The sequence below is a fragment of the Sutcliffiella deserti genome (assembly GCF_020037475.1).
In the GTDB taxonomy this organism is placed as follows: Bacteria; Bacillota; Bacilli; order Bacillales; family Bacillaceae_I; genus Sutcliffiella_A; species Sutcliffiella_A deserti.
On sequence record NZ_JAIQDB010000002.1, the window covers coordinates 288,358 to 403,700 of the forward strand.

Annotated in this window: 102 protein-coding genes (2 of these 102 only partly in view); 85 read left to right on the top strand and 17 right to left on the bottom strand. The window is 39.7% G+C overall.

Annotation, left to right across the window (positions count from 1 at the left end; all coding sequences use genetic code 11):
• The 4 genes from K9B36_RS06700 to K9B36_RS06715 form a co-directional block, all read left to right on the top strand.
• Positions 1-131, top strand: the final stretch of a protein-coding gene (locus K9B36_RS06700; protein WP_223701249.1) for a CotH kinase family protein. It extends 1,648 nt beyond the left edge of the window; the window shows 131 of its 1,779 coding nt (coding positions 1,649-1,779); the start codon falls outside the window, past its left edge; it ends in the stop codon at positions 129-131.
• Positions 132-148: 17 nt separating this feature from the next.
• On the top strand, positions 149-748 hold the full coding sequence (locus K9B36_RS06705; RefSeq protein ID WP_223701250.1) for a leucine-rich repeat domain-containing protein: 600 nt from the start codon (positions 149-151) through the stop codon (positions 746-748).
• A 39-nt stretch (positions 749-787) separates the two neighbouring features.
• Positions 788-1,480: a DUF4956 domain-containing protein gene (locus tag K9B36_RS06710; RefSeq protein ID WP_223701251.1), complete on the top strand. Its 693-nt coding sequence runs from the start codon at positions 788-790 to the stop codon at positions 1,478-1,480.
• A 149-nt stretch (positions 1,481-1,629) separates the two neighbouring features.
• Positions 1,630-3,420, top strand: a complete 1,791-nt coding sequence (locus K9B36_RS06715) for a cell wall-binding repeat-containing protein (RefSeq protein WP_223701252.1) — start codon at positions 1,630-1,632, stop codon at positions 3,418-3,420.
• 124 nt (positions 3,421-3,544) lie between these two features.
• Here K9B36_RS06715 and K9B36_RS06720 read toward each other — a convergent pair whose 3' ends face one another.
• The 3 genes from K9B36_RS06720 to K9B36_RS06730 all read right to left on the bottom strand — a co-directional run bounded on the left by K9B36_RS06720 (position 3,545) and on the right by K9B36_RS06730 (position 6,658).
• A complete protein-coding gene (locus K9B36_RS06720; RefSeq protein ID WP_223701253.1) occupies positions 3,545-3,970 on the bottom strand; it encodes a hypothetical protein in 426 nt (141 codons plus the stop codon).
• A gap of 68 nt (positions 3,971-4,038) precedes the next feature.
• Complete coding sequence (locus K9B36_RS06725) at positions 4,039-5,892, bottom strand: bifunctional diguanylate cyclase/phosphohydrolase (protein WP_223701254.1); 1,854 nt, start codon at positions 5,890-5,892, stop codon at positions 4,039-4,041.
• A 184-nt stretch (positions 5,893-6,076) separates the two neighbouring features.
• Complete coding sequence (locus tag K9B36_RS06730; RefSeq protein WP_223701255.1) at positions 6,077-6,658, bottom strand: DUF5317 domain-containing protein; 582 nt, start codon at positions 6,656-6,658, stop codon at positions 6,077-6,079.
• Between the two features lie 345 nt (positions 6,659-7,003).
• On the opposite strand from K9B36_RS06730, the gene K9B36_RS06735 reads away from it, so the two are divergent.
• The 4 genes from K9B36_RS06735 to K9B36_RS06750 all read left to right on the top strand — a co-directional run bounded on the left by K9B36_RS06735 (position 7,004) and on the right by K9B36_RS06750 (position 10,247).
• Positions 7,004-7,153: a hypothetical protein gene (locus K9B36_RS06735; RefSeq protein ID WP_223701256.1), complete on the top strand. Its 150-nt coding sequence runs from the start codon at positions 7,004-7,006 to the stop codon at positions 7,151-7,153.
• 199 nt (positions 7,154-7,352) lie between these two features.
• Positions 7,353-8,405 carry a YecA family protein gene (locus K9B36_RS06740; RefSeq protein ID WP_223701257.1) on the top strand — a complete coding sequence of 351 codons (1,053 nt, stop codon included), beginning with the start codon at positions 7,353-7,355 and terminating at the stop codon, positions 8,403-8,405.
• A 317-nt stretch (positions 8,406-8,722) separates the two neighbouring features.
• Positions 8,723-9,661: a processed acidic surface protein gene (locus K9B36_RS06745; RefSeq protein ID WP_223701258.1), complete on the top strand. Its 939-nt coding sequence runs from the start codon at positions 8,723-8,725 to the stop codon at positions 9,659-9,661.
• A 4-nt stretch (positions 9,662-9,665) separates the two neighbouring features.
• Positions 9,666-10,247 (top strand): class D sortase, encoded by a 582-nt coding sequence (locus K9B36_RS06750; protein WP_223701259.1) that lies wholly within the window; start codon positions 9,666-9,668, stop codon positions 10,245-10,247.
• A 480-nt stretch (positions 10,248-10,727) separates the two neighbouring features.
• On the opposite strand, the gene K9B36_RS06755 is transcribed toward K9B36_RS06750, so the two are convergent.
• Positions 10,728-11,156 carry a YwpF-like family protein gene (locus K9B36_RS06755; protein ID WP_223701260.1) on the bottom strand — a complete coding sequence of 143 codons (429 nt, stop codon included), beginning with the start codon at positions 11,154-11,156 and terminating at the stop codon, positions 10,728-10,730.
• A gap of 296 nt (positions 11,157-11,452) precedes the next feature.
• Between K9B36_RS06755 and ssb the strand changes: the two genes are divergently transcribed.
• The 3 genes from ssb to K9B36_RS06770 all read left to right on the top strand — a co-directional run bounded on the left by ssb (position 11,453) and on the right by K9B36_RS06770 (position 13,586).
• Positions 11,453-11,806, top strand: a complete 354-nt coding sequence (gene ssb, locus K9B36_RS06760) for a single-stranded DNA-binding protein (protein ID WP_223701261.1) — start codon at positions 11,453-11,455, stop codon at positions 11,804-11,806.
• Between the two features lie 686 nt (positions 11,807-12,492).
• On the top strand, positions 12,493-12,957 hold the full coding sequence (locus K9B36_RS06765) for a hypothetical protein (protein WP_223701262.1): 465 nt from the start codon (positions 12,493-12,495) through the stop codon (positions 12,955-12,957).
• Positions 12,958-13,067: 110 nt separating this feature from the next.
• The gene (locus K9B36_RS06770) at positions 13,068-13,586 is read left to right on the top strand and encodes a VanZ family protein (RefSeq protein ID WP_223701263.1); all 519 of its coding nucleotides are present in this window, start codon (positions 13,068-13,070) and stop codon (positions 13,584-13,586) included.
• Positions 13,587-13,599: 13 nt separating this feature from the next.
• Here K9B36_RS06770 and K9B36_RS06775 read toward each other — a convergent pair whose 3' ends face one another.
• From K9B36_RS06775 to K9B36_RS06785, 3 genes are all read right to left on the bottom strand, one after another.
• Positions 13,600-16,401, bottom strand: coding sequence for a DEAD/DEAH box helicase (locus K9B36_RS06775; protein ID WP_223701264.1), 2,802 nt, complete (start codon positions 16,399-16,401; stop codon positions 13,600-13,602).
• Positions 16,394-17,941 carry a hypothetical protein gene (locus K9B36_RS06780; protein ID WP_223701265.1) on the bottom strand — a complete coding sequence of 516 codons (1,548 nt, stop codon included), beginning with the start codon at positions 17,939-17,941 and terminating at the stop codon, positions 16,394-16,396. The genes K9B36_RS06775 and K9B36_RS06780 overlap by 8 nt, the downstream gene beginning before the upstream one ends.
• Positions 17,942-18,077: 136 nt before the next feature.
• Entirely contained in the window at positions 18,078-18,653 is a 576-nt protein-coding gene (locus K9B36_RS06785; protein ID WP_223701266.1) for a BsuPI-related putative proteinase inhibitor, read from the bottom strand.
• Between the two features lie 228 nt (positions 18,654-18,881).
• Between K9B36_RS06785 and K9B36_RS06790 the strand changes: the two genes are divergently transcribed.
• The 4 genes from K9B36_RS06790 to K9B36_RS06805 all read left to right on the top strand — a co-directional run bounded on the left by K9B36_RS06790 (position 18,882) and on the right by K9B36_RS06805 (position 22,439).
• On the top strand, positions 18,882-19,673 hold the full coding sequence (locus tag K9B36_RS06790) for an N-acetylmuramoyl-L-alanine amidase (protein WP_223701267.1): 792 nt from the start codon (positions 18,882-18,884) through the stop codon (positions 19,671-19,673).
• Between the two features lie 351 nt (positions 19,674-20,024).
• On the top strand, positions 20,025-20,342 hold the full coding sequence (locus K9B36_RS06795) for a hypothetical protein (protein ID WP_223701268.1): 318 nt from the start codon (positions 20,025-20,027) through the stop codon (positions 20,340-20,342).
• 392 nt (positions 20,343-20,734) lie between these two features.
• Positions 20,735-21,334 (top strand): class D sortase, encoded by a 600-nt coding sequence (locus tag K9B36_RS06800; protein WP_223701581.1) that lies wholly within the window; start codon positions 20,735-20,737, stop codon positions 21,332-21,334.
• 334 nt (positions 21,335-21,668) lie between these two features.
• Entirely contained in the window at positions 21,669-22,439 is a 771-nt protein-coding gene (locus K9B36_RS06805; protein WP_223701269.1) for a tyrosine-protein phosphatase, read from the top strand.
• A gap of 122 nt (positions 22,440-22,561) precedes the next feature.
• On the opposite strand, the gene tagU is transcribed toward K9B36_RS06805, so the two are convergent.
• Positions 22,562-23,515, bottom strand: coding sequence for a polyisoprenyl-teichoic acid--peptidoglycan teichoic acid transferase TagU (tagU, locus tag K9B36_RS06810; protein ID WP_223701270.1), 954 nt, complete (start codon positions 23,513-23,515; stop codon positions 22,562-22,564).
• 167 nt (positions 23,516-23,682) lie between these two features.
• Here tagU and K9B36_RS06815 point away from each other — a divergent pair, with 167 nt between their 5' ends.
• Positions 23,683-24,492: an SGNH/GDSL hydrolase family protein gene (locus K9B36_RS06815; RefSeq protein WP_223701271.1), complete on the top strand. Its 810-nt coding sequence runs from the start codon at positions 23,683-23,685 to the stop codon at positions 24,490-24,492.
• A gap of 102 nt (positions 24,493-24,594) precedes the next feature.
• On the opposite strand, the gene K9B36_RS06820 is transcribed toward K9B36_RS06815, so the two are convergent.
• Complete coding sequence (locus K9B36_RS06820) at positions 24,595-24,963, bottom strand: hypothetical protein (RefSeq protein WP_223701272.1); 369 nt, start codon at positions 24,961-24,963, stop codon at positions 24,595-24,597.
• A gap of 216 nt (positions 24,964-25,179) precedes the next feature.
• Positions 25,180-27,012 carry a hypothetical protein gene (locus K9B36_RS06825; RefSeq protein WP_223701273.1) on the bottom strand — a complete coding sequence of 611 codons (1,833 nt, stop codon included), beginning with the start codon at positions 27,010-27,012 and terminating at the stop codon, positions 25,180-25,182.
• 237 nt (positions 27,013-27,249) lie between these two features.
• Between K9B36_RS06825 and K9B36_RS06830 the strand changes: the two genes are divergently transcribed.
• From K9B36_RS06830 to K9B36_RS06925, 19 genes are all read left to right on the top strand, one after another.
• Positions 27,250-29,532, top strand: coding sequence for a cell wall-binding repeat-containing protein (locus K9B36_RS06830; protein ID WP_223701274.1), 2,283 nt, complete (start codon positions 27,250-27,252; stop codon positions 29,530-29,532).
• Between the two features lie 138 nt (positions 29,533-29,670).
• Positions 29,671-31,023 carry a cell wall-binding repeat-containing protein gene (locus tag K9B36_RS16970; protein ID WP_317889863.1) on the top strand — a complete coding sequence of 451 codons (1,353 nt, stop codon included), beginning with the start codon at positions 29,671-29,673 and terminating at the stop codon, positions 31,021-31,023.
• A 430-nt stretch (positions 31,024-31,453) separates the two neighbouring features.
• Positions 31,454-36,049, top strand: a complete 4,596-nt coding sequence (locus K9B36_RS06845) for a cell wall-binding repeat-containing protein (RefSeq protein WP_223701582.1) — start codon at positions 31,454-31,456, stop codon at positions 36,047-36,049.
• Positions 36,050-36,257: 208 nt separating this feature from the next.
• Positions 36,258-38,330 carry a cell wall-binding repeat-containing protein gene (locus K9B36_RS06850; protein ID WP_223701275.1) on the top strand — a complete coding sequence of 691 codons (2,073 nt, stop codon included), beginning with the start codon at positions 36,258-36,260 and terminating at the stop codon, positions 38,328-38,330.
• A gap of 57 nt (positions 38,331-38,387) precedes the next feature.
• Positions 38,388-39,164 carry a hypothetical protein gene (locus tag K9B36_RS06855; RefSeq protein WP_223701276.1) on the top strand — a complete coding sequence of 259 codons (777 nt, stop codon included), beginning with the start codon at positions 38,388-38,390 and terminating at the stop codon, positions 39,162-39,164.
• Positions 39,165-39,911: 747 nt separating this feature from the next.
• A complete protein-coding gene (locus K9B36_RS06860; RefSeq protein ID WP_223701277.1) occupies positions 39,912-41,348 on the top strand; it encodes an oligosaccharide flippase family protein in 1,437 nt (478 codons plus the stop codon).
• Positions 41,349-41,414: 66 nt separating this feature from the next.
• On the top strand, positions 41,415-42,545 hold the full coding sequence (locus K9B36_RS06865; RefSeq protein ID WP_223701278.1) for a glycosyltransferase: 1,131 nt from the start codon (positions 41,415-41,417) through the stop codon (positions 42,543-42,545).
• A gap of 12 nt (positions 42,546-42,557) precedes the next feature.
• Entirely contained in the window at positions 42,558-43,472 is a 915-nt protein-coding gene (locus K9B36_RS06870) for a glycosyltransferase family 2 protein (protein WP_223701279.1), read from the top strand.
• Between the two features lie 85 nt (positions 43,473-43,557).
• A complete protein-coding gene (locus K9B36_RS06875; RefSeq protein ID WP_223701280.1) occupies positions 43,558-44,679 on the top strand; it encodes a glycosyltransferase in 1,122 nt (373 codons plus the stop codon).
• A gap of 186 nt (positions 44,680-44,865) precedes the next feature.
• The gene (locus tag K9B36_RS06880) at positions 44,866-46,158 is read left to right on the top strand and encodes a lipopolysaccharide biosynthesis protein (RefSeq protein WP_223701281.1); all 1,293 of its coding nucleotides are present in this window, start codon (positions 44,866-44,868) and stop codon (positions 46,156-46,158) included.
• Between the two features lie 3 nt (positions 46,159-46,161).
• Positions 46,162-47,535 carry a phenylacetate--CoA ligase family protein gene (locus K9B36_RS06885; protein WP_223701282.1) on the top strand — a complete coding sequence of 458 codons (1,374 nt, stop codon included), beginning with the start codon at positions 46,162-46,164 and terminating at the stop codon, positions 47,533-47,535.
• A gap of 789 nt (positions 47,536-48,324) precedes the next feature.
• Complete coding sequence (locus K9B36_RS06890; protein ID WP_223701283.1) at positions 48,325-48,588, top strand: hypothetical protein; 264 nt, start codon at positions 48,325-48,327, stop codon at positions 48,586-48,588.
• Positions 48,578-50,710 carry a carboxypeptidase-like regulatory domain-containing protein gene (locus tag K9B36_RS06895; protein ID WP_223701284.1) on the top strand — a complete coding sequence of 711 codons (2,133 nt, stop codon included), beginning with the start codon at positions 48,578-48,580 and terminating at the stop codon, positions 50,708-50,710. The genes K9B36_RS06890 and K9B36_RS06895 overlap by 11 nt, the downstream gene beginning before the upstream one ends.
• A 149-nt stretch (positions 50,711-50,859) precedes the next feature.
• Complete coding sequence (locus K9B36_RS06900) at positions 50,860-52,098, top strand: hypothetical protein (RefSeq protein ID WP_223701285.1); 1,239 nt, start codon at positions 50,860-50,862, stop codon at positions 52,096-52,098.
• A 301-nt stretch (positions 52,099-52,399) separates the two neighbouring features.
• Positions 52,400-53,494 carry a glycosyltransferase family 4 protein gene (locus tag K9B36_RS06905; protein WP_223701286.1) on the top strand — a complete coding sequence of 365 codons (1,095 nt, stop codon included), beginning with the start codon at positions 52,400-52,402 and terminating at the stop codon, positions 53,492-53,494.
• Positions 53,495-53,580: 86 nt separating this feature from the next.
• Positions 53,581-54,426, top strand: coding sequence for a glycosyltransferase (locus tag K9B36_RS06910; protein ID WP_223701287.1), 846 nt, complete (start codon positions 53,581-53,583; stop codon positions 54,424-54,426).
• Between the two features lie 15 nt (positions 54,427-54,441).
• A complete protein-coding gene (locus tag K9B36_RS06915; protein ID WP_223701288.1) occupies positions 54,442-55,440 on the top strand; it encodes an NAD-dependent epimerase in 999 nt (332 codons plus the stop codon).
• A 31-nt stretch (positions 55,441-55,471) separates the two neighbouring features.
• On the top strand, positions 55,472-56,338 hold the full coding sequence (gene galU / locus K9B36_RS06920; protein WP_223701289.1) for a UTP--glucose-1-phosphate uridylyltransferase GalU: 867 nt from the start codon (positions 55,472-55,474) through the stop codon (positions 56,336-56,338).
• A gap of 231 nt (positions 56,339-56,569) precedes the next feature.
• A complete protein-coding gene (locus tag K9B36_RS06925; RefSeq protein WP_223701290.1) occupies positions 56,570-57,334 on the top strand; it encodes an LCP family protein in 765 nt (254 codons plus the stop codon).
• A 53-nt stretch (positions 57,335-57,387) separates the two neighbouring features.
• Here K9B36_RS06925 and K9B36_RS06930 read toward each other — a convergent pair whose 3' ends face one another.
• From K9B36_RS06930 to K9B36_RS06940, 3 genes are all read right to left on the bottom strand, one after another.
• Entirely contained in the window at positions 57,388-58,977 is a 1,590-nt protein-coding gene (locus K9B36_RS06930) for a SpoIID/LytB domain-containing protein (protein ID WP_223701291.1), read from the bottom strand.
• Position 58,978: 1 nt separating this feature from the next.
• A complete protein-coding gene (locus K9B36_RS06935) occupies positions 58,979-59,641 on the bottom strand; it encodes an SH3 domain-containing protein (protein WP_223701292.1) in 663 nt (220 codons plus the stop codon).
• An 84-nt stretch (positions 59,642-59,725) separates the two neighbouring features.
• Complete coding sequence (locus tag K9B36_RS06940; protein ID WP_223701293.1) at positions 59,726-60,367, bottom strand: YigZ family protein; 642 nt, start codon at positions 60,365-60,367, stop codon at positions 59,726-59,728.
• A 666-nt stretch (positions 60,368-61,033) separates the two neighbouring features.
• Between K9B36_RS06940 and K9B36_RS06945 the strand changes: the two genes are divergently transcribed.
• The 31 genes from K9B36_RS06945 (at position 61,034) to gntK (ending at position 94,063) form a co-directional block, all read left to right on the top strand.
• A complete protein-coding gene (locus K9B36_RS06945; protein WP_223701294.1) occupies positions 61,034-62,176 on the top strand; it encodes a sensor histidine kinase in 1,143 nt (380 codons plus the stop codon).
• Between the two features lie 26 nt (positions 62,177-62,202).
• A complete protein-coding gene (locus tag K9B36_RS06950; RefSeq protein WP_223701295.1) occupies positions 62,203-62,913 on the top strand; it encodes a response regulator in 711 nt (236 codons plus the stop codon).
• Positions 62,914-63,232: 319 nt separating this feature from the next.
• On the top strand, positions 63,233-64,075 hold the full coding sequence (locus K9B36_RS06955; RefSeq protein ID WP_399201490.1) for a DegV family protein: 843 nt from the start codon (positions 63,233-63,235) through the stop codon (positions 64,073-64,075).
• A 766-nt stretch (positions 64,076-64,841) separates the two neighbouring features.
• The gene (locus K9B36_RS06960) at positions 64,842-65,813 is read left to right on the top strand and encodes a nuclease-related domain-containing protein (RefSeq protein ID WP_223701297.1); all 972 of its coding nucleotides are present in this window, start codon (positions 64,842-64,844) and stop codon (positions 65,811-65,813) included.
• 281 nt (positions 65,814-66,094) lie between these two features.
• Positions 66,095-67,228 carry a DEAD/DEAH box helicase gene (locus K9B36_RS06965; RefSeq protein ID WP_223701298.1) on the top strand — a complete coding sequence of 378 codons (1,134 nt, stop codon included), beginning with the start codon at positions 66,095-66,097 and terminating at the stop codon, positions 67,226-67,228.
• A complete protein-coding gene (locus K9B36_RS06970) occupies positions 67,221-67,934 on the top strand; it encodes a ComF family protein (RefSeq protein ID WP_223701299.1) in 714 nt (237 codons plus the stop codon). Before K9B36_RS06965 ends, K9B36_RS06970 begins: the two co-directional genes overlap by 8 nt.
• Before the next feature lie 59 nt (positions 67,935-67,993).
• The gene (locus tag K9B36_RS06975) at positions 67,994-68,410 is read left to right on the top strand and encodes a TIGR03826 family flagellar region protein (protein WP_223701300.1); all 417 of its coding nucleotides are present in this window, start codon (positions 67,994-67,996) and stop codon (positions 68,408-68,410) included.
• Positions 68,411-68,471: 61 nt separating this feature from the next.
• Positions 68,472-68,732 (top strand): flagellar biosynthesis anti-sigma factor FlgM, encoded by a 261-nt coding sequence (gene flgM / locus K9B36_RS06980; protein ID WP_223701301.1) that lies wholly within the window; start codon positions 68,472-68,474, stop codon positions 68,730-68,732.
• Positions 68,733-68,741: 9 nt separating this feature from the next.
• Positions 68,742-69,206 carry a flagellar export chaperone FlgN gene (flgN, locus tag K9B36_RS06985; RefSeq protein WP_223701302.1) on the top strand — a complete coding sequence of 155 codons (465 nt, stop codon included), beginning with the start codon at positions 68,742-68,744 and terminating at the stop codon, positions 69,204-69,206.
• A gap of 12 nt (positions 69,207-69,218) precedes the next feature.
• Complete coding sequence (flgK, locus tag K9B36_RS06990) at positions 69,219-71,081, top strand: flagellar hook-associated protein FlgK (RefSeq protein WP_223701303.1); 1,863 nt, start codon at positions 69,219-69,221, stop codon at positions 71,079-71,081.
• Between the two features lie 10 nt (positions 71,082-71,091).
• Positions 71,092-71,970, top strand: coding sequence for a flagellar hook-associated protein FlgL (gene flgL, locus K9B36_RS06995; RefSeq protein WP_223701304.1), 879 nt, complete (start codon positions 71,092-71,094; stop codon positions 71,968-71,970).
• Between the two features lie 170 nt (positions 71,971-72,140).
• Positions 72,141-72,734, top strand: coding sequence for a DUF6470 family protein (locus tag K9B36_RS07000; protein ID WP_223701305.1), 594 nt, complete (start codon positions 72,141-72,143; stop codon positions 72,732-72,734).
• Positions 72,735-72,746: 12 nt separating this feature from the next.
• Positions 72,747-73,184, top strand: a complete 438-nt coding sequence (gene fliW / locus K9B36_RS07005; RefSeq protein WP_223701306.1) for a flagellar assembly protein FliW — start codon at positions 72,747-72,749, stop codon at positions 73,182-73,184.
• A 15-nt stretch (positions 73,185-73,199) separates the two neighbouring features.
• The gene (gene csrA / locus K9B36_RS07010) at positions 73,200-73,427 is read left to right on the top strand and encodes a carbon storage regulator CsrA (RefSeq protein WP_223701307.1); all 228 of its coding nucleotides are present in this window, start codon (positions 73,200-73,202) and stop codon (positions 73,425-73,427) included.
• Between the two features lie 172 nt (positions 73,428-73,599).
• On the top strand, positions 73,600-74,430 hold the full coding sequence (gene hag, locus K9B36_RS07015) for a flagellin Hag (RefSeq protein WP_223701308.1): 831 nt from the start codon (positions 73,600-73,602) through the stop codon (positions 74,428-74,430).
• A 604-nt stretch (positions 74,431-75,034) separates the two neighbouring features.
• Positions 75,035-75,379: a flagellar protein FlaG gene (flaG, locus tag K9B36_RS07020; protein ID WP_223701309.1), complete on the top strand. Its 345-nt coding sequence runs from the start codon at positions 75,035-75,037 to the stop codon at positions 75,377-75,379.
• A 12-nt stretch (positions 75,380-75,391) separates the two neighbouring features.
• Positions 75,392-77,179: a flagellar filament capping protein FliD gene (fliD, locus tag K9B36_RS07025; RefSeq protein WP_223701310.1), complete on the top strand. Its 1,788-nt coding sequence runs from the start codon at positions 75,392-75,394 to the stop codon at positions 77,177-77,179.
• Between the two features lie 25 nt (positions 77,180-77,204).
• Positions 77,205-77,606, top strand: a complete 402-nt coding sequence (gene fliS, locus K9B36_RS07030) for a flagellar export chaperone FliS (RefSeq protein ID WP_223701311.1) — start codon at positions 77,205-77,207, stop codon at positions 77,604-77,606.
• Positions 77,606-77,959: a hypothetical protein gene (locus K9B36_RS07035; RefSeq protein WP_223701312.1), complete on the top strand. Its 354-nt coding sequence runs from the start codon at positions 77,606-77,608 to the stop codon at positions 77,957-77,959. Before fliS ends, K9B36_RS07035 begins: the two co-directional genes overlap by 1 nt.
• A gap of 9 nt (positions 77,960-77,968) precedes the next feature.
• Positions 77,969-78,355 carry a hypothetical protein gene (locus tag K9B36_RS07040; protein ID WP_223701313.1) on the top strand — a complete coding sequence of 129 codons (387 nt, stop codon included), beginning with the start codon at positions 77,969-77,971 and terminating at the stop codon, positions 78,353-78,355.
• A 649-nt stretch (positions 78,356-79,004) separates the two neighbouring features.
• Entirely contained in the window at positions 79,005-79,559 is a 555-nt protein-coding gene (gene hpf / locus K9B36_RS07045; RefSeq protein ID WP_223701314.1) for a ribosome hibernation-promoting factor, HPF/YfiA family, read from the top strand.
• A gap of 200 nt (positions 79,560-79,759) precedes the next feature.
• Positions 79,760-82,270: a preprotein translocase subunit SecA gene (secA, locus tag K9B36_RS07050; RefSeq protein ID WP_223701315.1), complete on the top strand. Its 2,511-nt coding sequence runs from the start codon at positions 79,760-79,762 to the stop codon at positions 82,268-82,270.
• Positions 82,271-82,420: 150 nt separating this feature from the next.
• Positions 82,421-83,519, top strand: a protein-coding gene (gene prfB / locus K9B36_RS07055) for a peptide chain release factor 2 (protein WP_223701316.1) whose coding sequence is annotated in 2 segments (ribosomal slippage) — positions 82,421-82,483 and positions 82,485-83,519 — 1,098 coding nt in all. Because the reading frame shifts where the segments join, the coding sequence is not laid out codon by codon here.
• Positions 83,520-83,762: 243 nt separating this feature from the next.
• Positions 83,763-84,632 (top strand): YitT family protein, encoded by an 870-nt coding sequence (locus K9B36_RS07060; RefSeq protein WP_223701317.1) that lies wholly within the window; start codon positions 83,763-83,765, stop codon positions 84,630-84,632.
• Positions 84,633-84,693: 61 nt separating this feature from the next.
• Complete coding sequence (gene cccB, locus K9B36_RS07065) at positions 84,694-85,035, top strand: cytochrome c551 (RefSeq protein ID WP_223701318.1); 342 nt, start codon at positions 84,694-84,696, stop codon at positions 85,033-85,035.
• 476 nt (positions 85,036-85,511) lie between these two features.
• On the top strand, positions 85,512-86,198 hold the full coding sequence (gene ftsE / locus K9B36_RS07070; protein ID WP_223701319.1) for a cell division ATP-binding protein FtsE: 687 nt from the start codon (positions 85,512-85,514) through the stop codon (positions 86,196-86,198).
• Positions 86,188-87,081, top strand: coding sequence for a permease-like cell division protein FtsX (gene ftsX, locus K9B36_RS07075; RefSeq protein ID WP_223701320.1), 894 nt, complete (start codon positions 86,188-86,190; stop codon positions 87,079-87,081). Before ftsE ends, ftsX begins: the two co-directional genes overlap by 11 nt.
• 100 nt (positions 87,082-87,181) lie before the next feature.
• Positions 87,182-88,537 carry a murein hydrolase activator EnvC family protein gene (locus K9B36_RS07080; protein ID WP_223701321.1) on the top strand — a complete coding sequence of 452 codons (1,356 nt, stop codon included), beginning with the start codon at positions 87,182-87,184 and terminating at the stop codon, positions 88,535-88,537.
• 939 nt (positions 88,538-89,476) lie between these two features.
• Positions 89,477-90,964 carry a S41 family peptidase gene (locus tag K9B36_RS07085; RefSeq protein ID WP_223701322.1) on the top strand — a complete coding sequence of 496 codons (1,488 nt, stop codon included), beginning with the start codon at positions 89,477-89,479 and terminating at the stop codon, positions 90,962-90,964.
• 139 nt (positions 90,965-91,103) lie between these two features.
• Positions 91,104-92,297 carry a PDZ domain-containing protein gene (locus K9B36_RS07090; RefSeq protein ID WP_223701323.1) on the top strand — a complete coding sequence of 398 codons (1,194 nt, stop codon included), beginning with the start codon at positions 91,104-91,106 and terminating at the stop codon, positions 92,295-92,297.
• A 233-nt stretch (positions 92,298-92,530) separates the two neighbouring features.
• Entirely contained in the window at positions 92,531-94,063 is a 1,533-nt protein-coding gene (gene gntK / locus K9B36_RS07095) for a gluconokinase (RefSeq protein ID WP_223701324.1), read from the top strand.
• On the opposite strand, the gene K9B36_RS07100 is transcribed toward gntK, so the two are convergent.
• A complete protein-coding gene (locus K9B36_RS07100) occupies positions 93,996-94,268 on the bottom strand; it encodes a hypothetical protein (RefSeq protein WP_223701325.1) in 273 nt (90 codons plus the stop codon). The genes gntK and K9B36_RS07100 overlap by 68 nt on opposite strands.
• A 161-nt stretch (positions 94,269-94,429) precedes the next feature.
• On the opposite strand from K9B36_RS07100, the gene K9B36_RS07105 reads away from it, so the two are divergent.
• From K9B36_RS07105 to K9B36_RS07125, 5 genes are all read left to right on the top strand, one after another.
• Entirely contained in the window at positions 94,430-95,995 is a 1,566-nt protein-coding gene (locus tag K9B36_RS07105) for a peptide chain release factor 3 (RefSeq protein ID WP_223701583.1), read from the top strand.
• A 148-nt stretch (positions 95,996-96,143) separates the two neighbouring features.
• Positions 96,144-96,575, top strand: a complete 432-nt coding sequence (locus K9B36_RS07110) for a hypothetical protein (RefSeq protein WP_223701326.1) — start codon at positions 96,144-96,146, stop codon at positions 96,573-96,575.
• Between the two features lie 184 nt (positions 96,576-96,759).
• Entirely contained in the window at positions 96,760-97,305 is a 546-nt protein-coding gene (locus K9B36_RS07115; protein WP_223701327.1) for a sigma-70 family RNA polymerase sigma factor, read from the top strand.
• Entirely contained in the window at positions 97,268-97,858 is a 591-nt protein-coding gene (locus K9B36_RS07120; protein WP_223701328.1) for a hypothetical protein, read from the top strand. Before K9B36_RS07115 ends, K9B36_RS07120 begins: the two co-directional genes overlap by 38 nt.
• 98 nt (positions 97,859-97,956) lie before the next feature.
• Positions 97,957-98,181, top strand: coding sequence for a DUF2198 family protein (locus K9B36_RS07125; protein WP_223701329.1), 225 nt, complete (start codon positions 97,957-97,959; stop codon positions 98,179-98,181).
• Between the two features lie 26 nt (positions 98,182-98,207).
• Here K9B36_RS07125 and K9B36_RS07130 read toward each other — a convergent pair whose 3' ends face one another.
• A complete protein-coding gene (locus K9B36_RS07130; RefSeq protein WP_223701330.1) occupies positions 98,208-98,705 on the bottom strand; it encodes a hypothetical protein in 498 nt (165 codons plus the stop codon).
• 337 nt (positions 98,706-99,042) lie between these two features.
• Here K9B36_RS07130 and uvrB point away from each other — a divergent pair, with 337 nt between their 5' ends.
• The gene (gene uvrB, locus K9B36_RS07135) at positions 99,043-101,019 is read left to right on the top strand and encodes an excinuclease ABC subunit UvrB (RefSeq protein ID WP_223701331.1); all 1,977 of its coding nucleotides are present in this window, start codon (positions 99,043-99,045) and stop codon (positions 101,017-101,019) included.
• A gap of 7 nt (positions 101,020-101,026) precedes the next feature.
• Complete coding sequence (uvrA, locus tag K9B36_RS07140) at positions 101,027-103,903, top strand: excinuclease ABC subunit UvrA (protein ID WP_223701332.1); 2,877 nt, start codon at positions 101,027-101,029, stop codon at positions 103,901-103,903.
• A gap of 71 nt (positions 103,904-103,974) precedes the next feature.
• Here uvrA and K9B36_RS07145 read toward each other — a convergent pair whose 3' ends face one another.
• Positions 103,975-104,391, bottom strand: a complete 417-nt coding sequence (locus K9B36_RS07145; protein WP_223701333.1) for a hypothetical protein — start codon at positions 104,389-104,391, stop codon at positions 103,975-103,977.
• A gap of 275 nt (positions 104,392-104,666) precedes the next feature.
• Here K9B36_RS07145 and K9B36_RS07150 point away from each other — a divergent pair, with 275 nt between their 5' ends.
• The 4 genes from K9B36_RS07150 to K9B36_RS07165 are packed head-to-tail and all read left to right on the top strand — an operon-like array spanning position 104,667 to position 106,748.
• Positions 104,667-104,969 carry a hypothetical protein gene (locus K9B36_RS07150; RefSeq protein ID WP_223701334.1) on the top strand — a complete coding sequence of 101 codons (303 nt, stop codon included), beginning with the start codon at positions 104,667-104,669 and terminating at the stop codon, positions 104,967-104,969.
• A 30-nt stretch (positions 104,970-104,999) separates the two neighbouring features.
• On the top strand, positions 105,000-106,181 hold the full coding sequence (locus tag K9B36_RS07155; RefSeq protein ID WP_223701335.1) for a DUF4097 family beta strand repeat-containing protein: 1,182 nt from the start codon (positions 105,000-105,002) through the stop codon (positions 106,179-106,181).
• Between the two features lies 1 nt (position 106,182).
• On the top strand, positions 106,183-106,386 hold the full coding sequence (locus K9B36_RS07160) for a PspC domain-containing protein (protein WP_223701336.1): 204 nt from the start codon (positions 106,183-106,185) through the stop codon (positions 106,384-106,386).
• Positions 106,380-106,748, top strand: coding sequence for a phage holin family protein (locus tag K9B36_RS07165; RefSeq protein ID WP_223701584.1), 369 nt, complete (start codon positions 106,380-106,382; stop codon positions 106,746-106,748). Before K9B36_RS07160 ends, K9B36_RS07165 begins: the two co-directional genes overlap by 7 nt.
• Before the next feature lie 138 nt (positions 106,749-106,886).
• Here the strand turns inward: K9B36_RS07165 and K9B36_RS07170 are convergent, their stop codons facing one another.
• A complete protein-coding gene (locus K9B36_RS07170; RefSeq protein WP_223701337.1) occupies positions 106,887-107,276 on the bottom strand; it encodes a hypothetical protein in 390 nt (129 codons plus the stop codon).
• Between the two features lie 354 nt (positions 107,277-107,630).
• On the opposite strand from K9B36_RS07170, the gene hprK reads away from it, so the two are divergent.
• The 8 genes from hprK to hisD form a co-directional block, all read left to right on the top strand.
• A complete protein-coding gene (gene hprK / locus K9B36_RS07175) occupies positions 107,631-108,566 on the top strand; it encodes an HPr(Ser) kinase/phosphatase (RefSeq protein WP_223701338.1) in 936 nt (311 codons plus the stop codon).
• A 21-nt stretch (positions 108,567-108,587) separates the two neighbouring features.
• On the top strand, positions 108,588-109,406 hold the full coding sequence (gene lgt, locus K9B36_RS07180) for a prolipoprotein diacylglyceryl transferase (protein ID WP_223701339.1): 819 nt from the start codon (positions 108,588-108,590) through the stop codon (positions 109,404-109,406).
• Between the two features lie 488 nt (positions 109,407-109,894).
• Positions 109,895-110,812 carry a nucleoside recognition domain-containing protein gene (locus K9B36_RS07185; RefSeq protein ID WP_399201588.1) on the top strand — a complete coding sequence of 306 codons (918 nt, stop codon included), beginning with the start codon at positions 109,895-109,897 and terminating at the stop codon, positions 110,810-110,812.
• Positions 110,802-111,452: a pyrophosphatase PpaX gene (ppaX, locus tag K9B36_RS07190; protein WP_223701341.1), complete on the top strand. Its 651-nt coding sequence runs from the start codon at positions 110,802-110,804 to the stop codon at positions 111,450-111,452. Before K9B36_RS07185 ends, ppaX begins: the two co-directional genes overlap by 11 nt.
• Positions 111,445-111,957: an acyltransferase gene (locus tag K9B36_RS07195; protein ID WP_223701342.1), complete on the top strand. Its 513-nt coding sequence runs from the start codon at positions 111,445-111,447 to the stop codon at positions 111,955-111,957. Before ppaX ends, K9B36_RS07195 begins: the two co-directional genes overlap by 8 nt.
• Positions 111,958-112,406: 449 nt before the next feature.
• A complete protein-coding gene (locus tag K9B36_RS07200) occupies positions 112,407-113,591 on the top strand; it encodes an ATP phosphoribosyltransferase regulatory subunit (RefSeq protein WP_223701343.1) in 1,185 nt (394 codons plus the stop codon).
• A complete protein-coding gene (gene hisG, locus K9B36_RS07205) occupies positions 113,588-114,217 on the top strand; it encodes an ATP phosphoribosyltransferase (RefSeq protein WP_223701344.1) in 630 nt (209 codons plus the stop codon). Before K9B36_RS07200 ends, hisG begins: the two co-directional genes overlap by 4 nt.
• A 3-nt stretch (positions 114,218-114,220) precedes the next feature.
• Positions 114,221-115,343: the 5' portion of a histidinol dehydrogenase gene (gene hisD / locus K9B36_RS07210; RefSeq protein WP_223701345.1), read on the top strand. The gene runs 179 nt beyond the window's last position; the window shows 1,123 of its 1,302 coding nt (coding positions 1-1,123); it begins with the start codon at positions 114,221-114,223; its stop codon lies off the right edge, out of view.

A 115,343-nucleotide genomic window follows, 5' to 3' on the forward strand; every position in this document is an offset into this window, starting at 1 on the left:
TGGGGGAACTTCAAGAACACGGAGAGACGGTTCCTATCCAGACAGTTATCAATCCGTTTTCCAATAAAGCAGCAAGTATTATGGAAATAGAGTTCCAGGGTAAACAAGAGTTTATCCTATACCATCCGTAAAGAAAGGAGGAATCATGGTGAAGCTAGCCAAATTAATTCCTGTTTTCTTCTTACTTCTCCCACTATTGTTGCTATGGGGGTTCACCTTTCAAGTGGCTCCAAAGGGAATATACTTTGCAGATGAAAGACTGGAAGAAGCCGTGCGGATAGTAATTGAAGAAGACGGACTAATTACACAGGATCAATTGAAAACAGTGGAAACCTTGTCTGTTCGTGCTGCAGATATAGATAATATCGAGGGACTGCATTTTCTCACGGAATTAAAAAGTCTGGATCTAAGAGATAACAATATCTCAGATCTAACACCATTACAGAATCTTACAGGATTAGTAGACTTGAATCTTAGAGGAAATAGTATTTCAGATCTATCAAGTTTGAAGCGGCTCACACAAATAAGAACGTTAAATGTAAGAGAAAATCAGATTGAAGATATTTCCGTACTTGCGAACCTTTCATACTTGGAGGATTTAAACATTCGATATAACCAGATCGAGTCGATAGATCCGCTGCAAGACCTGGAGTACTTAACGAAACGCCTTTTCCTGGAAGGTAATAAAATAAATGATTATAGCCCAATCGACCACTATTATCCTTCCATTGTGGAAAAAGACTTTTAGGCAAATCTGAATAAGAATGGAAAAGGAAAGGTGAAAGGCATGAACCAACTTATGGAAGAATTTTCGAAGCTTGCAAATTTAACAACAAAATTGACGATCATCCAAGCATTTTTAGCAATTTTCATCAGCTTTTGCCTAACCTTGATTATTACACAAGTATATAAACATACATACAAGGGAAATAATTATTCACAATCTTTTATGCATACCATTATTATCATGGGTGTTGTTGTATCCGTTATTATGATTGTGATAGGGAACAATGTAGCAGTAGCATTCGGATTGGTTGGAGCATTTTCCATTATTCGCTTCCGTAGTGCGATGAGTGACCCAAAAGACATCGCCTTTATCTTTTTTGGAATGGCTGCAGGAATTGCATGCGGGCTAGGCTTTTATCTATTAGCTATCCTCTTTACGCTCTCACTTTCCATCCTGATTTATGTGTTATACCTCTTTGATTATGGCAAAAAAGGAGAGGCGACTAAGCGATTAAAAATTATCGTTCCAGAAAACCTGCATTACGAAAATCTGTTTGACCACATTTTTCAAAAGTATTTAGAAACTTGTACCTTACAGCGGGTGGAAACGACCAATTTAGGTACCATGATTCAGCTGGAGTACCTGGTAAATAATAAAGACGGAATAAGCGATAAAATCATCATGGATGAAATCAGGCAGCATAATGCAAACCTGAAGGTAAGTATGAATTACGTTAACTATGATGGAAGATAAGAATGACCCCATCCCATGCTCCTTAGAAAAGTGGGATGGGGTTTCTTTGTGGTGGATGCATTAATTTTTTACTAAATTGGTAGAAATAGTGATTTAGGGAACCAACCTTGTTATGATAGAGAGAAGAATTTCTATAAGGGGGAAATATATTGCTTAATAAAAACAAATTAATATTAATGGTGCTCAGTTGTTTACTAGTTTTACCACATTCCATTTCAGCGCAACAGATTAATAGTGAATGTGTGCAGCCTAGCGTAAGTGAAATAGATAGAATGCTGACGGAGGAGGCCTTGGCTCAGGATGTTCCACCGGAGATTGTGAAAGCCATTGCATTTATCGAGGCAGATGGTTGGGTGCACTGTGAGAACGGAGAAACGTTAATTTCTGGTGATGGTGGAATAGGGATTATGCAAGTGACGGACGTCGACGGCTGGGACATAGAGAAATTGCATACAGATATTTCTTATAATATTAAAGCCGGTGTCACTATTTTAAATAGTAAATACGGCTACAATGTAATCCCGAAATTAAATGACCAGAATAAAGATATTTTGGAAAACTGGTATTTTGCCGTAATGGCTTACAATGGGATCGTTCATATAAATAGTCCCAGCTTAAAAGACGAAAATGGAAAAAGAAATATGGAATCCTACCAGGACAGAGTATTTACTCAACTTCAAGATAGTAACCCGGGTATTAACCTTAACTTAGATTTAGATGAGGTGAAGTTTGAGGACCTGATCTACCGTGATAATGGAACACTTGGATTTCGCAAATCTTCTTACATATTGGAGGGACCAATACACTCCACTCGTCAAAAATATGAGAAAGGTGATTTGGTCGTTGCCACGGCAGGAGCTAGATATCGCTCATTCCCTGATACAAGGGATTCCGAGAATATAAAGGGAACTTTACAGAGAGAAGTAGTCATGATAGATGATACTTTTGCTTATGATCAGTCAGATAATAATTTTAATCATTTTCTCTGGTATTCAGTTATTACTCGAAATGAGGAGAATAGTGGTTACGTTGCTTCCTCCAACCTGACTCCATTTGGTAAAAGAATATACGGAGACAACCGCTATGAAACGGCAGTGGAAATCTCAAAGCAAGGGTGGGAAGAAAAAGCAGATACTGTTATTTTGGCAAGGGGAGATACTTTTCCTGATGCACTAGCAGGGGCACCCTTGGCATATAAACTGGATGCTCCCATTCTATTAACAAGACAAACAGCTTTACATGATAAAACAGAAGCAGAGATTAAAAGATTAGGTGCAAAGCATGTTATTATTTTAGGCGGAACGGAAGCAATTTCTGTAAAGGTCTCAGATAAGCTTACGAGTATCGGTGTCACTAATGTAGAGAGAATTGGTGGAGACAGCAGGTATGATACTGCAAGGAAAATAGCTAATCGCTTAGGAGGCAATCCCGAAAAAGCCATTCTGGCACATGGAGACAATTTCCCTGACTCCCTATCGGTTGCACCATATGCGGCAAAGCACGGTTACCCTATCCTTTTAACTAAAACTGATAGATTGCATGAGTCTACAACACAAGCAATAGAGGATACAAAAGTGAACAGTATGATTGTTGTGGGAGGGGTCAACGCAATTAGCGAGGGTGTTTTAAATAAACTTCCTGAGAATGTTTCAACTGATAGAATCGCAGGCGAAACACGCTACGCCACAGCGGTGAAAATAATAGAAGAGTTTAATCTGCCTACTGATATAGTCTACACCGCTACTGGACGAGACTTTCCGGATGCCCTGACAGGTTCCGTACTGGCTGCAAAGAACAATTCGTCCATCTTGCTTGTAGATGACAAAGTCCGTCCTGACACGACGAACTTTATTCGTAATAGCCAGCTTGATACATTCCATGTTTTAGGAGGGCGTCCAGCAGTAAGTGACACAGCTGTAAATAACTTAGTTGTTGACTGAAAAAAAGAGAGTGGGATAATGTATTCCACCTTCCTTTGTAATGTTAGAACAGAGTGTAAGAGAGAATAGAAAAAGGTCCAAAGCTACTTATAAACCATAGCTTTGGACCTTTTTTCACCTTGTATTACTCGTACAATTCTTTATATAAAATAGCCTTTAATGCTAGTAACTCTTCGTCTGTCAGTTTGCTCTCAAACGTTTCAGCAAGCTCCAACGCTTCTGCTTCCGTTAATCCTTTAGATACCTTCGCCTGAATGCTCTGTAGCTCTTTAAGGCTTAATTTCTGCATAACCACTCTTGTTGCTTGTTCTTTTGTTTGAAATGGTAATTCTTCAAGGTTGGCATCGGAACCTTCTGAAATATATGCTTTCAACTGAGGAGCGCTATCGATATATGCTCTTGCTTGTGAAATATTGTTACTGTTTTCTAAATCCTGTTCCACATACTCTACGGCACGGTCCTCAATGAATCCTGATACTAGATAATAGCCGCCGAATCCTAAACCAGCTAGTATTACAATTGATATCAATACACCTATAAGTAGCTTCATTCTAACAAACACCTACTTTCTCCAATACTATACAAAAATAAAACAAGCAACGCAAACTATTGCGTTGCTCATTCAGCCTTATTTTCTACTCTGTCTTTAAGGGTGAGAGTAGGAAAATTCTCCTTGATCACTTCAATAAAAGGTTCTACATAGCGTTCGTCAAATTGTTGGCCACTGCAGCGACGCAGCTCTTCAAACGCTTCTGGGAAAGTCTTTGTCGGCTGATAGGGGCGCTCAGTCGTCATGGCATCAAAAGAATCGATAACACAAAGAATACGGGCAAGCTTCGGTATATTATCGCCTTTTAATCCATGAGGATAGCCTTTGCCGTCATACCGCTCATGATGCAGCTCCACCAATGGCAATAACTCTTCATATTTCTTTGTTGTAGAGACGATTTCCTTCCCCCACAGTACATGCTTTTTCATGATTTCCCATTCATGTGGATCAAGTTTTCCCTTTTTATTAATGATATCGCGTGGAATCTCTACTTTCCCTATATCATGTATAAGGGCACCAAGAATCAAGTTTTGCTTTTCATGATCACTTAATTCAAGTTTCTTGCTAAAATCCATCGCATATCTAAACACCCGTTTACTATGCTGATAAGTATACACATCTTTAGGAAGAAAAATCTGTAGCTGCTGCTCAAGGTTTTCAATTTCTTTTACAAGATAAAGGTCATTCTGGTAGACATCGGCTTCCTCATAATAAACTTGTACATTGTTTTTCCCCTGCGCTTTTGCATAATACAGAGCTTTGTCCGCTTTATTAAGGAGTTCCGTAGAATTATAGGTGCCAGCTTCGTACTCTGCAACCCCCGCTGAAAAGGATAAACATTTTAGCGGTAACTCGTCCGCTCCTTTATAGTGTGTATCATTAAAATCTTTTCGTATTTTACTTAGAAAAGCACTAGCTTCCTGCTTAGAAACGCCAGGGAAGAGGATTGCGAATTCTTCTCCGCCATATCTAGCTGGAATATAAGGGGTGGTTTGGGTTTTATTTATCAAAAATTGACCCATAAATCTTAGGAACTCATCCCCCTGAAGATGACCGTTCTGATCATTGTATTTTTTGAAATCATCTATATCCAACAGTGCAACACTGAAAGTTTCCGATTCATCATGCTTTTTATAGGTTTCATCTAATTTAAGCTTGAAATAGCCATGGTTATAAAGTCCGGTTAGAAAATCTTTGTTTGCGCGTTCTTCTAATTCTTTAAATAGATTAAAAAATTTGGTAAAAGCAAATGAGAGTAATACCGATAATAGTATAAATAAGAACAATCCAAAATAAATATCGGTTTTCATTAGTAAGGTCAACACTAAAGCTAATAATAAAGTACTAACATAACTAACAACTGATTCCTTTAATGCATCTCTTCTTACTAATTCTTGGAAAATATTAATGACAGACGGTGGTTGTAAAATATAAAAATAGAACCATATGAGCAAAATATTTAGTATGAAATAGGTGGTTAAAGAAAGAACAAACGGTAAGACATATTGTAAATTAATATCCCCAACGATTCCTCCTGAAATGGTGTAAACATAGTAAGCACAACTCAGCATTATTGAGTAAATGGAAAAGTTAAACAAATGCTTCCACCAAGCATTTCTTCTTAAAAATATGATAAAGATACTATTGCTTATTAGTAAAACCAATAAAGTAAATTCTACTCCATAAAGGAATAAGCATGCTAAATATATTGCAGAATCCATTGATAAAGAGTTTCCTTGAGGAGGAAGAACGATAATGAAATAATTTAAGAAGATGATGGCGCCAACTAAAGTATATAATAAGACCCACTCATCTAGAGCCACAACTTGGAACGAGGAGTTAAAGGAGAATGAGAGAATTCCAATTATACAAATTAATAAAATATAAATTTTTTGCAACCATTCTTTTGAAATGTTGTACATTTTTTTCCAACTCTCTTTATAGATAGAAAGAAGCATTTATAGAAAATGCTTCTTTATGAAAATTAATAAAGTTTATAACCAGATGTTAAAGCTACAATTACAGAACCGATTACTAATAAATTGATTATAGCAGTTTTCGTACGTGCATTCATATTTTTCACCTCCCTTCAATTTACTATATTAATTAACTTGTTGTAGTAACTTGAGGAGTGATAGTCTTTTCTTCTTTTTTTCCTAGCATTAAGTATTGAATGAAAAAGAATACACCTATGTTCATAATGACATCGCCGATACTGATGACCTGTTCGCGCGGGTAAGGTGCTGATAGTGGAATAATATCACCGAGAAATGCAAGTCTAGTAGCCTCAGTAATTGCTTCATGTTTCCCATATAGTCCACTTTGTAAAGCTTCAATAAAGTAGGGGCCAAGCACCGTGCTGGCCTCTAGAGAAACTGGCATTCTTCCGCCATTTGCAGCCATTACCAAAAAGTTCAGGAGAACTCCAAAGAAGATAATTATAAAACCTGAATGATGGCGATTCATCCAAAGAAAATAGAGACCGGCAACGTAGACTAGTAAAAATACTATGTTGCTATAGGCTCCAATTTCAGGAATTCTATTTTGCAACAGGTAAACTATTAATTGGATTCCAAGTAAAACAGGAAAAACCCACGCATATTTCAATTTCATATCTGCTAACCCTTTAAAGTTTCCACCTCGAAAAAGCCCGACTAGAAGGGCGATAATTATTCCATCATATACCATGTTTTTCCTCCACGTTAAAAATTATGTATCTTCTAATAACATCTTTATCTAAAATTTAACAAAATTCAACAAATTTTTCAAGGTGTATTTGTTCCTATATTTTAAATTTAGCTAAGGAATGTGAGACTCTATTAACTTTATCGGTTTAATGTTAGAAAAATAGAGTTAATGGTGGGATAAGGTTTACTTAAAAGGAAAAAAGGTAATGAAGAACTATGTACTACTATAAACTAACGGGAAAACTAATATAATAGTAAAAATCTACAAATTTCTCTTGCCATTTTGTAGAAATCTAGTAGAATGAAAAAGTAAATTGTAATTAATTAGGCGGTGAATATTAATCAGATGAATGATCCCTATAAAAATATAGACAGTCAGGATGAAATCATAAAAGTATTGCAATATGCTTACCAGCAAGGGATGGAACGTGAAAATATCTCGATGATGGAACTCGTTGACGAAATGAGAGAAAAGCTGCAAACGCTTATAAAATAATAATAGATTGCTAGAATTCAACACTTCTAATGGTGAGAAGTGTTTTTGTTTTGCGTTTTTTTGCGATTCAAATCCGCCAGTATGGAAAAATGTCTCTGGGACAAGGGACCTGTCCCCAAAACCCGTTTTATGTTAAAATGGGCGAGCATGAAGATCTATAACAACTAAGAATATACTTAAAAAGGTGTCAGGTGATTAGATGATTGGTAGAAATGAACCGTGTCCTTGTGGCAGTGGGAAGAAGTTTAAGAAGTGTTGTGAAAAAAAACAGAGTACAGGCCTTGATAAGGTGCTAGAATCGGAACTAGTATCACTGCAAATTGATATGATGCGTTATGCTTACGATAAATTCTCAGGGGAGCTAGAATCTGAGGCGTCAAAGTACCTACATAATTTTCAACTTGATCAAGAGAAAAAGGATGCTTTTGAGGAGCTTATTCACTTATGGGTTATGTTTACGGTGAAGCGCGAACATGGGCGGACGATTGTCGAAGACTTTGTGCAATCGAATGAGAATAAGTTCTCGAGGCCCCAAGTGAAGGAATGGGCGCAAAGCTGGCAAAAGGCGTATCCTTCGGTTTATAAAGTCTCCAACATTCGTGGGGAGCTTTATACAATGGAGGATTATTTTACAGCAGAGAAAACGAGAGTTAAATTTATCGATCGAGAAGATGAATTAAGTAAAAATGAGCTTGTCGTAGGGATGTTTGTTCCATTCCAAGAAGCTCACGTTGTCTTTATGTCTACCTTTGAGCGTGGGACTCTTGAAGCAATTCTTATAGAAGAGCACTTGCAGAAGATCATAGGTGAGGAAAGTGTCAATGCAGAGTATGTGCAATCAAATTTCCCTATTCTTGCAGGGAGTGTGCTGGAATTTGAACTGTCTGAAAAGGACGTTCAAGAGCTTCCGGTCCAAGATGAAGCACAAGAAAAAGTGTTAGAGCTGTTTATGAAAGCTGCTGATGATCGAGAATATCCAGAGCGTTTTAAACAGTTCGTTCATATGTTATGGTCCATGTATTGCATGAAAGAGAGTCCTGCCATACGCAATGAAGCAAACTATGCTGCTGCGTTAATCTATTTCTCCGATATGCACTTTATGGAAGAGCAGATGGAAACTCAAAAAGGACTGGCGGAGGAATTTACTATTTCACCAGGCAGTGTTTCCTCTACCTATCGTAAATTGGATGAAGTTCTTCAGCCTGTTATCCAGTCGTTTCAGCAGGATATTGAAGAGGCTTTACAAACTTAATTTTAGAAAGGGTTCTGGTTCTACCACTTTGGTAGGTCAGGCCCTTTTTCTTTGTTTTTTAGAAATTTTTGATTAATTGTTACATAAGTGGGTTCCACCTCTTTTTCTGTTAAATGAAGAAATTACGCTTAATCTTGAGTGAATAGGACAGTGGAAAATCCAACTGCCGAGGCCTATGGCAACAATCTTTAAGAAAAAAACTTTACAAAAAGAGGTTTGTTTTTCTACATATTTCCACTCTTATATGTTCATGCTAGTAAAAAAGTGGAATCGGGATATTTTAGATAAGGTCCCGTAGATAAGAGGAGGACGTTTTGATGAAACGTTTTGTAGCAATCACAAGTTGTCTAGCTTTGTCACTAGCGATTGTAGGGTCCCCGTCTCTGGTGCTTGCTGCGCCATCTGAGTTTGAGGTAAATCAATATCTAGAAGAAATCGGCTGGACCAGACACGACCTTGATACGTATTTGAGTTTTTATGAGGTTAGCTTGGATGATTTTAAGGATGTGCAACAGCTTGAATCAGAGCTTGGTACTCCAATCAATAAGGAAAATCTGCATTCAATGCTCAACTCCTTCAATTTAACGGAAGAGGAGCTGGACATACTTCTTTCGAGATTCGGAGAGAGGGTACAAGATTATACGTTTTTAGAAGATCTCGAGGTTGCTGTAGATTTTTATCATTCACATGAAGAGGAAGTAGCGAGAGCAGAAGATTTCCTTGTTTCTGTAGGCTTTAAAGCAGAAGAGGCCCGTCAACTATTCCGGCATATTTTGAGTCTGCCAAATGAACATCTTCATGGTGATTTGAGGGAGCTAGAAGAGAAGCTTGAAGAGGATCCTAACTCGGTGGAAAAAGTATTTACGCTATGGTCTGAATTTATGAATGCTTTTCAAGTCACGGCCTCCTTACATATGGAGAATCGAGAGGAAAAGGAGTCTATTAGTCAAGCGCAGCTTATGCAGCCTGGATGGTTAGAGGGGAAGGTCGTGAATCTCGAGCTTTTTAATAAAGATGGGGAATTACTTGCGACTGCCAAAATGAATGAACAGATACTATCCCCCGTATATGTACAGGAAACCGGAGCGGAGCTTATAAATCTCGGAAACTTAGGTGTGAAATTAAGTGATGAGCTTTACCATAATAGAATGCCTAATACCGCTTCCCCTTATGGAGCGGGAATGGCTTTAGGGTTAGTTTTACTATTCTTATCTTCACTTGCGTACAGAAAAACTGTAAAAATGAACAGAGGCTAAATGAATGAAGACTACCATACTTACCATTCGGCTGGTGTCGATCCTGTTGTTTGTAGGAGGGGCTGCATTGTTTGTTGGAAGCAGTGCGGCCTTTTGGGAAGGATATTCTTCGGTGGAGAAAATAAATAGAGAGCCGAAAACGGAGCAGCCTGCCACCTCTGATACGGAGTTGGAAAGGGGCGACCTTATCGGCAGTTTGTTGATTCCGAGGCTCGACGCTAAGATTCCTGTCTTTCACGGTTCCACAGAAGATGAGCTTATAAAAGGAATAGGTCATGTCGAAAACAGCAAATTACCTGAAGAAAACGGAAATATTGTTCTCTCTGGTCATCGTGATACCGTTTTTAGAAAACTAGGGGAGCTAGAAGTTGGCGACCTTTTACAATTAGAGATGGCAGCTGGAATTTACACGTATAAAATAAAAAAAATCCGGACTGCCGACGAGGATGACCTTACTGTACTCGTTCCCCGCCCTCGTGAAACCTTGACGGTAACAACCTGTTATCCTTTTACCTATATTGGCAGTGCACCGGAGCGCTATATTTTGGAGGCAATGCGGATAGACAAAAAGGTGCCATCCTTATAGGATACGTAGTTCGGTTGTGCGGTAGAAAACGGTAGTTAACAGGAGAATTCGTATAGAGATTCCAAGTTCTCCAGGTAATTGGAGGTTGGATACCAAACTTTTGACTATCAAGGGGGAAAAGGACTTGCTGAAGTCCGGGGAAGTTGTACTTTAGTCTGATATTCCTGCGCCTGAAAATTATTTAATCCAAGTTTCTGATTTATAATCCAACTTTTGATTTTATAGTCTAACTTTTAGATTTATGAGCCACTTTTTCATTTTATCGTCCATTTGAAGCAATATAAATGCCATTCGACACACACCGACAAATTATGCGTATAGCAAAGGTCAAACAATACTATTAAAGGGTGCATAAACTGAGCAACATAAAATAAACGCAGGAGGACAATCCCCCCTGCGTTTTCTCATGCAATTTAATTCGCTTTTCTACACCAGATTAAACTTAGCCCTATAGGAGCCGCTCTTACTATTGTGTATAGACTACTTTGATTGTACAAGAGGTTTTGAATTAATTTTTTCTTTAAAAGCTTGAACGAGATCTTCCCCCTGAAACCCTTCATGAACTAAGCTTTCCAAGAGTTTTTCCGAGTAATTGTCTGTTCTGCGGTGCAATTCACCTTCTAGTAGAATACTCATATGCTCGTCCATTACGGAGACATTCCTGATGACTGTTTGAAAAGATGCAGGAGCATTTGTCTTTTTTGAAATGGTGGCCTGCACATGCAAGGTCTCATTATTTTCATAGATTTTCTCGTACAGTTCGGCTTTTACTTTAGGAAGCAGTGCTTCTATAAGCCAGTTTTCCTTCCCGTACTCTCTATTAATTATTAATCCGTCTTGTAAGTCCAATTCCTCCACGCTTTCATCATCATGAACGATGGACAATGCAACAAGTTTGAATGTTTTCATCCTGTCCCTCCAACTGGCATTATTGTCATGCAGGTACTTACTTAATTTGGTTTTATTATATCATATTAGGCCCTCAAAGATACCTCTTCCATCTCCTTTGCAAAATATCTCGAAAAACAATGAAAATTGTGTTATTGACGAAAATATTATCTCAAAATGCGAAAATGAACTAGGGGAAAATCAAATTTTAAAGGGAGATACCCAATGAATATAAGCTAATACTCATTTTATCTTTCTTTATCGTTCCGTTATGATAACCATGCAACAAGGATGCTCATACTAAAGGAGGGAAAATTGTGATTAATGAAGTGGTTCTGGTAGGACGTTTAACGAAGGACCCCGATTTGCGGTATACAACAGACGGTGTAGCTTTGGCTAGCTTTCGTTTAGCAGTAAATCGAAACTATAAAAATCAAGAAGGAGTGGTGGAAGCGGATTTTGTCTCTTGCACAGTCTGGAGGAAGCTTGCTGAGACAACGGCAAACTACTGCCGTAAGGGTGCGCTGGTCGGTGTCACGGGTAGAATTCAGACTCGAAAGTATGAAGGTCAAAATGGTGACACTGTTTATGTGACAGATGTACTTGCGGATAGTGTCAGGTTTATGGAAAGAAAGCCGGCGACTACTGAACATGAAAGAGTTTCAAGTTAGTTTTTCTTTGTACATGAGTATTACCTAAATGAATATGTTTTAATAAGCACTGGGTTCCCCTCCTAGAATGCTTTAGCCCTTCTTACATAAAAGGCGAATTGCAGAAAATAGCTGCCTTTTTCTATTGCTTAGCTTTTGTTGGTAAGCCCTCTTGGATCTTCTAGAGAAAAATGATACCTCACAGTTCTCCATTATTTGTGCCAATCTCTTTGGGGGTTGGCTTTTTTTGTTGAAAGGTTAAAGATAATTAGAAAAATAGTAGGTTTCTGTTTAAACTCCCTGTTCCTTTCCGTTTCAGGTGATCGCTTTCCGCGGGGCGGTGCGGGAGCCTCCTCGGCTGCGCCTGTGGGGTCTCCCGTCTACCGCTATCGCCCGCAGGAGTCGATCACCCTCCACTTCAATCCACAGGGTGGAGGACTTTATAGAAGATGACGTTATCTTCATTTTTAATGGTGGGAAGTCTTTACCTAAAGGGCTGCTCCGGGAAAAAAAGGTGCTATTTAAACTCCCTGTTCCTTTCCGTTTCAGGTGCTCGCTTTCCCCAAGCGCCCCGCGGAAAGCGAAGCCTGGCGCGCAAACCAACAGCGTATACTAAGGCTCTTAAAATAAGCTGTATCTGGCTATTCAGCAATGTTAATAACTTACTTATTAAAAAAACAGCAAAAAAAATAATAAGGAGTGTTCTAATGATAGAGTACCGGTTATCAAGTGTTAACTTTCATCCATCCAAATTGCAGGTAGTGTCAGAAAGAGAAAGTTATTGTGTGTATATAAAGGAACCATCATGTATCCGTCACACCAAGCCTATCTATCGCGATAACCGTCACAATCAACCCAACTCCACCTTAAAAAGTATCTCCGTAAATGCACACGAAACACTTGAACTACAATTCCGTTCCGAGAAGGAACAACCAATTATTTCTATTGTGATACAACTTCCAGGCTATCAATTATCTATATCTTCGTATATTTGGCATCAGCATCGCAAAGCGTACATCAAAATCACTAATGCAGAACACTATAATGAAAAACTAACCAAAAGCTTATTGGAACGGATTTATATTAAGTATCGAGGGGAAACCACCTTTTTAACATTAAGTCACAGAGGGATATCGGGTTTGGGTGCAGGGAGAAGGATACATAGCATTTAGTGTGGAGATATGTATTCGGTTTAGCAGGGCTGCTTACCATAAACGGTGTATAAAGCTAAACAAAAGAGGACACACCGATACTATCTAGGTAGAAATGTGGTGGTCCTATAATGTTTTTTAAAAGAAGAAAGTATTATTATCTTCTTCTCGCTAGTGGATGGACAATCTTGGTGTTTCACCTTTCCTCGATGTCGTATGTGGAACAGGATTTGAAACCTTATTTACGGCTTTTTGTCGAAGAAGACGTCATTATATCGTGGTTTCATTCGATGCATTTATCCTATAGTGGAAACGTAGTTAGTGTGGAGTCGTTGGGTGGTTATTCTTTTCTTGAATTTGTCTTGCGAAAGGGTGCACATTTATTTTTTTATTTCATGCTAGGATTTGTACTCGTTCGCTATTTCCGTACCTTTTTAGTAGGTAAAGCTGGGAAGTCCATTCTTTTAGGTTTCTGTATGGTGCTGCTGATTGCGATGTTAGATGAATTTCTACAGCATTTGAATCCCAATCGAAGCGGGATGTGGTTGGATGTTTGGCTAGATTGTACAGGAGGATTCTTAGGGGTAATTTTAGGCTCTTTAAGTGATCAGACCTTTGGTACACAAAAAAGAGTAGACCATTCGATGTGAACGGTCTACTCTTTTACCGAAGTGTAAGTAAATCCTTTAAATCCTCATTGCTTAATTCTGTAATCCAGCCTTCGCTCGTAATAATTTGGTTGTTTAAGGCTTGCTTGGATTCAATCATTGCATCAATTTTCTCCTCAAGCGTTCCCGTTGCGATAAACTTATGAACATGCACAAATCTGTTTTGTCCGATTCGATAGGCACGATCTGTGGCTTGATTTTCCACTGCAGGATTCCACCAACGGTCATAATGGATAACATGGTTGGCTGCCGTTAGGTTGAGACCTGTACCGCCGGCTTTTAAGGAGAGGACTAGTACATTAAATTCTCCCTCTTGGAAATCCGATATTAGATTATCGCGGTCTTTTTTTACAACGCTGCCATTTAAGAATCGACCTGTTTCACCTAATGCCTTTTCAAGTGCTTCAATAATCATATTCCCCATTGCGATGTACTGTGTGAAGATTAGACAGCTTTCGTTACGGAGACGAATTTGTTCCACTAGTTCCACAAGCTTTTCCATTTTTGTCGAGCGCATGAGTAAGTTATCTGGTTTTTCTTCTTTTAAATAAAGGGATGGATGATCGCAGACCTGCTTAAGCTGGCCAAGCATCTTCAATACAAGCCCTCTTCGCTGGATGCCTCCAACTGATTCAACTTTATCGAGTGTTTCCTTTACCAGCTGCTCATAGATTGAAGCTTGCTCCACGGTTAATGGGCAATATTCCTTTTGCTCCTGTTTGGAAGGTAAATTAAGTGCTACCTGTTCATCCTGTTTCGTTCGTCGGAGCAGAAATGGCTGGATGAGCGTTTGTAGCTGTTGAATCTTTTGCTTATCTTGATCCTTTTCAATTGGCAGGACGAATTGCTTATGAAAAGAGCCTAGCGAGCCAAGATATCCCGGGTTAAGAAAATCAAATATCGCCCATAGCTCAGAAAGACGATTTTCCATTGGTGTTCCGGTTAAAGCGATATGGTGTTTTCCTTTTAGGTTTCGAACAGCCTGGGATTGTTTTGTATCAGCATTTTTGATATTTTGTGCTTCGTCAAGACAAACAGAACTCCATATCACATTCGCTAATTCTTCCTCGTCCAAGTGGGATAGGGCGTAGGAAGTCAGAACAACGTCTGCCCCTTTAATGGACGATGGAAACGCCTCGTTTTTAGCACGATTTTGCCCGTAGTGAAGCCTAACCTGTAAGCTTGGAGCGAATTTTTCCAGTTCCTTTTGCCAGTTACCAAGAACAGAAGTGGGACAGATAATTAGGACAGGCTCTTGGGTCTTTTCCCGAATCTTACACTCTAAAAAGTAGGCAATGAGTTGGATCGTTTTTCCAAGTCCCATATCATCGGCTAAACATGCTCCAAATCCATGCTTTCTTAAGAACAGCAACCATGCAGCTCCTTGCTCCTGATATGGCCTCAGCTCACCATGGAAGGAGGAGGGTGCTTGGAAGTGAGGTATTGCCTTACTTTGATATAACTGTTCAAGCAGCTGTTGCAGAGCTCCTGTCATTTCGTAGGTAATTTCGGCCCTCGAGGAGCTTTCTGCTGCTTCTTGCATTTCTGCCAAGCTGTTTGCTGCATTACTTTTTAACAGATCTTCTATTCGTATGCCTGTTTGTTCTGCTTGCTTCATCATTTGTTTTATTTCTTCAATAAAGCTTGGATCTAATACGACCCATTCGCCTTTTATCTGAACAAGTCGCCGGTTTTGTTCGACTAATGCTAAAAACTCTTCTTCAGAAAGCTCAGTATTTCGAGTGGAAAATCGCCATTCAAAGTTAACAAGCGTCTGCAAACCAACAAACGATTGAGAAGAGGATGATTTTTTTGAACTGGTTGCTCGTGCCTTTATTTTCAAGCGGGAATCTTTCACTGCTTGCCACCATGAAGGGAGATAAATGAAGCTCCCTATTTCCAAAAGTCTTTCACTGCCATCTACTAAAAATCTCCAAGCGTCTTCTTCTGTTAATGCTTCCCGCATCTGACCATTGGAAAAAAGAGCTGGTGTTACTTGCTGCCATTTTTTAAAGCTACGCTCTACTTCTTTTTTGTACTTTTTATAGGAAGCGGGAAGTTTATCCTGCTGCCATACGTACAATTCCTCTGATTTGTTGTCTTTTAGAAGTGTTTCCAGCTTCCAATCTGCATACTCTTCTTCTGGTTCCAAAAGACGTAAGCCGACCGTAAATGGGGTCGGGTTCTTTATCCAGCCGATATCTCTGAGCCAGTCTTCTTCATCCAGGTAGAAAGTAGGTGTACCCAAGTTTAGCTGATGTGTCGGGTTATTTTTATAATTAGGCCAATAAGTCTGCAACGTTTCTTTTTTATCATTCTCTAACCAATTGTTCATAATGGAACTGATCCAATCCTCCATTTTTTCCTTATAGGCAGGGAGGAGGGGATTCTGCTCGATGAGTTGTGTTCCTTCTTTTGTTAACGAAAAGGTTAGTGTTCCTTCCTGCCACCTAGCAAAGTTAGGTTGAAAGGCCTTTTGCTCCAAAAGAGCGGAAACAGTTGGTGCCAGCAAGCGGTATAACTCAGACTGATCACACCATTCTAGCTTTAAAAAAGAATTCTCTGTATTATTGGCAAACAGCTCTAATGCATCTGAGGGAGATAAGAAAATTCCTGTTTTTCCGAGAAAAGAGGATTCGCGGAGAAAGGAACCGAAAAAAGACCCTTCGTGCCAAGTGAAAAGGAACGGAATGAAGCGTGATGGCGGCAGAATAGATGAATTAAGCTGCACATATAGAAAAAAATTATTTTGTTCTTTGATGTATTCTGAGTTAGCTGATAATGAACCATTAATCATATAGGAATCTTCCTTTTTTTAATTCTTCTTGGAAGGATCGCAAGCGCTTAGTACCTTCTTTGATTTGGTTAATATATTGGAGCCACACATCTTCGAGCTTTTCTTTTTTATATAGTGAATGAAGGCTTTTCAATAAGCTTGCCGCCTCTTTATAGGAAGACTTGTTACGCTGCCCGATCGCTTGCTGCACCGCAATATGATAAAGCGGAAAGAGCGCATACGGGTCTGCTTTTTTGATTTGCTTTATTTTATAAGATTCCAGCCCGCTAAGCTCAAAGCCCATCCAAAGCTGAAGCTCCACCCATTTGCGATATTTTTTAGTTTCAAAAAGATACCACTCGTACTCGCCATAGCTATAAGGCATCAATTGTTTCATGGCCGAAATATACATAACATCGTGTTTCGTTTCCAAGGCATAATCAGTTAAGAGCTTCAATAGGTGCTTGGTAAGCTGCCTTTTCCGGTCGTAAGTAGGCTCGTCATGAATATAGTCCGTGACAAAGGGCATCGTGACTTGCAACCAACTATCCAAACGGTCTTTTGATTTGGTCTTTGCAAGCGTTTGAAGCCAGTTAAAAACATAAGGTGCATACTGGTGTGCGTTCTTTTTCACAATTTGCAAGGCTTTTTCATCCTTCTTCTGTAGGAATAGCAAATGTGTCTTCGCTAGCTGAGCTTGAAGGCTATCGTTGCCTTCCAAGACTTTCAATTCAGAAGTCATCCAATTTCTCCGTTGAAAAACATCGTTCCATACAAATTGGTAGGAATAGAAAACTTCACGAATAAACGGTTCTTCTTGTGACAGAAGGGAATGACGGAAAATTTCTCTGCTTTCTTTTAATAGAGAGTCCAATTGGAAAGCAATCGCACTATGAAACAGACCTTTTGCTTCTGCTTCCACAATGTCGACAAAGCGATGGATAATATCTAATATGTATTGAAACGGTTGAGAGGTGTCATAGCTCTTAATTACTTGCCTCATGCAATAGAACGCAGCATGTAATACAAATAATGGCCGTATTTCTGTTTTCTTGGGTGCTTGTAGACGCAACGTTGGAAAGAAGGCGTGCGTTAATCCTGTTAAATATGTGCGTGTTGATGGAATGGTTCGTTTATATTGATCATGCTTTGACTCAACAAATGCAAGCCAGCTTGCAAGAGATGTATCGCTATAACGATCGACCTCTTTTTGTTGTAGGGGTAATGATTGATCACCGAAACTAGATGCTTCCGACTTCCATTGGTCAATTAGCGAAGCAATAGTTTTTGATTGCGACCATACTGTTAGAAAGGTCGCAAGCTGATGCGCACACATTGATTCAGAGCCACAAGAACACCGGCTTAAATCGTTTATCTCAAAATCAAGCAAAACATGCCGGTGGCCACCATCCTGTACCTTTCCATTCACATTTGTACCTTCTTCTGAAGCATAGATTACATTTCCTTGCCGAAAAAGTTGCAAAGCTTCTTTTAAAAGTACTCTATTTTTATCCTCTGACAACGGATAGGTATTCATTAGCCAAGCTGCAAATTGCTCCATTTTTGTCACCACCAACATCTGTTATAACGAATAAAAGGCCTACTTTTCATTGTAGACCTTCTCATCACCGAAAAAACTTCTTATTCTATTATAGATTCTTTAGCAAGGAGTTACAACCTTAGGAGATAACTCGTGCTTAATCCACTTGGAATGTTTCTTTAGCTGATGCATAATGGTTCGGATCTGCGAAAACAAATTCTATTGTGTACTCTCCTTTAGAAAGACCAGATGCCACTTCTTCATAATTTGCTGTATAAGTTAACGTGTCACCAACAGGAAGCAAGATTTCTTGGATTGCCTGCGTATACATTCTTCCTTCTGAATGCTGCTTGACCATTACTCCCTCAGCATCATAAACCATGTAATCGTATTCTTTCCCTGAAGAAAACGTGATTTCGGCATCCTCATCTAGATTATTTTTAACTGTAAAGAGAAAAGTATCATCCGAATATTCCAAGCTGCTGGATAATTCAGCCTGGTTTTCATTCGTATTGTCTTCAAACCTTTCTCTAGTTGTATCCTTCTTTTGTTCTTCTCCATTACTATTTTCTTCTTCAGCTTCGTTATCATCACCATTATTATTGTTATTGCTACCCCCTTGATTCTCCTCTGAATCCGTTTCTTCAGGAAGCTCCTGGGCGGAGTTGTTTTGTGTTGTCCCACAAGCAGCTAATAAAACTAACATCGTAAGTAAAAGCAGTATTCTCTTCATACTACATCCTCCATTCAGGTAAATTTCTATAGTAAAACGCTTCATTCACACTTTTAACATTCGTTTAAATGAATGATAACTCTCTTTGTAAGTATAGACGAAGTTTAATATAAAAGGTTACAAGGGGAAGGAGGGGGTGACATTTGCTGAATTCTGTAAATAAATCACAGCTTGTGCATAGTATATCTAATTAAAGTTTTTAAAAAATTGGTTTGAGGTGAGCTGGTTATGAAGATAGCAATAGATGCAGGTCATGGATTTAGTACAGCTGGGAAACGTACTCCTGATGGAATGAGAGAATATGAGTTTAATAGAATTGTGGCACAATATGTCCGACAAGAACTATTAAAGTATCAGCAAGTAGAAATTATGTTTACCCATTCTGATGAACGAGATGTTCCTTTAAAAGAGCGTACCGATCGTGCAAACAGCTGGAATGCTAAAGCATTTGTTTCCATTCATGCAAATGCTTATGGTTCAGGAGGGTGGAACAGTGTCCAGGGGATTGAGACATATACGCCAGTTGTTGCTTCCCCTAATTCAGACAGGCTGGGGGCGATGGTTCACAGAAGATTAATTCAAATGACTGGTAGAAGAGATCGAGGCATTAAAACCGCAAACTTCCATGTGCTCAGAGAAACAAAGATGGCATCCATTCTATGTGAGTGTGGGTTTATGACCTTTTATCCAGAAGCACAGCTTCTGAAAACGGACAGCTATCGCAGAACCTGTTCACAAGCAATTGCATGGGGGTTAGTGGAATATTTCGATTTAAAGTTAAAGCCAACTGAACCACCCTCAACTGATTTATATAAGATTCAAGTTGGGGCTTTTAAAGCAAAAGAGAACGCAGATAATCTTGCCGAAGAATTAAATGCAAAGGATTATCAAACATTTGTTTATTTTAATCAAAGCCTTTATAAAGTACAAGCTGGTGCATTTGCCGAAAAAGAAAACGCAGACCAACTAGCATCCCGGCTTCGAGGACAAGGCTATTCAACTTTTATAACATTTGGATAAAGTGAAATGGAGTGTACACCACAAGTTGTATGATAGAGCTAAGTTATGTATTTGAGAATTAGACTCACAAATAAGGATGTTCGAAAATAGTGTTTAATATTTAACGTACCTAGCTGTTGATTGGAGCGAAAGGTGGAGGCCCCCAAGCGCCCCGCGGACGCGAAGCCTTGCGCGGAAATCAACAGCGGTATTAAACGTAGCCTTTCGTCCCTGAGACTATTCTTTTTTCTTATAACTGTATTCTATTATCAACAAAAATTTACTAATCTTTGCAAAAAAACAGGAAAATTGTCCTTATTCATCGAAATTAGATATGTAGCAAAGAATATCAAGATGAAAGGGGGCGCAAACATGAAAAGGTTTGGAATTGGTCCAAAAACCAAAGCTGTCATAAATTTTGTTTGTTTTGCCTTATCGTTATTATTATTAATTTATAATATTAGTATAGTAGGATTTTTTTATCTAATTATTGCATATGGAGAACAGCAGGGACTCTTAATTTATTCATTAATTAGTGTGGCAGGAATATTTCTCGTCATTATCCCACTAGTTTTTAGAATGGCTAAGCAGAAGTTCTATCACTATACATTAGTGGCGACTCATTTGGTAGCGGCAGTATTACCTTTTTTGATACAAAGAATATCTGGGTTAATTGGAGGATTACTTTAGGGGAGACTAGAAGTAGATTTAACTATTGAAGTTTTCAGATTTTTAGGTAAAATAGAAGATACGAAACCGCTTGCACTAGATTGTGATTACATACTCTAAAGTGCTGGCGGTTTATTTCTTTGTCAAAAGCTTTTATAATGAAATTAGATGGAATACTTTATAGTGTTAAGGATTAGGCTAGCTGGGTCTCCAGCCTACCGCTACCTCTCGCAGGAGTCTACGCCTTTTGCTCTAATCATCAGCTAGAGAAGTACAATTATTTACATTCATATATAACAGATTCTTAAAATATATAAGCTAGTGAAAATAGAATTTCCCTTCATTAAAATAATGGGTGATTTCGTCGGTGCAAGGGAAACGAAAAGGAGCAGTGTGGATCAGTGAGAAAAGGTATGGTACTTGCCCTCTTGTTAATGATAGGAGGCGCTTCGTTTATCGGGTATGGATTGTATGAAAAGGTGACATTGGATCGCAAGACAGAAGCAGCACTTCAAGATGCTGTTGCTTTGACTGGCAACAACAAGAATCAGGAAGGTCAACAAGACAACACTAAAAAAGAGCGTCCAACGAGACCGGAAGATTGGAATCCTGAACACGGAGAAGTTGTTGGTGTGTTGCAGATTCCTAAATTTGAAGCGCAGTTGCCGATTGTCGAAGGTACAGACCCGGATGATTTGGAAAAGGGTGTAGGTCATTTCCGCGGAGCGTCCTATCCAGGGGAGCTCGGCCAAATAGTTTTTTCTGGCCATCGTGATACAGTCTTTCTTCGTCTCGGTGAGTTGGAGCTGGGAGACAAATTCGTCGTTTCTCTCTCTTATGGAGACTTTATGTATGAAATATACGACACGAAAATTGTAGATGACGATGATACATCCATTATCACGCTACAAAAGGAAAAAGAAGAATTAATACTGACCACCTGTTATCCATTTACACTGACTGGTAGAGCTCCTGAACGATATATTGTGTATGCGAAACCAGTGGATTTTTAGAAGAAGAAGAAGGCACCATTATAGGTGTTCTTTTTTTACGTATTCTATCGACAAAAATTTAATTATGTTTATAGGTCATAAATCCTTTTATCAAATAATAATTTTATGGTATTTTAATACAAAAATAGCAAATAGTTTCCTGGTTTTTATATATTAATATAACTTTTTATTGTTGTAGAATATGATGCTATTTATTAATTTGGTTTAAAAAGGTTGTAATTTACGTAATTCGACAAAATACACCCGTTTCTCATTCCTTTTTCCTATGATAATATAATAAACAGAGAAAATAAGAGAGTAGTAAAAATGTACTATCTTAAAAGGGGGAATCAACATGATAGATATACACTGTCATATACTACCATCAGTTGACGATGGAGCGAAACATATGACTGAAAGTATTGAGATGGCAAGAGCGGCTGTTCAACAGGGTATTACCACTATCGTTGCAACACCCCATCATAATGACGGTAAATATCTTAATATAAAGACAGAAGTTCTTGAAAAGGTAAATGAACTGAATGCGCGGTTGAAAAAGGAAGCAATTGATCTAACTATCTTACCCGGACAAGAATGCAGAATTACGGGCGAGTTACTTGACCAATATGAAAAAGGTGAAGTACTTACATTAAATAACACTGGGAAGTATCTATTTCTTGAATTGCCTTCTAATCAAGTTCCGATGTATACGGAAAAACTTGTGTATGATATGCAAATGAAAGGCTTGGTACCAATTATTGTTCATCCTGAGCGTAATTCGGAGCTTATCGAGTCCCCGGAGAAGCTATACCAATTAGTGAAAAAAGGAGCATGTACGCAAGTGACTGCTGCAAGTGTGGCAGGGAAGTTCGGTAAAAAGATTAAAAAATTTTCACTTGATCTAATTGAGTCCAATCTCGTGCATTTTATCGCTTCGGATGCCCATAATATAAAAAACCGCACCTTTGTAATGAAAGAGGCTTATGAAATTATTCGCAAAGAATTTGGACAAGATGTTACGTATATGCTGATGGAAAATTCCGAGTTATTGGTAGAGGGACAGACCATTATAAAGGAAATTCCTGAAAGAATTAAGAAGAAAAAGCTGTTAGGCTTGTTTAAATAATAATGAAACCTGTTGTTGCTTATTTAAAGCTGAAAAACATGAATAACGAGAGAATTGCAATCGGTGCTATTGTAGGCCTATAAAAGAAGGAGCCTTCCTAATTTGGAAGGCTCCTTCTTTTGCTATTCGTTCTTAGCTACCTCTTTTTTTTCCATATCCAAATGCTCGCGAAGTTTATTGGATATTTCTAATCTATCTTCCTCCGAAACGATAAGATACCAGATATCTTGTGTGCCATTATTAATGAACTCTCCATGACCTTTAATTTGATGCTGATCTAGGCTATGCCTCGCATCCTTATAGTTTGATTGGATGTCCACCATTTCATCAAAGGTTAAGTTGGTTCTAACATTATTCCCTAACACATCTAAAATGTCATCGAATTTAGTGATGGAAGAAACAGATGCCCCTTTATCGATAACCCCTTGTATGATTGCTCGTTGGCGTTTTTGTCTTCCGAAGTCATTGTCTGGGTCTTCATAGCGCATGCGGGAATAGTTTAAAGCGGATTCCCCATCAAGTTCTAATTCTCCTTCTGGAAACTCATCGCCTCCATAACTAAAGGAGAGATTATTATCTACTTTTACTCCGCCGACGGCATCGACAATATCCTTAAAGCTTTCCATGTTTACTTGTACATAATAATCAATTGGGATATCCAAAAAGTTTTCAACTGTAGCAATAGACATTTCAGGTCCGCCAAAGGCGTAAGCGTGATTTATTTTATCCATGAAGCCGTAATCTTCCCCAACCATTTCAGTTCTTGTGTCACGAGGAATACTAACCATCTGCATCGATTGTTCATTAGGATTTACCGTTAATACAATCATGGAGTCTGAGCGGCCAGAATCATTGTCCCTTTCATCTACGCCTAAGATGAGAAAGGATAATGGGTCCCTTTTTTTGAAGTCCACTTCTGCAGGGCGTTTGTCAGATGATGTGCGATCCAATGGTGTATGCATATCTGTTGCAGTATTTTCTAAGGATTTATATACGGAAAAGGCAAATATTCCTACGCCTATAGTGACAATTCCTATTACAATAACTAGTATGATGAACCATTTCTTTCTGAACATATTACATCGTCCTTTTAGTAAAGAATTATATATCTATTAAGCTATTATAAGTTATTTTTAAACAAAAATACAATTTATGGTGATAAAATACAAGAAAATCAGACAAATTTCGGAGTACTTATTGTAATATATCCTTATAATAGTATATTTGGTATGAGGTGGTATAAATGAGATTTTTAATAACTTTAGTGATTTTGGCATGTTTCACAGCATTAGTCTTTGGAAATTTCCATTGGAAACAAAAGATAGGGAATTCTACATATGTTGAAGCAACTTCAAACCCACAGAAAAACGCAGGTGACGAACAGAATAATGACCCTGCCAAGAAGGGGGAGGAAATTGACCGCCCATTAAATGAAAAACTAGCTTCTTTACCTGAGGAGGTCATTTCCTATATAGAGGAAGCAGATTCACAGGGTAAAACCATTGAATTATTAATTATTGGGTCAGAAGTGAATACAATGGGGAACAATCCGTGGACAGAGATTTTTCAACTGAAAATGGAAGAGGCGTATGAAGAATTGTTTCATATTACTGTAAAAGAAATTCCTTATGGAACATCTCAGCAAGTAGTTAATGAACAATTGCATATGGAGGATAGTGGAACCCCAGATCTAATCATATTAGAGCCATTCCTTCTTAATGACAATGATGTTGCATATCCATTTGAGCAGTCACTTGAAAATGTCCAGACCATGATTAAGGATTTTAGGGATTTGAATCCAGAAGTATTTGTTTTTCTTCAACCGGCCCATCCCTTACCGGGTGCCGTATTTTATCCCCAAGATATGAAGAAGTTTCAGGAGTTTGCCCTCGAGCAGGGCTACCCATATATCGATCATTGGACCAATTGGCCATTGGATAATGAGTCGGAAATGGCAGAACATCTCTTAGCGGGAAGTATTGCCCCGAATGAATTGGGTCATAAACTTTGGAGTGAGTATATCGTGGACCTGTTCATTAGCGGGAAAAATTAATCAATGTAACAAGCCTGTAGTTCCGTTGGGACTCAGGCTTGTTGACTGTTTATTGGTAGTTTAGTTTGTACGAAGTAGGAAAAGAGTCGTGAGGGAAATAGCCTATATGAATATTAGCCATAAAATAAATATTAGCACCATTAAACTTAAATAAAGTAAGGAAAGGACCTTGCCAGTCTTCGAGTGGTTGGTGATGTTTTGAATAAATAGCGTTGGGATAAGCAGCCAGGGAATTAATAGTACAGTACCTAACAGGTAACCCAATACCGAAAACGGCTCGGTAGCTAATTTAAACATAAATGCTGGAATGATGAGGAAAACTGGACTTAAACAGGAGACGATTATGAATCGAAGCCAATAAGCCTCCATTGCTATTCCTATGCTCTTGAAATTTTGATCTTTGGTCCAATTGGAGAATCCGGTAAAGCGCTTCCTAATTAGTGGGATGAACCTGTGCGTAATTGCCGTCATTAATTTTTTTCACCTTCACTTTCCTAAAGTCGTTAGATTACTATATTCTATGTTCCTAATAAATTATTATGTACTCATCATCTGTTTATAGATAGAATGACAGAATGCTATTACTATTTTACCCGGAGTCATGAATTTTAAACCTTTATATTACAGTTAGTTTAATAGGAAACGATAAGAGAAGCCCCCCTTTTTATCTAGACAAAAGGGGAGTTTTCAGTTTAACAAGGTTAAATGAAGATGACCGTCAATAATTGATACTTTATAAACCCCGTCAGTAGAGGTCTCAGAATGGTCGTTTAAAAAATCAATAATATCCTCATCCTGATCCACGACGATAAGATAGTTTGAGTTATTTAAATGGTGCGTGAGAGAATCTCTTTTTTCCTTCGTATTGCTGCTTCGATAAATATAGTAGTTATTGCTTAACTGTTCATATGAAGCCAAATACCTCAAATAGCCGTTATCATTTGTGCTTCGAGGACTATAATATAAAACAGTGGGCTCTTCCGTAGTACCTGCTCGAATCAATTCGTAGTTTTCTTTTACCTTTTCTCTAATAGAAGAGGTTGGATCTGGTTTGTTCATTATGGAGGGAATATTATCGAGAAATGGATAAATATAAACTGCTACTAGAAAACAGGCAGAGAGAGTTGCTGCTAGTTTTGACTTCATGAAAAAATCAGACCTGCTCCACACAAGTGTTATGCATGTCATTAGGATCCCGGAATAATAAATAAACATGGTAGAATGGTACCTGCTGAATCCTGCTAGTCTCAATGCTTCATTTTCCGGCATAAGAAACAGGTACATCAAATATAGAAAAAACATGTAAAGTATATAAATGCCATTAGTAAATAGTATAGGTATGACTATTAAACGTGGCACCAATCTTTCTTTTATATAAGAAATTAATATAATAAATATCCCTATTGCATTTAATAGAATCATACTTTTAACATTTGCTGACTCAGGACTAGTAGCGGCTTTAACTATACTTTTGCCAAGAGTCTCCTTTAGATGCTCCGACTTATCATCAGCATTTAAATTTGAGGCTGTGACAGCAAATTTATTGCTTTCATAAGTAAATTCAGGATAGACCTTTTCTGTATATTTTGACCATAAAAAGTTGCTTCCAAAGGGGATTATTAGCGTACAAATGATTGCAATTGCTATGAGTTTTCTCTTATTAAAAGTATAGTTCTCCCCTTTGATGTGTTTCCAATATAGTATGCTGAAAATTAGAAGTGCATTAATAACAATAAATAATTTACCGCTATCCTTTACAAGCAATAATAAAACAAGGATAGGAGTGTTCACCAACAGACTTTTTTTCCAGTCATTTCGATAGAAATATGCAATGACCGTCACTGATAATGCAACAAGACCTAATAGTGTATCCACAAGTAAATTATATATATTTCCTTTGATAACAAATATTAAAGTCAGGCTGGTAACCAAAGCGACAATAATATGAAGGGGGTTTTTCCATTTGCAAAATGCAAGCAGGACAGTCAAGGTTGAGGCCAACAGAAATCCTTGGGCCATTAAAGTGTGGCTTTCTGAAAAGCCAAGCACTCTCACTATGTAATAAATGAATACGGCACTACCAGGAGGGTAATTCTTAAAAAGCACCATTGTGGTAGAATCAGGCAGCCCGTTAATTCGGTACATTTCCTTTACAATTAGCCCCCAATGACTGAAATTATCATAGTGTAGAAAAATCACATCTTTATAAACTGCAATTACAACAAGGGTTAATAATGTAAAAATTGCGATAGAAGGTGATAATATGTGCCTTATATTTTCTCTTCTCTTAATTAAGTAGTAGCTGTAGAAACAAAATAGCCCCAATCCTGTAAGGAAAATAAGGAGGGCCATATGTGGCATTATATTTAATAGACCAGCAAAGAAAACGAGACAAGTAACGAGAGCAAAGACAAAGATGGGAATAAAAGCAGAATGAATCTTGTATTTAATATCCGCCAGCATTCCCCATCCTATTAAAGAAATAAACAAAAGAACTAACGAACTTATATTTTCAACCATTGTCGAACTCCTCGATAGTAAAAACTTTATTATTGGATGTTTTGAAAACCTTGTTTTTTTCTACATAATATTAGATACCCTCTTCTTCCCTCTCTCTCCAAACAATAAACTTATTTTCCTCGAAATTTATACGTAAATTAAATTTTAGACAAATTACCTATTCCTCCTTGTAATATTTTTGGTAATATTGTAAATGAAGTGAAATATTTGTCATATTATTTTTGAGGAGGAAGAATATTGATTAGAAAGAGTCTTGTTGGTTTGAATTTTTGTTTGGTACTCATGCTTATGGTGACTTTGGAGATAGGTTTTGCAGAAAAGCAGATTGTAGAGTACGAGACTAACCTGACTAGCGCGAAAACGATTACCTTGGTAGATTATGAGTTAAATATAAAAAATGGCGAGACCTCATATGTAGATTTCATACATAGTGGAGAAAAAATAGGAGAATTGGAGTTTGATTTTGCAAGAGTATCCAATATATTCACTTGGCAAATTGGTGAAACTCCCTATGTATTAATTGAAGCGAAGTTAGATGGAACAGGCGGTTTTGCACGTTATTCTGTTTACGAGTTAAATAATAAGGAGCTAGAGCAACTTCTTTTAACCGAGGATTATCCGGCAGGATCCGTGGAAGTGAAGGAGGATTCTTTCGTGATAACCTATTATCAAGAGAATGATTCTTCAAGCTTGGCAAGTTATCAAACACTTAAAGATGTGTATACACAAGAGAATGATGGATCAATAGGTATGAAAGAAAAAGCCAAAGAAGATGTTGTGGTAAAAGAGATCTCGAAAATGGAGCGCATCTCGATTCAGTCTAATGACGACTTGAGAGGGACGAACCCTTCCGTTTCCGAAATGAATGCTTTATTAACTAGCGAAGCAATTAAAGCCGGTGTCCCTCCAGAGTTGGTCAAAGCAATAGCATGGCAGGAAAGTGCATGGAGACAATATAGAACATTCGATGACCCATACGGCCAATGGAAAAAAGGGGATCCGGTTATATCTTTTGATGGCGGAATAGGGTTGATGCAAATCACCGAGCCTAACATGACAGCGGAACGTGCAAGAAGATTAAAGACGGATATTGTCTATAATATTCAAGAAGGCCTCAAAATTTTAAAAGATAAATGGACATATAGCAATTGGGGGAGAATCCCAAGTATTAACGGAAATGACATGCAGGTAATCGAGGATTGGTATTTTGCAGTTATGGCATATAATGGGATATCGAGACGTAATGATCCTCTATATTATCCTGGTAACACTTATCAAGATGTCATTTACAGACACATAGAAAATTTTTCGCAGTTAATTACCACTCCTTTTCCGGAGCAATTGCTAAGAACCGATATCTATTATACTAGTGCTGGCTCACTTCAGTTCAGAAATCCTCATTATCATATAAACGGACCTTACCAAACTTCCAAACACTTATTTAAAAATGGTGAGTTTGTCCGAGCTACAGATTCGGGAGTGCGTTTACGGAACTCTCCGGAAGGAACGGAAATTAGGAAAACACAGGTTGGAGAAGCATTACAGATAGTTGGTCCATACCAGACCGGGAATATCAACTCTAATCACTTTGTGTGGTATCCAGTAAAAGATATGAATTCTAACCAAATCTATTATATTTCATCCAGCTACATTGAAGAAATGAGAATTTCAGGAGACAACCGATATGCTACAGCTGTTAAAGTGTCTCGAGAAGGATGGGATAAGGCGAACGTAGCAGTGATAGCTCGGGGGGATGATTTTCCGGATGCTCTTGCTGGAACTCCGCTAGCCTATCAGCTTAACGCACCCATTTTACTGACAAGAAGTAATGAGTTGGTAGAAGAAACAAAGAAAGAATTGCAAAGATTAGGCGTGAAAAAGATAGTGATGCTCGGTGGTCCGAATGCAATAAATACCGGGGTGGAAACTTCTCTGCGGAACCTAGGCTTAGAAGTGGAGAGAATTGCAGGAACGAACCGTTACGAAACAGCAAAACTTATCGCCAATAAAATGGGAACAAGTTTTTCGACAGTTGTAGTGGCAAATGGAAAGGGCTTTGCTGATGCACTAGCCATAGCTCCTTATGCAGCAAGAAACGGAATCCCTATTTTGCTCTCGGAGAAATCTAACATTCCAGGGCCAACTACTACTCTGCTGGCTAACGCTACTAATACAATAGTGGTTGGTGGGAGAGAAATGCTTGCTGACAATCTATTAAAAGGGATGCCAAAACCGGTGCGAATCTTTGGTGCAAATAGATACGAGACTGCCTATAAGATAGGAACAGAGTTTAATTTTTCTGCAAGTACAGGTCTTGTAGTTAATGGAACCGGCTTCGCTGATGCACTTACAGGTTCGGTATTAGCGGCAAAGCGTAATGCCCCATTATTATTAGTAAAGCCAGATCAGATTCCTGCTGAAACCAGTCGACTCGTGAAGGAAAAAGATTTTGGACTAATCTCAGTGCTTGGTGGAGACGAAGCTATTCGCAATGAAGTTATTAGGAAAATAATAGAATAAGAGAAAAAGGGCTTGTATAATCTAAAAATTATACAAGCCCTTTTTGTTACATAATCTTAATATAAGTTGCGTTTTATGGATGATATACTAAGATTATTGTATTTTATGCAGTAATATGTAGAAAACAGGAGGAAAAGAATGTATATTTTTTCATTTAAAAGATACATAGTTGTTCTAGCCTTTGTGATTGTTACCCTACTTATTTCGATGCCTTCCTCAAAAGAGGCAAGTACGTATAATGTGGATCGAATCAGTGGTGAAAATAGATATAAGACAGCGGTAGAGGTTTCCAAGCAAGGCTGGAGTAATGGAGCTGATACTATTATTATTACCGGAGGAAACCAGTTTCCTGATGCACTAACAGGAACGCCATTAGCATTTTCTTTGAATGCGCCAATATTATTAACTAATAGAAACTATTTGCCAAGTGAAACGAAAAATGAGATTACAAGATTAAAGCCTAAAAAGGTTATTATCCTAGGCGGTGATCATGCGGTATCCTCTAATGTAGCAAATGAACTACTTTCAATGGGGTTAGAACTTGAAAGAATCTATGGCGGTGACCGCTATGAAACAGCTGCAAAAATTGCCGAACGAATTCCTAATAAAGGTACTGCTGTTGTTGTTTATGGGAAAAACTTCCCCGATAGCCTTTCAGTTGCTGCGCATGCTGCTAAAAACGGATATCCAATTTTATTGACAGATACCAATACATTGCCAAGTAAAACAAAAGAATCGCTCTCGAACTACAGAAGAACCATAGTGGTTGGAGGAGAAGCGGTCGTATCAAAACAGGTTTATGGTCAGCTTCCTGCACCTGCACGCTATTCGGGTGCAGATCGGTATCAAACTCTATCAAATGTAGTAAAAGGATTAAATGTTAAATTTAATCAAAAAGTATATATAGCAACCGGCGAAAATTTTGCCGATGCATTAACAGGTTCGGTGTTAGCTGCAAAAGAGAATACTTCCTTAGTACTTGTCGGTAAAGATCAAGTTCCGGGACCTATCCAAAATATCCTGAAATCACTCAGTACTTCCAATGCGACTATCATCGGTGGAGCTAATGCAGTATCCTCGGCGGTTGAAAGTCATCTGAAATTTGGTGAACCGGTAATAGATGGCCAGGTTTTTGATGTTAACTCTATTATTTCAACTGCACGCCAATACATGGGGGTTCCTTATCTATGGGGCGGAATCACTCCATCAGGATTTGACTGCAGCGGATACTTAGGCTATGTATTTAACAAACACGGTATATCATTACCAAGAACCGTAGCAGAGATGTGGGAAAAAGGAACATCTGTCTCCCAACCTGAAGTTGGCGATATTGTATTTTTTACTACTTATAAAGCAGGCCCTTCTCATGCTGGAATATACATTGGCAACAATGAATTTATCCATGCAAGCTCTACTTCCGGAGTAACAATTCATAGTATGTCCAATAGTTACTTTTACCCCCGTTACCTGGGAGCTAAACGTCTACATTAAAAAAACCGCCATCGAGTTACCGATGGCGGTTTTTTTAGATAGAATTGTATTACAAAAATTACTGTATGATGACTACGGTAGAAAGTGTAAATCATTCTCCATAGTAAAGTGGAGCTAAACTTATCTATTTGAGAACGAGGTTTATGTTATCTAAGGCAATTAACAGAATGGTAATGAGTAGCAAATCTAATAATATTAAATTGTAATAATAGTAAGAATAGTGTAAAAAAAACAACATAATTGTTTGACTATTTAGTGAATTAGTACTACACTAAAAATGTTAATGAAATCACATCGGGGGGGATTTGGTAGAGAAGTAGTTTAGTTTTTCCTTCTAATTACATAATATTACATAGCTTCATAGAATATTAGAAATGGAAAAGCGCAAATTTTTCGGGCATTTATTTTGATAGGGGGAGAAAAATTGAACGTGAAAAAAATACTAGCATTGTTAATGGTCTTTTTAATGGTATTTTCCAATGCGGCATTAGCTGCTACACCGTTACAAGCACCAGACAGAACAAAACCAGTAAATACTAATACGGGTGAAAAGGCATTTACTCATGAAGAAGCAGAAAAGCAATATGCTTTAGATGAAAAAGTTCGTGTTATTGTTGAAGTTGAAGGTGCGCCTGCAATTTCATATGCAACTAAGCAAGGTGTAAAATACTCAGAGCTTTCCGATTCTAAAAAGACTGAGTTGCAAAATAAAGCATTAACTGAACAAAAAGAGGTAAAAAGCCAATTAAATTCTAAAAGAATGAATGTAGAATTTAAGGAAAGTTTCACAACAGCATTCAATGGATTCAGTGGTATTGTTGAATACGGCAGAATTGCTGAAATTGAAAAGCTTTCAGGTGTTTCAAGAGTAACAATTGCTCATGAATACGAGCGTCCTGAAACAGAACCTAATATGAAATACAGCAAAGAGCTTGTAGAAGCTCAAAAAGCTTGGGATGACTACGGATATAATGGTGAAGGAATGATCGTTGGTATCATTGATACTGGTATTGACCCTCATCATAGAGATATGGTTTTAACAAATGATTCAGAAGCAGCTTTGTCTCAGACAGACGTGGAAACTTTTGTCTCTGATAACGACCTTCCAGGTCAATACCATACACCAAAAGTACCGTATGGTTACAACTATATGGATAAAAACCAGGAAATTCTTGACCTTGGACCTGGTGCTTCCCACCATGGTATGCACGTAGGTGGAACAGTTGGTGCCAATGGTGATGAAGATAACGGCGGGATTAAAGGGGTAGCTCCTGAGGCTCAATTGCTTGCTCTTAAAGTATTCGGTAATGACCCGAACATGGGCTCCACTTGGGGTGATATCTATGTGAAAGCGATTGACGATGCAATTATCTTAGGTGCAGATGTACTTAACATGAGTTTAGGTTCAACAGCATCGTTTGTTAACGCTGATGATCCTGAACAAAAGGCGATTGCAAGAGCAGTAGAAAATGGAGTGGTAATGGCAGTTTCTGCTGGGAACTCTGCTCATCTTGGAAATGGATTTGCTAATGCTAACCCATTTGCAACAAACCCTGATGTAGGTGTAGTAGGTGCACCTGGATTATCTTATGATTCATTACAAGTTGCTTCTCTTGACAATAGCTTCATGGATTTAGATGCAGCAACTTATGAGATTGGTGAAGAATCTGGTAAAGTACCTTTCCTATCTGCAAGCAGTGTGCATCCTACTGATTTGGAAACCTCTACATTTGACCTAGTGCATGTAGGTGGATCAGGTATCGGTGTGGCGGCAGATTGGACAGACAAAGACTATACTGGTAAATTTGCTTTAGTAAAACGTGGAAATAGCTTTTTAGACACAGCCTATAACGCCCAAAATGCTGGCGCAGCTGGTGTTATTGTGTATAACCACTCTGAAGGATATGTAAACATGGCTTCAGAACCTGGAATTACAATTCCACAGCTATTTATGCTAAAAACGGATGGCGAATATCTAGCAGCACAGTTAGCTGCCGGAGAAGAAGTAACCTTAAGTTTTAATGGAGATGTTACAACAGCTCCAAACCCAACAGCTGGAAAAATGTCAGCATTTACTTCATGGGGTGTGACACCTAACTTGGATTTCAAACCTGAAATCACAGCTCCAGGTGGAAATATCTACTCTACTCTTCAAGATAATGCTTATGGAGTAATGAGTGGTACATCTATGGCGGCTCCTCACGTGGCCGGTGGATCTGCTATCGTTCTTCAACGTGTAGATGAAGAGTTTGGTCTAGAAGGAAAAGCACGAGTTGAATTAGCAAAAAATATTCTTATGAATACAGCAAAAGCAGTACAGGATAAAGGAACAATCCAAAACATGTTTGGATTTGAAAATCCTTACTCTCCACGACGTCAAGGTGCAGGTCTAATGCAGATCCATGCAGCACTAGGAACGCCTGTAGTTGTGACAGAAAAAAATACTGGTGAAGCAAAAGTTTCTCTTAAAGAAGTTGGAGAAAACATCAGCTTTACTTTAGAAGCTTCAAACTATAGTGATGAGACTATCACTTATGATGTAGCAGCAAATGTTCAAACAGATCTTTCTCTATTTGGTGAGTTAGGTTATGCAGCGAGCGAATTGGAAGCGCAAGAACTAGTTGGCGCTGAAGTTACATTCAATGGTGGCGATACTTCTGTAGAAATTCCTGCAAATGGTACCGTTACAATTAATGTAGATATTGATTTAGCAAATGCAAAGGTTTTAACTCAAAATGCTGGTGGTACTACTGCACCGGAAACAATTTTCCCGAATGGTTATTTTGTTGAAGGTTTCGTTACACTAACGAACGAAGCACAACCAGAATTGTCTGTTCCTTATGTAGGCTTTAAAGGTGACTGGAACGCTGCACCTGTTCTAGACGAGTTGACATATGATGACCATAACTCCTTCTATGGACAAGCAGCGATGCTTTACACGAATGATGGCGGTTATTACTATTTAGGACACAACCCTTTAACAAATAAAAGAGAACTTGATAGAATTGCGATATCGCCAAATGGTGATGGAGCACAAGATCAAATTATTCCACTTTTGTCTTTCCTAAGAAATGCAAAAGAAGTTAAATACAATGTTCTAGATGAAAATAAAGAGAAATTACGCACAATAAGATCAGAACAGAATGTTAGAAAACACTATTACGATGGAGCAAGAGCTGCAAACTATACTATTAAATCAGCATTCGCTTGGGATGGAAAAGTGAATAAACAAGTAGTTGCTGATGGAAAGTATTATTATGAGATTGAATCTACTATCGACTACCCTGGTAAAGAAGCTCAAAAACTTCATGTGCCTGTGATTGTAGATACAAAAGCACCAACATTAGATGCATCTGTTAGTGGAAAAACAGTAACAATGAGTGCAGCCGATGAAGAGAATGGTTCAGGCCTATCCTACATCGAATTATTTGTAAATGGTGAGTCAGTTGGTATCGTAGCTGGAGATACAAAGGAATATGTATTTGATGATAAAGCTACAACTGGCAATGTAACTGTAGTAGCAGTGGATAATGCAGGTAACGCAACAGAAGTAGAAGCTGGAGTTAACGATGATACTATTCCGATGATCACAGTAAATACTCCTGCAACTTTCTCCATTCACAATACTAGCGAAATCACAGTGGCTGGTACTGTTACAGATCAAACGGAAATTAAAGAGTTTACTGTAAATGGACAAGCAACAGAGCTAGTTTGGGATGAAGAGAATTCTGTTTATACATTCGAGACAGTTGTTACTCTCGAAGATGGAGCTAATCCAATTGAAGTCGTAGCAGTAGATGCTGCTGGTAATGTACATTCATTAACAAATAGCCGTTTGATCTTCGTTGATACAACTGCTCCAGTATTATCAGTAGATGTACCAACAAGAGTTAATAGCGAAACGGATACAGTGGAACTTACTGCGGTTCTTTCTGATAACGCTGAAGAACTTAGATATTTCGTTAATGGAAGTGAAGAGTACTTTAATGAATTACCAGGATATGACATGGTACCATTCAGCACAGAAGTTACAACTGAGCTTTCTTTAGAGCCAGGTATGAACGTGTTTGAATTAGAACTTGTCGATCTAGCTGGTAACACAACTACTGAAGAGGTTTCCATCTACCGTGGAAATGGTGATGTTGACCGCCTTCAAGGTGAAAATCGTTATGAAACATCAGTAGCAATCAGCCAAGCTGGTTTCGAATCTTCTGATGTTGTCGTTCTAGCACGTGGAGATAATTTCGCAGATGCATTAGCTGGTGTTCCTTTGGCTGCTAAGCATGATGCACCTGTATTATTAACTCGTACGAACAAATTGGATGATGTTACAAAAGAAGAGATTGCTAGACTTGGGGCTACAACTGTTTATATCCTAGGTGGAGAAGAAGCAATCGGTTCTGATGTAGAAGATCATATTCTATCAATCAATAGTGATATGGAGATTGTTCGATTTGCTGGTGAAAGCCGTTATGAAACAGCAGCCAAGATTGCAAATGAAGTGGCTCCAGAAGGTTCTGATGCTGTTGTAGTAGTAAACGGAAAGAACTTCCCTGATGCCCTTTCAGTAGCTTCTTATGCTGGAACTTACGGATTACCTATCTTATTAACAGAAACTGATAAACTTCCAGCACACACTAGTGCGGCAATTGCTGAACTAGGTGCGACTGATTCTCTAGTAATCGGTGGAAAGTATGCAATTTCTGAAACTGTATTCGGTAAGTTACCTAATGCAGAACGTATTGCGGGCGAAAATCGTTATGAAACAAGCGTTGCTGTGGCGGAATTCTTTGGTCCAACTGACCTTGGAATGTTCGTAGCAACTGGCAAACAGTTTGCTGATGCACTTTCCGGTGCTGCTTTAGCTGCTTCACTTGATAGTGGGATCCTACTTGTTGGAACAGACATTGACGCTTCTGTTGAAAACTATTTAGTTGACAACAATGTTGCTAATGTAACAGTTCTTGGTGGATCATATGCTGTAAGTGATTCCGTTTTCACTAAACTGCAAGCTTTAATTAAATAATAGTCAAAGAGAAGAAGGGTGACTCTGTCACTCTTCTTTTTTTTAGGCTCTCTAAAAACTGCAAGGGAGCAACCCTTTGCAGTCTTTTAGTTTTTATCTGATCTTGGTAATATTTACTATGCTAAAAAGACCCCCAAAGCTATTTAGGGCAATGGTATAATATAACAAGATTCGATATTTTTTTCATTTTAGGGGGTAAATTGTTAGAGTGAGCTATTTTAAAGTTTCAATGTTGCTACTAATCTTATTTTTCACGGTTCCATTAGTCTCATTTGCAGAAAAAGTTTTGGTTATTGATCCAGGTCACGGTGGGAAATTCTCAGGAACTTGTGGTTATTCAGGTAATCAAACAGGATATTGTGAAAAAAGCGCAAATTTGGATGTTGCCTTAAAGTTAAGGGAACTATTGAAAAATACCGATATTACAGTCAAAATGACGCGTGATAATGATAAAGCATTTGCATCTTCTTCAGCGGATGATTTAAAAGAGAGAATGAAAGTAGCAAATAGCTTTGCTAACGGGAATAATGATAATGCTTTATTCTTATCGATTCATCATAATGCTCATCCAACAAATACTTTTGTAAAAGGTTTTGAAACGTACTATTATGATGGAATTAATTTTTACGAAAAAGAGTATCCACCAGATCCGATGCAATTATTACTAGTAAATGAAAGCAGGAAATTTGCAAATCTAGTACATAATGAAACTTTGAAAAGAGTGGACATGGTTGATAGAAAAGTCCGGAACAATCAAAGCTTCTTTGTAATACGAAATGCACAAATGCCAGCGGTTCTCGTAGAACTAGGATTTATGTCAAATAGAGATGAAGAAAAGATGATTAAATCTTCCTCATTCCAACAAAAAGCTGCTGAGGGTTTAGCGGCTGCAGCAATAAACTATTTTAAAGTATTTGAAGTTTTCGATAAAGATAATATAAAACTTGCAACCTTTGATACTAGAGCTGACGCGTTAAATTTTGCTAAAGCACAAACTAGGTTTGTAAAAGTTTTCGATAAAGATAAACAGAACTTTATTTATTCTAGCGAAAAGTTCCAAGTGCTTGATAAAAACAGTAATTTAATTAAAGAGTTTTATACTCAAAAAGAAGCAATAGTTTTTGGCGAAAAAACGAAAAATACCAGAGTTGTTCAAGATAAAACAGGATTTATTGTATGGTCTGACTACATTACCGTTAAATATGAAGTCTACGAACAAGATAAATTGGTAGGAAAGTTTGTAGATTATGAATATGCTTTGAGTGTTGCTTCTTCCTATGCAAAAGCTAAAATCACCTCGATAGGAAAAAGTGAATTAATATGGACTAACATTAGTGGACTAAGCATTGGGCGTGCTATTAATGAAGAAAGAGTATCTGGTATAAACAGATATGAGACAGCGATCGAAATTTCCAAAGAGATATACCCTGAAGGATTTAAAGAAGATAAGGTAGACAAAGTGGTTATCTTAGCTACAGGGGATAAATTTGCAGATGCCTTATCTGCAGGTCCACTAGCTTCAAAATACGGGAATGCTCCAATTCTTCTTACTCGTACAGAAAAACTGGAGGATAGCGTAATAGCAGAAATTAATCGTTTAGGAGCCCAAAAGGTAATTCTTATTGGTGGTGAGTATGCGATTCCAACCCAGGCGGAACAAGTCTTATTGGATAAAGGTCTTGAGGTACAGAGAATATTCGGTGAAAGCAGATATGAGACTAATATTGCTATATTAGAAGCGATCGGCGACCTGAATGGTATATTTATCGCATCTGGCCAAGGTTTTGCTGATGCATTAGCTTCCGCGCCGATTGCAGCTAAAAAGGGCTGGGGAATTCTTTTGACTAGAAAAGGCGATTTGGCTCCAGAAGCAATGCCGTTTGTTGCTAACAAAGAGGTAGTTATCGTAGGTGGAACAGATGTTGTATCAAATAATGTTGAGAGTGCGTTAAGCGGTTCTCATGATGTTACTAGATTAGCGGGTGTAGATAGGCTGGAAACGTTGGCTAAGATATTATGGCATTTTGCAGATGATATGGGAGGAGAATCCATCCTTGTTTCAACAGGTAGAAATTTCCCAGATGCACTAGCTGCTGCTCCATTGGCAGTCCATAATGATGGAGCTCCGCTGATATTGGTAGGAAATCACCGGAACCTGAATGTTGAATCTTTCCTTATGGCTTATTCCAACACTTCACGCGTTAATAGTATAGAAATAATTGGTGGAACTGAAGCAGTAAGTGATGGTCATATAACTAGGATCAGTAATAAAATTAAATAAATTGTAGAGACTTGGTAAGAAACTTTCTTATCAAGTCTCTTTTGAAAGGTGATTGAATTGCAGAAATCATATATGTTAATTGTTACATCGATTTATTTGCTTGTGCTCCTTTCTGGATGTACATCTTCTGATCAAAATAACTCAGAGAACGAGGAAGCAGCTACAGAACAGTCCTCGCCTTCTGAAAGTAATCAGGATGAAAAAGTGGCTGACAAGGAAGATGAGCAGAAGGAGACCGAAAGTAAAGCGGACTCTAAAGCAGAGGATGAAACGGAAAAAGAGTCTGAAACTGAATCCACTGAAGAGTCAACGGATTCTGATGAAACCCTTGGTTTAAAAGCTTACCTTCCTGGAGTGGGAGTGGAAAAGAAGTTTACAGACGGAGTAGAAATCTTAGTAACAGAAAAAATAGTTGCTGCGAATAGCGAATATGTGCAATTCGTTACTTATATAGGAGGAAACGCCTCTTTCCAAATCTACAAATGGACAGCAAATGAAATTGTTCTTGTATATGAGGAAGTGTCTGTCGAAGATCCAACGTTGAATATTTTGGATTCTTTTATCCCGATTGAAAATCCGGAAGTCATCCTTAGTACAATTAAAGAGAATCTTACTACCTGGACTATTGTAGAAAGAGATTCGATAGTGGAGGTAGCCTATGGTACCTTTGAAAATGTCTATGTTGTACAGAAAACAACAGATGAAGTAGAAGGTGCAGACACTATTTATACTCGTTACTATGCTCCGGGATATGGATTAGTGAAGGAGATATTTGAGGTTACAGGGGAAGATGGCTATTCAGGAGAAACTGAATTAGCTTCTGTGGAGAATTAAAGAACTATATTATTTAGAAGAAAGGCGTTCTTGATGGACTTCAAGGGCGTTTTTCTTTTTCACGCAGTGTGGCGATTATGTTTTGTTTGGCTACTGTGTCAGAGGTTGTTGCCACAGCAATGCTTTGGTCTTTTTCTGTTGTAAAAGATATGAATGGAAATTCCTTGGCTATATTTCGGGTATTAAGTAACAAAAAATATGGAAAATTGCTTTTCCTCTTTAATATACTTAGCTTATATTTGGGGATGTGTATGTTTGGTTGGAGGGTGACTCTAAAGTCCCATATACCCGTATAGGTATATGGAATATTCAGGTATGGATTTATACCATTTTAGTACTTTTTAAAGGCTTGGTGCTCTATTTATACATATATTTTATAGGTGATTCTTCATTTTTTAAGTATTTTAGCGTTTGGCAGGAAGAAATATAGCTTTAAAAGCTGATTTCCTTTTCTATTTAACCCTTTATTTGCATGCATCTAACAACCTTGTGCTAATCATCTAACAATTTTGAGCGAATCATCTAACACTTTTCCGAAATCATCTAACACAAAAAGAGAATCATCTAGATATTTCCAATAAATACGACATTCTACTCTCTGACAAAAGTGTCTGCATACTCCCTCCTGCATTACTCTCACCGCACTCATTCCTGCCAACCTACTGCTATCAGTTTCAGTTGAAGTGTGTTTTATGTATAATAGAAAAGAATAAATTGATTTGGTATTGGTTTGGAGGAAATTTGATAATGTCTTCGAGACAAGCTTTTGCGTATTTTTTATCCCATGGAGTACCGGCACTAGTGAGCTTTGCCAGTATTGCGGTTTTCACTAGACTATTATCTCCAGAAGCATATGGAATGTATGCTTTAGTTTTTGCTATTGCTGGGATGCTTAATGCTGTGCTTTTCGAATGGCTGAAATTGAGTTTGCTCCGTTATTATATTAAGTACAAAAACGATGTAGGCTTTTTTGAGACTATTAAGCTATCGTTTATTGCATTAATGTTAACATCTTTTATAATTGGTGTAGGTGCCATGTTCTTTTTTAAAGACAACGAGTTCTCGCCACTATTTATATTAATTACTCTGGTATTGTCATGGACACAGTCCTGGAACAGCATTAATCTCAGTCTAATGAGGGCTAGGCTAGATCCGAAATCCTATGGAATGCTGGCGTTCAACAGGACAACACTGGGTCTTGTTTTAGGAACGGCATTAATTTATGCAGGATTTGCGGAAATTGGACTTTTGATTGGTCTGATTTTGGCATTTTGGATCACTCTGCTGCTTCCAACCTTAAAATATTGGAAAATCACTATAAAACCAAATCTTTTCAAAACAGAATACATAAAACAATTTCTGAAATATGGAATGCCACTTACCATGACGTTGTTGATGGGGGTTATCATTCATAACTCAGATAGACTGATTATAAATTATTTAATGGATACAAGTGCTACTGGCATTTATGCAGTAACCTATGATTTATCCGAACAATCCATCTTCACCTTAATGATGATGATTAATCTTGCTGCTTTTCCGCTTGTGTTGAAAGTCATGGAGGAGAAAGGTGAAAAGGCTGCATATGTACAAGTAAGCAAAAACACTGCTATCCTATTTTTTGTTTCCCTGCCTGCTGTGGCAGGGTTTGTAATGATCTCCCCAAATATTGTTCATTTATTGCTAGGAGAATCTTTTCGTTCTGATGCACTGGGCTTGATTCCTTATATAGCGATTGGTGCATTGTTAAAAGGGTTTAAACTTTATAGCGTTGACATAATGTTTCATCTTAAGCAACGAACGGCATTACAAATAGGTCCAGTTGTATTTGCTGGCTTGTTGAATATTTTCTTGAATTTTACTCTTATTCCGATCTATGGAATAGAGGGGGCGGCAATCTCGACAGTAGCTGCTTATGCATCCGCCGTTATCTTGAGCTGGATTCTTGTACATGTTCAAATAAATCCATTGCCATTTCCATGGATAGAATTTCTAAAGGTAATAGCAGCTACCATCATCATGTCTTTGGCACTTTGGCCCTTATCAGAGGAAACTGGCTTTCTCGCCCTATTCCTACAGCTTATTCTTGGAGCAATAGCCTTCGGTTTCTCTGCCTGCTTGTTGAACATACTAGATGTGCGTCAGGGTGTAGGGAAGTTGGCAAGTAAAATCTTAAAAAGATAAGAGGTATCATCATGATAAAAAATATAAACTGTATTTTTACAATAAACAAGGTAGTAATCTAGGCTGATGATGCATATAGCCTTTTTCATACCAGTACTTACAATAGGTGGAGCGGAAAAAGTAATCATTGCTCTGGCAAATGGCTTTGCGGAGAAAGGATATAAAGTTGACCTTGTCTTAGTGAATAAAAAGGGTCCATTGCTTTCAAGCGTATCATCAAAAGTACATATCGTGGATCTTGGTGCAAGCAAGACGTTTTTGAGTATCCGAAAATTGCGACGCTACCTGGACACTGCCAAGCCACAAGTGTTACTATCAGCCTTAGATAATGCAAATATAGTAGCAAGCATGGCTGTAAGGCTTGCCGCTACAAAAACGTGTCATATTATAAGTTTGCATACAAATTTAAAGCTGTCCCATAAAAAAGCAAGAACCTCTATGCATCGGTTATATCCGAGTATCATGAGAAGACTGTTTCCGGCTGCAACAGGATATATTGCGGTTTCAAAGTGTGTAGCAAAAGAATCCGGAGAATTCCTACATATACCTAGTAAGATAATAGATGTTATCTACAACCCTGTTATCCAGGATGAGATAAAAAGTAAAGCAGAGGAACCTATTTCACACCCCTGGTTAGAGGATGATCGTTATTTCACCATGGTGGCTGTCGGCAGGATTTTTGAGGCGAAAGATTACCCAACTCTCCTATATGCTTTTTCAAAGGTGAATGCCTCTATTCCAGAGACCCGCTTAATCATCCTTGGTGATGGGAAACTTGAAATAAAAGAGGAGATGACAAGGATCATCCATCAGGAAAAGCTGGAACATGCGGTGGAGCTTCACGGCTTTGCTCACAACCCTTACGCATTTATAGAAAAATCTTCCCTCTTAGTGTTAAGCTCTAGTTGGGAAGGATTCGGTAATGTACTTGTGGAAGCTTTACACTTAGGAACTCCTGTTATTTCAACAGATTGTAAATGTGGACCTCGCGAAATATTGAAAAACGGGGAACTAGGATCATTGGTTTCGGTTGGGGATAGAGATGGGCTTGCCAAAGCTATTTTAAAGCACATAACCCAAAAGCCGAAAATTGACCAGAAAGCAATAGATTTTCATCTACAACAGATGGAAGTTGGGTATGTTATAGATAGATATGAAGAAATATTCTTAAGATTGGTAGAAGATAGGAAGGGATAGGGTGAAGCATATATGTACAAAGTGTCTGTCATCATCCCTACACACAATAGACCGAATTTATTGTTGCTAGCTTTACAGAGCATTGATAAGCAATATGTGAAGCCAGACGAAGTTATTGTGGTTATCGATGGGGAAAATGAAGAAACAGAGCGTTTTCTAAATGGCTTTCAGTGCACCTACAATCTGACGGTGAAAAAGATTAAGGAAAGTAAAGGTGCATGTTATGCAAGAAACCTTGGAGCAGAAGCAGCTTCGGGTGACCTTCTGATGTTTTTGGATGATGATGATCTTTGGGAGCCTAAAAAAATTAAAAGTCAATTAGAGATTTTCAATCAGCAGCCAGAAGTCGGTTTAGTTTATACAGGAAAACTGGTTGTCTATAATACAAATAGGCAAAAGGTCATTAGAAGAATTCCTGCAAAAGTCTCTGGGGATCTTTTTCCAAAAATACTTGAAGACAATTATATAGGTACCACATCTTCGGTAGCATTAAAGAAGAGTGTCTTTGTAGAAGCTGGTGGCTTTGATAATAATCTGCCTACAATGCAGGACTATGATCTATGGATAAGATGCTGTAAAATATCGAAAGTTGCTCATGATAAGGAATATAATATCAAGTATACCATTTCCAAAAATGCGAGCAGTCAAATAAGTGGCAGAAGTGAAAACCATCACAGAGCATTAAAATACTTATTTAAAAAATATGGAACAATTCTCGACGAGAACGAAAGACATCTTAAAAGAAGATTCAAGTCTTCACGTTTTCTGCATTGCTCCAAGGCAGTTCATCGGACCAGTTACTTTTATTCTCTAAAATACTCGTGGAAAAGTTTTTTTCATTATCCTAATGTCAAAGCGGCAGCTCTTTTTCTGCCACCGTTCTTGTTAAGGTATGTTTCATTTTTTGATAATATTAAGCGAAAGTAAATAAAATAAAAATGCATTGTTTGAATATACACACTCTATTCTTAACGAATTTTATAGCATGTGTGTAGATATCGAAGGGAGAACTATGATTAAGATAACCTATATTGTTTCCACTTTAAAAAGAAGTGGTCCAGTGAATCAATTATTCAATATCATTAAAAATTTGGATGAAACAAAATTTAAAGCTGAGGTTATTACTCTTTCCCCGGAACCGGAAGAAACGTTCATTAATAAATATTTAGCCAATAACATTAAGATCCATCAGCTTAAGTTATCTCGAAATGAGAGCTACAAAGCTGCTTCGAAAATTAAGGAGATCTTAAAGAAAAACAATACGGATATTGTGCAGACTCAAGGTATTAGAGCAGATGTCATTTCTGCCTATTCTCTGAAAAAGTACTTAAGAATTACGACGATTCGAAACTATCCTCATTATGATTACAAAATGACATATGGAAAAGTGCTCGGAACCGTTATGGCCAACGTACAGATGAAAGTATTAAAAGAAATTGATGTGCCTGTTGCCTGCTCAAAAAGTGTAGCGGAATACTTGCTTGGAAAAGGTTTAAAGCTCACTGCTGTCCAAAATGGGGTTAATACAGAAGAGTTCCGTCCAGTGGACAAGACGATGAAAAGTCAGCTTAAAGAGAAACTCGGGTTGCCTTTGGATAAAAGAATCTTCATCTCTGTTGGTCATTTGAGCAGCAGAAAAGACCCTGAGCTAATAATGAATGCTTTTATCGAAAGCAAAATAGCGAAAAATGCTATTCTGCTTTTTGTAGGAGATGGCCCGTTAAGAAGTAATTGTGACAGGTTAGCGGAAGAGCACCAAAATATTAAAGTAATTGGTAGAGTATCAAATGTGGATGATTACCTGCAAGCTTCTGACTGGTTTGTTTCTGCTTCCAAAGCAGAAGGGTTGCCCAATTCAGTATTGGAGGCCATGGCTGTGGGCTTACCGACATGTCTCTCTGATATAAGTCCTCACAAGGAAATTCTTGCATACGACGACCAAGCCGGGTTTCTTTTCGAAACAGGAAATGCGCACAAATTGACGGAGAAATTCAATTTAATAGAAGAAATGAATATAGAGGATGATCAGTACCAAAATGCGGCCCTTGCCATCATTCATAATCATTTAAGTTCAGAGGTTATGTCGAGAAACTATCAAAAGATTTACTTAGAAGAAATGAACAAACGAAAATAAAAGTCTAATTAAGTCCCTTTGTAATAAAACATGGGGACTTTTACTCTATATATTGGGTAAAAAAGATAATGAGTATATTACTTTGCTATCATAATTTGTTATAAAGTCATAAATCTTTATGAAATCCTTAGTACTTGTAATATAATAATCAAGATGAATCTACCTAAATTTTAGAAGGTGCTAATTGTGTTAAAAGGAAAACTAAAAAAAGGTTCTTTTGCTAAAAATGTAGCTGTCCTTATGTCAGGAACTGCTATTTCTCAAGGGTTGCTCGTAGCGGCAGCTCCCATTCTGAGTCGATTATATGATCCTGCATCATTTGGGATATTTACACTCTTTTCTTCTATTGTAATTATATTATCTGTAATCGCTACATGGAGATATGAATTAGCGATCGTGTTGCCTAAAGAAGATGAGGATGCATCCAATGTCCTATTCGTCTCCATGATCTGTGTCGGTTTAACAACCATAGTTAGTATTATACTTGTACTTCTGCTTGGTGATATGTTCTCACAAGCAATGGGTTCACCTGAATTGAAGCCATGGTTATGGTGGCTGCCTGTTAGTATATTTGCATCAGGTGTTTTTCAAAGCTTAAACTATTGGTATACACGAAAACAACATTTCGGAAGAGTAGCGTCCTCCAAGGCTTTAAGATCTGTTGGTACACTGGGAGTTCAAATACCAATGGGATTATTATATGCGACTCCTTTAGGTCTCGTCATCGGATATGTGGTTGGTCATATCGTTTCATTTATAACCCTGCTTGCTCATTTTATGAAACAATACAAGGAACCTGTTAAGCAAAGCATAAGTGTAGAAAATAGTAAAAAGGTTGCTAAAGAATATAAAGATTTCCCTAAATTTAGTGCACCACAAGCATTTATTAATTCTCTATCACAAAATATACCGGCCTTTCTATTAGCATTCTATTTCGGTCCGGAAGTAGTCGGGTTGTATTCTTTATCTCACCGACTCTTGAATATGCCAATTACCTTAATAGGACAGTCCGTGAAACAAGTCTTCCTGCAAAAGGCGTCACATGCTTTCAATCATAATGAAAATGTTTACCGAATATTAATCAAGGCGACTGCTGGCCTGGCTGTAATTGGATTTATTCCATCAATTATCATTGCAATCTGGGGGAAACCATTCTTTGCATTTACCCTTGGGAGTGAATGGTATGAGGCCGGAGGATATGCCCAATGGATGATTTTGTGGTTGTTTGTCGGGTTTGTCAATTCGCCTTCATTCGTTGTCATTCAGGTATACGGCTATCAAAAATATCTGATGTATTATGAAATTTTACTATTTATCGCTAGAACACTAACGATTGTGATTGGCGGTCTATATTATACTGCATTAACAAGCATTGCGTTATATAGTGTCGCAGGAGCGGTTTTCAATCTTGTTCTTATACTTGGAGCGATTTATTTAGTAAGAAATCGCCAACATAACAGAGTTGAAGGAGGAGTTTAATCGATGGGTTGGAGAAATGGCTTATGGAATACAAACTTAAGTGTAACAAGTGATACCCCTACTTTTATTAAAGAATTAGAAGAAATACAATGGAAAAGTTCCAGTGAAGTGAAAGAGATACAAAAGCAAAAACTTATCAAATTAGTGAAGCATTGCTTTGAAAATGTACCATACTATAAAAAACTCCTCGTAGATCACGGAGTTGCAAATGAAAATGGCGACATCTTTATTGAGAATTACAGCAATCTTCCTATTTTAACAAAAGAAGATATAAAAAAGAATTTCGAGAACATGAAGTCGAAGGACCTTGATAAACGAAAATGGTACAAAAATTCGTCCGGCGGTTCCACAGGTCAACCTGTGCAGTTAATTCAAGACACCTATTATAAAGACTATAATCGAGCGAACAAGATGTTATTTGACCGATGGGCAGGCTACGAAGTCGGCGATAAGAAGGCTTTGCTTTGGGGTTCGGAGCGGGATTTATTTCAAGGCAAAGAAACTGTCCAAAGGCGCCTAATCAACTTTGTCAGAAATGAAATCTGGCTGAACTCCTTTAAGATGACATCAGAAGATATGCTCGACTATGTAAAAAAAATTAATGAGTACAAGCCTAGTCTTATTACCTCCTATGTGTCCAGTATATATGAACTGGCACGATTGATTGAAAAAGAAAACCTTGAAGTTCATTCACCAAAGGCTATTATGACATCTGCTGGTAATCTTTATCCCCATATGCGGGAGAAAGTAGAGACGGTATTTAAGACTAAAGTATTCAATCGTTATGGGTCACGAGAAGTAGCAGATGTGGCATGTGATTGTGAAAAGCATGAGGGCCTTCATGTTTCAATGGGGACACACTATGTCGAATTAATTAAAAATGACGGTGACATTGCAGCCCCTGGTGAAACCGGAGAGGTAATTGTCACGTCCCTTTCCAACTTCGCTATGCCGCTCTTACGTTATAAAATCGGGGATTTGGCTGTCTGGTCCGAAAATGAGTGTAGCTGTGGTAGAGGACTGCCGCTCTTTAAGGAAATTACAGGCCGTACAACAGATGTATTTGTTAGAGAAGATGGCGGTATCGTTGATCCGGCTTATTTTATTCATATTGTGGGGGTAGTACTGTTTGATGAATGGATAGAAAGGTTCCAAGTTGTTCAGGAAGAGAAAAGCTTGGTTAAAATCCTTATCGTCCTTAAAGATGAAACAAAAGATCCACTAATTAAATATAAAGCAAACTTAGATCAAATGAAGGAAAAAATCCAACTGGTTATGGGAAAACAATGTCAAGTAGATATTGAATTTACAGAAGACATCCCGCCTTTACCATCAGGGAAATACCGTTATACTATTTCAAAAGTAGAAAGCTATTGATTGGTTGTTGATTCTTGGCTGAAAGGGCATGGATGCTCTACCTAGTGGATGGAGGGTTGTACTATAGACCGCTGTTTCTCTCCATGAAAGGCTTCGCGTCCGCGGGGCGCTTGGGAAGCCTCCTCGGCTAACGCCTGCGGGGTCTTCCCTAAGCGCTACCTCCCGCAGGAGTCTCCGCCTTTCGTTCCGATCCACAGATGGAAACCAAAAGTTCAATGGGTGGTCTTTAAAGGTCTTTTAAACAGTCTTACCTACTTATAGATTAAAATTCTATATAGAAACTACCTACCATAATCAAGGTAGAAAATAACCTTATCTCTAAAGTAGTCCCCCTGTGGAATGGAGTGGCAGGTGATCGACTCCAGCGTCCGGCCGCTTGTAGACGGGAGACCCCACAGGCGCAGCCGAGGAGGCTCCCGCACCGCCCCGCGGAAAGCGGTCACTTAGAACGAAAAGGAACAGGGAGTTAAAAAGGTACCCTCTCTATTCAGCGTAGTCCTTTAGTTCAATGCCAACCAAGATAAAGAATGGAAATACCTCATCATCTCTAAAGTAGTCCACCCTGTGTATTGGAGTGGCAGGTGATCGACTCCGGCGGGAGGTAGCGGTAGACGGGAGACCCCACAGGCTTTAGCCGAGGAGGCTCCCGCACCGCCCCGCGGAAAGCGATCACCTAGAACGAAAAGGAACAGGGAGTTCAAACAGTAACCTATCTATTTTAATGTAGCGACTTCCCACTACCGGTGGACTATAACAACAAAGTAAATTACCTTCTCTGGAGGAAAACATATGCTAAAAAATCTACTAAAGCCAATAAACGATTATAAAAAAAACCTGAATAACTTTAAAAAAACCAAAGAACTCACCATCTCAAGAGTCACTCTTACCACTATAGGTATTGTACTAATCGGTTCTATCCTGTGTCTCTTACTCATGCCCCTTACAACAGAAAGTACTAGATCACCAAAACCTGTTGATCAATTAATCACCGTTGATGTAAATACCTACTGGCAAACTAATTACTCAGAGGTCGTGAAAAAAAATGCAGATTAAAATTACTAGTAAACAACTCTATATAACAGGTCTAATAGCCCTTCTTGTAGGTTCATTTACTTTGTATTCCATTCAGCCTCAAATAGAGGCTAGAAGTATCGAAACAGGGCTGGCAAATGGGGAAGAGATGAGTAAACAACGGCTTTTCGAGTTATTGGAGAGTAATCAAATTAATAAGCAAGAAAAAAATGAACTAATTGAAACGTTTATCGTAAAGCATAGTTATTCAGAATTTAATGAGGTATTTATTTCACCTCCTAATATTGCTACACCTGTGAAGAAAAACATAGATTTTATGAGCATGGAGGAAAAACTTCCTTATCTCTACTATTACCTGGAGAATTCAGAGATTGATGCGGGCTACGTCATTAAAGTAGCAAAAATCTTAAATGCATACGGTTGGAAAACTAATAATACAGAAGAAATCCAGTTAATACTCTTGGACGCTTTCGAGCGATATGAAGAAGATTCGATCAATGGTCCAGGTATTTCACAAATTATCCTTCATCAACAGATTACAGATGGTCAGTTTGATGAAGCCCTTGCTTTTTCGGACGAGCTATTGCAAAAGGATTTTGGCTTTAACTTTTATCTAAGTATAGCGAAGACTAAAGCAGAGCTATTGATACGGAAAGATAGTCATGACGAAGCATTCGAAACTATTGCAGCAATTGAGGAGTATTTGGATGAAAATGAAATTAGAGCAGATGAATCCTATGTATCAAGTGTAAAAGCACTTCGACAAATGCTAAGAAATGAACCGGAGCCAAGCACAGTTTCTGGAACGATAGATTTTAACGGAGAAATGCTTGACGGTACTGGTGTATATCTTGTAAATCATCCAGAAGGATCGATGCAATTAAGTCAGGCATTAAAATATAGAGTGATATCAGACGAAAATGGTCGTTTTAGTTTTGATAACATTTTACCCGGAAGATATAAACTGGTGATTGGACTTGATTATGATCATATTACAGATGAAAGTTTCCAAAGCCAATTAAATTATCCTATCGAAGTGAATGGTGAAGATAAGGAAGTCAATATTGAACTTGCACCGTTACTTAAACTGACTTCACCTGTCAATTATGAAGAAGTATCAGGGGATAATATCAGGTTCAGTTGGGAAGAGGTCGAGGGTGCGTTCTCTTATGCCATTAGTTTTGGTATTGAAGGTGCAGGAACAAGCACACTTGTCTTTCCTGATGTACGAACAAATGAGTTAGTGGTAAGCAAAGAAGAAATGAGCCTCAAGCGTCTTGGCATTCAAAAAGGAAATGCTTCTAGAGTTTATGAAGCAATGCTGGCTTTTTCCAACCCTTCAACCGTTTTCTATTGGTATGTAACGGCATACAATGAGGAAGGATTCATGGTTGGTCGAAGCAATGGTTATAAGTTTGAAGAGGAACATAACTTGCCTTACTTTTCCGTCAATAAAGAAGAGATTTCGTCTGCAGATGAAACCCTTTTAGACGGAGATGTGGAAGAGGCTTTAGAAGAATACAAAAATAATGTAGAGAAAGACCCAACTGATGCTCATTCCATTAATATGGTGCGTACTCTTAGCATTCATGAACTTGAGTATGATAGGGTGGATCAGCTGCTCAAGCAAGAACCGTACTTGGTGGAACTTGCGGAAATTTCGCCTAACATAGAAATATTGAGTGAACTGATGGAGTTTTATTATTACACAAAGTCATGGGAAGCTTTGGACCGTACTTATAATGAATACAATCGTTTAGATCAATATAATTTGTTTGCGGAGCTAATCTATATTAAAGGTCAGTACAGCCAAGGTAATGTTAATGAAGCAAGAAGGCTTGCGGATGAACTATACGTGAAAGATTTCCAAAGTGATTTAGCAATTGTACATCTGGGGTTAACTGAATTGATTTTAGGAGAAGGTAAGAAGACATTAGAAATAGCAAGCAACTATTCTAACTCAAGATTAGATTGGGAAGCAAAGGTTAGAGAACTTATGAAACATTATGATAAAGAGCAGATGGAAGAATTTAATTCCCTTTTTACTACAGGTAGGACGAAAGAACTAGAGGAGAGGCTAGGGGAAAGTCCGAATAATTATCTAGTTGATTTTTGGAGATCTGTCCTAACTTATGCAAAATAGCAACTTTTTTTAAAATTTCTCGTCAGTATAAATAGAAAGGACATACGTGTTTACGTAACGTCCTTTTTATTTGCTAAGTATATCAACTATAGAATCTTTATGTTAAAATTATAATGTTTTAACTAACTTAGAAAAATCTGGAGGCTATTATGTGGTTTATAGTTTGTGTTTTACTGATTCTCTTATTTCCAATACTAACAATTTCTAATATGCCTTTCTTATTATTTTTACCGGTTGGCATAATTTTTTATATTTACCGATATAAAGATAATATTTATCCTTTATCGGTCAACTCCTTTAGGAATACTTTTCCAAAGGAATACCTGCTTGCACTTACATTAAGCGCAGTGTACTTTATTGGTCATGGACTTTTTCTTTCTATAGTAAAAGGTTCCTTATCATTAAAAGATATTTCCTACTTTGTTTTTCCAATCATGTACTTACTTTTGATTCCGATTTTTTCTAAGATAAAATTTAACCATGAATTATTAAAAATATATTTTTACGTTAATGTAATTTTAGTTATATTGGTAAAAGCTTTTCCTCCTTTTGCCCATGTGATTAAGGTTTACTACGATCTTTATGCTAAAGGTAATATCGCAAGCCCTTCGACCGCGATTACCGCTATACTTGCAAGACCTGCAGGTTTATTAGTCCACCCGGCTTTATATGGATTTCTAATTTATTTTATAGCTAAATACCTTTCGATTAAGGAACCCAAATATAAATACTTTTACATATTGATGGCGCTCTTTGTCGCAGGGATTTCCGGCGGGAGAGCTGCAATCTTGACGATTATCATACTTGAAGGTGGAAGCTTTATCTTAAAGGGTGCAGGATGGAAAACGATCTTGAAGAGATTCTCTTTGATCAGTGTCTCCTCTTTGCTATTGTTTGTCGCATTATTTTTCCTTAACCCATTCTTCAATTGGTGGATTACAACCACATTTCAAGATTTGGTTGCTGGTGGAAGTCAATTCCGAAGCCACTCAATTGGCCACAGGATGAAAATGTATCAGTGGTTTATAGAGGGCCTCAATCCTATTAATGGATTGTTTGGAGGAAGAATTACATTAGAATCGTTAGAAACCCTTAATATAAGGTATATCGATAGTGAGCTTGTAATGAGGATGATGCAATTTGGTATTATCGGGTATTTATTATTCGCCACTCCATTTATAGTCTTTTATTACCGAGCTAAAAAATATCTTTATGACAAACCAGAAGTAAGAGGTTTTGCTATATTCTGCCTTTTGTTTCTACTATTAGGTTCTGTTACCACAACTATCATGACAAAAATGGTATTTGTACTCTTTGCTTCCATGATAATTGCTGTTTTTGAGAGAGAAATTAAAAATAATGGGTATAGAGAAAGTAAGGTTAATTAATCTGATCTTAAAAACGAAAAAGAACAGGCATTTTGTCTGTTCTTGTAACAAGAACTTAATATGAGTGAAATGGTTGTAGAGGCAGAGTAATTGCAAAGCATGTGTATAAAAAAAAGCGAGCAATGGTGATATACCAATACTTGCTTAAGTAGAACAACAGGATAAGTAGCACAATATAAATACACACTTTGTTAAATTATTATAGTAGACGTTTTTTCTAGACCTGTGTTATGATTATTTTGCTTAAGATAAGTGTAATGCAGAATATGTAGAAATGTCAGCAAAAGAGGTGTGTAAGTAAATGACTGTAGTAGATTACATCATAGTTTTTGTCCTAGGGTTCTTAGTAAGTTTCATGCTGACACCAGCTGTCATCAAGCTTGCCAGGAAAATTGGCGTAGTAGATAAACCAAACGCAAGAAAAGTTCATACAGAGAGCAAGCCTCGATTGGGCGGATTGTCGATATATGGTGGATTTATCTTTGCTGCGTTTTACTCAGCCATTTTTGTTGGAGTTTCCTTGCCGTGGAGCATTGTAATAGGTGCCACAATTATTGTGATTACTGGATTTTTAGATGATAAATTTGAATTATCTCCTATTGTGAAATTAACTGGCCAATTAGTGGCCGCCCTTGTAGTACTACTAAACGGAATACAAATTAAAGTTATTACAATACCATTCATCGCAGGAGACATTCAAATAAGCTGGATTGTTGCTTTTGTTGTTTCGCTTGTATGGATTATCGGTATTACAAATGCTGTGAATTTAATTGATGGTTTGGATGGCTTGGCGTCAGGCGTATCTATTATTGCATTTTCTGCTATATTTACCATGGCTCTGATTATTGGTAATACAATGGTCGCGTTATTGGCATTAGCGGTTATGGGCAGTACCCTAGCATTCCTATATTTCAACTTTCATCCATCTAAAATTTTTATGGGTGATACCGGATCATTACTGCTAGGCTATTTATTAGCGGTAGGGTCATTGATCGGTTTGAAACAGGTAACCTTTGTTACACTTATCATCCCTATTATCATTTTAGGGGTACCAATTACTGATACATTAATCGCTATTATAAGAAGAAAGTTAAATAATCAGGCGATTATGGCGCCAGATAAGAATCATCTGCATCATCGTTTGTTAGCTGTAGGCTTTACTCATAGAAAAGCGGTGTTATTCATCTATGCGATTGCGACCTATTTTGCAATATCTGCAATCTCATTCTACAAAGCAAACTTACTTGGATCGTCAATTATTTTCCTTGCTTTATTAATTGTAATACAACTGTTAATAGAGAAGTTATCCCTTATCAATAATAGCTATAGACCATTATTAACCTTGATACGCAAGATCAGAGTGTTTTTTGGCTCTATACCTCAAAGAAGAACTTAATAAATAATTAAGGGCGGATAGATAACCTCTAAACGCCCTTTTTTTGAAAAAATATACAGCAGTTATTGATAGCTTGGAGGATTAGAATGGAAAAGCCTTTAGTAACATTTATGATATCAACTTATAATTGTGATACAACAATTGATGAAGCTTTTGAAAGTATCGCAAATCAAACCTACAAAAACTTTCTTGTGAAAATTATTGACGATAACTCAAAAGATCATACGTTAGAAAAAGTGAAAAATTGGTGTGAGCGGGATGAACGCTTCCAACTAATTAATATTCATAAAGAAAACACAGGGTTGACTTCGTCGTTAAATGAAATTTTAGAATCGGTGGACACTCCGTATGCTGCTAGAATGGATGCAGACGATATTTGCTTACCGGAACGGTTGGAAAAGCAGATGAAATACCTAGAGGAACACCCGGAGATTAGCGTTCTTGGTACGTGGGCAAAGGACATTGATGAGAATGGCACGTTTATTCGAGATCGCAGGGTGCCGACAGACCACTTTAATATCAGAAAGGTGATTGTCAAAGCAAGTCCGATGATACATCCTTCTGTGATAATGAAGACAGAACATCTTAAGGATGTTACAGGATATAATACCAGCTATAGGGTTGCCCAGGATATCGATCTATGGTTTCGGTTCATTGGTAAAGGGTATAAATTAGCCAATATTCCCGAATATTTAATGCTTTATCGTGTAATAACTGGACATGCAAAAAAGCGAGGCATTAAACACAGATGGTTGGACGCTAAAATTAGGTGGAGAGGTACGCGAGTTATAGAAAGTACCCCTATGGAAAGAATGACTGCAGTATCCATCCCAATATTGCTAGGAATTATGCCATCTTTTGTTACCAGTCAGCTAATGAAATATAGCAAATATATTGATCCTAGACAGAAAACACAGAAAACAAAAAAATAATTGAGGTGTAGAAAATTGAAGATTTTAGTTACAGGAGCTGCGGGCTTTGTTGGATACCATTTAACTCAAAGGCTTCTTGCAGAAGGTATCGAAGTTGTTGGAATGGACAATGTAAATGATTATTATGATGTTCAATTAAAAAAAGATAGACTGAGTTTATTGGATAACGAGAAATTCACCTTTTATAAATTGGATTTAGCGAATAAAGAGCAAGTGTTTGAAGTGTTTGAAAAGCACTCCATTCATACTGTAATTAACCTTGCTGCGCAGGCAGGTGTAAGATACAGTTTAGAAAATCCGTATGCTTATATTGATTCCAACATCACTGGCTTCGTTAATATTCTTGAGGCCTGCAGACATCATGAGATCAAGCATTTAATCTATGCTTCCTCCAGCTCTGTTTATGGCGCTAATACTAAAATGCCTTTTTCCGTTGAAGATAAGGTGGATTATCCTGTCAGCCTGTATGCTGCAACGAAAAAATCAAATGAGTTAATGGCTCATACTTATAGTCATTTATATGGAATCCCTGTGACTGGACTTAGATTCTTTACTGTTTATGGTCCATGGGGGCGTCCGGATATGGCTTATTTTTCATTTACGAAAAATATTCTTGAAGGTAAAACAATCAAAGTATTTAATAACGGAAAAATGAAGCGTGACTTTACTTATATTGATGATATTGTGGAAGGGATTGTGCGCCTTACAAATCATATTCCAGAAACAGAAACCGTATCAACCTTAGATGAGGGTTATAACAGTAAAGCAAAATATCGAGTATTTAATATTGGAAACAATCAACCGGAAAATTTAATGGATTTTATCCACATTTTAGAAAATCACTTAGGGAAAAAGGCTAACATTGAATTTATGCCTATGCAGCCTGGTGACGTAGAAGCGACCTATGCTGACATTAAAGATCTAACAGATGCAGTCGGTTTCAAACCTTCCACGAGCCTTAATGACGGCCTGGAGAAGTTTGTAGCATGGTACAAGGACTATTATAAGGTATAAAATATAATCTAAAAGAAATTAGGTGTTTAGAATGAAGGTAAGAAAAGCCATAATTCCTGCTGCTGGTTTAGGAACTCGTTTTTTGCCAGCAACAAAAGCACAACCGAAAGAAATGTTGCCAATCGTAGATAAACCAACGATTCAGTATATAGTTGAAGAAGCAGTTGCTTCTGGTATCGAAGACATTATTATTGTAAGTGGACGTGGGAAGCGGGCAATAGAAGATCATTTTGATAAGTCCTATGAGTTGGAAGAGACACTCTTTAAAAAAGGGAAAATGGATATGCTTGAGGAAGTGCAGCAAATATCTTCCCTAGCGAATATTCATTATATTCGTCAAAAAGAACCTAAAGGCTTAGGCCATGCCATTTCATGTGCCAGCAGATTTATCGGCAATGAGCCGTTTGCCGTCCTTCTAGGCGATGATATTGTAAAATCAGAGGTTCCATGCCTTAAGCAGTTAATCGATGTATATAATGAATACCAATCCTCTGTAGTAGGGGTGCAAACTGTCCCGGATGAAGAAGTGTCCAAATATGGAATTATCGCTCCAGCAGACCAAAAGAGTGCAAATGTATACGATATTGACTCTTTAGTGGAAAAGCCTAAAAAAGAGGAAGCGCCTTCTAACCTGGCAATAATGGGACGTTATATTCTCACACCTGAAATTTTTGATATTCTGGAAAATCAAGAACCTGGTTCAGGTGGTGAAATACAGCTAACAGACGCAATTAATAAACTAAATACTATTAATGCAGTATTAGCATATGATTTCAAGGGCAGACGATACGATGTTGGAGATAAATTCGGATTTATTCAAGCGCAAATCGAATTTGCACTTGAAAGAAAAGACCTTCAAGAGGAAGTAAAAAACTATTTAAAGAAGATAATGAATTAATTTCTACCTATTCTAAAATAAGGCAGATGAATAATGACTAAAAATAGTAGAGCTGTGAGAAGGAAAAAGCTGAACAAAAAAAGGATCCTTAAGTATGTTCTATCCTTTTGTTTAGTCATCATACTAATCGGGAGCTTCTATGCATACCGATTATTGAGCACAATACAAAACACGCATTCAGAATTGGAAAGAGGAGATTACTCTAAGCTAAGAACTGAAAATGTGTCTCTAATGAAAGAACCTATTTCCATCGCTTTATTCGGAATAGAGGACTATTCCAGTGGAGGAGCGAACGGAAGAACTGATACCATTATAATCTTAACCTTAAATCCTAATGACAAGACCATCAAAATGCTAAGCATCCCGCGTGATTCCTATGTGGAAATAGCGGGTCATGGAACATACGACAAGATTAATCATGCCTTTGCGTTCGGCGGAGCGGATATGGCGATTAATACGATTGAAAATCTATTAGATATCCCAATTGACTACTACTCAACCATTAATTTTGAAGCGTTTGTTCAGATTGTAGATGAGCTGGGTGGTGTCACGGTTGATGTTCCATTTAACTTCTCTGAAACAGTGGCAGGTACAGGGGAACGTGTTTATTTTGCTGAAGGTATTGATACTTTAACAGGTGATGAGGCGCTGGCGTATGTTCGAATGAGAAGATATGACCCACGTGGAGACCTAGGAAGAATCGATCGTCAAAAACAGGTTATATCAGCAGCAGTAGATGCGGCATCTCCACAGAAGCTGTTACTCGAGATGGATGATATTTTAAGCCATATTGGAGATAATGTTACGACAAGTTTAAAAACTAATAATATGATTAGTCTCCTTCGAACCTATTCAGGTGTGAATAGCTCAAATATTGAAAGTGTTAGTCTCGCAGGTACTGATACCAGAATAGATGGCGTCTACTATTACGAAATTGATCCTGTTTCTTTAGAGGAAGTAGTTGCTGAGCTAAAAGCCCATTTGGAAATAGATTAAAACGTAAAAGCCCCCTAATTCATTTTGAATTAGGGGGCTTTTACGTTGTGTTATTAATACTGTTTTGATACTTCTGTTCCAGTGTAATAGTGTGCCAATATTTCTTTGTAATTTTTATTACCGAATTTAGCAAATCCTTGGGCACCCCATTGGCTCATTCCTATTCGGTGACCCCAACCACCACCGGAAATGGTTATGGATTTTGGATCGCTAGGTTTTGAAATTGTCCCTGAAGCAGACATAATATTCACATTCGAACCTGTGATGGATTGTGTTCCGCTTGGCAGTTGTATTTTTTGATTTAGTACACTAAATGCCTCGACATCCTGGTTAATCAATTTTACCTTGTAGTCTTTAGTGTAGGTTACATTAAACATACTGGATGGGAGCATATGATAAAAGGCTGCTTCGGAAGGGAAAATAGCACGTATTTGTCCTTCGTTCCCAGTTCTTGTATAGGCTCCGTCAGAAGTGGTATAAGTTACCCTACTAACTTCCCCATTGGCTCCAGTTTTTGCAATTTCCATCTCTTGTAGTAAGACGGTTGGAGAAAAATTTTGTTTAGTGACTAGAGCAAACTCGGTAAGCAAGTCGGTGGCGCTATAATTGAAAGTCCAATTATGTGCTCTTCTTACAGATGCTCCCGCTTCGGCAATTGCCTGTGCTTCATAAGGATCTTCCACTGAGGAATAGTACGACTTGTGACCACTGCTTGCCCAAACGTCTCCGTAATTTGCTGTCACCCCCCCGCTAGCTGCCCCAAAAAAGGTCATAATAGGTTTTCCCTGATATTTCACGACTTCCCCTCTCGTTGCATCAACCGCATCATTCGTTCTAGAGTGTTCCGAACTGAATCCATTATACACTTGACTGCTGGTTGTGTTTGAAAGTATTCCCGAGGCGTAAGCATAGCTCCGAGCAGTAACCGCTTGAGCTTTTAACGCTTCCATATGCCAGGAAGGATACGATTCATTAGGAACTACGCCTTTAATATAATCTTCAATTCCAAGGACATTTATAATTTCAATTCCATTTGTACCAAATTTCTTAACGATAAAAGATCCTCTATATTCTCTGCCACCAACTTGAAAGGTAGAATAATTTCTCCCGAGCGTCTGAGGATAGGTTATGGGACCACTTGAAACACTAGATGCAATCCAGCCTGTTATCCCTTTGACATTTACTTTATACCAGGGAGAATGGACGTCGTTTGTTTGTTTACTTTCTCCCAAGTACTCCGCTGCTTCACGATTATCTAAAGAAGTAACTACCGGACTGTTAGTTGTCGCATTCTCGCGTATATTAACAGGACCTGAAGCTGCAGTGATAATGGCTCCTTGGTATTCGTTTACAGGGATGTCATAACCGGAAGTAGCAGACGCTCTTCCAAATCCAACCGTCAGATGGCCGCCGCTTCTTGTGATTGCTAAAGTTGTATTATGTTCAATAAATCTTTTGGACAGATATGCTGAATCAACAGCATAGTTGCCCTTTACAGTGATGGTAGCAGTAGGAGAAGTAGAGCGGTAAATAGAAACTTTTACCTCTTCCGTATAAGCAGTCTTTGTTGCTGCATCTGCATTGGCAGGTTGAAAAATTAATGCTGCACAAAGCAAAGGAATGAGAAGCATTTTCTTCATCATATTATCTTACCACTTCTGCCGCGTGTTGAATAACCCATGCAGTTGTTCCATCTGAGAGTCGGATCTGATACCAAGTTTCGCCTCTGCTATTTGATTGCGTTTGTATATAGGTAGCAACGGAACTTTTCTTAAGTTGAGTAACTACGCTACCATTAAAGGATTTATCGCTTCTAATATTTGCATCCTTATTCAACACTACATGAGAATAAGAGGAAGCAGAAGGAAGCTCGATTGTGGAATGTGATGCCACTATATAAGCAGTTGTTCCATCTAAGAATGTACCTTCATACCACATGTTACCATTTTGATCATAATGTGTTTGAAGATAATGAAATTCTGTACCGGAAGGAGAATTGTTTATCTTGGCTGGAGTGGATGTAGATAGGCCACTTCTAATATTCGCTGTTCTCGAAACGACTATCTTTAATCCTGTAAATCCACTTGATATAACTTTTACCGACTCTTCAGGCTGACCCGATCCTGAGTTACCTGCGTTCTCTTCAAGGTTAGTAATCCTGTCTTTAATAGGATTTAATTGTGCATTAACCCATTCGACGCTCGCTATTACAAAGTTTGATGATGCGCTTGTACTAGTTGTGAATAATGATCCTACCAAAGTTCCAATAAGCAAGGCTGACATAGCGATAATGATTGTTTTTTTCAAAATTATCCCCCTAAAAATTTTTCTAATCTTTTAAACTATATAATAGGTTTAACTAGAAAAGAAGAGGGTAAAGTACCTTTTTTGTCATATTTCTACAATATTTTCACTATATCTCATTTCTCCCTTAGATATATCAACCTTTCCATTCAATAGATTGGTAATATGTTCCACGAATCTCTCTTGTTCTTCCAACTCAATTAATATTAAAATCTCAACTTTTTCGTTATAGAGAATATTTAATAGGTCATAAGTACCAGATGTCCTTAAATCGTTTTCTACCTTCCCAAGATGGGGATAATCAAACTTGATGTGCATCACAATCTTTAATGTTCTTTCTACTATTCCAGTATGCAAAAGACCTTCGGAAACCCCTTTTCCATATGCCCGTATCAGGCCCCCAGCACCGAGTTTAATTCCACCAAAATAACGGGTAACTACTACTACAGTATCTTTTAATCCCTTTTTCTTTAACACTTCAAGCATTGGAACACCAGCCGTTCCACTTGGCTCCCCGTCATCGTTAGCTTTTTGTATATGATCATGTTCCCCAATGATATAAGCGGAACAGTTATGATTAGCGTTTCGATGCTGCTTTTTAATTTCTTGGATAAAAGCTTGCGCATCTTCTTCGGTAGTTGCTCGGTTGAGGTATGTGATAAATCTTGATTTTTGTATAACTGTTTCATGCTCTCCGTATCCTTTAACGGTGTAGTATTTAGATAGCATAGAGGACATCGCTCCTTTCTATATAGTGTTCCTTGTAATGATATATTACAGGCTAGAGACTCTTGTGGGGAATAGGGGTTAGACCTTTGAAAAAGGATTTTATGTGTGCAGCTATAGACCGCTGTTTCTCTCCACGAAAGGCTTCGCGTCCGCGGGGCGCTTGGAAGCCTCCTCGGCTAACGCCTGTGGGGTCTTCCCTAAGCACTATCTCCCGCAGGAGTCTACGCTTTCGTTCCGATCCTGCTCTTTTACAATTGTTGAAAAATTATTAAAACATCTATATACTCAGAGACCTCGACAGCTGAAGAGGAAACATCCTTCTTTGATAAGCATCTGAATCGTACAGCCCTAGAGAGTTTAAAACAGGACCACACTAAATCAGCTAAGTATTTAAATATATTATTCATTGTAGACATTATAGAAAAATACATCAATTGTAAAATGAACCATGATTAATAAAAATGTAATGCTAATGTTATATAAGTAAAGTTTTTATCCGATATAATAAAGTGTAGACAAAATCCGACAATACCCCCAAAAAACTCAGGGGAAGGAAGAAATCTATACCATGTAGTGTCATGAGTTTTATTGGGCACAATGAACTATAAAAGAAGGAAGTAATCCCGATATTCTTTTAAGAATACAGGGTCTTTTGGAGGATGTCCTATGACTCGTAAAGTTATAAACTCAAAGCAATTAGACACGATTATTGAGCATATGGTAAAGACTGTGGAAGTAAGTAAAGATGAAATTTTTGAAATCGGAGAAAACTCCCGCAAAGAATTTGAAGCTCTTGCTGCTGAGTTAAATGAAGTAAAGCTCGAGGTTGCTCAGCTAATTCACAAGCAGGAAAAACTCGAAATGCAGGTTCGCTTGGCAAGGAACCGTCTGTCGGAAGTAAGTAGGCAATTCAAAAACTACTCAGAAGATCAGATTAAGCATGCCTATGATTATGCACATGAACTGCAGCTAGAACTACATACTACTTCACAAAATGAATCACAGTTACGCAATCGAAGAAATGAAATCGAACGCAGGCTGCTGAATTTAGAAGAAACAATTAACAAGGCAGACAGGCTTGTCAGTCAGGTGTCAGTAATTTTGAACTACGTAACAAGTGACTTACAGCAGGTTGGGCAAATGATTGCTGATGCCTCTGAGAAGCGCGAGTTTGGTTTTAAAATTATGGAAGCGCAAGAGGAAGAACGAAGAAGGCTTTCGAGAGAAATTCATGATGGACCTGCACAGATGCTGGCAAATGTCATGATGCGTTCCGATTTGATTGAACGAACCTATCGGGAACGCGGGGCAGAGGAAGCGCTTAGTGAGATTCGATCTCTTAAGGTGATGGTTCGCTCCGCCTTGTATGAGGTAAGGAGAATCATCTACGATTTACGCCCGATGGCTTTAGATGATTTAGGGCTGATTCCAACGCTGAAAAAGTATATCACAACCATTGAGGATTATAATAACGGAAAGCCTAGTGTGGAATTTTTTCACCGAGGCTATGAAACAAGAATTAGCGCCAACTTAGAAGTAGCCATTTTTCGTTTAGTTCAGGAATCATTGCAAAACGCAATAAAGCATGCGAAAGCAACACATATCCATGTGAAACTCGAGTTAAGACCTACTTCAATTACTGTCATCGTAAAAGATGATGGAGTTGGGTTCGATACGACAGAAAAAAAAGAAAAGTCGTTTGGTTTATTAGGAATGAAAGAAAGGGTAGAACTAATCAGCGGAGAGTTGAAGATACAATCGAAGCCAGGGTTAGGGACTACGATCTATATTCAAATTCCTTTAAGCTAAAGAGAGATCTGGGAGGATGAGAGGGAATGGATACAACAAAGACAACAAAAATCGTTATAATTGATGATCATCAACTTTTCCGTGAAGGTGTAAAGCGGATCTTGGATTTTGAAGCTAATTTTCATGTGGTAGCTGAAGGTGAAGATGGAATTGAAGCGTTGGAACTGATGAATAAGCATGAACCTGATGTTATTGTAATGGATATAAATATGCCGAAAATGAACGGCGTAGAGGCCACAAAGCAGCTTGTGGAAGCGAATCCCGATGCAAAAGTGATTGTCCTTTCCATCCATGATGATGAAAATTACGTTACCCATGCCCTGCAAACAGGTGCACGGGGCTATCTGTTGAAGGAAATGGATGCAGATGCTCTTGTGGAGGCGGTCAAAGTAGTTGCGGATGGTGGTTCTTATCTGCACCCAAGAGTCACACATAACCTGGTTAGGGAATACCGACGCCTAACAGAAAATGGTGCCCAAAATGGAGGCGGAACAGCTACATTGGCTTACCAGCAAGTAGAGATTCGCCGCCCGCTACACCTATTAACCCGCAGAGAATGCGAAGTTCTTCAGCTTCTTGCAGATGGAAAAAGCAACAAAGCAGTCGGTGAGGCACTTTTCATCAGCGAAAAAACGGTAAAAAATCATGTAAGTAATATATTGCAAAAAATGAATGTAAATGACCGAACACAAGCTGTAGTTGTTGCAATTAAAAACGGCTGGGCCGAGGTTCGTTAGTCTTGGAGAGTTTTGGTCTCCAGGGCTTTTTTTTATGGCTATGTTAAACGCCGCTATTGATTTCCGCAAAAGGCTACGCGTCCACGGGGCGGTGCTGGAGCCTCCTCGGCTTCGCCTGTGGGGTCGCAAGTATTCCGCTATCTCCCGTGGGAGTCTCCGCCTTTTGCTCCAATCATCGCTGGGAAGTACTATGATCAACACTCATCTTTAACAAAGCCCTTTTTATAAAGATTAATTACTTAGAGTTGGTGAAACTTACGGGGTTTTCCTGTACAATCTATATATAATAAGAAATATGAGTAAGGAAGGACCACAAATTATGAAAACGGCTATAGTAACGGATAGTACGGCTTACATCCCAGCAGATATTCGCGCGAAGCATCACATACATATGATTCCTCTTAATGTGATTTTTGATAAAGAATCCTATCAGGAAGAGGTCGAAATCAAAGTTGATCAGTTTTATGAGGAAGTAAAAACCAAGAAGGTCCTTCCATCCACTTCTCAGCCGGCAATTGGAGAGTTTGTAAAGTTGTTTGAGAAACTTTCGAAAAATTATGATGCGGTAGTCAGCATCCATCTTTCAAGTGGCATCAGCGGTACGTTTCAAGGGGCAGTGGCAGCAGGTGAAATGGTAGAAAACATCGAGGTCCACGCTTTTGATTCCGAAATCAGCTGTATGATCCAAGGCTTCTATGTTCTAGAAGCCGCTGAAATGGCTTTGGACGGAAAGGGACCTGAGGAGATTATCGCACGTTTAAATGAAATGAAAAAGTCTGACCGGGCTTATTTTATGGTGGACGATCTTTCCCACCTGCAGCGGGGAGGCCGCTTGAGCAGTGCACAGGCAATACTCGGAAGCTTGTTACAAGTGAAGCCGCTCCTTCATTTCGTTGATACGAAAATTGTTCCTTTTGAAAAAGTCCGTACGCGTAAGAAAGCTTTAAAGCGCATCTATGATTTGTTCGATGAAGATGCTTCCTTGGGTGTTCCGATGCGTGCTGTTGTAATTCATGCCAACCGTGATGCGGAAGCGGAAGAGATGAAGGCGGAGCTTGAGGAGAAGTACCCGCATGTGGAGTTTTATTTAAGCTATTTTGGGCCTGTTATTGGTACTCATTTGGGCGAGGGTGCAATGGGCCTTGGGTGGTATAAGCGTTAGTGGAGTTTAGTATAGTATGAAGGGAACACCACATTCATTAGGAGTGTGGTGTTTTTTTGTTGGTGTGGTGGTTAAAATGCTTTGTGCGCAAGTTCGGTGGAGTGTTGGCTGTGCATGAGATCTGGTGCCGTGCGTAAATCGCCATGAGTTATGGGTGAAAATGCATTCCGTGCACAAGTTTGCTGAAGTGTTACGAATAAATCATGTTCCGTGCGCAAATCCCGAGAAGTGTTACGCAACACTGGAATGCAGCGAGCATGTCCCCCAAGAAATCTTTACACTCAACTGGTTCTGTGGGGAATTCACTCCAAATGAAGTGCAAAAACAGCATTTCATGTAAAAGATTGGAGGTGCAACCCTGGAAGTTGCGCATAATATTCTGATCCCTGTGCAAAAATTGTCATGAGCTTTGGATAAAATGGTTCCGTGCACAAGTTTGCTGAAGTGTTACGAATAAATTGAGTGTCGTGCGCAAATCCCGAGAAATGGTACGAAAAAACTGAGTTCCGTGCGCAAATCCCGAGAAGTGTTACACAACACTGGAATACCGCATCCAAGCGTGCCAGAACTCTACCGAATAAACGCGTTGGCAGGGGTGATTCTCCAAAAACCAAGCACAAAAACAACATTCCGTGCTCACCACCCCCACTCGAAGCGTCACAAAATACCACTTTTCCCACCCCAAAACGCTATTTTCGCAAAAAAGCAGGAATCTACATTCAGCTTGGAGAATGTGTGTGTAGTTTAACCCAAAAGGAGTGGTAAAATGATCAAAAAACGACGAGAAAAATCGGTAAGATTGGAGACTTGTGAGGCAGGTTGCAGGCGGGTGCCGTCTAATCATCCGAGTTACCCTCAGCTGGAGGCGGAGACGGGTAGACTCCAGGCGGGGTACCGAGGTGAAAAGGCATTAGACTACTATTTAACTTTTCTTCCTCACGATAATTATCAAATTTTTCACGGACTTCGGCTTGAAGACCATAAAAATAGGTATTTTCAGATGGATACCTTGCTATTGACTTTTTCGCATTGCTTGATTCTAGAGGCAAAAAATATAACAGGCGAATTGGAATTTGATGAAAAATGTCACCAGTTAAAAAGGAAAACATCAGATGGATACGAAGCGTTAGGAGATCCGATTTCGCAGGTGGAGCGCCATAAATACCAGCTGACTCATTGGCTGGAACACCATTTTGGCAAAAAAATTCCCGTTATAGGACAAGTGGTTTTAACGAACAAACACGCCACACTCATAAGTGCCACCTCCTCCCTCATGAACAAAGTGACTTTCCACACGAATCTTCCTAACAAAATAAGCAAGATAAATGAAAATTTCCCAAGTTCCATTTTAAATGAAAAAGAGCTTCGCAAAATCGCCAGAACCCTCGTCAAAAAGCACACACCAGACAGTTTTCTTCTATTAGACTTTTTCAAGATAAAGAAAAGCGAGAAAAAAAATGGAGTCATTTGCCCGGAATGCGCGCATTGTCCTATGAAGAAAAAGCGGATGAATTGGCTTTGTTTAGAATGTGGGCTTATTTCCCAGACGGCACATTACGATGCGCTCGATGATTATAAACGCTTGCTGGGGAGTGCCATTTCAACCAGCCAGGCTATGGAATATCTTCAGCTAAACTCAAGAATGACCTCCCTTCGGATACTGAAGTCCATGGATCTCCATTTTGATGGAAATGGTAAAAGCAGAGTTTACTACTTAGAGGGCTGGCACATTGCATGACTAAAACTCAACTAAACACAACCAACCAAGAATCAATCATTTCATCCCCCGCCTATTCCCAAGATCTCCTCAACTTCCTCACCGGGAAACGCCTTCTTCAAAATGAGCTTCCTTTCCCAAAAGAGTTAATCCAACATCACCACCAAAACGGGTATCTGTTATTCCACCAAGGTGTGAAGGACTATTTTTGCAATCGCTGCGGGAACAAGGAGCGGGATTTATTCGCAAGCTTTCAGTGTGCGATGTGCAATACAGTGTGCACGTATTGTAGGAAGTGCATTATGATGGGCCGGGTGAGTGAGTGCACGCCGTTGATCAGCTGGTGCGGTCCGAAATTAACCAACACAACACATCATCGACTGGAGTGGAGCGGGACTCTGTCAAAAGGGCAGCAGCTTGCATCAGACCGTGTAGTAAAAGCGGTGCAGAACCGAGATTCCCTTCTTGTCTGGGCAGTTTGCGGCGCAGGGAAAACGGAGGTGCTTTTCGAAGGAATTGAAACGGCCCTTTTAAAAGGAGACAGAGTTTGTATCGCTACGCCGCGGACTGATGTTGTACTGGAATTGGCTCCGCGTCTTAAGCAAGTGTTCCCTGAAACGGAGATTGCGGTTCTTTATGGTGGAAGTGAGGATCGCACGAAAAATGCCTTTCTTACCATTGCGACCACGCATCAGTTGCTGCGCTATTACCGTGCATTCGATACGATTATTATTGATGAGGTGGATGCCTTTCCTTATTCGATGGAACCGATGTTACAGTATGCTGCCAATGAAGCGAGAGCAGAAGGTGGGGGGATTGTCTACCTTTCAGCGACTCCTTCAAAGGAGATGCAACGGGATGTGGGTTTGAAAAAGCTGGACAGCGTGGTTATTCCGGCAAGATACCATGGTAAGCCGTTGCCTGTGCCTACTTTTGAGTGGTGCGGGAATTGGCGTGCGAAACTAGAGAAAGGTAGGATTCCAGTAAATGTAACTCAGTGGGTTCAGCACCATTTTAATGAAAAGAGGCCAATATTCCTTTTTGTACCGGATATCAATCTATTGGAAAAGGTAGTTGTAATTTTACAAAAAATCTATGGAGAGCAAGTGGCAGGCGTGCATTCGAAGGACAAAGAGCGAAAAGAGAAGGTGGCTCGGTTTCGGGAAGGGGTAGTGAAAATACTGGTGACGACGACAATTTTGGAACGGGGAGTAACGGTGCCGAATGTGCAGGTGGGTGTGCTTGGAGCAGAAGACGACATTTTTACAGAAAGTGCGTTGGTGCAGATCTCGGGAAGGGCAGGACGGAATGCGAAATTTTCAAGAGGTGATGTGCGGTTCTTTCATTATGGAAAAACGGGAGAAATGAATAGAGCGCGAGACCATATTAGAAGAATGAATTACCGGGCTAGGCAGGAAGGGTTGTTGCATGACTAAATGTCTGTTATGTCACGAGTCGATTGATAGTCGATTTGGGTGGAAGGAATTCTTAGGAATGGTGCAGGAGAAGGTGATTTGTAATAGATGTGAGGTGCAGTTTCAACTGATCAAGGGAGAAGTGTGCCAGCGGTGTGGTCGGGAATGGATGGAGGTTGCAGCAGAGCATCGGTATGAAAAAGTGTGTAGAGACTGTTGGAAGTGGGAAGAGGATACCGAGTATAAAGGGGTATTAACGTGCAATAGGTCTGTTTATCACTACAATCCTTTTATGAAAGAAGTGTTGGCGCTTTACAAGTTTCGAGGGGATGCGGTGCTTGCAGAAATTTTCCAGGCTGAGCTGAGAAAGACATATCGAACACATTTTCAGGACTTGCTGGTGGTACCAATTCCGTTGAGTGAAAAAAGGCTATATGAGCGAGGGTTCAATCAATCCGTTTTATTGGCGCAGCAGTTGAACAAAAATGTGAGTATAGTAGAGGCCTTGACTAAAAGCGAGTCGGGGAAGCAGTCCAAAAAGGGGCGCTATGACCGGGTGGATGGCGAGAATACCTTTTATGTAGCACGACCAGAAGACATTAAAGATAGGAAAATAGTACTCTTCGATGATATTTATACTACTGGAACAACGATTCGGATGGCTGCCAAGCGGCTTAAGGCTGCCGGGGCGAAAGAAATCTCCTCCCTTACTCTTATTCGGAGTTAACTTTTTCGGAAAAGGAACGATATAAAGAATAGAAGATTAGAATGAAGGAGAGTTTCCCAATGTCGCAGCTTGATAATTGTCCTGAATGCGGACAAATCTACATAAAAAATGCTTTTCGTGATGTATGTGAAAATTGCTATAAGCAAGAGGAAAATCATTATAAGAATGTTTATAAATATATTCGTCAAAAACAAAATAGAACCGCCACAATGGACCAGGTAGTGGAAGGTACTGGTGTTTCGGAAGCGCTTATCGTAAAGTTTATTCGAAAGGGAAGAATTCAGCTTGCGCAGTTCCCTCATTTAGGGTATCCGTGCGACCGATGTGGTACATTAATAAGAGAAGACAAACTTTGTGGAGCCTGTAAAAAGGATATCCATTCGCAGTTAACGAGTATAGAGCGCGAGGAAGAGCGGAAGCGTGAGTTAGAAAAGCAAGGAAAAACCTACCATTCCATAAACAATAGAATAAAATAAACATTATCGTCTTTTTGCCGATAAACTAGATAGAAAACTTGAACAGAAAGAAGGGATAACATTGAAAATTAATAATATCGGACCTTCTGGGATAAATCCTTATAAAAATCAACCGAAACATCCTATACAGCCTACAAATCAAGCAAAAGGAGATCAGCTCGAGATTTCCAATAAAGCATTAGAGATGCAGGAGCGATCCAAGTTTGCCGAAGCTCGTCAAGAAAAGGTAGCATCGCTGAAGATTGCAGTAGAAAATGGAACCTACCAAGTGGACTCGAAAAATGTTGCCACGAAGATGATTGACTATTATTTTAACAAGTAAGGAGAGCTCATGTTAATTCCAACTATCCTATCAACACTTGAAAAATTGGCTACCTTGCACGAATATCTGTACGAAGTAACGGTCCGGAAAGCAGATATCGTCAAAAACAATCGTTTGGAAGACCTGCAGGAGCTTACAAAAGAAGAAAAGAAATACACACAAGCAATCGCCCAGTTGGAGAAGCAACGTGCACAGCTTTCTGGAAGTAGGACGATCTCTGAATTGGCTGAGGAAGCAACAGAAGAGGAAAAAGTCGCGTTACATCACCTAAAAGAACGTCTTACCGAAACGATTCAAAGCATTCAGCAACAGAACGAATTAAATCAACTGCTTTTACAGCAATCCCTGCAGTTCGTGACAGTAACTATGAATGCGCTAAATCCAGAACCGAATGCCATAAACTATGAAAAGTCAGCAAATGTTAAGAAAAATACCAATGCCCCGACACGCTCCATGTTCGATTCAAAAGCTTAGGAGGAAGACCCCATGCGTTCAACATTTCATAGTCTCGAAGTTGCGAGACGCGGGTTAGTTACCCAACAAACAGCACTGCAAACTGTCGCGCATAATATTGCCAATGCGAATACCCCTGGATTTACACGGCAACGCGTGAATTTCACGCAAACCGAACCGTACCCGCCAGCCTCCATGAACCGTCCGCAAATACCAGGACAAATGGGAACAGGGGTGGAAGCAGGAAGTATCCAGCGGGTTCGCGAAAGCTTTCTGGATGTTCAATACCGTGCGGAAAATAATAAGCTAGGCTACTGGGAATCGCGTGCAGATGCACTTCAAAAAATGGAAGAGATTATGAATGAGCCGTCCGATACCGGTCTTTCCACCACACTGGATCGCTTCTGGCAGGCGTTTCAGGATTTGGCGGTAAACCCGACCAATGCGGGAGCACGTTCAGTAGTGAGACAGCGTGGCCTTGCAGTAGCGGAAACGTTCAGCTATTTATCCAATTCTATAAGCTCCGTCCAGGGTGACATTAAAAGTGAAATGGGTGTCACGCTGAAACAAGTGAATTCCCTTACCCAGCAAATTAATAATCTTAATAAACAGATTGGGGAAACGGAACCACATGGTTATTTGCCTAATGACTTGTATGATGAACGAGACCGTCTAGTTGATGAGCTTTCCCAGATTGTTAATATCAAAACAACACCGGTAGCAAGTGGCGGGAATGCGCTTAGTATTGCCGATGGGAAAATGAATATTGATCTAGTAGACCATGCAGGACGGAAGATTGGGACATTGGTTGATGCGAATCGTTTAACATCTAATGATATGGCAATGGAATACCATGAAGGTTCCGGTCTTGTAAACGGGTTTAAGCTTGGGGAAAACAGCTTTGGAATCGACTCCCTCCAGGCATCCGGTAAACTGAGAGGCTTGGTTGACTCGTTTGGATTTATGAAAGGCTCTGAGGAGATGGGAATCTATCCGGATATGTTGAACCATTTAGACACGATTGCTTATGAATTCGCCCAAGAGATTAATAGAGTGCATGAATCTGGGTGGAGTGTATCGAGCATGAATGCCGGTGAACATACTGCTTATGAATTTTTCTCTTTTTCTAATACCAATATTAGCGATGACAATAAAAAGGATGCCGCGAAGCTTTTCACTGTATCACAGGATATCATGCGTTCTCTTGATAATATCGCGGCTTCCGGCTATAACCAGGGTGTCATTCCGACAGGTAACTTTCAGGGCTATAACGGAAAAGACGCTGTCTCTATTACGCTTCAGTCGACAAAAGACGCTGATGGGGCACTGCAATTTTCCTATACCGTCTATGACATGACACAATCTCCAAAGCAGGAGATGAAAACTTCTGGTGAGTTTGCTAGTTTGGCAGAGTTGGCAACAACCCTTTCCGAAGAGTTTGTAGATGAAAATGGCAATCCTTCTGTTGCGTTTGATATGGAGCATGTTCGTTTACAGGACGTTTCAGACGGTAATACGATTACGGTTGAATTTCCACGAACAGGAGAGGTTGCTGGTCGGATTGGGGACGGAAACAATGCGGTTGCTCTCGCAGAAGTGAAATCCCGTGCGCTTCAACTGAATGGCGTCTCCACTACATTCCAGGACTATTATGAGAGTGTGATTGGTGGAATGGCGGTCGATGCACAGGAAGCGAACCGGCTGACCTATAACAGTGAAACATTAAAACTATCCGTTGATCAACGCCGCCAATCGGTAAGCGGTGTGTCCTTAGATGAAGAAATGTCCAGTATGATTCAATTTCAGCATGCCTACAATGCCTCCGCTCGAATGATTACCTTGACGGATGAGCTCTTAGATAAAATCATTAACGGCATGGGAATAGGCGGAAGGTAGGGGAAAATAAATGCGAGTAACGCAAAGTATGTTAAGCCAAAATTCAATGCGCCAATTGAGTAGTAGCTACGGTAAAATGGGCAAACTCATGGAACAGCTTTCCACCGGGAAGAAAATTTCCAGACCATCAGACGACCCTGTTGTTGCGATGAAAGGGATGTTCTATCGGACCAACCTGACAGAGCTTCAACAGTATAAAAGAAACCTAAGTGAATCCTATGCCTGGATGGAAAACTCTGAAGCAGCACTTGATCATGTGCAGAGTGTAATGCACAGGGGACGTGAGTTAATGGTCCAAGGAACCAACGATACACTCTCTCCCGAAGATCGCAAAGCTATCGCAGTAGAAATCGAACAACTGAAGGAAGATTTTGTACAAGTCTCCAATACACAGGTTGCCGGGCGCTATATTTTTAATGGAACAGCAATTGATAAGCCAAGAATTACCGATCCAAGTAACCCGGAATCCGTTAGTACAGAAAATTCTCCATTTGAAATTGAGGTTTCAAAAGGGATCAAACTGCAGGCTAATATCAATGCCGATAATGTTTTTAACAAAGAAATGATTGAAGTCTGGAACGGGATTCAAACTGCACTTGAAACGAGTGACATGGATAGCTTAAAAGAATTGATGGGCCGCTTTGACAAACAAACAGATGCTATATCGGCAGAGCGTTCTGAATTGGGTGCAAGATACAACCGTTTAGAAATGGTCGACAATCGCATCGGCTACCAGGAGGTCGTGGCAACACGTATTCTTTCTGATAACGAAGACGCCGATATTGAAAAAGTAATTACGGAGCTGACAAGCCAGGAAAGTGTGCATCGTGCTTCGCTTGGAGTGGGAGCGCGGATTATTCAGCCATCTTTAATGGACTTTTTACGCTAAAAGAGCTGTCTTGGAGCTGTCTTATGACGGGCTTTGGGGCAGTTTTTATTTTTAGGAAAAGGGTTAAATCGCTGTTGATATCCTTGACAGGCTTCGCTTTCCGAGGGGGCTCCAATTACCAGCTAGGATAACGTATTTCATAATGCTTTTAATAAGGAGTGGATGAGAAGATGCTATTCCCTCAGATACGATTGCAGTCTACGTTTGCGCAGACCGAAGTGCAGATACAGAAGCCGGTTCAGCAAATTGAGCAGCCAAAAGCTGAACTCAGCATTGAGCAACCAAAGGCGGAGTTGACGATGCGACGGACTCCTTCACGGCTAACGATTGATCAGACACAGGCAAGAGAGGATATGGATTTGAAGAGTGTTGGCAGAAGGATTGAGGAAGCGGCGCAGCTTGGTCATCAGGATTGGTTGGCAGGACTTGCACGTGTCGCGCAGGACGGCAATGAAATGATGCGGATTGAAAATGGCGGCGGGGCAATTTCGCGTCAGGCAAAGCGAAACAGTGAAGGTCCGCCAAAAGAATTCAATATCGGCTGGATTCCATCGCATTTTAGTGTGAAAATTGATTATGAGCCTGGAAGCGTCGATATTCAAGTTCAGGAACGGAAGCCAGTTATTGATGCTAAGGTAAACAAACCGGTCCATGAGTACACACCAGGTTCCGCTCAGGTTAACTTGGCCAACCATCCATCACTGCAAATAGATTTTGAGAACCTGCGCCATGTCGGCACAGGGGGCTACGAACAAAAAATATAAGGTTGTGAAACGATGAAAATAGAGACGAAGTATCATGGATTGATAGAGGTGCAGGAAGAAGAAGTGGTAAGGTTTCCGAATGGCTTGCCCGGTTTTGTAGAGGAGAAAGAGTTCGCAATTATCCCTTTTACGGAGGAGGGGATGTTTTTTATTTTGCAGTCGGTGCAGACACCGGAGCTAGGATTTGTGATGACTAATCCATTCACGTTCTACCCAGATTATGATTTTAACCTGGAGAACCAGGCAGTGGATGTTTTGGAGCTGGATTCACCTGAAGATGTGTTGGTCTATACGGTTCTGACGATGGCAGACCCATTCCAACTGACTACTGCTAATCTACAGGCCCCAGTAGTGATGAATGCGAAAAAGAAGCTCGGAAAGCAAGTGATTCTGACAGGCACCTCTTATCAAACAAAGCACAATTTGTTTCCGGAAGCAGTAGCAAAATAGAGAGGAGGAGACCGCATGCTAGTATTAACACGTAAAAAAGACGAAGCCATCAAAATTGGTGACGATATTGAGATTACTGTCATTGGAGTCAGTGGCGATCAAGTGAGGCTCGGCATTCAAGCTCCCAAGCATATTGAGATTCATAGGAAAGAAATATATATTTCCATCCAAGAGGAAAACAGCGCAGCTTCCCACTCCTCTCTTGATCTTTTGCAGGCTTTGAGCAATCAACTAAAAAAATAATTCAGTTTGTAAAAAATTCTCTTTGAACCTATAAACAGTTGTCGAGTCCGGTCGATATAAAACATGTAAGCAAATAAAATCAAAAGGCGGCCGACTTTTGAGCTATTTGTAAATATAAGTACCGATGACACAAGGATGTGCAATCGGTGACAACTCAAGGAGGAAAATTAAAATGAGAATTAATCACAATATTGCTGCGTTGAACACGCACCGTCAATTAGGTAGTGCAACAAATGCACAATCAAAATCAATGGAGAAGTTATCTTCTGGTCTTCGTATTAACAACGCTGCGGACGATGCAGCAGGTCTAGCTATTTCTGAAAAAATGCGTGGCCAAATTCGTGGGTTGGATATGGCTTCTAAGAATGCTCAGGATGCAACTTCTTTGATTCAAACAGCGGAAGGTGCACTTAATGAAACACATTCAATTTTGCAAAGAATGCGTGAATTAACTGTTCAAGCAGGAAATGCTGGAACTCAACAAGATACTGATTTAACCGCTATACAGGATGAACTTGATGAATTAATTCTTGAAATTGATGGTATCTCTGATAGAACAGAATTTAATGGGAAAAAATTATTAGATGGTGAAGCTACTACAGTACCATTAAGATTTCAAATTGGTGCGAATGGAGATCAACAATTAACTATAACACTTGCAGATATGGATTCAACGGCTTTAACGGTAAATGATTTAGATATAACTGCAATTACTGATACTGCAGGTTTTGATGCTGAACTAGCTAAAGTTGATGCTGCAATCCAAACTGTGTCTGATACACGATCCTATTTAGGTGCAAACCAAAACCGTTTGGAACACACTATCAATAACTTATCTACTTCTTCAGAAAACCTTACTGCTGCAGAATCTCGTATCCGTGACGTAGACATGGCAAAAGAAATGATGACTCAAACAAAGAACTCTATTCTTTCTCAAGCAGCGCAAGCAATGTTGGCTCAATCTAATCAGATGCCTCAAGGAGTTTTACAACTATTGAGATAATGATGAAAAGGGCGTCTAGTTTGGTAACGAGCTAGAGTATAACTGGGTGAATTGCTGGAACTCCCTAAAGCTTTCTCAACCACAGCGGAACTGGAAACGGTCTACGTAAAGGTCTGAAAATGAGGAAGATGTAACAATGGATAATCAGCAGCCAAGCTCCTGTTCCGAAAGGATGGAGAAGGTTCAACGACTAGGATAGACAGTCTAAGGTGTAAGCTACGACAATGAAATCCGTAGGGCAGTTTAACTGTTCGAAGTGCCCAGCTCCTATAGTATAGGATGAAGATATAGTCTATTCTATGATCGAAAGACATAGTCGCAAAGCAAGCGAACCAACAACCACAAGGAGTATTACAACTTCTTCGTTAATTTTTTCTTTAGAGAGGCTCTAGGTATTCTAGGGTCTCTTTTTCTTTAATTAATAATAGTTAATATATCTAGCAGAAGAAAGAACTACTAAGACTAATAACAAACAAGAATATAAATTGTATCCAACAGGAGATTCAATTATAAATTTAATCCACTACTTTAAAAACACTCTTCATATTCCCTCTCTTCATCCGATAATAAAAATAGAATATAGATTTTGTCGGAGGGTACCTAAATGAACATATCCCAAGTTGGTAACAACGTAGACAATACAACCAGATTACAAGGTCAAAAAACAATTTCACATAAAGTGGATAATTCGTTACAGGAAACGAAGAAGAATCATCCTGAGCATAGCCTCGCTCAAATGGAGAAAATTGTAGAAGGCATGAATGATTTTCTAACTCCAATGAATGTGTCAGTTCGGTTCGAGCTTCATGATAAGTTAAAAGAATACTACGTTAAAGTGGTAGATGTGGCAACAGATGAAGTAATCCGCGAGATTCCTTCTAAAAAATTCCTAGACATGTATGCTGCAATGACTGAGTATATGGGGCTATTTGTTGATAAAAAGATATAGGTGGTGAATAGAATGAGAGTTAGTGGTTTTGCAAGTGGAATGGATATCGATCAAATGGTTAGTGACTTGATGAAGGCAGAACGTATCCCAATGAATAAGTTATCTCAGAAGAAGCAGCTACTTGAATGGAAACGGGACGATTATCGAGAGTTAAATAAGCTTTTAACAGACTTTCGAAATCTTTCTTTTGATATGACTATGCAAAGAACGTATTCTCAAAAACAGGTTACCTCAAGTAGTACGAAGGTTTCTGCAATGGCTTCATCCACTGCGGCAAATGCAACCTACACGATATCGGATGTGACCGTGGCAACTGCAGCGTCGAATTCTTCTTCAGGTTTTGTGAAAGCAGGAGAAACTTTAGACGCTACTAAAGGAATTTGGGAACAAAGAAATGTTTTTAATAGCGGTGACGCTCTGGATAATATGTGGACAACTAAAACAGTTACTCAATCGGATGTAACACTTGCAAGTGACACAACATCTATGAAGCTAGCAAAGGGTGCTGTTGATGCAAATAGTCTAACGGAAGTTGTTGTAGATATAGGCGGAGTAGACAAAACTTTTTCTGTTATCACTACTTCTGAAGCTGATCTACAAGCAAATCAGGTTTTCTTAGACGAAAATACAGGGAAACTCACTTTCAGTGAGACTCTTATAGCAGGTAGTACAGTGAAAGGTTTTGACTACAATCATTTTGCTTTGGATTTTTCTATGACTATCTACAATCAGCAGGGAACAGCTGTGAACCAGGTGTTTAGTTTTGATGGGACTGAATCGATGGATGGAGTAATTTCAAAAATCAACACTTCCAATCTAGGAGTAACAGCCTTTTTTGACGAACCATCCAACACGTTTATAGTCACGAAAAAAGAGGCTGGTACTTTTAAAGAGGCTACGGCAACTTCAGAAATCACATTTGAAGGTTTATTTTTAACAAGTGTATTAGGGTTGGATGAGGCTAATGAACAGGGTGGCGATCCGGCTCAAGTGACGATTAACGGAGTAACGACGACTCGAGACTCCAATACTTTTTCAATCAATGGAGTAACCTTTACCTTGAATGAATACATGGTTGGAGAATCTGCTGTAGTTACCATCAATAATGACACAGATAAAACTTTTAATGCAGTAAAAAATTACATTGAAAAATATAATGAGCTCATCGAAAAAATAAATGGAAAAACCTCGGAAGCTGTTTACCGTGATTATAAACCCTTAACAAACGAAGACAGAGACTCGCTTTCTGAAAAGCAGATCGAGCAATGGGAAGAAAAGGCTAGAAGCGGATTACTTCGAAATGATTCGATTCTCTCTTCAGGTCTTAGTAAGCTAAGGGCTAACTTTTATGAGCCACTCTCTGGTGCAACAGGAGCTTTTAACCAACTAGCTCAGATTGGGATTTCGACAAGTCCTAACTACTTAGAAAAAGGAAAGCTTATTATAAATGAAACTAAGTTGCGTGAAGCGATTACCAAGGACTCCGCATCTGTTATGGAACTATTCACAGCGAATGGTACAGATCAATCCTCTCAAGGACTTGCTAGAAGACTAAGAGAATCTGTAGGGACTACCATCAAACAAATAGAGTCCAGAGCTGGGAATACGATGAGGACAAACCAACAATTTACTTTGGGGCGTGAGCTAGGAGAAGTGGATCGACGTATTTCCACTTTCGAAATGCGCCTACAACAAAAAGAAGACCGCTACTGGCGCCAATTCACCGCCATGGAAAAAGCCATCAACGTATCAAATAATCAATCCATGCAATTAATGAGTCAATTCTATAACAACGGGTGATCGAAAGTAAAAGGAGTGTTTTAACATGGCAATCAACAACCCATACCAAGCATACCAACAAAATTCCGTTTCTACAGCCTCCCCTGGGGAACTAACCCTTATGCTTTATAACGGCTGCTTGAAATTTATGAGGTTAGCCAAGAAGGGGATCGAAGAGAAGAATCTGGAGCTTAAAAATACTAATCTAATCAAGGCGCAAAAAATCATCCAGGAATTGATGGTAACCTTGGATACAAGTCAAGAAGTAGGAAAGTCGATGATGGCGATGTATGATTACATGAACCGCCGCCTGATTGATGCGAATCTTAAAAATGATACCGAGATTGTAGTGGAAGTTGAAGCTCTCATGACCGAGTTCCGCGACACCTGGAAGCAGGTCATCCAAACAAACCGCCAGCAGTCGTTTGCACAAGGTGGACAAGCATAATGCCTGTTGTAGCGGATTTGGAACGTGTAACAAATCATCTTTTGGCTTTACTGAATAGCGAGCTTCCTGCAGAGGAGAAGCGTGATACTTTCATTGAAGAGATTGATAAGGTTCTGCAAATCAGGGACTCTTTGCTGAGCAAGCTGTCTCCGCCTTTTTCCGAGGATGAGATGGAGCTTGGGAAAAAGGTGGCGGTTGCAAGCCAGGCTATTTCTGGTAAACTAGAGGCTTACCAAAGGAAGATGAAACAGGAATGGAGTCATATCCAGCAATCGAAGAAAACGGCGAAGGCTTATGGACAAGCTTATGCTGGTGTTTCGGTTGATGGAATGTATTATGACAAAAGGAATTAGGTGTTTAAGGTGTTGCAATTGAAGGAAGAAGAATTTATGGTACTAAAACAATATAATGGTCTGTTGGATTCTTTGGAGGAGGCTTTTGCTTATTTATGTGAGAATGCTGAGGTCCTTTCTGCCAAGGTGAACCAGCAGGTGAAACAGGACAGCTATAAGGCGATTACGAAGTTAGTTGAAACGCATGTCCTTATGGTAGATTGGTTCAATGAGCAGGAAGCGGCACTCCGGTCGATTGCGGAGTTTGAGCGTTTTATCGATGAATTGGAGACTTTGGGACATTTTGAAAATCAGCATGTGTCTGATAAAGAAGTATTTGCTACGTATGTGATTCCTGCTTTTGAACAATGGAAAAAGAATATGCAAAAGCAACTAATCCCGTTGCTTGCTCATTAACTCTCTGAAAATCCGGAGAGTTTTTTTTATAAGCTCTTTTCATAAGGCTGTGTAAAAGTTGCGTGTTGATAATAGTGCTATTCCAGCGATGATTGGAGCAAAAGGTGGAGACTCTAAAGAGGAATAGCGGTAGGCTGGAGACCCCAGAGGCGCAACTGAAGGCCACTGAAAACATTTAGTTTTGGGTGGCTTCTAGCTGTGGATTGGAGCAAAAGGCGGAGACTCCAACGGGAGATAGCGGTAGACTGGAGACCCCGCAGGAGCAGCCGAGGAGGCTCCAGCACCGCCCCGTGGACGCGTAGCCTTTTGCGGAAATCAACAGCGGTGTTTATATCGCAATTACAGCAACCCTTGTACCAAGTTATATCAACTTACGCAAAAGCAACAATTTATGCGAAAACAATTTTTTAAGAAAGTTCTTCGATAGTTGTGCATATACATGTTTCACTAACTGTGGAAAGCCTATCAGAATAGGGGTTCACAAATATTTAACATTTGATTTACGTTTAGGCAGGAAAAGTGTAGGGTATTGTAGAAATATGTTTACATAGCTTTAATATAAGCTTAACCTTCCTAAAATCAGGAGGGGAATGTAGACAATTGTTTGAATGGTAACATTTCAAACAGTAACAAAAGGAGGAGTTCGTTTATGAAGTACAACGTACGCGGTGAAAACATTGAGGTAACTCCAGCAATCCGAGATTACGTCGAAAGTAAGATCGGTAAGATTGAACGCTATTTTGACTCCACTGATAATGCAGAGAGCAAAGTGAACTTGAAAGTCTACAACAACCAACAAAAAATTGAAGTGACGATTCCGATGACAGGCCTGGTTTTACGTGCAGAGGAAACGCACGATGACCTATATGCAGCAATTGATCTTGTCGTAGATAAATTGGAACGTCAAATTAGAAAACATAAAACAAAAGTGAACCGAAAACTACGAGATACCGGCTCACCAAAATACTTATTTAACGAAGTGATTGATAATGACCCGCCAATGCATATGGACGAGGATGAGGATGCAGAGGACTTGGTACGAACAAAGCGCTATAACCTAAAGCCGATGGACAGTGAAGAAGCGATTCTTCAGATGAACCTTTTAGGTCATAACTTCTTTGTTTTCCTAAATGCAGCGACAAGTGAAACGAATGTAGTGTATAAGCGTAACGATGGAAAATACGGTTTAATTGAATCTTATTGATCGGTAAGGGGACCTGATGCTGGGTCCTCTTTTTGTTGCTTGCGCTTTTAATTGACCACGAAACAGTCCTGGGTCCATTTCTCCTTAAAAAAATCCTCCTGCCCCATATACCGCTATATGTTGTACCTTCCCCCAATAAGTGTTAAAATTTATATATTATTATGGGATATTAGACTATAGGTACAGAGGAGCGTTTATCTATGCTTGGTTTGTTAAATAAAGTGTTTGATATGAATAAGCGTCAATTAAAGCGTTTGGATAAAATGGCGGATCAAATAGACTCCCTTAGTGGGGATGTTGCGAAGCTGACGGATGAGCAGTTGCGCGCGAAAACATCAGAGTTTCAAGCCCGTTATCAGAATGGTGAAAGCTTGGACGATATGTTGATGGAAGCATTTGCTGTGGTTCGTGAAGCGGCTAAGCGTGTGTTAGGACTTTATCCTTATAAAGTTCAGTTAATGGGGGGTATTTCCTTACATGAAGGGAATATTTCTGAGATGAAAACGGGGGAAGGTAAAACCTTGACCTCCACGCTTCCTGTCTATCTTAATGCCATTACAGGCAAAGGCGTTCACGTTGTTACGGTCAATGAATACCTGGCAAGCCGTGATGCAACGGAAATGGGCGAGCTTTATGAGTTTCTTGGACTAACGGTTGGATTGAACTTGAATGGTCTTTCTCGTGAAGAGAAAATCGAAGCATATAAAGCGGACATTACATATGGTACTAATAATGAATTCGGCTTTGATTATCTGCGTGACAACATGGTGCTATACAAAGAGCAAATGACACAGCGACCGCTATATTTTGCAGTAATAGATGAAGTGGATTCGATTTTAATAGATGAGGCGCGTACACCGCTTATCATTTCTGGTAGTGCTCAGAAGTCAGCGGCCTTGTACATTCAGGCGAATGCCTTTGCTCGTACACTGATTCGAGATACCGATTATACGTATGATGTGAAAACTAAAGGTGTGCAATTAACAGAGGACGGAATCACAAAGTCTGAGAAGGCTTTTGGCATTGAGAACCTTTTTGATATCTCTCATGTAGCCTTAAACCATCACATTAACCAGGCGTTAAAAGCGCATGTGACGATGCAGCATGATGTGGACTATGTGGTTCAGGATGGCGAAGTGGTAATTGTTGACCAATTCACAGGACGTCTGATGAAAGGACGCCGCTACTCCGACGGTCTACACCAAGCAATTGAAGCAAAAGAAGGCTTGGATATTCAAAACGAAAGCATGACCCTTGCAACGATTACGTTCCAGAACTATTTCCGTATGTATGAAAAGCTATCCGGGATGACGGGTACGGCGAAAACGGAGGAAGAGGAATTCCGTAACATCTATAATATGAATGTTATTGCGATTCCAACCAATAGAGAAATCGTTCGTGATGATCGTGCAGATCTTATTTATAAAAGCATTGAAGGCAAGTTTAATGCGGTAGCAGACGACATTGCAGAGCGAAACAAAAATGGACAGCCAGTACTTGTTGGTACGGTTGCCATTGAAACATCAGAAGTTATTTCACGACTGCTTACCAAACGAGGCATTAAACATAATGTCTTGAATGCGAAAAACCATGGTCGTGAAGCACAAATCATTCTTGATGCAGGTCAAAAGGGTGCCGTAACGATTGCGACTAACATGGCTGGTCGTGGTACAGATATCAAGCTTGGTGAAGGTGTGATCGAGGCTGGCGGACTTGCTGTTATCGGTACAGAACGTCATGAATCGCGCCGTATCGATAACCAGCTTCGTGGACGTTCCGGTCGTCAAGGAGACCCAGGGGTAACTCAATTTTATCTTAGTATGGAAGATGAACTGATGCGCCGTTTTGGCTCAGACAACATGAAAACAATGATGGAGCGTCTTGGAATGGATGATACGCAGCCAATCCAGAGCAAAATGGTCTCCCGTGCTGTAGAATCTGCACAGAAACGTGTGGAGGGTAATAACTTTGATGCACGTAAACAGCTTCTGCAATATGATGATGTGCTTCGCCAACAACGTGAAGTTATTTATACTCAGCGTTTTGAAGTACTGGACTCAGAAAATCTGCGTGAAGTGGTAGAAAGAATGCTAACCTCTTCTGTTGAGCGTACCGTCGGACTTTACACGCCAAAAGAGGATCTTCCAGAGGAATGGAATCTTCAAGGAATCTTGGACCACGTTGAAGCGAACCTGCTTGACGAAGGTGCTATCACGTTGAATGATTTACGTGGAAAAGAGCCGGAAGAAATGTCTGAGGTTATTTTAGAAAAGGTCAAAGCGCGTTATGATGAAAAAGAACAAGAGCTTTCAACCGAACAGATGCGAGAATTTGAAAAAGTTGTGGTACTACGGGCAGTGGATAGCAAGTGGATGGATCACATTGATGCAATGGATCAGTTGCGTCAAGGAATTCATTTACGTGCATACGGTCAAATTGATCCGCTTCGTGAATACCAGTTTGAAGGGTTTGCAATGTTTGAGACAATGATTGGTGCCATTGAAGATGACGTGGCGAAATATGTGATGAAAGCGCAAATCCGCAGTAACCTGCAGCGTGAAGAAGTGGCAAAAGGTCAAGCGGTTGTACCAAAAGAAAGCGGCGGCGAGCCACCAAAGAAAAAACCGGTCAAAAAGGTAATGGAAATCGGTCGTAACGATGCATGCATTTGCGGCAGCGGAAAAAAATATAAAAATTGCTGCGGTAAGTAAGTGACCGCATCTTTCCAAAAAGTGGAGCTAGTGTTGGCTCTGCTTTTTTGGCGGAATTAGCAATTAAGGTACGCCTGCTTTTTAATTTTCATAAAGTAAGATAGAATAAACTATTATGGTTTTAAAAAAATTATGAGGTGAATGAGTGTTATGGAATTAGTAGAAATTCGACACGAGTTAGAAAAAATGGCTAAGCGATTAGTTGAGTTTAGGGGGTCTCTTTGACTTAGAGGCCAAAGAAAGACGCATTGCTGAACTAGATAACGAAATGGCTAATCCTGAATTCTGGAATAACCAGAATGCTGCGCAGGTAGTAATTAATGAAGCGAACGCATTAAAAGAGCCTGTAGGACAGTTTCATGAATTAGATGAGAACTACGAAAACCTTCAGCTTACCTACGACCTGTTAAAAGAAGAGGCCGACGCAGATCTTCAGAAGGAACTTGCAGGTGAAGTGAAAAGTGTTACGGAGGATTTTAATAAATTTGAACTTCAGCTTTTACTTAGTGGGGAGCATGATAAAAATAATGCAATTCTTGAGTTGCATCCTGGTGCTGGTGGTACGGAATCACAGGACTGGGGTTCCTTGCTACTAAGAATGTATACTCGTTGGGCAGAGCGTAAAGGATTTAAGGTGGAAACACTTGATTACCTTCCTGGAGACGAGGCAGGAATCAAGAGTGTGACACTGCTTATCAAAGGACATAATGCATATGGCTATTTAAAAGCAGAAAAAGGCGTGCATCGTCTTGTTCGTATCTCGCCATTTGACTCTTCTGGACGCCGTCACACTTCTTTTGTTTCGTGTGAGGTTATGCCGGAATTAAATGATGAAATCGAAATTGATATTCGTACTGAAGACTTGAAAGTGGATACGTATCGTGCAAGTGGAGCGGGTGGTCAGCATATCAATACGACGGACTCTGCAATTCGTATCACCCATCTTCCAACCAATGTGGTTGTGACGTGTCAAACTGAGCGGTCGCAAATCAAGAACCGTGATCATGCAATGAAGATGCTGAAAGCCAAGCTCTATCAAAGAAGGCTAGATGAGCAGCAAGCTGAACTGGACGAAATTCGTGGAGAGCAGAAGGAAATCGGTTGGGGCAGCCAAATTCGCTCTTATGTTTTCCATCCTTATTCCATGGTAAAGGATCACCGTACCAATGCGGAAATTGGAAACACACAGGCAGTGATGGATGGAGACTTGGATCCGTTTATTGACGCGTATTTACGTTCAAAAATATAATAGGTATTTGAACCTCTGACCACTGGGTTGGGGGTTTTTTTGCATGGGAAGGAATAAATTCTAAGCAGACGAGCTCAGCCGCTCATAGAAATACTCCAATCAACAAACACTAATCCCAACTAACAAGCTATTTTAACGCTTTAACACGTTATACCAATACCATTTACACCCTTACATGCGCGTGCTATACTCTTGCTCGTTGTGTGAAAAATTTTATAAGGTAATTTTTTTGGAGGTTTATTGATGAAACATAGAAATAGAAATGGTTATCAAGCCAATCCCGTATTACAACGGGTAAAGGAATATACATATGTATTATTAGGTTCAGCTATTGTTGCCCTTGCATTTAATCTGTTTTTACTGCCAAACCGCGTGGCATCCGGTGGGGTTAGCGGGATAAGTACTATCTTGGACGCTTTATTAGGCTGGGAGCCGGGAATTGTTCAGCTGTGCTTTAACATCCCGCTATTCTTATTGGGAGTGTTTTTGCTAGGAAAGCAGTTTGGTTTTAAAACTTTGGTTGGAACAATCACTTTGCCTTTAATCGTACTGTGGACAAGTGAATTAGCACCGGCAACTGAGGACCCTCTGCTTGGAAGCTTGTTTGGTGGAATCGGAGTAGGTCTTGGCCTTGGACTGGTGTTCCGGGGTCGGGCATCAACGGGCGGGACAGACCTTGCTGCACAGATTATCCATAAATATACGGGACTTACGCTTGGAACATGTGTGGCATTAATTGATGGATTAATTGTCCTATCTGCAGCCATCGTATTTGATTTGGAACTTGGAATGTATGCTCTAATCGGTCTTTTCGTTACAAGTAAAACAATTGACTTTGTACAAGTCGGTTTTGGCTATTCGAAAATGGTGATTATCATAACGAAGAAGGAAGAAGAAGTAAGACAAGCAATTTTAACAAAAGTGGACCGCGGAGTAACCAAACTCGCTGCTCATGGTGGGTATACTCAGGATGAGCAACCTGTTCTGATGTGTGTGGTGGATCAAACTGAATTCACAAAATTGAAACAAGTGGTGCGGAGCATTGATCCTTCTGCATTTGTTGTAGTAATGAACTCTTCGGAAGTACTCGGTGAGGGTTTTAAAAGAGAGTAGATAGGATATAATAAGAGCAAGTTGGTACAATTTACATTGATAAATTTAGGGGGTAATCCTAATGAAGAAAGCCTTAATGGCATTTGTGTTTGGAACATCAATATTTGCATTAGCAGCCTGTGGCGGTGGAGAAGAAAATAACACTGCAACTGGAACACAAGAAGAAAGTGAAGCAGGAGCAGTGGATACGGGTGCAGCAGAAGGTATCTATAAGCAAAGCTGTGCAAGCTGTCATGGCGGCAACCTTGAGGGTGGATTTGGTCCAAACCTTGAGCAGGTAGGAAATAAATACAATAAAGATGAAATTGAAAACATCATTGTTAATGGACAAGGGCAGATGCCAGGAGTTCTTAAAGGCGATGACGCTACAACAGTTGCTGTCTGGTTGGCAGATCACAAATAGATAATAGGTTGATGAAGAGATAGATGGACGAAAAGGTTCCGTGAAGCTGTTTACACAGCTTTCACGGAACCTTTTTTATATTGTTACCTTACCTCTACTATAAAGCGTAGACTAAAATCCACGTAATCAAACAGTAATAAACCATTCCATGACATCAAAATAACTATATAGTATTCTAGGAATGTGAAAGGATTCCTGCCGGGGTCTGGCCCTATATTTTTCGACAATAGGTAAGTTATTCCTCTTTTCCCACTTATGTCTCTAATTTGAAAAGAAACTGTAATAATTAAAACTCTAATTTTGTCGAAATTGATGGTATAATGAAAAAGTGAAATTGTGTGGAGATTTTAAATAAATTAATTTTTTGCTGGCTACGTGGTTTTCATCTAAATAAATATATACTATCCACTTAGCAATCGTATTTATCTAAAGTCTAGCAAGTCATGATTCACATATCCTAACCAACAGGTGATTAAATGATTGAAATGCAAGACGTTTACAAAAAGTATCCGAACGGTGTTCAAGCCGTTGACGGAATTAATATAAACATCAAGTCAGGTGAATTCGTTTATGTAGTTGGGCCTAGTGGTGCAGGGAAATCTACTTTTATAAAGATGATGTACCGAGAAGAAAAGCCTTCAAGCGGTTCGATTATTATAGATGGCGTTAACTTATCAACATTAAAAGAAAGCAAGGTTCCTATTTTACGCAGAAATATCGGCGTAGTATTTCAGGACTTTAAGCTTCTCGAACAATTAACAGTTTATGAGAATGTGGCCTTTGCCTTGGAAGTGATTGAAGAAAGCCCAAAGAATATTAAAAAGCGTGTAATGGATGTTTTGGATCTAGTAAAGCTGAAACATAAAGCACGACATCTGCCGAATGAACTTTCCGGTGGCGAACAGCAGCGTATCTCGATCGCCCGTTCGATTGTAAACAAGCCCAAAGTAATGATCGCCGATGAGCCGACAGGTAACTTGGATCCTGATACTTCTTGGGAGATTATGAATATTTTTGAAGAGATAAATGAAAAAGGGACAACCATTGTCATGGCCACGCATAACCGTGAAATTGTAAACACCATCAAAAAGCGTGTAATTGCAATTGAGAACGGAAAAATTGCGCGAGATCAAGCAGAGGGGGCCTATGGTTATGAAGCCTAGAACACTCTGGCGACACTACAAGGAAAGTTGGAAAAGCCTAGCGAGAAATGGGTGGATGACCTTTGCTTCTGTTAGTGCAGTAACCGTTACATTATTACTAGTAGGTGTATTCTTAGTATTAATGATGAACCTTAATAATGTGGCAAAGGAAATTGAAGACGACGTCGAGATTCGAGTTCATATCGATCTGACAGCAGAAGAAGCTGAAAAAGAGGTACTAAGAGAGCAAATTGGAAGTTTACCTGAAGTAGAGACAATTGATTATTCCTCCAAAGAAGAGGAATTAGTAGGATTGGTAGACAGTTTCGGTGAGGATGGCGGAGCATTTGAACTGTTTGAACAAAACAATCCACTGTATGATGTCTTTATTGTAAAAACAGCGACTCCAACAGATACCATCAGTGCTGCAAAGAAAATTGAGCAGTTTGAGAATACACACAAGGTAATCTATGGAGCAGAAACAGTCGAAAGATTATTCCAAGTGTTTGGTATAGCAAGAAATGTTGGTCTTGCTTTAATACTCGGTCTGGTGTTCACGGCGATGTTCCTTATCTCCAATACAATTAAAATTACAATATTTGCGAGAAGAAAAGAAATTGAAATTATGAAGCTAGTAGGAGCAACAAACGGATTTATCCGCTGGCCATTTTTCCTTGAAGGACTATGGTTAGGAGTATTAGGGTCTATCGTACCTATTGCTATCATTTTGACATCCTACTACTATTTAATAGATTTAGTGCAACCTAGAATACAAGGTACATTTTTTCAATTACTTCCGTTCTTCCCATTTGCCTTCCAGGTGATTGCTATCATCGTTGCAATTGGAGCGTTTATCGGAATGTGGGGAAGCATGATGTCTGTCCGGAAGTTTTTAAAAGTTTAAAAGACTACTATTAAAGTATTTACCCAAATAGAAAAATAAGAAACCTGATAGGGATAATAAATATCCCTATCATACATAAGAAACTAGGGGGAACAAGGGAATGAGAAGAAAGATTTTTACACTTGCGATTGCTGCAGTTATCGTATTTTCAGGATTTTCCTCTATGGGATTAGTTGACAAGGCTTCTGCAAATTTACAAGAAGATTTAAATAAAGTTAAGACTGAAAGATCTTCCAATGAATCAACAAGATCGGAAAAAGAAAATGAAGTAAAAAACCTTCAAGCAGAACAGGATAAAATTGCTGCAGAAGTAAAGCAATTGGATTTGGCAATGCAGGACACAAGAGCTAAAATCAGTGCGCAAAAAGTGGAAATTGATAACACAAGAAAAGAAATCGTTACATTGCAAGAAGAAATCGTTGTTCTTAACGAACGCATTGAAAAAAGAAATGAGCTTCTAAAAGATCGCGCTCGCTCTTTCCAACAAGGTGGAGGAGCTGTTAACTACCTAGATGTACTGCTAGGAGCACAAAGCTTTGGAGATTTTATAGACCGCGTTGGTGCGGTAGCTACGATTGTACAAGCAGACCGTGATATTTTACAAGCTCATCAAGATGACTTAACGCTTTTAGAGGAAAAAGAGCTAGAATTACGTGAAAAACTGGCATCCCTTGAACAAAAGCTGACAGACCTAGAAGCAATGGAAGTTAAATTAAAAGGTCAAATCGCTGAAAAAGATAAATTATTAGCACAACTGAAGAAAAAAGAAGAAGAAACAGTCGTGGAGATACATGAACTAGAAAACGAAGCTGAAATCTTGGCAGCACAGGAACGTGCGATTCAAGCTGAAATTAAAGCTGCTGAAGAGCGTGCAAAACGTGAGGCGGAAGAACGCCGTAAGCGTGCGGAAGAAGAACAAAGAAGAGCAGCAGCAGAAGCGGCGGCAGCTAAAGCCGCGGCAGAAGCAGCAGCCGCAGCAAAGGCAGCAGGAAAGCCAGCACCACCAGCACATGTAGCAGCACCACCAGCTCCAAAACCACCAGTGTCGTCTGGTAACTGGACACGTCCTGCAACTGGAACCGTTACATCTGGTTTCGGAACTCGTTGGGGTGGCACGCACTACGGCGTTGATATCGGAAAAAATGGAAGATCAGGAGACATTCCGATTGTGGCAGCAGCCAGCGGGACAGTATTCCAATCTTATTATTCCAGCTCTTACGGTAACGTAGTATTCATTACGCATTACATTGATGGCCAAACATGGACTACAGTATACGCACATTTAGAGCGTCCAGGTGCACCAGCTGGTACGTCTGTATCCAAAGGAGACCAAATTGGAATTATGGGGAACACAGGTTATTCATTTGGTGCCCATTTGCACTTTGAACTTCACAAAGGTTCATGGAATGGCTCTAAAACAAATGTAGTAAACCCAGCTTCTTATATTAATTTCTAAAAAGTACACATAATATGTACAAGCATCACATATACTAGAACTATCAAAAGGCATTACACTCTCCATGTGTAGTGCCTTAGTTTGTAAAGGGCTGTTTTTTATATAGTTTTGGTTGTGGCGATGTTTGTTTCTTTCGAAGATTTTGGGATGTAGTTAGATGGAACTTGTGAGATGGTAGATGGAATTGGGATGTTGTAAGTTGAAAGATGTTGTTAGATGAAATGAAAAAGTTGTTAGATAAAACTCAAAAAATGTTAGATAAAATTAAAAAAGTGTTAGATGAAACCAGCAAAAGTTTTAGATGAATCCAGAATTGCTGTCATATTGCTAATAAAAATTGGCCAGCTATTCAATATTGACACCCATAGTTCATCTAAACAGCATGAAAATAGCTAAAATGCTCTTCAGTAAGGACTGTTTTACCTCAGCGAGACAAAATCAATGCGTTGTTCATCTAATTAGGCTGTTTTCACAAAGTTCCTTGCTTTTCCGAAGGCTACCCTGAAAATAACCTCTATTTTCATGCGCCATGGTGCGAATTATCATTAGCATGGGCGTCTCTGTTAAAGATAAGTTTTGATAATTGTGCTAATCCAGGTAGAAGGAGAGTCCACGTCCGCCCGCTTAAGCTGGAGATCCTGCAGGCAGCACAGCTGAGGAGGCTCCAACATGGCCCTGTGGACGCTAAAACTTTTGCCGAATTCACCAGCGGCGTTGTTTAACGCAGCCTTTTCCGAAAAGGCCGCGTAATTAAAAATCCATCAAGATCACTACCTACCATAAACTGCAGTGTTAGCCTCCCTTTAAGCTGATAACAAATATAGCGGCCAACTAACCGCATACATAAGTGTTTATCATTTCCAACTATGCATGGCTGTGGTACAATTGCGTCATATATTATCAGTTCGGTAAAGGGTATAGGGATGAGGAGGAGCTTTCATGAATCGCAAAATTGTTACACTTTTAATGATAATTTCCGTTTTGGTTGGTGCAGGGGGCACGTACATTGGAATTGAAATGCTCGGGTCAAGCCAAGCTTCCAGCACTCCTACTCAGCAAGCGGAAAGCAATGCTGATAATACTCAACAAGAAGCAGAAGCACCAAAGGAAACACCCAAAGATCTTGACTCCCAAATGGAAAAAATTCAGCAAGCATATGAATTGATTTCGTCACGATATGTGCAGGAAATTGAATCAGATAAGCTAATTGAAGGGGCTATCCAAGGGATGGTTGATACCCTTGAGGATCCGTATTCTGTGTACATGGACAAAGATACGGCGGAGCAGTTTAATCAATCACTGGAATCTTCTTTTGAAGGAATTGGTGCAGAGGTTGGTATGCAGAACGATAAGGTAACAATCGTTTCACCATTCCGTGGCTCTCCTGCAGAAAAAGCGGGATTACAGCCTAATGACCAGATACTTTCCGTTGATGAAGAAGACATAGAAGGCCTTGATTTATATCAAGCTGTGCTGAAAATTCGTGGAGAAAAAGGAAGCATTGTAAAGCTTGAAATTCAACGTCCTGGTGTACAAGAGCCATTCGTGGTGGAAGTGACACGCGATACGATTCCAATTGAAACAGTTTACTCCGAGATTCACGATTATGAAGACAAAAAAGTTGGATATATACAAATCACCTCCTTTTCTGAAAAAACAGGGACTGATTTTAAGAATCACCTAGCAGAGCTTGAAGAACAGGAAATCGATGGTTTGGTGGTGGATGTTCGAGGAAATCCAGGCGGACTTCTTGAACAGGTACAAATCATTGCTTCTGAATTAGTAACAAAAGAAAAGCCGTATGTCCAGATTGAACAACGAGACGGAGAAAAGCAACGCTACTTCTCTTCATTAGATGAGAAAAAGCCTTACCCGATTATCACAATCATCGATAAAGGGAGTGCTTCTGCTTCTGAAATTTTAGCTGGTGCATTAAAAGAGGCAGAAAATTATGATGTGGTAGGAGATGCTTCCTTTGGTAAGGGTACCGTGCAACAGGCGGTTCCGATGGGAGACGGAAGTAATTTAAAGCTTACTTTATACAAATGGTTAACTCCAGATGGAAATTGGATTCATGATACAGGAGTGGAGCCGACAATACCTGTAAAGCAACCTGACTTTTTCTATGCTAACCCGATTAACCTAGAAGACGATGAGCAACTGGCATTTGATACGAATAGTGAAAAAGTCAAAAATGTTCAGCTTATGTTAAAAGGTTTAGGGCTAAATCCTGGTAGAGAAGATGGCTACTTTAGCAAGGAAACTGAAGAAGCGGTCAAGTCCTTCCAAACCCAAAACGATCTTTCCATAACTGGGAAAATTGACGTAACTACAGCAGAACGACTACAATCCAAGTTGCTTGATGAAGTTCGCTCCGAAAAGAACGATATCCAGCTTCAAGAAGCAATAAAAAGCTTGTTTAAATAGGTCTCATCCAAAATTAAACAAGGACAAAAATTTTAAAACAAAAGAAAATAAATAAAGCGGCCGGTCTTCCCATATGGTGAGGGCTGGCCTTTTTGTGTTAAAATAAAAGAAAACTGTTAGAATAGTGGGCGGTGATTCGATGATAGAATCATGGTTATTGGAGTTACTAAAGGGTGTCGGCCGTTTATTTATTCATCCTGTTTTTTATGTAACCTTAACCGTTGCAATTGTATTAGGATATTTTCGTGTAAAACGAGAACGTCATGATTTTCACATAAGAGTGGAATATGGGCTAACAGAATTTCTAAAAGCCTGTAAAACCCTTTTTCTCGGACTAGCATTGTCTCTGATCACCCTTGGAATAGGAATCATTCTTCCTTTTGGGACAATCTTCTTGATCAGTATCATTACAGTCATATTCACCTTGTTTATTAAACCGCGCTGGCTTTCCACAGGGTACCTATTCGGATTTTCCCTTTTACTCGCTGTGCTACTTCCAAGGTGGACAACAGGAGTAGAGGCTATAGATCAGTTATTTGTATCAATAGGAGAGACACATTTGCCTTCTCTAGCTCTCTTAATGGGTTTGTTGATGATAGTAGAAGGGTTGCTTGTTTCAAGACAAGCATCTGTACAAACGTCTCCACAACTGGCAAAAAGTAAAAGAGGCTTACCAATCGGATTCCAGGTTTCCCAACGTGTATGGATCTTGCCCTTGTTTCTATTTGTCCCAGGGGATGCAATACGGACAAACTTTGAATGGTGGCCGGTGCTGCAGATGGGAGAACAAAGCCTATCAATCTGGCTTGTTCCATTTGGAATGGGGTTTTATCAGAAGATGAAAGCAAGTATCCCAAAAGAAGCAGTTGCCATTGCAGGGCGCCAGCTAACTTTATTAGGCGTGTTTATTTTAGCGCTGGCTGTTTCTAGTATATGGTGGGAAACAGTAGCAATCCTTTCAGCTGTTATCGCGGTATTTGGAAGAGAATGGCTGAACTACCGTACCCGTGTCTTTGAGGAAGAAACACCACCAATATACGTTCTGCGTGATAAAGGCCTTATCGTATTAGGTGTGATCCCGGATAGCCCGGCAGCGAAAATGAACCTTCAGATTGGGGAGGTTATTGTAAAAGTGAATGGCATACCTGTTTCAACAGTTGAGGGCTTCTATGAAGCACTCCAAGAGAACCGAGCCTATTGTAAGCTTCAGGTGGTAGATAAAAATGGTGAAGATCGGTTTGCTCAAACTGCTGTCTACGAAGGGGATCATCACGAATTAGGTTTGCTATTTGTTCAACACGCGAAAAAGTGGAAGCGAACAGAAGCAGTTTAAAGAACTGCAGGACCAAACAAGCAAAACCCGAACCGTTGTCACTCATGTGCACGATTTAGGCTAGGGAATCGATACTACGTTTTAGATGTAAAAGATACGTAGCAAACAGGGACAAACATGGAAACCATTATAGTGTTAGTCGGTATTGTTACAGAACAGGAATTTAAGCGCTGAATAGGCGCTTTTTTTCGTATTATAACCTGTGTAGGTAGTTGACATAGAGGGGGAGAATCATGGCTACATTTATGTTAGGCGTGGATATTGGTACAACGAGTACAAAGGCAGTTTTATTTACAAAAAAAGGACAACTTCATAGTCAGTACCTAGTAGAATATCCGCTTTATACACCTGAACTCGGAGCAGCAGAACAAGATCCGGAAGAAATTTTCCAAGCTGTTGTTTCTTCTATCAGAGGTGCGATAGAACTTGGGGGAATTAAGCCCGATGATTTGTCGCTCGTTAGCTTCAGTGCAGCGATGCATAGTGTAATCGCTGTTGATGAAAACGGAAAGCCGCTAACCAAAAGCATAACCTGGGCAGATCAGCGCAGCGATAAATGGGCGAAGAAAGTAAAGGAAGAATGGAATGGACATGAAATTTATCTTCGTACAGGTACCCCTATCCATCCGATGTCCCCACTGTCAAAATTGATCTGGTTGAAAAATGATCATCCGGAGCTATTTAACAAGGCATCAAAATTCATCGGAATCAAGGAGTATGTGTTCCATAAGCTTTTCGGAGAATATGTCGTTGATTATTCGATCGCCTCTGCCACGGGAATGCTGAACTTGAAAAATCTAGCTTGGGATGAAGAAGCGTTAACACTTGCAGGAGTTAGCCCAAAACAGCTTTCAACGGTGGTTCCAACAACACATATTTTACCTGAGTTAAAAGAAGATATGGCCCGTGAGCTAGGTATTTCCTCTACCGTACCTTTTGTTATTGGTGCGAACGATGGAGTGCTTTCTAATTTGGGGGTTAATGCGGTACAACCTGGAGTCGTCGCTTTAACAATCGGTACAAGTGGTGCGATACGAACAGTAACAGACCGACCAGTCACAGATCCAAAAGGAAGAACGTTCTGTTACGCTTTAACAGAAAATCATTGGGTAATCGGAGGACCGGTTAACAATGGTGGGATGATTATGCGTTGGCTTCGGGATGAATTATGCCAAGCAGAAGTGGCAGAAGCGCTTGCCGCCGGAGTGGACCCCTATGATATCATTATAGCAAAAATTTCCGAGATCAAACCGGGTGCGGAAGGAGTACTGTTTCATCCTTATTTAACAGGGGAACGTGCACCTTTATGGAATGGGAATGCCCGCGGTTCGTTCTTCGGCCTTGGTATTCATCATAAAAGAGAACATATGATGCGTGCGGTACTGGAAGGAATTAACCTTAATTTATATACAGTTCTTTTAGCACTAGAAGAGATTATTGGCATTCCGGATAAGATTCATGCAACAGGTGGTTTTGCGCGATCAGAGGTATGGTGCCAAATGCTATCCAATATCTTTAACCAACAAGTTAGTATCCCGGAAAGTGTCGAGAGTTCTTGCTTGGGAGCGGCTGTCCTTGGGTTATATGCACTGGGTGAAATCGATACCTTCGACGTAATGGCTGATATGGTTGGTTCTACAAAAAGCTATTCCCCTGACAAAGTGGAAGTGGAAGTGTATAAGGAACTGACACCTATATTCATTCGCTTAAGTCGTCTCTATCAAAAAGAGTATGATGAGCTTGTAAAATTCCAACAGAAAAAATAGAAAAATAAAAAACGACATTTTCTCTATAATTATTGTAGCGAGATTGTCGTTCTTTTTTATCCATTTGATTTAATTTTTGCCTCTTCGTTTTTGTCACTTTCGTTGTTAGATTAGCTAATGCATAGGTCCCACGACCGTTTTCGGGATTTCTTTTGCCTTCTCTTGTCAGCCTCTCACGCAGCTTTTTAGCTTTGCTTTTTGCCATTCTCTTCACCCCTTACATATAATTACAATGAGTATACAGGAAAAATCACCAATTGGAAATAGGTTTTCGGTGGATAACTATGTTTTATTACTATGTCTATCTGCTATAATGGTACTATTGTGTAATTTTTGAGAAGGTAGGTCCTAACATTGAAAAATGAAATGTTAAATAATGAAATTGACCGTAGAAGAACATTCGCGATTATTTCTCATCCGGATGCAGGGAAAACTACGTTAACGGAAAAGCTTTTGTTATTCGGTAATGTCATTCGTTCCGCGGGGACGGTTAAAGGAAAAAAATCAGGTAAATTTGCGACATCGGATTGGATGGAAATTGAGAAAAAGCGTGGAATTTCCGTTACTTCCAGTGTGATGAGTTTTGAATACATGGATAAGCATATCAATATTCTGGATACACCAGGACATGAAGACTTTAGTGAAGATACGTACCGTACATTAACAGCTGTAGATAGTGCGGTAATGATTATCGATTGTACGAAGGGTGTAGAGCCTCAAACGATTAAGCTTTTTAAGGTTTGTCGCATGAGAGGTATTCCTATTTTTACATTCATTAATAAATTGGATCGCGAAGGAAAAGAGCCTTTAGCATTACTTGAAGAAATTGAAGAAGTACTGGGAATTGAATCCTATGCGATGAACTGGCCTGTTGGAATGGGGAAACGTTTCTTAGGTGTGTATGACCGCTACAATGAAGTGTTTATCCGTTATTTAGGTAAGGACGATGAGGAACGAATTCCTTTTAAAGAACTTGATGCGGTGGAGGAAGTTTCCACGCATCCAACCTTTGTTCAGGCGAAAGAGGATTTTGACTTGTTAGAGGAAGCAGGAAATGAATTCTCGATTGAAAAGGTGAAAAGTGGTTTGCAGACACCTGTATTCTTTGGTAGTGCGATTTCCAACTTTGGTGTTGAAATGTTTTTCCGTACTTTCTTGGATTTAGCGAGTGAGCCTCAGCCAAGACAGACCATGACAGAAAAAATTGAACCGACGTCTACAGGATTCTCTGGGTTTATTTTCAAAATCCAGGCGAATATGAACCCTGCCCACCGCGATCGCCTTGCATTTTTACGTATCTGTTCAGGAGTTTTTGAGCGTGGTATGACGGTTAACGTCAGCCGGACGAACAAAGCGATTAAGCTGTCACAGTCACAACAGTTTTTAGCTTCAGATCGTGAAACAGTCGATCATGCTTACCCAGGGGATATTATCGGGATTTATGATCCTGGTGTCTACCAGATTGGGGACTCCTTGTATGATGGAAACAACAAGGTGGAATTTGATGAGATTCCTACGTTTGCGCCAGAGCTTTTTGTAAAAGTTGCAGCAAAAAACGTTATGAAAGGGAAGCAGTTCGGAAAAGGAATCACACAGCTAGTTCAAGAAGGTGCCATTCAGCTTTATCGCCAATATGGAACAGATGACTATATTCTAGGAGCTGTCGGACAATTACAGCTAGATGTGTTCGAGTACCGCATGAAAGGCGAGTACAATGTCGAGGTAACCTATAATATGATCGGTTCTAAGATTCCGCGCTGGCTTGAAAGTCAAGAAGTGGACACAAACCTGTTTGATTCACGGAATATGCTTGTAAAAGACAGAAATGGACAATACGTAGCACTGTTTGATAATGATTTTTCTCTTCGTTGGTTCTCAGAAAAGAATCCGAAAATCGGCTTGATTGATATTATGGCAAATGATGAAGAATAAGTAAGGAATGGCCCATGCGTTGATGTGTGGGCTTTTTTGATTGTTGTTGTTTTAACTTTAGGCAATCGGTTTGTTGTTGGAGTCTAAATATTATCTGAAAATTGACGATAATCAATGTAAACGGGTTAGACTGCTGGGAGGCATCCACGTGAGTACAGAGCAAAGCATGGAATCTAAGACGGACTGGGAAGGCTTATATGCAATAAGGCACTATGTGGTGGGAAGTATGACAATATTGAAGATTGGTGGGAAAGCCGTCACCACAGGAAGTACCCCCATTTTTCTAAATCAATTAAATGGCGAGAAGCTAATGTTCATCAGTAAAGTACTCTTGCCGGAAGATAAAGAGATTTTACTAGGCATCGCCTTCAAAATCTCAGAGAATATCATGGAGTTCATAGCACACATAAAAGGTGTCAAGGTCAATGAAAAGAAAAAGCAATATACATATTTAGTAGAATTTGTAGTGAAAGATGATAAGGAAAGAATGAAGATTGTTACGTTTCTCAATAAAATTCAGCTTGCAAATAAGCAGAAAAAGCTGAGAAATATTACAGAGACTGCTATCGAGGTAAAGTGATAACGCCACCAATGAGGTGGTTTTTTTGTGAGGTTTAAATGTTCGTTTTTCATCGGCAGGCTTTTTCGGTATTGTAAAAGTTCCCTGAACAAGTACCCTTCCTAACAACTACCTTTTGAAAAATGAAACCACCGAAAGAGTCTATGCGTCAAACAAGAAAAGTGGCAAGTAAAGGAGGGAAGAAATGAACCTTACAGAGCGGGAGAGAGAAGAAACGGTCGTTAAGGCCATGGAGCAATTTGGGGAAGAAATTAAAAGAGTCATTTTTACGTATATCAAGAATTATTCAGCAGTTGATGATGTGTTTCAAGAAGTATTCCTGAAGGTTTACAAGCAATTGCATTTATTCAGAGGAGACAGCAGCCTGAAAACGTGGATCTATCGAATTGCGATTAATACCTGTAAGGATTATCTACGAAGCTTCAAATATCGATTGCATTCTTGGATGCAGCCAAACGTGGACGAGTTAACAGAGTCTAGCGTGGTAAGAGAGGAAGAGCGTCAAGAACTGGCTGCTTTAGTGTTGCGGCTGCCTTTGAAATATCGAGAAGTATTAATTTTACATTATTATCGGGATTTCTCTGTAGAGGAAATAGGATTGATCTTAGGTTCTAATAAAAATACAGTCAAGACGAGACTAAAGCGTGGCAGGGAAAAGGTAAAGGAAATGATGATGGAAGGAGGTAGCTATTTTGAAGAAGGATATACCTTTGGAAAGCAAAAATTTTAAAAAAGAAATCGATGATTATATTTCTCCTAGTTCCTATTATTCCGGCATGGATCGACATCGCGTGTTGGAAAGAATTGAGCAGTCCAAACAGAGGAAAAAGTGGTTTGGCAAGCCGTTGTTAACTTTAAGTTTTTTAATGTTTCTACTCATAGGTGGGACGATACTGGGGCTGTTTATGAACTACCCTGAGACAGATAATAGGCTAGCTGCAGAGGATCTAATAGAAGTTTTGCAGTTAGGAACAAGTGAAGAAGCGATTGTGAGAGAGCTAGGAGGAGGATTTGTGCCTGTCCAAACCTCCGATGAATCGGTTGCTGCTGTGATTGATTCCTATCGATTGGATTTTCCTGTGGAGCCTGGATATCTTTTTGAAGAACAGATGGACTTTTTGGATACAAGGGAGGTTGTAGAAGGGCGGATGATGATGCAGCTTATGGTTTCGTATCAGGAAGGCAAGTTGGTGAGCTATGATCTTATCTATAAAAATAGCGAAGGCGAGACAATTTTCCGGAGAGTGTCGGATAAAGGGTTAGTCGTGGATGTAGTAGATTAAATTCATATAAAACTGCTATACTAGATGGAGAAAAAAGTGTGTAGGATAGACATGCTTACTTTGCATACTTTGTTGCTTATGGGAAAGAGGTTTTGAGATTGTTGGTAAAGCTACTATTAGCCGTGTTTTTACCTGCATTGCTTGTTGTGTTATTCACCCGAGTGACGTACAACTTGTATGTCGGTACAGCATTGACCATTGCATTGTTTATCGGCTCGGTTATTAAAGGGTACACAGTAGAATGGTATATAATTTTCATAGATATCCTTTCCATTATAGCCGGCTTTTTATATGCGAGGAAAATGGTAAGGAAATTTCGATAGCTGTGGTATTAAGGGAGAGGCGGAAATTAATTTGATTCCGCCTCTTTTTTGGCGTTTTCTGCCGCCTGTTGGTAATGGGCCACTTCTTCGCGCTCTTCTTCTGTTGTCACTTCAAGCTTCGCCGGACGTACCACCCACAATGGATCTTTCCCAAAGGTCTCACCATAACCTGTCAGTACCCCAGTGAAGGTAACTAAGTCTCCTGTCTCGACCTTTTCATCCGGTGCCTCTATGAAAGTCACGAGGATGGAGGGAAGCAGTGGTTCCTGCAATTCATAGGTATGCTCATCTTCTACATTCTTTACTGTCGCTGTCCAACGAACAGCTTTGTCTTTGTTCTCCTTAATATAATCATGGACAAACATTCCGTCTATATCGCTGTAGGTTAGTTCCTGTTCAGGATTTTTTAATGCTTGTTCATCGAGATAATTTAATTCAAGTGGTTCTGTTGGAATGCTATTGGCATTACATCCACTTAATAGCCATAACCCGAAGATTCCCACGCCTATAATAATTTTTTTCATTCCAATCTCCCTCACACACGTTTCTATAAGCTGCAACATGATAACAATAACAATAATAGAACAAACCCAATATCGCAACAACCCAAGTTAAACCACAACTCAAAAAACTTAACAGCAAAACCTTAATAATATCGGGTATCCCATTAAATTGGGTATAGAGTATTACATAGAGGAATAAATTCCTGCAGGGGTCTGGCCCCTGCAGGAAATTTAATACTCATGAAACATAAATGAAACATCAATTAAACGAATGTAAGTTCGTATTTTTGTTGTTTTGGATGTTGGTTGTGGTAGAATATTAGTAGAGATTGATGAACGGAAATGGAGGCTTTTTTGAATGGAACAGTTTGAGTTAGTGTCAGGTTATAAACCTGAGGGAGACCAGCCAGAGGCGATTCGTCAGATTGTGGAAGGACTGACTGCTGGCAAGAAGCATCAAACACTTCTTGGTGCAACCGGAACAGGAAAGACCTTCACAGTATCGAATGTTATACAGCAAGTAAATAAACCTACATTAATTATTGCCCATAACAAAACGTTGGCAGGGCAGTTATATAGTGAATTTAAAGAATTTTTCCCAAATAATGCAGTTGAATATTTTGTCAGTTATTACGATTACTATCAGCCTGAGGCGTATGTACCCTCCACTGATACTTTCATAGAAAAAGATGCGAGCATCAATGATGAAATTGATAAGCTTCGACATTCTGCCACCGCCTCACTTTTTGAGCGCAACGATGTCATTATCATCGCCAGTGTTTCCTGCATCTACGGGTTAGGTTCACCTGAAGAATACCGTGACCTGGTTGTTTCATTGCGCACAGGCATGGAAAAAGAACGCAACGCGCTTTTACGAGATCTGGTGGATATTCAGTATGCACGAAACGATATTGATTTTAAACGTGGTACCTTCCGTGTTCGCGGCGATGTGGTTGAGATTTTCCCGGCTTCACGTGATGAGCATTGTATCCGTGTTGAATTTTTTGGTGATGAAATAGATCGCATACGGGAAGTGGATGCCTTAACGGGAGAAATCCTCGGTGACCGCAATCATGTTTCCATCTTTCCTGCCTCCCACTTCGTAACTCGTGAAGAAAAAATGAAAAAAGCGATAGTAAATATCGAGGCGGAACTGGAAGAGAGACTTGTGGAGCTTCGGGAAGCAGGGAAGCTTTTAGAAGCGCAGCGGTTAGAACAGCGAACACGGTATGACTTGGAGATGATGGCGGAGATGGGCTTTTGCTCAGGTATTGAAAACTACTCCAGACACCTGACACTAAGACCTTCTGGCTCCACTCCCTACACGCTCATAGATTTCTTCCCAGAGGATTTTCTGCTTATTGTAGATGAGTCCCATGTTACAATTCCACAAATTAGGGGAATGTTCAATGGTGACCAGGCAAGAAAACAGGTGCTCGTGGACCATGGCTTCCGCTTGCCTTCAGCAAAGGACAACAGACCTTTGCGTTTTGAAGAATTTGAAGGTAAAACAAGTCAAATCGTGTATGTATCGGCAACTCCAGGACCATATGAAATCGACCTTACTCCAAATATGATTGAGCAGATTATTCGTCCAACAGGATTGCTTGATCCTATAATAGAAGTTCGTCCAATAAAAGGTCAAATTGACGATCTGATCGATGAGATCCATAAGCGGGTAGAGGTTAATGAAAGAGTGCTTGTTACAACACTTACGAAGAAAATGTCCGAGGATCTTACTGACTATTTAAAAGAGCTCGGAATTAAAGTAGCGTATCTGCATTCAGAAGTTAAGACGCTAGACCGAATTGAAATTATCCGCGAACTCCGACTAGGTAAGCATGATGTTCTAATTGGCATCAACTTGCTGCGAGAAGGTCTGGATATTCCGGAGGTCTCGCTCGTGACCATTTTAGATGCAGACAAGGAAGGTTTCCTTCGTTCCGAACGCTCGCTAATACAAACAATTGGACGTGCTGCACGTAATTCCAACGGAAAAGTTATCATGTATGCCGATAGAATCACTAAATCAATGGATATTGCCATAAGCGAAACCAATCGCCGACGGGAAATCCAAGAAACATATAATCAGAAACATGGCGTTACACCTACTACAATTCAAAAGAAAGTACGGGAAGTCATTCGTGCTACTTTTGCTGCGGAAGACCAAGGTGAATACGAAACAAAAGCAATGCTGCGCCCGAAAAATAAAAAAGAGCGTGCGGTACTTATAGAGAGCATGGAACAGGAAATGAAGGATGCAGCAAAGGCACTCGATTTCGAACGGGCAGCCGAGCTTCGTGACCTCATTTTAGAGTTAAAAGCGGAAGGATGACAGTAGAATGGCAATGGACAAGATTGTAGTGAAAGGGGCCAGAGCCCATAATTTAAAAAATATCGATGTGACCATTCCCCGAGACAAACTAGTTGTCTTAACAGGACTATCAGGTTCAGGAAAGTCGTCCCTGGCATTTGATACGATTTATGCGGAAGGGCAACGCAGATATGTGGAGTCCCTCTCGGCATATGCACGCCAATTTCTAGGACAAATGGATAAGCCGGATGTGGACGCGATAGAAGGACTTTCGCCAGCTATTTCCATTGATCAGAAAACAACAAGCCGTAATCCGCGTTCCACTGTCGGTACAGTAACGGAAATTTATGATTATCTACGCTTACTGTTTGCAAGAGTCGGGCGACCAACTTGTCCAAAGCATGGAATTGAAATTTCCTCGCAAACGATTGAACAGATGGTAGATCGAATAATGGAGTACCCGGAACGGACAAAGCTTCAAATCCTTGCACCAGTTGTCCAAGGGAGAAAAGGGACCCATGTAAAAACACTCGAAGACATTAAAAAGCAAGGTTATGTACGTGTGCGCGTTAATGGTGAGATGGTGGAGGTCTCCGATGAAATAGAGTTGGAGAAAAACAAAAAGCACTCCATTGAAGTGGTAATCGATCGTATTGTTGTTAAAGACGGTGTCGCCACTCGCCTGTCCGATTCCCTTGAATCAGCATTACGCCTGGGTGATGGCAAGGTAATTGTGGACGTTGTAGGAGCAGAGGAACTATTATTCAGCGAGCACCATGCATGCCCACAATGTGGTTTTTCGATCGAAGAGCTCGAGCCTAGGATGTTCTCTTTTAACAGTCCATATGGTGCATGTCAAAAATGTGATGGCCTTGGAACAAAGCTTGAAGTGGACATCGATTTGGTGTTGCCGAACAAGCGCCTGTCCTTGAAGCAGCATGCACTTGCTCCTTGGGAACCAACCAGTTCCCAATACTATCCACAGATGCTTCAGGCCGTATGCAATCACTTTGGAATTGACATGGATGTTCCTGTAAGTGACATCCCAGAACATCTACTGAATAAAGTGCTATACGGGAGCGGAAAAGAAGAGATTTACTTCCGCTACGAAAATGATTTTGGTCAGGTTCGCGAAAGCTATATCCTTTTTGAAGGTGTTATTCGAAATGTCGAACGCCGCTACAAAGAAACAAGCTCTGATTATATACGAGAGCAGATGGAAAAATACATGGCGCAGCAGCCGTGTCCCGCATGTAAAGGAAATCGATTAAAGCTCGAAAGCTTATCTGTGCTTATAAATAAACATCATATAGGAAATGTAACGAACTTTTCCATTATCGAGGCAATGGATTTCATCGACAACCTTGATTTGACGGTAAAAGAAAGACAGATTGCACAAATGATTGTTCGCGAAATTATGGAACGATTAGGCTTCCTAAACAATGTCGGACTTGATTATCTCACCCTGAGCCGTGCAGCCGGAACTTTATCAGGAGGAGAAGCACAGCGTATTCGACTTGCAACGCAAATAGGCTCTCGTCTAACAGGGGTGCTCTATATCCTTGATGAACCGTCGATTGGTCTGCATCAGCGGGACAATGACCGCCTTATTCAAACGCTCAAGAACATGAGAGATATTGGGAATACGCTTATTGTCGTCGAGCATGACGAAGATACCATGATGGCAGCGGACTACCTCATTGATATTGGTCCTGGTGCAGGCGTGCATGGTGGAAACATTGTTTCGGCAGGTACTCCTGAGGAAGTGATGAATGACGCTGAATCCCTTACCGGTCAGTATTTGCTAGGAAAAAAATTCATTCCACTGCCAGCGGAAAGAAAAGTAGTAAAGGACCGTTTTATTGAAATAATCGGAGCCAAGGAAAACAACCTAAGTAATGTTTCAGTAAAAATACCGCTTGGTTGTTTTGTTGCAGTAACAGGGGTTTCTGGATCTGGTAAAAGTACATTAATTAATGACATCTTGCACAAGGCACTTGCCCAACGTTTGCATAACGCAAAAACGAAGCCTGGTGAACATAAGGAAATCAAGGGCATCGAACACTTGGATAAGGTTATAGATATTGACCAGTCTCCGATTGGAAGAACGCCAAGATCTAATCCTGCTACCTATACAGGTGTGTTTGATGATATTCGCGATGTTTTCGCAACTACCAATGAAGCAAAGGTTCGTGGTTACAAAAAGGGACGCTTTAGCTTTAATGTTAAAGGTGGACGTTGTGAGGCATGTCGTGGAGACGGGATTATTAAAATTGAAATGCATTTTCTTCCCGATGTTTATGTCCCATGTGAAGTGTGTCATGGAAAACGCTATAACCGTGAAACATTAGAAGTCCAATATAAAGGGAAGAACATTAGCGATATATTGGGAATGACGGTAGAAGATGCCGTGAACTTTTTTGAAAATATCCCTAAAATTAAAAGAAAGCTACAAACGGTTTTCGATGTTGGATTAGGATACATCACATTAGGTCAGCCTGCCACGACCCTTTCTGGTGGAGAAGCGCAACGTGTGAAGTTGGCTTCAGAGTTACATCGACGCTCCACAGGACGTTCGCTTTATATTCTAGACGAGCCGACAACCGGTCTCCATGTAGATGATATTGCACGACTTCTTAAGGTGTTGCAACGCCTCGTGGAGAACGGCGATACCGTCCTTGTGATTGAGCATAACTTGGATGTAATTAAAACAGTGGACTATATGATTGATCTTGGTCCAGAGGGTGGAGATAAGGGCGGTTCCATTATTGCCACTGGCTCACCTGAAGAAATAATTGAAATCAAGGAATCTTATACAGGACAATATTTACGTCCAGTTCTACTGCGCGATCGTGATCGAATGGAACAAAAGGTTCGAGAAATGGAAACAAGCAATAAAGGATAGAAATAAAATAAAGGGCAGGAAGCTATATGTAGTGCATATAGCTTCCTGCCCTTCTTTATCTGTTTACAAGATTAACCTTCTTGTTTAGCCTGTTCTTCTTCAATCTTCCGGTCAATAATATCCTTTAAAAAACGAACGTCCATTTCATAAGTTTTATCTTTGAAACGGATCTCACCAGTATTTTCATTCAGCTTTCCTTTTAGGTGAAAGGAAGCACTTTGAATTATATATTCTTTCGTAGTTTCGTCATAGTCAAAATCCGCCTTATTTATTTCGTCTGTTACGACAGGTTGAATTGTATTTTCAACAAAGTTGGAGGAAGACTCCGTGAAGTCAGGTCCCAATACGCCAAAATAAACCAACCCTACCAACACCAGACCTATAATAACAAGCTTCGAAAGTATACTTTTTAAAAAAGGAATCACTACAAATAATACAACCAACACAATAATGATAGTAAGTAAGTGATCCATTACAAAATCAAGCATCTTGCACCCTCCTTCCTGCACATTCACCCTTATTATACCACGTCACCTCTCTTCCCCCAAAAAATCCCCCCCGTTTACAACACATACGCCTCAAGCCCTACGACATGGATCGAAGAATTCCTGCTGGGGTCTGACCCCAAAAGTAAATTTTTATGCAACAATAGAGATAGATTAAATAGATAGTTGAAATTTGTGAAACTTTTGGGCTAGGGTATGCGTAGTATAGGTAGGTTATCAACCGTGAAGAATGTGCATCATGAAAGGGTGGGTTGGATATGGGAATGAATAATAAGCTGATAGCAGCATTGTGTTATTTTAGTTTGTTTCTGACGCCGTTTTTGCTGCCTCTTGTAGTCTATTTTATTGTCGACGAGAAAGAGGTAAAAGGGCATGCAGCTGCTGCGTTTTTATCACATCTTTTGCCTGTTATCGTAGTACCGTTATTTGTCGTTGGGGTAACGTTGACAAATGCACCGCTCCCATGGCTTATTACTTGCATTATTGTAGGTGCTATTCTAGTCATAGGTACAATTATTTGGAATATTGTTAGAGGAATTCAATTATTAAGAGAATCATAAATTTTATTGTTTAAATAAGGAGGAAAAAGGATGGAAGAGCGTAAAAGAATTTTAAAGCTTGTTGAAGAAGGAAAGTTGACAGCGGAGGAAGCAATTATACTATTGGAAAGTTTAGAAAAGAATAATCAGGAAAAACAACAGAAGAGCGACGAGATTGTTTCAGAGTTAACAAAAAACGCCAAAGTAACCGAAGAGGCAGAAGAGAATATTTTTACCGCTTTGTCGACACAGGTATTTTCTAAATCCGGTAATCAAAAGGAAGAAAAAACGAAAAAGGAATCGTCCTATAGCCAGCAGGCTTCCTCTTTTAAAAATAACATCATGGATTTTGTAGGAAGTGCCCTTCAAAAAATTAAAGATCTTGATCTAGATTTTAACTTTGGACCATCCACAAGCATCAATCATATATTCCAGCAATCTGATGTGTACATGAAGGATCTTGACTTGGATGTTGCGAATGGAAACGTTAAGATTGTTCCTTGGAAAGAAAACGATGTAAAAATTGAGTGTGAGGCTAAGGTTTATGAAGTAAATTCCCAGGATGAAGCAAGAAAAGCGTTTTTAAACGAAGTGTTGTTCTCCATTGATGCAGGGAAGCTTCGGTTTTCTGTTCAAAAGAAACATATAAAAGTCAACGCGACCGTGTTTATTCCGGAATCAGAGTACGATAAGCTCCATGTTCGTATGTTTAACGGGCGCATTGAAGGGGAAAGTCTACATGTAACATCAATGAAGCTTAAATCCGCCAATGGTTCCATTACCCTGCAAAATACTTCAAGCAGTGATCTGGAAGTGGAAACGGCAAATGGCCACATTAAGCTGCTTGACTGCAACAGCAAGGAGCTTGAAGCAGAAACGATTAATGGGATGGTAACAGTAAAAGGTGATATTGAAAAACTGGATATCCAAAGCTTTAATGGGAATGTTATTGGAGAATTAACTGGTAATGCGGTTCGTTCCATTATGGCTAAAACAAAAACAGGAAGTGTCGATTTGTATCTCCCAACTACCAACTCGATAGAAGGAGAGTTGAAAACAAATCTAGGAAGCTTTACTTGTGAACTGCCTGGGATGGACATCGTGGAAGAAAAAAGTGAAGTGGTTCAAAAATCACTCCATTTTAAAGCCACAAAAGAAGGAGCGCCGCTTACTCACATTCTAGCGGAAACAACGACAGGATCTATTTTAATCAAACCTTATGAGGTGAAATAATATGAAAAAACTAATTCGTTCAAAAACTGATAGAAAGCTTGCAGGTGTCCTAGGCGGACTTGCAAAATATATGGGAATAGACTCGACGTTATTACGTGTAATTTTCGTTATCTTGTTGTTCCCAACCGGTTTCATGCCGCTTATTATTACTTATTTCGTTCTAGTCTTCCTCATTCCAAATGAAGAAACCGAATTACTATCATGAAATGGGCCGCAAGTATATTAGTGAATGCCCTTGTACTAATAGTAGTAGCTGGCTACTTCGACTCTTTTGAGCTTAGTGGTGTTGGGGCTGCAATTATTGCAAGTATTATACTGGCGGTGCTTAATGTTATTGTAAAACCGATTCTTGTTCTGTTAACATTGCCGGTTACTGTACTATCGCTAGGATTATTTTTGTTTGTCATCAATGCCATCACACTGATGTTAACCGCAACTCTAATGGGGGATGCTTTTAACATCGATGGCTTTGGAACTGCAATTTTAGCAGCCATTGTAATAGCAATCTTAAATCTGCTGATTCAAAAGGCGATTGTGGAACCGTTGCAGGAGAGGAAGAAGCGTTGATGTAAATCTAGGGCACTCCAGACGAATACTGTTTTGAAGTAGGAAAAGTAAATAAACAGTAAAAATAGAATAAAAAATAACCATACACAATAAAACGCAGAAGTTCTCTAACTTCTGCGTTTTATTTTATCTACAGATTTAAGGATTTACTTTAGTTATTACATACCTATTATTTTCCAAAGAGTATTGGAGATTATACTCCTTGCCTACCTCAAATTGGGAACAAAAATTCTCTGCAGCATCCTTGTCCTCATAAATATAAACATATTCAGTTTCAGCGTCTTCTTCTATGATTGTGCAAAAGTATTCCTTGTTGTCAGTTGATATCTGGACGTCTCCTACAAGAACAGACGCCTCTCTTGGTACCTTACTCAACGACATTGCCGCCACGAAGAGCACGAGTCCGATAATTAAGCTTATAAAAGCTTTCTTCTTGTCTGCCCTTACAAACAGACTGAATAAACAAAAACCTATAAATCCAATTGCAACTGCATATAAAACGAGTGTCAGATAGTAAAGGTAACCCATTCAACTCTCCCCCTTCGACTAGTAAGCTAGTAAGTAATACGTAAATCAACCAATAAAGTTTCATAATGGACTACCTCTAGTCATTCATAACATTTATATTCACAAGTACTCCTAAAATCACAATAACTCTTAAAAAGGACGACCCTCTTTTAATGTTGAGAGTGTTTGGATGATAATGGAAAAAGGGGTCAGACCCCAAAAGGGATTTTCACTCAATTTTAGAATAAACTAGAAAAAGGGGCCAGACCCTCTTCCCTCCTCCATGCATAAGTTTTCTTCGTGCTTAATAATGTGGGGGAAAAGTGCTAGAATGGGGAGAGGTTGTTTTTTTATTATTTTGAGGAGGTTTTGTGTGTGCCAAAGGTTCGGACGAAGGATCTTATTGAGAAGTTTAATTTTGAATTAATTGCTGGCGAGGAAGGTATTAACCGACCAATCGCTACTAGTGATATATCGCGCCCGGGGATTGAGATTGCGGGTTATTTTACATATTATCCTGCGGAAAGAATCCAGCTTCTTGGAAAAACGGAGCTTTCTTTTCTGGAGCGTTTGACTCCTGCAGAGATCAAGGAACGGATGGATAAGCTTTGTACAGATGTTACTCCTGGCATAATTATATCCCGTGATATGGAAGTGCCGAAGGAATTGGTGGAAGCAGCTGAGCGGGAAAGTGTGCCTCTGATACGCTCAACACTGAAGACTACAAGGCTTTCGAGTCATTTGACTAACTATTTGGAAGGCAAGCTTGCACCGACAACAGCGGTTCATGGGGTTCTTGTGGATATTTATGGAGTGGGAGTGTTGATTACCGGTAAAAGTGGCGTGGGGAAAAGTGAGACGGCGCTTGAACTGGTGAAGAGAGGTCATCGTCTGGTAGCGGATGATTGCGTGGAAATCCGTCAGGAGGATACAGATACGCTTATCGGGAATTCGCCTGAGTTGATTGAGCATCTTCTGGAGATTCGCGGTCTTGGAATCATTAATGTGATGACCCTATTTGGTGCAGGTGCCGTTCGCAGCTATAAACGGATTACGCTGGTGATTAATTTGGAGCTTTGGGATAAAAACAAGCAATACGACCGTCTAGGATTAGAAGAAGAGAAAATGAAAATAATTGATACCGAAGTAACAAAATTAATCGTACCTGTTCGTCCTGGACGAAACTTGGCGGTAATTATTGAGGTGGCAGCGATGAACTTCCGTCTGAAAAAAATGGGAATGAATGCGGCTGAACAGTTTTCAAGTCGATTGACTGGTGTCATCGATGAAGGAGAAAATGAAGACATTTAAAGATGCAGGAGTGAGGAAAACATGTTGATAGGAAACATTCAGCCGTTAGATCCAACGTTAATAACGTGGCCGATCACGATTTACTGGTATGGTGCAATCATTGGGACAGGAGCATTACTTGGTCTGTGGATTGCCATGAGAGAATCAGAGCGACGGGGCTTAAATAAAGATGTGTTCGTTGATTTAGTTTTATTCGCAGTACCAATTGCGATTCTTTGTGCAAGACTTTATTATGTAGCATTTCAGTGGGATCACTATGCGGATAACCCAGGTGATATCTTAAAAATCTGGGAAGGTGGACTCGCCATTCATGGTGGTTTGATTGGAGCAATCGCTACAGGTGTGGTGTTTGCGAAAGTTAGAGGTATCTCGTTTTGGAAGCTAGCAGATATAGGGGCGCCAAGTATTATACTAGGTCAAGCGATTGGACGCTGGGGAAATTTCATGAACCAAGAGGCCCATGGCGGCCCGGTTACAAGAGAGTTTCTCGAAGGACTTCATTTGCCTCAGTTTATTATAGATCAGATGTACATAGATGGAACCTATTATCACCCAACCTTCCTTTATGAATCTATTTGGAACATTGTCGGCTTTGGCCTGCTATTACTACTTCGCCGCGTGAACCTACGCAGAGGCGAACTGTTCCTAAGCTATGTTATCTGGTATTCCGTCGGCCGCTTTTTTGTAGAGGGCTTGCGAACTGATAGCCTAATGCTGACAGAAACCTTGCGTATTGCACAGGTAATCTCCATCGTCCTCGTTATCCTAGCAGTTGCTCTAATTGTGGCACGAAGAATGACAGGACATGCAAACAAACGTTACCTGGACACCTCTTCATAAAGCTGATAATGCCTTAGTAATGAGTAGGCGCTATGAGGATGCGGAAATTAGAATAAGCACCGTTTGTCTAATACTAAATGAAGAGTAAGTCATATATTCCTGGTATATGTTTTTTAAATTCAAAAACGTCCCTAGCTGATGGTTGGAACGAAAGGCGGAGACTCCAGCGGGAGATAGCGCATAGGGAAGACCCCACAGGCGTAGCCGAGGAGGCTTCCCAGGCGCCCCGCGGACGCGAAGCCATTCGTGGAAATCATCAGCGGTGTTTAAGCGAAACCCCGAAAATAAAACTAATCTTCTGAGTGATCTCGTAGTTCAGGAGTAACCATTATCTATCAAAAGCGTTGTTTACAGGAAACTCAAAATAGAAACGTATTTAAAACGCCGAAATTTAACAAAACCAACAAACAAAAGGCCTCCAACAGAAATGGAAAGGCATAACGAGAGGGGAGAGGAGCGCCTTGCTACAAACACTAAAACGAGGCTTAATGGTGGGGCTAATGACTACATGGACACTGGGAAAAGTGATTTTTCCTGTCACACTTATTGTAGGAATTCTGCAACATACCCCCATTTTACAGTATATTATCAATGCGATCGCTCCATTAATGGGGATCTTCGGCCTTTCTGGAGAAGCAGCAATTCCCCTTGTTATTGGGAACTTTTTGAATTTATACGCAGGAATCGGAGCCATCCTTACCCTTGATTTAACGGTAAAAGAAGTATTTATCCTAGCTATGATGCTCTCTTTTTCCCATAATCTGTTGGTAGAATCGACGGTTGCTGCCAAGGTGGGATTGAAAATATGGGTGATCCTGCTCATTCGCTTGGGCCTTGCCTTTATCTCTGGTATTGTCATAAATCTTATGTGGAATGGTGGGCAGGAAATCGCGCAATACGGGTTTGTTGCACAACAGGAAGAAGCAGTGGTCGGGTTCTTCCCCATTATTCTTGAGGCGGTCCAGCGCGGCGTGATGGGAATTTTACAACTTGCACTTATTGTAATTCCCCTAATGGCGGCGGTGCAGTTCATGAAAGAGCTTGGCTGGTTAGCAGTCTTTTCAAGATGGATGAGTCCTTTTACAAGGGCAATGGGAATGAAGGAAAACACTTCAACTACGATGGCCGCTGGGTTATTGATTGGACTTGCATATGGAGCGGGTGTGATGATTCAGGCGGTAAAAGAGGATAATGTTAGTAAAAAGGATATCACCTTGGCGTTTATCTTTTTAGTATCCTGTCATGCAGTCATTGAGGATACCTTGATTTTTATTCCATTAGGGATTCCAGTATGGCCGCTGCTTGTAATTCGAATTATCACGGCAATTGTCTTGACGATTACCGTTGCATTTATCTGGAAACGAATCGACGTTTCAAAAAGAAAGGAAGCATCCTATGAGCATTAACACGTTATTATTTGATTTAGATGGAACACTGATAGATACCAACGATTTGATTATTGAATCGTTTCTGCATACGTTAGATCACTTTTATCCTAACCAGTATCAACGGGACGATGTGTTAACATTTCTCGGCCCGCCACTTTACGATACTTTTGTAAAAATGGATAAAGATCGCGTGGAAGAAATGATCACCCATTATCGTACCTTTAATATGTCAAAGCATGATGAATTGGTAACAGAATTTGAAGGAGTATACGATACAATACAACTTCTTCACGAAAAAGGATTAAAGCTTGGAATTGTCACAACAAAAATGCGTCAAACCGTTATTATGGGATTAAAGTTAACAGGGTTAGATAAATTTTTTGATGTTGTAGTTTGTTTGGATGATGTAACAAACGCGAAGCCGGATCCGGAACCAGTTCAACTTGCCCTTCAACAGCTTGGCTCTTCACCAGAGGAAGCAATTATGGTGGGAGACAACTATCATGATATTCTTTCTGGCAAAAATGCTGGTACAAAGACAGCGGCGGTTAGCTGGACTCTTAAAGGGGTAGAATTTCTTCAGCAATTCGAGCCAGACTACGTGCTTACTCATATGGAGGACATACTCCCACTGGTTGGGGTGACAAAGGGTGAGTAGAAGAACGACTCGTTTTCCGGTGGAAGGCGCAAATTCCCTTTGGCATGTGTACAAAACGGTCCCATTTTTAAAAGTCGTGAAAAATTTCGCAGTAATTCAGATTGCGAGATACACTCCGTTTTTAGGGATGAAAAATTGGTTATATCGAACGTTTTTGCGAATGAAAGTGGGGAATCAAACCTCTTTTGCACTTATGGTCATGTTAGATGTAATGTTTCCTGAAAAAATAAGCGTTGGACGCAATACCGTGATCGGGTACAACACCACAATTCTTGCACATGAATACTTAGTGAAGGAATATCGGCTCGGTGAAGTGGAAATTGGCAGCGAAGTAATGATTGGTGCCAATACAACGATTCTTCCCGGAATTAGCATTGGCGATGGCGCCATTGTTTCAGCTGGTACGCTTGTACATAAAGACGTACCGCCAGGCGTGTTTGTCGGCGGGAATCCGATGCGTGTGATTTATACAGCCGAAGAAATGGCAGAAAGAATGAAGCTTTAACAGTCTGAATATTAATAGATTAGTGTCAGAGACTGTAGACAAACTCAATGAAAATTGCGGTTGTCTGCAGTCTTTTTTTTGTTTAAAACTTTCTAACATCCATCAGGCTTCGTCAAACACTGCTGTGAATTCTGAGGAATGGAAAGATGATAAAGAAATCTATCTCAAGACAAAGCGGAAAAGTACATGAAAAGTAAGGTTGAGGAAGAATGATGTATGTAAAAGCTCGAAGAAAGTACATGAAAAGCAAGGTTGAGGGGGAATGATGTATGTAAATTCGTTGTCCCTCCGAGCCGGAGTGATTTATTTTATTTTAAACATAATAGATCATGAAAAACATCCTTACACTTGACCATCCAACTCCTATTTGTTAACATGTTACCATATTAGCGAACTAAAGGATTTAGAATATATTGTACAATTTTCTATATAAAAAGGCGGGTTTCTAGATGTCAAAACTGTTTATGTTTGAAAAGCCATTGGGAATGCGGGATACGCTTCCTTCTTTATATGAAGTAAAAAAACAAGTGAAAAATACGATGACAACGGAAATTAACCAATGGGGATATCAGTTTATGGAGACTCCCACCTTGGAGTACTATGAAACTGTTGGTGAAGCGTCGGCCATTTTGGATCAGCAGCTTTTTAAGCTACTTGACCAACAAGGACATACGCTTGTGTTGCGACCGGACATGACGGCACCGATTGCGAGGGTGGCAGCTTCACAATTAGTGAATGACGGCTATCCGCTGCGTCTTGCCTATTCTGCCAATGTTTTTCGCGCACAGCAAAATGAGTTAGGGCGACCAGCAGAGTTTGAGCAAATTGGGGTAGAATGCATCGGCGACCGTTCGACAAGTGCAGATGCTGAAATGATTGCGCTTATGATCTCCCTTTTAAAGCAAGTAGGTGTAACGACCTTTACGATAGCGATTGGGCATGTTGGCTTTCTTCAGGAGCTTTTTCTAGATATTGTGGGAAATGAGGAACGTGCAGGAACGCTAAGAAGATATCTTTATGAAAAAAATTATGTGGGATATCGGGAGCATGTGAAAAGCTTATCTTTATCCTCCATCGATAAAAAACGACTATTATCTTTATTAGATCTGCGTGGAGATTCTTCCAAGATTGGGCTAGCGACAGAGCTTGTGGAAGGAGAAGCAGGGAGAAAGGCAATTGAAGAGCTTAAGCAGCTTTGGACAATGCTTGAGGCTTATGGCGTGCAGGATAATGTGAAATTAGATTTGAATATTGTTAGTCATATGAGCTATTATACGGGAATTGTGTTTGAGGCATATGCAGGTAATATTGGCTTTCCAATTGGCAATGGCGGGCGCTATGATCAGTTGTTCCAAAAGTTTGACCGGGATAAGTCTGCTACAGGATTTGGGATCCATCTTGATCGATTGTTAGAAGCGAAGGATAGTAAAAAAACAGCTGTCTCCATTCATGGCGTGCTTTTCAGTCAAGAGCGAAGAGAAGAAGCGATCAGGTTTGCAGGCTTAAAAAGAAAAGATGGAAAAAGAGTGGTGCTACAAGACATCAGCGGGGTGGAAAACCTTGATGCCTGTACAAGTTCATTTCATGAGGTAACTTTTTTTCTAGGAAAAGCTAGAAAGGAGAATGAGTCATGAGTGTGTTAACGATTGCGATGCCTAAAGGAAGAATTTTCGAGGAGGCGGCAGCTTTATTAGTAAAAGCAGGCTATGATATTCCACCAGATTTGGATGATTCAAGAAAGCTAATTATTGATGTGCCTACAGAAAATATGCGGTTTATTTTAGCAAAACCGATGGATGTGACAACTTATGTTGAGCATGGGGTGGCAGACGTCGGGATTGCTGGTAAGGATGTTATGCTCGAAGAAGAGCGGGATGTGTATGAAGTACTAGATTTGAAAATAAGTCACTGTTATTTGGCGGTTGCGGGTCTACCGGGGTCTGAAATGAAGGATGTTTCTCCGAAGATCGCAACAAAGTATCCAGGAATTGCTTCTCGCTATTTTCGTGAACAAGGCAAGCAGGTGGAGATGGTTAAATTAAATGGATCTATTGAACTCGCGCCATTAATCGGCTTGTCTGATCGAATTGTGGATATTGTATCCACAGGGAGAACGTTAAAGGAAAATGGATTAGTAGAATTTGAGCGTATTGTGGATATCACGTCCCGTTTAATCGTTAATCCAGTAAGTTACCGTCTAAAGGACAAGCAAATAGATGAGCTTGTGGATAGATTAGCAGCTGTTGTGGAGGAGGGTTAAGCAATGAAAATCAAAAAGTTGGAGAACACTGTTTCCTTGCGGCGCTCCCTCGACCAGGGCACAGAAAGCCAGAGAAAAGCAGTGCTAGAAATACTTTCAGCCGTAGAGGCAGAAGGAGACCAAGCGCTTTTCCGCTATACAGAAAAGTGGGACGGTGCCAAGCTCACAAGCTTACGTGTGACAAAAGAAGAGATTATCAAAGCATATGAGGATTTCCCTGCGTCGCTGATGTCGGTTATCCAAGAAGCGGCAGAAAACATTCGAGATTATCATGAAAAACAAGTAAAGCAATCGTGGTTATCCACAAAAGCGGATGGCACAATTCTTGGTCAAAAGGTAACAGCACTTGATGCAGTTGGTGTCTATGTTCCAGGTGGAAAAGCGGCCTACCCTTCCTCAGTCTTGATGAACGTGATACCTGCACAGGTGGCAGGAGTGGAGCGCATTGCCATGGTGTCTCCATGCGCAAAGGACGGTACCTTACCTGCTGGCGTTCTTGTTGCGGCAGATTTACTTGGGGTAGAAGAAATCTATAAAGTCGGCGGTGCACAGGCAGTGGCGGCACTTGCCTTTGGAACGGAAACAATTCAGCCTGTGGATAAAATTGTGGGCCCAGGTAACATCTTTGTCGCGCTTGCGAAAAAAGAAGTATATGGACTTGTGGATATTGATAGTATCGCAGGACCTAGTGAAATTGTGGTGCTGGCCGATGAATCTGCAGTCGCTCATGAAGTGGCAGCAGATCTTTTATCACAAGCAGAGCATGATGAACGAGCTTCCTGTGTTTTGGTCACAACATGCAAGGAGCTTGCTGAGCGTGTGGTAATAGAAGTAGAAAAGCAGCTTATCTCCTTGCCACGAGAAGGAATTGCACGGGTTGCGATCGAAGAGTTTGGCGCAGTTTATGTGGCAGATTCTATGGCTGAAGCGATTCAAGCCGTTAACGAGCTAGCACCTGAACACCTGGAAGTGATGACAAAGGAACCGATGAATCTTTTACCTTTTATTAAGCATGCAGGGGCAATCTTTTTAGGAAAGTATAGTTCAGAACCGGTTGGGGATTATTTTGCAGGCCCGAACCATGTGTTACCCACAAATGGCACTGCGCGTTTCTCGAGCGGATTAT

Coding starts and splice junctions, on each gene's coding strand:
- K9B36_RS06710 (WP_223701251.1), top strand. CDS start 788: ATGAACCAACTTATGGAAGAATTTTCGAAGCTTGCAAATTTAACAACA.
- K9B36_RS06720 (WP_223701253.1), bottom strand. CDS start 3,970: ATGAAGCTACTTATAGGTGTATTGATATCAATTGTAATACTAGCTGGT.
- K9B36_RS06725 (WP_223701254.1), bottom strand. CDS start 5,892: ATGTACAACATTTCAAAAGAATGGTTGCAAAAAATTTATATTTTATTA.
- K9B36_RS06730 (WP_223701255.1), bottom strand. CDS start 6,658: ATGGTATATGATGGAATAATTATCGCCCTTCTAGTCGGGCTTTTTCGA.
- K9B36_RS06735 (WP_223701256.1), top strand. CDS start 7,004: ATGAATGATCCCTATAAAAATATAGACAGTCAGGATGAAATCATAAAA.
- K9B36_RS06740 (WP_223701257.1), top strand. CDS start 7,353: ATGATTGGTAGAAATGAACCGTGTCCTTGTGGCAGTGGGAAGAAGTTT.
- K9B36_RS06745 (WP_223701258.1), top strand. CDS start 8,723: ATGAAACGTTTTGTAGCAATCACAAGTTGTCTAGCTTTGTCACTAGCG.
- K9B36_RS06750 (WP_223701259.1), top strand. CDS start 9,666: ATGAAGACTACCATACTTACCATTCGGCTGGTGTCGATCCTGTTGTTT.
- K9B36_RS06755 (WP_223701260.1), bottom strand. CDS start 11,156: ATGAAAACATTCAAACTTGTTGCATTGTCCATCGTTCATGATGATGAA.
- K9B36_RS06765 (WP_223701262.1), top strand. CDS start 12,493: ATGATAGAGTACCGGTTATCAAGTGTTAACTTTCATCCATCCAAATTG.
- K9B36_RS06770 (WP_223701263.1), top strand. CDS start 13,068: ATGTTTTTTAAAAGAAGAAAGTATTATTATCTTCTTCTCGCTAGTGGA.
- K9B36_RS06775 (WP_223701264.1), bottom strand. CDS start 16,401: ATGATTAATGGTTCATTATCAGCTAACTCAGAATACATCAAAGAACAA.
- K9B36_RS06780 (WP_223701265.1), bottom strand. CDS start 17,941: ATGGAGCAATTTGCAGCTTGGCTAATGAATACCTATCCGTTGTCAGAG.
- K9B36_RS06785 (WP_223701266.1), bottom strand. CDS start 18,653: ATGAAGAGAATACTGCTTTTACTTACGATGTTAGTTTTATTAGCTGCT.
- K9B36_RS06790 (WP_223701267.1), top strand. CDS start 18,882: ATGAAGATAGCAATAGATGCAGGTCATGGATTTAGTACAGCTGGGAAA.
- K9B36_RS06795 (WP_223701268.1), top strand. CDS start 20,025: ATGAAAAGGTTTGGAATTGGTCCAAAAACCAAAGCTGTCATAAATTTT.
- K9B36_RS06800 (WP_223701581.1), top strand. CDS start 20,735: ATGGTACTTGCCCTCTTGTTAATGATAGGAGGCGCTTCGTTTATCGGG.
- K9B36_RS06805 (WP_223701269.1), top strand. CDS start 21,669: ATGATAGATATACACTGTCATATACTACCATCAGTTGACGATGGAGCG.
- tagU (WP_223701270.1), bottom strand. CDS start 23,515: ATGTTCAGAAAGAAATGGTTCATCATACTAGTTATTGTAATAGGAATT.
- K9B36_RS06815 (WP_223701271.1), top strand. CDS start 23,683: ATGAGATTTTTAATAACTTTAGTGATTTTGGCATGTTTCACAGCATTA.
- K9B36_RS06820 (WP_223701272.1), bottom strand. CDS start 24,963: ATGACGGCAATTACGCACAGGTTCATCCCACTAATTAGGAAGCGCTTT.
- K9B36_RS06825 (WP_223701273.1), bottom strand. CDS start 27,012: ATGGTTGAAAATATAAGTTCGTTAGTTCTTTTGTTTATTTCTTTAATA.
- K9B36_RS16970 (WP_317889863.1), top strand. CDS start 29,671: ATGTATATTTTTTCATTTAAAAGATACATAGTTGTTCTAGCCTTTGTG.
- K9B36_RS06860 (WP_223701277.1), top strand. CDS start 39,912: ATGTCTTCGAGACAAGCTTTTGCGTATTTTTTATCCCATGGAGTACCG.
- K9B36_RS06865 (WP_223701278.1), top strand. CDS start 41,415: ATGATGCATATAGCCTTTTTCATACCAGTACTTACAATAGGTGGAGCG.
- K9B36_RS06870 (WP_223701279.1), top strand. CDS start 42,558: ATGTACAAAGTGTCTGTCATCATCCCTACACACAATAGACCGAATTTA.
- K9B36_RS06875 (WP_223701280.1), top strand. CDS start 43,558: ATGATTAAGATAACCTATATTGTTTCCACTTTAAAAAGAAGTGGTCCA.
- K9B36_RS06885 (WP_223701282.1), top strand. CDS start 46,162: ATGGGTTGGAGAAATGGCTTATGGAATACAAACTTAAGTGTAACAAGT.
- K9B36_RS06890 (WP_223701283.1), top strand. CDS start 48,325: ATGCTAAAAAATCTACTAAAGCCAATAAACGATTATAAAAAAAACCTG.
- K9B36_RS06895 (WP_223701284.1), top strand. CDS start 48,578: ATGCAGATTAAAATTACTAGTAAACAACTCTATATAACAGGTCTAATA.
- K9B36_RS06900 (WP_223701285.1), top strand. CDS start 50,860: ATGTGGTTTATAGTTTGTGTTTTACTGATTCTCTTATTTCCAATACTA.
- K9B36_RS06905 (WP_223701286.1), top strand. CDS start 52,400: ATGACTGTAGTAGATTACATCATAGTTTTTGTCCTAGGGTTCTTAGTA.
- K9B36_RS06910 (WP_223701287.1), top strand. CDS start 53,581: ATGGAAAAGCCTTTAGTAACATTTATGATATCAACTTATAATTGTGAT.
- galU (WP_223701289.1), top strand. CDS start 55,472: ATGAAGGTAAGAAAAGCCATAATTCCTGCTGCTGGTTTAGGAACTCGT.
- K9B36_RS06925 (WP_223701290.1), top strand. CDS start 56,570: ATGAAAGAACCTATTTCCATCGCTTTATTCGGAATAGAGGACTATTCC.
- K9B36_RS06930 (WP_223701291.1), bottom strand. CDS start 58,977: ATGATGAAGAAAATGCTTCTCATTCCTTTGCTTTGTGCAGCATTAATT.
- K9B36_RS06940 (WP_223701293.1), bottom strand. CDS start 60,367: ATGCTATCTAAATACTACACCGTTAAAGGATACGGAGAGCATGAAACA.
- K9B36_RS06945 (WP_223701294.1), top strand. CDS start 61,034: ATGACTCGTAAAGTTATAAACTCAAAGCAATTAGACACGATTATTGAG.
- K9B36_RS06950 (WP_223701295.1), top strand. CDS start 62,203: ATGGATACAACAAAGACAACAAAAATCGTTATAATTGATGATCATCAA.
- K9B36_RS06955 (WP_399201490.1), top strand. CDS start 63,233: ATGAAAACGGCTATAGTAACGGATAGTACGGCTTACATCCCAGCAGAT.
- K9B36_RS06960 (WP_223701297.1), top strand. CDS start 64,842: ATGATCAAAAAACGACGAGAAAAATCGGTAAGATTGGAGACTTGTGAG.
- K9B36_RS06965 (WP_223701298.1), top strand. CDS start 66,095: ATGATGGGCCGGGTGAGTGAGTGCACGCCGTTGATCAGCTGGTGCGGT.
- K9B36_RS06970 (WP_223701299.1), top strand. CDS start 67,221: ATGACTAAATGTCTGTTATGTCACGAGTCGATTGATAGTCGATTTGGG.
- K9B36_RS06975 (WP_223701300.1), top strand. CDS start 67,994: ATGTCGCAGCTTGATAATTGTCCTGAATGCGGACAAATCTACATAAAA.
- flgN (WP_223701302.1), top strand. CDS start 68,742: ATGTTAATTCCAACTATCCTATCAACACTTGAAAAATTGGCTACCTTG.
- flgK (WP_223701303.1), top strand. CDS start 69,219: ATGCGTTCAACATTTCATAGTCTCGAAGTTGCGAGACGCGGGTTAGTT.
- flgL (WP_223701304.1), top strand. CDS start 71,092: ATGCGAGTAACGCAAAGTATGTTAAGCCAAAATTCAATGCGCCAATTG.
- K9B36_RS07000 (WP_223701305.1), top strand. CDS start 72,141: ATGCTATTCCCTCAGATACGATTGCAGTCTACGTTTGCGCAGACCGAA.
- fliW (WP_223701306.1), top strand. CDS start 72,747: ATGAAAATAGAGACGAAGTATCATGGATTGATAGAGGTGCAGGAAGAA.
- csrA (WP_223701307.1), top strand. CDS start 73,200: ATGCTAGTATTAACACGTAAAAAAGACGAAGCCATCAAAATTGGTGAC.
- hag (WP_223701308.1), top strand. CDS start 73,600: ATGAGAATTAATCACAATATTGCTGCGTTGAACACGCACCGTCAATTA.
- flaG (WP_223701309.1), top strand. CDS start 75,035: ATGAACATATCCCAAGTTGGTAACAACGTAGACAATACAACCAGATTA.
- fliD (WP_223701310.1), top strand. CDS start 75,392: ATGAGAGTTAGTGGTTTTGCAAGTGGAATGGATATCGATCAAATGGTT.
- fliS (WP_223701311.1), top strand. CDS start 77,205: ATGGCAATCAACAACCCATACCAAGCATACCAACAAAATTCCGTTTCT.
- K9B36_RS07035 (WP_223701312.1), top strand. CDS start 77,606: ATGCCTGTTGTAGCGGATTTGGAACGTGTAACAAATCATCTTTTGGCT.
- hpf (WP_223701314.1), top strand. CDS start 79,005: ATGAAGTACAACGTACGCGGTGAAAACATTGAGGTAACTCCAGCAATC.
- secA (WP_223701315.1), top strand. CDS start 79,760: ATGCTTGGTTTGTTAAATAAAGTGTTTGATATGAATAAGCGTCAATTA.
- K9B36_RS07060 (WP_223701317.1), top strand. CDS start 83,763: ATGAAACATAGAAATAGAAATGGTTATCAAGCCAATCCCGTATTACAA.
- cccB (WP_223701318.1), top strand. CDS start 84,694: ATGAAGAAAGCCTTAATGGCATTTGTGTTTGGAACATCAATATTTGCA.
- ftsE (WP_223701319.1), top strand. CDS start 85,512: ATGATTGAAATGCAAGACGTTTACAAAAAGTATCCGAACGGTGTTCAA.
- ftsX (WP_223701320.1), top strand. CDS start 86,188: ATGAAGCCTAGAACACTCTGGCGACACTACAAGGAAAGTTGGAAAAGC.
- K9B36_RS07080 (WP_223701321.1), top strand. CDS start 87,182: ATGAGAAGAAAGATTTTTACACTTGCGATTGCTGCAGTTATCGTATTT.
- K9B36_RS07085 (WP_223701322.1), top strand. CDS start 89,477: ATGAATCGCAAAATTGTTACACTTTTAATGATAATTTCCGTTTTGGTT.
- K9B36_RS07090 (WP_223701323.1), top strand. CDS start 91,104: ATGATAGAATCATGGTTATTGGAGTTACTAAAGGGTGTCGGCCGTTTA.
- gntK (WP_223701324.1), top strand. CDS start 92,531: ATGGCTACATTTATGTTAGGCGTGGATATTGGTACAACGAGTACAAAG.
- K9B36_RS07100 (WP_223701325.1), bottom strand. CDS start 94,268: ATGGCAAAAAGCAAAGCTAAAAAGCTGCGTGAGAGGCTGACAAGAGAA.
- K9B36_RS07105 (WP_223701583.1), top strand. CDS start 94,430: ATGTTAAATAATGAAATTGACCGTAGAAGAACATTCGCGATTATTTCT.
- K9B36_RS07115 (WP_223701327.1), top strand. CDS start 96,760: ATGAACCTTACAGAGCGGGAGAGAGAAGAAACGGTCGTTAAGGCCATG.
- K9B36_RS07130 (WP_223701330.1), bottom strand. CDS start 98,705: ATGAAAAAAATTATTATAGGCGTGGGAATCTTCGGGTTATGGCTATTA.
- uvrB (WP_223701331.1), top strand. CDS start 99,043: ATGGAACAGTTTGAGTTAGTGTCAGGTTATAAACCTGAGGGAGACCAG.
- uvrA (WP_223701332.1), top strand. CDS start 101,027: ATGGCAATGGACAAGATTGTAGTGAAAGGGGCCAGAGCCCATAATTTA.
- K9B36_RS07145 (WP_223701333.1), bottom strand. CDS start 104,391: ATGCTTGATTTTGTAATGGATCACTTACTTACTATCATTATTGTGTTG.
- K9B36_RS07150 (WP_223701334.1), top strand. CDS start 104,667: ATGGGAATGAATAATAAGCTGATAGCAGCATTGTGTTATTTTAGTTTG.
- K9B36_RS07155 (WP_223701335.1), top strand. CDS start 105,000: ATGGAAGAGCGTAAAAGAATTTTAAAGCTTGTTGAAGAAGGAAAGTTG.
- K9B36_RS07160 (WP_223701336.1), top strand. CDS start 106,183: ATGAAAAAACTAATTCGTTCAAAAACTGATAGAAAGCTTGCAGGTGTC.
- K9B36_RS07170 (WP_223701337.1), bottom strand. CDS start 107,276: ATGGGTTACCTTTACTATCTGACACTCGTTTTATATGCAGTTGCAATT.
- lgt (WP_223701339.1), top strand. CDS start 108,588: ATGTTGATAGGAAACATTCAGCCGTTAGATCCAACGTTAATAACGTGG.
- K9B36_RS07185 (WP_399201588.1), top strand. CDS start 109,895: ATGGTGGGGCTAATGACTACATGGACACTGGGAAAAGTGATTTTTCCT.
- ppaX (WP_223701341.1), top strand. CDS start 110,802: ATGAGCATTAACACGTTATTATTTGATTTAGATGGAACACTGATAGAT.
- K9B36_RS07200 (WP_223701343.1), top strand. CDS start 112,407: ATGTCAAAACTGTTTATGTTTGAAAAGCCATTGGGAATGCGGGATACG.
- hisG (WP_223701344.1), top strand. CDS start 113,588: ATGAGTGTGTTAACGATTGCGATGCCTAAAGGAAGAATTTTCGAGGAG.